The sequence below is a fragment of the Embleya sp. NPDC056575 genome, from assembly GCF_042793325.1.
Classification (GTDB): domain Bacteria; phylum Actinomycetota; class Actinomycetes; order Streptomycetales; family Streptomycetaceae; genus Embleya.
Genome location: NZ_JBHTVA010000013.1, coordinates 75,977 through 169,835 on the forward strand (window position 1 = coordinate 75,977; position 93,859 = coordinate 169,835).

Sequence of the window (93,859 nt, forward strand, 5' to 3'; positions counted from 1 at the left end):
GGTCGCCGAAGGCGAACAGTTGGACGGCTGACGGCGGGCGGAGCGCTCCGCACCCGGCGGTGCGGGGCCTGCGGTGCGGGCGGTCGCTTCTGCGCCGTTTCGACCGTTGTCGAACCGGCGGCCGCTTCCCCCGGCACCGATGCGGACCGCCGCCCCGCCAGGGACACCGTCTCGCTCACGACCCCTCCCCCTGCCGCCGGGCACGCCGAACCGAGGTCAGGTCGTCCAACCGGCTGCGCAACTCGCGCTCGTCCCGGCCCGCCACGGCCATGTACGACGCCTGGACCTCACCCGCGTCGTCGAGGAAGTCCTCCATCACGTTCAGCGTCTCCGGCGCGAACGGGTCGGTGACCAGCCGATACGCGATCCGGTACGCCTGCCGCCGGGCCCGCGCCAGACACAGCTCGTCCGGGTCCAGGCCCTCGACACCGTCCCCGACGAGCCCGAAGTCCGGCTCGAAACCGTCGGGTTCGAAGCCACCTCCTTCGAACCCCTCGGGCAGTGACCACGTCGGCTCGGTCATCACCACTCCCCCACTGCGCCGGACGAACACCGACGAAGGTGCGCCCACGCGCGGGGATGTGACCGACCCGCACCCACCGATCTCAGGCGGCGCGCAGGGCGACATGCCCGGCCTCCCGCAACCGCCGCACCGCGCGGCTGTGCCGCTGCCGCAACGACGCGTACGAAATCCCCCGCGACGCCGCGATCTCCGCCACCGGCGGCGCGCTCTCGCGATAGTCCTGCGCCAACATCCGCGCCTGCTCCACGGTGAGCACGTCCGCCTCCACCGCCCCCACCAACAGCGCGATCAGATCCCCACGCGCGGCATCGACGGCGTGTACACCCGCCAACCGCCACTCCGACAGCGCCGAATCGCCCGCGTCGATGAGCCCCAACCGCACCGCACGCACCAACGCCGCCCCCGTGTCCAGCCGCGCCTCCACCGCGGGAAACGCCGCCGAAGCCCCCGTGTCGGCAGCCGGATCCGGCGTCAACACGAGCGCGACACGCGCCCGCCGCCCCGACCCGGTCCCGTAGACCACCCGGTGCAGGGTGTCGCAGGCCAGATTCGCCGCCACCCGCCCGGTCCGCCGCCGATACGGGTAGGTACGAATCACCTCGTACAAGCACCCGAGCACATGTCCGACCGCGTCGTCGAAGCTCTGCCCCACCACGCGCCGCGCCGACGCCAACCGCACCGCGTGCGGCAACATCTGCTGCACCAACACCCGACCCGCCAGCGCGTCCCCGGAGTCCGCGAGCGCCAACAACGCGATGAGCAAGGCATCCTGCGTGGCCGGCGCCGCCGAACTGATCCCCCGCTGAAGCGCCGCCAGATCCCCGTACGCGCCCAACACGGCGAACTCCCGCGCCCATGCGGCCAACGCGTCACCGCCGCGCACCCCGCACGCCAACCCGTCCCACTCGTCGTTCAACCGCCCGACCAGCCCCGACCGCAGCCGGGTACCGGAGTCCGACGAAGCGGCCCGCACCTCGCCGTCCGCCACGACCGAAGCCCGGGACCGTGCGTCGACCCGTGCGCCAACCCGCCCATCGCCTCGAGGCGTGGTCCGCGTCCGACTCCCCGTCATGTCCCGTGTGGCGGTTCGTACTGCCCCACCCCGTGTCTCGATCACCGCTGCTCCTCCCGTAGCCGATGCCGAGAACGCTGGCCGCCCCACCTAGCCCGTTGTCTGGCCCAATCAGGCATCAACGCAGGTCAGGGGCGGGCTAGAGGGAGAGGTGGCCGCACGGCAACGGCCGGGCAAGCAACCGGCGAGGGCGCCTCGACCGCGTCGTCCCGCTGCGCGCGTCCGGATCCGGACGCCGGGAACGGACCGGAACGGCGCAAACGGAGAGAACGGCGGCGGCCTCGCGTCCCGCGACCGAACGCGCCTGCGGCCGGGAACATGCCGCTCGACGTCGAGATGGGCCTCCGGCACGAGCCGACCGCGCGGAACGACCGTGCCGAGCACGATCGCGATCCCGGCTCCCGTCCGGTCGGACGCCGAATCGGGGGTGTTGCTCGTTCGTTGCCGAACGTGGGCCGAATTCCGTTGCGGGGCCTGCAACACACGCCGACCAAGCCAGAATCGTGTCCTCAGGCGCGACATCCGGCGTAGTCCGGCCGCGCACATCGGCGAACCGAGAAGAGGCCATGAACCGTCCCCTGTTATCCCTCCGCGCAGCCCTCGTCTTCCTCTTCGCGGGGTTGACCGGTGCCGGGAGCGGCGTGCTGACCGCCATGTCGGGCTCGGGCAACGCGCAGTCATTGCTCTACGGCGCGACGGTATTCGGGTTGGCGGTGAGCTTCTTCGACCGAATCATCGGCCCGGGGCACGAGTGCGCCGCTCCCGTCACGGGGCCCTCGACCGGGGAACCGGTTCATCTGCCCTCCATCCGCGACTGACGGGGGGGACGCATGGGATCGCTCCGTCCCTTGGACGCGGGAATCACCAAGGAATGCCGCGACTTCGCCGAAGCTCTCCGGTGCCTGTTCGGCATGCTCGACGTCTCCGTTCGCGGTTACGGCGCACAGCGCTTCCGCGACGCCGGGAGCATCTCCCGGTTCCTCGGCGGCGCGCGCATCCCGCCCTGGAAGTTCGTCGCCGAGCTTCTCGAGGACGTCGCCGAACACCAGGGACATCCGGTGCCGCCGGAGGAAGCGGCGCGAGTACGACGTCTCCACCGGGCGGCACTACGACACAGCGGAGCAGCGGCCGGCCCGGTCAAGGCCGCGCTCGAACTCCAACTCGCGGAAGCCGAACTGGACGCCCGACGATCGACCGTGGAGGAGGGAGTGATCGGCGACGCCCTCCTCGACCGCAGTCACCGAATCGTCGAACTCGAGGCACGCCTGACGCGTCTCGAGGCGACCTGGGCCGGACCGGAGCCCCCTCCACACCACACCGTCCTGGAATCGGAGCACGGCGCACTCGCGACCCAGGTACGCAGGCTCACGGCCGAACTCGAGACCGCCCGACGCAGGGGAATGGACGCCGAGGCACGCTGCGACCTCCTGGAACGTCAACTCGCCGCGCTGGAACGCACCTGGCCCCGCCCCGCCGGTTCGACCACTTCGACCACTTCGACCACTTCGACCATCGGAGCACAACCCAAGATCCTGCTGGTCGACGACCAGCCGAACAACCTCCTGGCACTGGAGGAGGTCGTCGCCGCGCCGGGCCACGACGTCGTCTCCGTCAGGTCGGGGCAGGAGGCGCTCAAAGCCCTCCTCGACCACGACGACTTCGCGGTGATCATCCTCGACGTCCAGATGCCGGGCATGGACGGCTACGAGACGGCGGCCCACATCAAACGACGATCCCGAACCCGCAACATCCCCATCATCTTCCTGACCGCGATGGGCCTCGACGCCGAACACTCGATCCGCGGCTACTCGGCGGGTGCCGTCGACTACATCGTCAAGCCCTTCGACCCGTGGGCACTCCGAGCCAAGGTCGCCGTGTTCATCGAAATCCATCTGGAACGCCGCGAACGCGGCACAAGCCCATAAGCCCGATCGCTGGAAGCGGAGTTCGCCCCGGCGAACCCCTGCCAGCCACCGTGTCTGAAGGAATCCGCCATATGCGGCACGGCGGAGCGATAACAACTGCTGCTCTCCTGGCTGCCTCCGAGCGAGATTCGCGCCGTTGACCTCCCCACGCCTCACCTCCACCCGCGTGGGGACTTCTCACGTTGCCTGCCCCCGGAGCGGGCGTCGGTCCTTGCCGGCCGCCTCCGCAGCGAGCACACCGAGTGGGTCGAGGGCGTGGCCCGGGAAGTGGCCGTCGCGCCGCGGACCTGGCGTGACCACGTCGCCGCGGCGCTCGGCATGGGCGTGCCGGCCGACGGCGACCTGTACCGGGTGTAGGTCACGTCACCCGGACGCCCTGCTTGGGTGGGGCGTCGGGCATGAAGAAGCCCCACCGATCTCGCCGTCCAGGGTCGCTGTCGTCGGACCGAGCACGTCGCCCAGGAGCGTGCGGTCCGGGGTAGGCGGGCGTGATGTCCACGCCGGACCGGGAGCGCAGCAGGATCGAGCCGTCCCCGGGCAGATACGCCGTCGCGCGTTGCCCGTCCCACTTGGTCTCCGCCAACCATTGATCGTCCTCATCCAGGGTGGGCGCGTTGCCAGGCGTCGCGAGCATGGGGGCGATCCGAGGCAACGTGACCATGATCGGGACGTTCGTCGTGTCCCCGAACGCTCACACCGCTGCGACATCGTTCTCCCTCGGATGGCATATACGACGTCGCACTCGGCACGTGGCCGATCGGCGGCCAAGGCGAGACTTCCCGACAACGGCACTCGACTCGTCCCGCTTCGCAGGGGATTCCGTCGCACCGCACACGGTCCTACGGTGGACGGGTACCGCATCCGTCACGGACCGTGTCGGCGCTCGCCGGGGCGCATGCCCCGCGCAACGGATGCTGCCGACTGCTGCGAAGGAGTCGAACATGGGTGATCACTCCAGCCCCATCGAGAAGGACGGGAACCAGCCCGGTCGGCCGATACCGCCGCCGATCCTGCCCGACAAGCCGCCGAACCCCGGAACTCCCACAAAGGACAAGTGAGTGACGAGTGAAGCAGCGGAGCGGGCCCCCGAGGGTTTGCTCCGGCTCCTGGAGCGGGTGACGGGTCCGTTGCCGGCTCCCTGGCGCGACGCGTTCGAGCGCGTTCCCCGTGCCGCGTTCCTGCCGGACGTCGTCTGGGTGCAACTCGCCGACGGGCTGCCGGATCACGTGCCGTGCGACCGGGCGAGGGATCCCGAGCGCTGGGAGGCGGAGGCGTGGTCGGACGCGCCGGTGGTGATCCAGGTCCGCGACGGCCGCGACGCCGGGCCGGGGGAGCCGGCCTGGCCCTCGTCGTCGGTCTCCCAACCGTCCATCGTCGCGGCCACCTTGATGACCCTCGACGTCGCGGACGGACACCGCGTGCTGGAGATCGGCACCGGTGGCGGCTGGAACGCGGGACTGCTCGCCCATCGCCTGGGCGGGACGAACGTCGTCACGGTGGAGGTCGACGCGGAGTTGGCCGCGGCCGCCCGCGAACGGCTCGACGCACTCGGGCTCCGCCCCACCGTGGTGGCCGGCGACGGCGCCGAGGGGTGGGCTGCGGGCGCGCCGTACGACCGGATCGTCGGCACGTGTGCGGTGGCCCGCGTCCCGGCCGCGTGGCTCGGGCAGACGACGCCGGGCGGCCTGATCATCACCCCTTGGGCCACCGCGTGGGCCGCATACGGGAACCTCGTCCTGACACCGGATCACCACGGCGGCGCGCGCGGCCGGTTCGCGCACGGCGGGGCGTTCATGGCGATGCGCAGCCACCGCTCCCGCGTCCGCGACGTCGCCGCGACCGTGGTCGGACCGGGCGACGTCCCCGACACCGGCACCACCACGCTCTCCCCGTGGGACGTCGCGGGCGGCGACCGACGCGCCGAGGCGGTCATGGGCCTGATGCTGCCCGGCCTGCGCACACACTGGAACGACGACCCGGAACCGGGCGACGACTTCCGGTCCCGGTTGTGGATCTGGGACGACGCACTGACCTCTTGGGCCACGGTCGACTACGACGGCCGCCAACTCGACACCTTCCACGTCCGCCAGCACGGGCCCCGACGCCTGTGGGAGGAAACCGCGGCGGCCTGGTCCTGGTGGACGGACGCGGACCGACCGGCGTTCGACACCTTCGGCCTCGACGTCGGCGTAGACGGCACCCAGACCGTGTGGTGTGGCGAACCCGGCGGCCCGTCGTGGCCGGTCCCGTCGGGCGGTTGATGCCGAACGCGGTACCGACCCCGCCACTCGACACCGGCGCCCGACTCGGCGAGCTGTGCGCAATGCGGCTGGACGACTTGGCAGCCGACCGAGAAGGCGTGGTGATCACCCGCCGGCTCCAGGCCCGTTCGGTGAGCCCACCGGTCACCTCGCGGGCGGCGATCCGGGGGTGGTCGAACAGCACCCGGTGCCTGCGGTAGTGCGCCAGCCCGGCCAGGTCCAGGATTTCAACGACCGCGCGCTCAACCCGCCCCGTCGTACCTGGCACCAGCGAGCTGGTCGACCGGTGCGGGGGCGGCGCATCCGCTCCGGCTCCATCGACGGGGTGAGTACGGCGGCCGTCGCGCGGGTCGCCGCGACCCGTTCGGCCAGGCCGGGTCGGCCGCGAGAACGTGGCCTCCACCGCTGCCGCGTCGACTGTGCCCGAATCACCCACGTCAATGGGGTGACAACCTGGAGGAAGCCCGGAGATATCAGCCATTGCGGCAGCTCACCCCCACCTGCGTGGGGACTTCCTTCAAGGCGCTGGCGAGGAGCGTCGCCACGGCGGCTCACCCCCACCTGCGTGGGGACTTCAAGGCCGGGCCGTATCTCCGCGACACGTGGGGCGGCTCACCCCCACCTGCGTGGGGACTTCTACATCATCGATCGCGCGGAGGAAGCGCGAGCTGGCTCACCCCCACCTGCGTGGGGACTTCTCGGGCTGACGCCGGCCAGGGTCCTGATGCGGCGGCTCACCCCCACCTGCGTGGGGACTTCGGCACATCACCCGAGGCATCGAACCGAGGAGACGGCTCACCCCCACCTGCGTGGGGACTTCTCGACCCGGGTCCGGGACCCGATCGGTGCAGCCGGCTCACCCCCACCTGCGTGGGGACTTCGGCGCCGACGAGATCACCCTGGTGGACGTCTCCGGCTCACCCCCACCTGCGTGGGGACTTCGCAGGGCGAGTGGGTCGACCGGTCGACCCGGTCGGCTCACCCCCACCTGCGTGGGGACTTCGGCACGCGGCGGTCGACCGCGCCGCGCAGCTGCGGCTCACCCCCACCTGCGTGGGGACTTCCGAGACGATCTCGTCGCGGGACTCGACGAGTGCGGCTCACCCCCACCTGCGTGGGGACTTCAGACCCGCGTTGCGTGCGGCGGTCTTGATCTCCGGCTCACCCCCACCTGCGTGGGGACTTCAGACGTGCAACCTGTTCCCGCTCCAAATGCCCCGGCTCACCCCCACCTGCGTGGGGACTTCCACCTACGCGAACACGGGGCGATCACCACCCACGGCTCACCCCCACCTGCGTGGGGACTTCCCTTCTTGACCTGTAGGTTCTCGAGGGCTTTGCTGATTCGTGATCTCACGAAGGTCATTGCGGCAAGATCTCTGCCTGTATTCGCTTTCGGGCGACAACCGGGCCCAAGAAAGCGGCAATATTGCATGGTTCGCCCGGGTGGCGGCCATAGCTGTTGAGCGTTTGGTGGCGTCTTAAACAGTGGCCCCAGAGGACGGTCCCGGTGGCGTATCCACGCTGATTGAATCCGGGCATGGGCATGCGGCAAGCATACGAACTCGGGATCGAGTCGGATACATCGAGCAGATGGGTGTCCAGGGGCTCAGGAGCCGGGGCTGGAGAGGGTTCGGTGGCCGGGTCCGACCTCCTCAAGGTGGGATCGACTCGCCGCCGGTTCGTCCGCCTCACGATGTCTGTAACACACTGGGACAACGGAGAACGGCGTGGTTCGGGAAGACGCGCGCTACACGGGATCCGCTGACGCGAAACCGACCAGCCAGGTGTCGCCAAGTCGAGTAGACCGACTCCGGCACCTCATCGTCGCGCGATGCCGACCCTTGGTCGCTCAGGCCACCGCTCTCGACCTGCCGACCGTGTGGCTCACCATGGGGCGTCCGAAGTGTCCGCCTGTTCTGATAGACAACGCCTTCATGAGCGCACCCAGGAGCGTCTTCAGCGGAACGATCGCCGAAGCGGCAGGGCTTCCGATCGACGACCTCGTATCCCGCTCCGCACGGGAGTTTCGACGCCTTCGCCGCGAGTCGGTCGGCGCGTCCGAACGAAAGAGCTGGCAAAACAGTTGGCCGCCGCTGTTGGCCGCGCTTCGCGACGCGGGATTGGGTGACCTGCACCTGCTGCTCGAATACGAGCTGCCGGGCACTCAACTACGCCTGGACGCCCTCCTCCTGGGCGACTCCGTCTCCGTCGGCCGCCTCGGGGCGCTGGTCATAGAGCTCAAGCAGTGGTCGCATGCGGTGGCCGTTCCTCGGATGTCGGGCGTGGTGGAGGTCTCCGGGAGGCAGGTGTCACATCCCGCGCGACAGGTCGGGGCGTAGGTGAACTACCTCCGCAACTGGGTCGATCCGGCCGTCCCGCTCGACGTGCGCGGCATCGCGATCCTGCACAACGCCTCCAACGACCTCATCAACGAACTCCGCCGGCAGGTCGCAGGCGGCCCCAGCGCCGACTTCCACCTGCTCGGAGCCGACGACCTCGCCGCCGGCCACCTGACTCGTCACCTGTTCCCGAACTCCGGCGTCCCCCCACGGCTTTCACCAGCCGAAGCTCTCCTGGCGCAGCTCCTCAGCACGCCGTATCGGCCTTCGCGCAAACTCCTGAAGCGCATGCAGGGCACGATCCGGGCGCACGACCGGTTTCAACTCGTCGAGAATCAGGACCTCGCCCGACAACGCATCCTGCGCGTCGCCCGCCATGACCCGGACCGACCCAACGGCTCGGTGGTCGTCGTCAAAGGAGGCCCCGGCACCGGCAAGACCGCCATCGCCACCCGCGTGCTCGCCGACCTGTGTGGATTCGAACACGCCAACCCACGCCTCATGTCGCCCTCGGGCACCGTGACGCAGCAACTGCAGCGTGCCCTCGGCGAGGACGCCACCGGGCTGATCGCCACCCTGGGCTCAGGCCTCCCATCGGGGATCACCCGCGAGCACAGTGTCATCCTCCTCGACGAGGCGCACCGGATCCGGCGTGGCGGCGGTGTCCTGGAGGCGATGATCGAGCGCTGCGCCGCGACCGTTTTCTTCCTGGACGAGCGCCAGATCATCCGACCCGGCGAGGGCGTTACATCGGACGAACTCCGGACTCTGGCCGCTTGGGCCGGGCGTGCCTTCGAACCCGTGGACCTCACCGTGCAGTTCCGATGCGGTGGCTCCCGGCTGTACCAAGAATCGGTCGACGCCTTCTTCGACCGCGACGGCCACGCCCACCCATGGTCGGGGGGAACCGAGGACTACGACGTCGCCGTCGCCGACTCCCCGCTTCAACTCGACGCGTGGACCGCGGCACACGACGAGGGAGGCGAAGGCGCCGTCGCCCGGATCACCGCCGGGTTCTGTTGGGAGTGGACGCGTGCCGACCGCCCACCGCTGGCCCCGGACGTTTCGATCACCTGGGCCGACGCCGCCGGAACGCAACGCTGGTCTTGCCCCTGGAACAGCGGATTCTCCACGAACGCCCACGAGGGCGTCCCCGGTCGGGTGTTCTGGGGCACCGACCCGGGCGGCCGCCGGCAAGTCGGCTGCATCTACACCGCCCAGGGCATGGAATACGAGTACTCGGCCGTCATCATGGGCCCCGACCTCATCCGTACGCCCGACGGGTGGCAGGCGAGCCCCGCATGCAGCCACGATCCCGTCATGAGGAACGTCACTGCCGAGGAGTATCTGCCGTACGCCCTCAACACCTACCGCGTACTCGCCACCCGCGGCATCCTCGGCACCCGCCTGTACTCCACCGACCCACAGACACAGGCGTACCTGAAGTCACTCATGCCAGTCCGCACGAACGCATAGAAGTCGAAGGCAACGACCGGCGTCCGACCACGATCCCAGGGCCGGCCATCGCCACGGTCACGCAAGCCTCGTTGCAGCAGCCCACCCACTTCGTCGGGGACTTCACCCGCTGCGGCACCACGGTTGACGCAGGCGACGGCTCGCGCTCACTCGCGTAGGGAACTTCAAGTGGGAGCTCCATGCCGCATTGTCAAGATCTCCCGATGGCCGACCGACCGCAGTCCACAAGGCCGTGGTCTCAAACCGCACGGACGGTCTCTTCCGGACCGAGATCGCGGCAATCGTCGGGGTGAGTGTGTCTCGGATCACCGACATCCTGAAGGCGTCCGGCGGTACGAGCCAACGAGCCTGATGCGTCGGTTCAAAACGGCATGGCGAGCAACGCGCGGGCCCGGTGTTGTCGGTGTCGGGTGCAGTCGGGCGCGCATGGTCATGTGGTGTGCGTCCACGCGTCGTGGATAGTCCAGCATCTGCGCGGGATCATCCCTGTATGCGCGGGAAACAGCGAGTTCCGGGCGCTCCGGACGGAGTTCAGGTCGAACCATCCCGCGTGCGCAGGGATCGAGGCGATCGCCGTGCACTGTGCGGGCGGGACCATCCCCGCGTGCGCGGGGAGCAGTGGTTTGCGTCGTGCCTCAGGCGGCGGCCCCGGGGACCATCCCCGCGTGCGCGGGGAGCAGGCTTGGTGACCTGCGCCTTTAGTTCTGGACGAGTGTGTTTCTGAGTAGTTTCATTGAGTCGGGCATCAGTGATGTTTCATTGCCAATGGGCCAGTGTGATGTGCATGGCACATCTGTCGCATTCCAGTCATAATAAGCACGGATGGCGGTCATGATCTCGGCTCCTCGTACATCGGGATCAGCAACGTAAGCAGCTCAACTCCCCACTTGTGTGGGGACTTCGGTTGTCGGCCTGCGAACTTTGGGGCTTTTGCCTAGTCATGATGCAGATCGCATCGATACGGTGGGATTTTTTATGATTCGTCCCTTGAGTCACGAGTCATGAGAGACAGCGCTGCTACGGGCGGGGGTTGCGGTGGTCGTCGGACGCGTTGGTGGGGCTGTGTAGCGAGGTCTTCGCTGATGCCGCCGTTGGAATCAGGCCAGGGGCTACCGGACGGCGATCAGGGTGGGTAGGGCGCCGGTGCTGTTGGCGGGGTGTGGGAGGACGGTGATCTTGGTTGGGGTGGCGCCTGGGGTGTCCAGGCGTAGGTCGTACAGAGCCGAGTCCACGCTCGTTGCCTCGGCGATGAACAGGATGGATTTGGCGTCGGGGGCCAAGTTCGCTTCGGTGATGTTGCGTTCGTTGCCTGGCGGGAGGAGGCTTTCCACGTTCGTCACCGAGGCGAATCCGTCCGCGAAGGTCACCCGGTACAGGGAACGTCTGTCGGCACACACGAGCGTGTTCGGTCCCGGCCAGAAGCGTGGCGCACAACCGTCAGGGATCGTTTCGGCGCCGGGCAGGGCCTTTTCCGCGTAGCGGCGTTCTCCGATCCTCGGGCCGTCGGTCTCCTCTTGGCCATTGCGCACCAGGCGTAGGCCGTACGTGGTGTTGTAGACGGCGGCGACCGTCCCCGTGGGGTTAATGGATTCAACGCCCGTGCTGCCCATTTCCCAGACGAGTGGCGACCACGGCGTGCTGTCGGGGGCCAGCAGGAATCCGTTGCCGGTCGAGCGACCGCGCTCCACCGCGGATGCCGGCGCCGCACGCGAATCTCGCGCAAGTATTCGACGGTCGCGGGTCTGGTACCACAGGCTGTTGTCGGGGGCGAAGACCGGACTTCCGTCCTGCGGCGCGGCGTCGAACGTGTCGGGTTGGGACGCCGGCCCGACGGCCCGGCCCGAGGCAAGGTCGAACGCGATCGCCCGCTTGCCCCGCGTCCCGGCAGGCGCGGTGCCGGCGACCATCGTGTAGTCCCGGTCGAACAGTTGGCGTACCTGTTGTTGGGAGCGGCGGATGGTGGAAGGCGAGCACAGATAGTCGGGTTTGCCTCCTTGGGGCGTGAAGGAGATCGAACGCTCCCCGGTGGCGCGACCCGTTGTTCGAGAGTACGAGGCGAGGGCCGCCCCGGCCGAAGTCGGCCCACCGGCCGTGCCGTTGCACCACATCAGGGTCACCGTTCCCGGCCCGAAGAGTCCGGTCGAGCCACCGTTCGCGGCGGGCGGGGGCTGTCGCGCGGAATCGGCGGACGCCGCACCGGTAGCCGCCATGCCGGGAAGCGGCGCACCGCCTCCGCTGTCGCTGCAGGCTCCCAATAAGCCCACCATCAGCGACAGACCGGCTATCGCAATCCCGCCTTGCCATCGACGTTTCGTCATGACACCCCCATGTGATCAACTCATCGTAACGATGCCGGTGCTGGTGGTTGTTTTGGTTGGTTGTCGCTCGAGGAAATCCAGCTGTGGTGCGGTCGGTCGGGTTGGCCGGCAGCGGGCGCCGATCGAGCACGTACCACGGCGTCGGCTCCTGCGTGCGCCGGCGAAGCCGACAACCTTGCTGCGTCATCTCTCGCGCCCGGACATCGAGGCGTCGTCGCACTCCAGGCCCGTTGCCTGCTCTCCCGGCCGTTTCAGGAGGTAAGCGCCTGCATCTCGCCGGTGCGGATGCCGGGGATCGTGGTGGTCCGGGTGGTGGCGAGGGTGCCGGTCTGGCCGCCGCCTGACCAGGTGATGGTCCAGTACGTGGTGGCCGTGACGGTGCGGACGCCGGGGTGGGTGTAGGTGTGGCCGCAGTTGGGGCTCGGGTGGGCGCCTTCGGCCGCGGTGTAGGGGGTTCCCGGGGTGGTGCAGGTGACGCGGGTGCCGTCGCCCATGTCCCAGACGATGTGATCCACCGTCGCGGTGGCGGTGACCGACAGACCCGGTACGGCGGCGGTTGCCGAGGTTGGGCCCCACGATGTCGGGGTGGCGTCGACCCAGAGCCAGGTGGGGAGTCCGACGAGGCCCGTCTTGCCGGGGCCGGGGGTGAGGTGGACGGTGGGTGCGTCGAGGAGGATTTGTGCGGAGGCGCGGGCGCCGAGTTCGGCGGGGGTGGGTGGTGTGGGCGCGGTGCCCGCGTTGCCGCCGCCGGGGTCGATGGTGTTCATGCACGAGGTCGCGTCCAGGACGACGGCGGCGCCGGGGCATTGGGTGTCGTTGGGATCCCTCGGATCCACCGGCGTCGGTGCCGGACCACTGCCGGTCCCCGTCGGCACGGTTGAACCCCCACCGGACGGCTGCCCACCGGGCTTGCTGGGTTGCCCCTGTCGTGACACGTCGATCGTGATGTTGTCCCGGGAGTCCTGCACCACACTGATGTCCGGCGGAGTAGTTGGTGGTGTGGTGGGATCCGTCGCTCCGGCCGTACCGGGGGTCAGAACAGCGGTCGTCACTGTTGCCGCGATCCCGACGCACCACCTGCGCATCAGCATGTGCGATCCCGTTGAGACCGGGCATCGGAGACGAGCCATGTCCCCGTCGTCTGCTGGACCGTGTAGACCTTGATGTAGCGGGTCGACTGCGTCGGGACCGGATAGGGCCGGCCATTTTCGCGGTAGACGACGACACGGCTTGAAATGTCCACACAATCCTCCAGAGTGATACTCGGCGGAGTGCTCGTCAGAGACAGCGTCGTGATTCGTGGGGCGCGAGTTCCGGGAGGACCTTGGATGATGGTGCCTTCGCGAGCGCTGTCATCGACCACGGCCCGGAGCAGAGTCACGGCGCGCGCCGTGGCAACGCCGGCAACGGCCGCCTCGTCGAAGGGCGCCCCCTCCTCAAGACGAGTCTGCAACGTGCGGTACTTGTCGTAGACCGCCAGCGCCTGGGCCCGAGCGTCGTCTTCACCGGACGGCGTGGGCGCCTGACTTGCCGAAGGTGCGGAGGTTGAACCTCTCTTGGGCGGCGCCTCGTCCTTATCGCTGCAGCCGGCGACCAATATCAGCACGGCTGTTGCGGCCACACCCATACGTTGCCTCACATGAACTCCCCCGATCGGCTGATCACACACCGTACCGAGAAGGTGTCCGACGGCCCATACTCGTGACCGCCTCCACCCCATGTGTGTGTGATTTCGGTTGCCTCCATCGAGCTGCGTCTCGGACATCCTCCGCTACCCCGCTGCGCGGGAGTTGGGGGCTTTGCGGCGGGCGTCGAGGAGGGAGCGTAGGAGGTGGATCGTGTCGTCTTCCATGTCGCAGCCGAGGTCGTCCAGGAGGCGGTTGAGGCGGGCGGCGTAGGCCTCCAACTCGGCGATGTCGCCGGACAGGTAGGCAGTGCGGAACATCAGGCGGTAGAGCATCTCGGACTCGGGGCATACCTCGAGGCCCTTGCCGAGGGCGAGTTTGGCGCCTCTGACGTCGCCGTCGCGCAGCCGGAGTTCGCCCAGGCGGGCGGCGACGTCGACGATCGAGGACGTCATGTCCTGGCGCAGGTACTCGGCCCAGATGTAGCGGCGCGGGCTGGTGCCGCCGAAGGGGCGGCCGCGGACCATGGACAGGGCCGTGGTCAGGTCGGGGCCGCCGAGTGGGCCCAGGCGCATGCCCTTGCGGGCCAGCCGTTGGAAGCGGGTCCAGTCGCAGGTCACGCCTGGGGCGAAGCGGTATCCGCCGTCGCCGATCATCGGCAGGTAGGGGTCGCCGTGGGGGTCGTGGCCCAGCCAGCGGCGGAGTTTGCTCATCGCGGTGTGCCGGTTGGTCGCGGAGGCGCTGTCGGGCCAGATCGCCGCGTCGACGTCGTTGTGGCCCAGGCCAGGGTTGAGGACGAGGAAGGCGGCGAGTTCGGTGAGTCGGGCGCGCTTGCTGGCCTCGGCCGGGTCGCCCACGCCGACGATTTCGACCGGGCCGAGGACGCGGATCTCCGGTCCGGGGTGACGGGCGGTGGGGACGCCGGTCAGCGTCGATTCGCCGTCGGTGCGCGTGGATGTGGATGCGGTCGCGGGCATCGGGGACGTGGATTCGGCAGGTGCGGCGGAGTCCGTCGCGGTGGGCGTGTTCGTCGCGGGCAGGATCGTGGATGACGTTGCCGCCATCGTCTCCTCCCAGGCTTGGGCCCAGGCGGCGTCCTCGTCGTCGGGTGTCGGCAGGGAGTCCAACCAGGCGGTGACGTCGGCGTGGTCGCTCGGGGTCGGCGAGGTCGCCGGGGCCGCGTCGACCGAGCCGCCGTCGTCTCCGGTTTCGGGTTCGCCGGAGCCGAGGAAGGACCTGAACGGCGCGACGGACGGGACGGGCGGAACGGATGGCGCAGCGTGCCCCGGGTCGACGTCGGCGTTCGCCTCCGGGATGTCCGCTTCCTCGTCCGATTCGGTGTCGGTTCGGGGCTCCGCTTCGGGAGTCGGGTCCGCCTCGGGTTCCGGGGCGGGTTGCCCGGGCTCCTTGGCCGTCGTCTCGACGGCGGATTCCGTTCCCCGGTCTGCGTCGTGGGGGACGGCCTCGGCCGCGTCCATTGGTGCCGACTCAGGCGCGGGCTCGGTTGCCCCCGCTTCGTCGGTGGCGACGATGTCGTCGCCTCCGGACGTCGTGTCGTCGTTCGCGACGGGCGCCACCACGCCGATCGTCGGCTGGTGGGTGGGCTTCGTCGGTGGGGTCGATGCGGTGAGGCCCACCGGGATCGGGAACGCCGGTACGGCGGTCGGTGCGCCCGGTGTGGCCGTGACTTCTCGGTCGGAGACCGGTTCGATGTAGGTCGTCACGGTTACGGGACCCCGCTGGGACGCGGTGGGTGGCGCGGGGCTGACGGCCTCCCCCGGCGCGGTCGTCCCGTCCGGTGCCGGACCGCTCGACGCCTCCTCGTGGGGCTCCGCCGGGACGTGCCCCTTCGTGTCGGCCGCTGCGGTGAAGATGCCCACCAGCGCGGCGAGTTCCTCGTCCGGCAGGCGGTGGATGGTGACGTCGCCCTCGACGCCCGCCAGCGCGGTCGGGTCGGGGCCGGTGGGCAGGGTGTACCAGTGTTCGGGGGTCTCGACGCCGTCCGCCGCCGGGGCCACGACGGTCCACGCGGTGCGGACCCCCTGTGCCTCTAGGCGTCGCAGTGCGGCGATCGCGTCGGCGTCGAGGGGTTCCCGGGACAGCACGATCTCCGGCGGCCACGTGTCGGGCGCGGCGCCGATCGTGCGGGCGGCGCGGGCGGACGGGGTGTACTCGCGGGTCAGGACCTCCGCGCACGCGTCGTGCCAGCCGGCCAGCCGGGACAGCGCCTCGGTGAGCGACGCGACACGGGAAATCCGCTGTCCCGGGAGGGATTCGAGGGAGCCGAGGTCGTCGTCGAGGCCGACGGCGGTGACCGAGACGTCCTCGCCGCGCGGTCCGGTCAGCAGTGCCACGGCCAGCGTGCGCAGGATCTGCCGCCGCTGCTCCGGGGTGCCGTCGAGGACGGTGACGGGGCACGACTCCAGGTCGAGGAGGATCTCGCCCACCCCCGTACGCCCGACCGGGGTCAGGGTCGGGCAAGGCGCAGGCAAGGCCCGGGCGCGGTCGGCACTCACCAGGGGCGCGTCGACCGGGCAGAACCAGCGGGTGGTGTCGCCGTCGACGGCGTTGAACGGGGCGATGGGCGGTTCGGCGGTACGCAGGCGCAGTTCGAGGCCGGCGACGGTGAGGTGGCCGGTGGTGAAGGCGGGCATCCGGCGACCCGCGTCGGCGAGTTCGATGCCCACGGTGCTCAGGGCGAGGTCGAGGAACTCGGCGCCTTCGGGGCGTTCGGCCGCGCGCAGGCGCTGTTCGTACTCGGCCGGCCCGGAGGCGGGCACGGTGATGCGGTGGTGGGCCCGGCGCTGCCGCTGCTGGAGGCGGCGGCGCACGCCGACGGCGGCGATCAGTCCGGCGCCAGCGAGCGCGCCGACACCGATGCCGATCGGGAGCAGCGCCGATTCGTCGTCGCCGTCCTCGTCGACGGTGGTCGTGGTGCCGGGTGCGGCGGGAGCGGCCGGGGCCGTTGGTGCCGTCGGGGTGTCGGCGGCGGGCGGGCGGGTCGCGGGTGCCTCGGCGCGCGGCGGCGCCGGCGGCGCTTGGGCCGTGTCGTCGGGGGCGGGCCGTCGTCCGGTCGGATCCTGCACGGGCGGTGCGGACGCCTGGGCGGGCGGGGGCTGTTCGGCGGTGGGTGGCTGACTCGTCGGTGCCTGGCCGGTCGGTACCCGACCTGCCGGCGTCTGCGCGGGTGGAGCCTGCCCGGTGGGCACTTGATCGGTCGACGTCCGACCGGGCGGTGTCCGCCCGGCGGGCGCCCCACCCCCCGCGTCCTGCCCCGCGGGCGCCCCATCCGGTGCAGTCGCCGTGTCCGGCACCGCCGGGGCGGTCGGCTTGTCGGGCGTCGCGCCGGGATCACTCGCCGGGGGCGCCGGCGGCACCGCGGGCGGAGCGTCCGCGTCGGTCCGCGCGCCCGGGGCGTCCGGTGTCGGCGCGATCCGCGTGTCCGGGCCGGCGGGCAGGACCAGTACCCAGCCGGTCTCGATGACGTCCGGATCGGACAGGCTGCCTCCGTCGGCCTGGGCCCGCCCCTTGTTCGCCTCGAACAGCGGCGCCCAGTCGGCGTCGCCGAGTTCGCGGTGGGCGATGTCGGAGAGGGTGTCCCCGGCGCGCACGGTGACGGTCCGGGGCGCATCCTCGGCGGGCGCCCGCGCGGGAGCGACGGGGTCGGGGGTCGTCCCGCCGGCGGCGGGCGGCGCGGTGGTCCGAGCCCCGGCCGGCATCCGCAGGATCCAACCCACGTCGATGTCGTCCGCGGCGCGGAAGGTGTGCCCGTCGGTCATCACCCGGCCGTCGTTCAGGGACGCGATCTCCTGCCAGCGGGCGCCGTCCCCCAGGGTGCGTTCCGCGATGTCCCAGAGCGTGTCCCCGCGTTGCACGGTGTACGTCGGCCCCTCCGCCGCCACCGCCCCGGCACGCGCGACGACCGGCGCGGCCGGCCCGCCCGAGTCGACCCCCGTCGGCGCGGACACCGCCGCCACCGGGGCCGCGTGGGAGGCCAGCGCGGGTCCGGCGGACACGGTCAGCGCCAGCCCGCCCAGCAGGAACGCGGCCAGGCGCTGGCTCCACCGGAATCCCCGAACCGCCCGGCGGGTTCGCCCGCGCAGCGCGGCCGGGATCTCCCACAGCAGCGCCCCGGCCACCATCACCCACGCGAGCCAGCCCACCGCGAGCACGACGACGTAGGCGACGCCGGCGTCGGCGGGGCGTTCCAGGAGCGCGTCGAAGGTGAGGTCGTCGCGGTCGGGGAAGCGGGAGGAGAGCGTGCGTGTGGCCAGGTACAGGACGGTGGGCATCGCGGCCAGGACCGCGACCAGCGCCAGCAGGCTCGCGAGTGCCCGCAGGGGTGCGGCGGGGCTGCGGCGTCGTTGGTCGGGGGTGGGGCGGCGGGTGGCGGTCATGGTGTGTTGCCCTCCGGTGCGAGAACGCCGTGGACGAGGGTGACCCGGGCGGTGGCGGAGACGGATCCGTCGGTGAGCATCCCGCTGAAGACGGGGTGGAACGGGACGGTGACGGTGACGGTGAGCGTGACGCGGTCCGCGCCGACCGAGACGGTGCCGTTCGCGCCCGCGCGGGCCAGGTAGGCGCGGGCGGTGGCGGCCGGTACGGCGGGGTCCGGGGTCATGTGGATCGCGCCGTCCTGGATCGCGGCGGCGGGGTCGATGGATTGGGCGGCGGCGCGGGCGGCCTCGGCCGCGAGGCCGTCGGCGCGTTGCGCCGCGCGCAGTCGTCCGCCGCCGTCCACGACCAGCGCGATCAGCAGGAGGACGGCGATCGCGACGCCCGCGAACAGCAGGCTCACGCTGCCCTCGTCGCGCGGGCCGGAACGCCGCCGCGCCCCGGAAAGCCGTCCGGAGCCGCGACCTCCGGTTTGTCTCGAGCCCCGGTCGCGCCCCGACTCCCGGGCGGGTTCCGGGGCTTCGGTACTTTCCCGGACTTCGGCGTGTCCGGGTACTTCGGACCGCAGCCGCGCCTCGGGACTCCTGCGGACAGCCGGCCACGACATCCGGGCGACCCCGCCTGCGTCGGCTCCCCCGACGCGACCACGCCGCGTCCCCCGTCCCCGGTGCTCCGGGCCGACGCCGCTCATCCTCGTGCCCGATAGGTGTCCAGCGGCGACACGAACGTGGATGTCATCGACTTGGTCCCCAGGTTCGGCAGGCCGGGCGCGGCGAGGTCGCCGAGCGGGAGGCGGCAGGTGACGGTCGCGGTGACGGAGGCGGCGGTGCCCACCGGCGCGGCGAACCCGGACGTGTCCACGCTCACGGTCGTGCTCGCGCAGTGCAGCCCCTGCTGCGACAGGGTGGCCCCGGCGGCCGCGGTGGCCCGGCTCTGCGCGTCGCCGGGTGTGCGGGCGGACGTGGCGGCGCGGGCGGCGGCCTTGGCGGCGGCGTCCACGGCCGACCCGGCGAGCGTGACGCGGCCGGCCAGTACGCCCAGGATCAGGAGCGCGAGCAACGCGGGGACCAGGATGGCCACTTCGAGGGTGACCGAACCCGCGTCCCGACGATCCGCGAGGCGGGCGCACCGCATGGGTGCCGGCGGGGGCGCGAGCCGCGGCGCGGGCTTCGCGCTCTCGGGGTGGCTTTCGGGTCGCGGACGGGAGCGTCGGTTCGACACGGGCGTGGTCCTCCTCTCCATGAAGCGGGTCGGCAACAGGTCTTCGGACTCAGGGCTTCGGGGCCCGGGGTTCACCACTCACGGCCCGATCGGGCTCCACCGCTCCACCGGCGCCTGCGCGTCCTGCGTGATCGTGATGTCGGGCAGCAACGGCACGATCGACAGGCACCGGGCGGTGACGCGCACCCGAACCGTGTCCGCCGTGCTTCCCGCGGTGGACACGCTCGGACCGCGCAGCCCGAGGTTGTCCGCCGCCTGCCGCGCCCGTTCGGCCGCCGTCTGCGGCGTGCCGATCCGGTACGCGCGGCCCGACTCGACGCCCTCGCGGGCCGCCGCCAGGGCGGCCTCGCGGGCGAACCACCACAGGCAGCCCTGCAGAGTGACCAGGATCAGGACGAGAACGACCGGCATCAGGATGGCCAGTTGCAGCGAGGTGGTCCCCGAGTCGGCGGGCAATTCCCGATACCGCCGGCGCAGTCGACCGAACGGGCGGAGCAGGCGGGACACGTCAGAACCCGCCGATGATCGAGATCTTCCCGTTCACGACCTTGGTGATGACCGCGATCAGTCCGACCGCGAGCACCCCCACGCCGGCCGCGATCAGGGCGACCTCCAGGCTGGTGAGCCCGGCGTCGGAGCCTTCCTCGTCGACCTTGCGCCGGTAGCGGTCGCGCACGTTCAGGGCCACGGTCAAAACAAAGTGGAGCGCGGCGTCGTACATGGTTCCCTCCGTTGGTTGTTCGGTGGTCCGGGGTCCGGATCGCGGCGATGCGCGGGGGGTTCAGATCGCCACGATCTGGAGGATGGCGGGCATGCCCAGGAAGATCGTCAGCAGGATCACCAGGACGGTGCCCGGCACCACGAGGCGTTCGGAGTCGGTGTTGGCGCGTTCGTGTTCCGCCGACAGCAGTTCGGTGCGCAGGGCGGCGGCGCGGGCGCGCAGGGTGCCGTAGACGGCGGCGCCCTCGACGCCGGCGAGTTCGATGATGTCGGCCACGTCGGCGAGTTCGGGCAGGTCCAGGTCGCCGGCGAGGTCGCGCAGCGCCTGCCAGGGGTCGGCGCCGTGTGCCCGGGCGCGGGCGAGCGCGTCCTGGATCCGCAGGAACGCCCACCCGTTGCCCACGCGGGCGGCGTTCTCCAGCGCCTCGGCGGGTCCGGCGTCCCCGGCCCGCTGGAGCGCGACCAGGTCGAGGTAGGTGGCGGCGGCGTGTTGGAACTCCACCCGCGCGGCCTTCGCCTTGACCGCGAGTTCGCGGTCGGGCGTCTGCCACATGACCACCGCCAGGACCAGGCACGCGCCGACGGGGATGACGAACGGCAGCGCGATCCCGAGCATGGACACGGCGGTGGAGAACAGGATCGGCAGGAGGATGCCGAGCAGGCCCATCGCGGCCTTGGTGCGCAGGTGGTCGCCCGCGCTCTGGCCGACCAGGGCCAGGCGGGTGTGCGGGACGGACACGCCCGGCACCCGCTGGGCGAGCCGGGCGAGCGCGTCGCCGAAGGCGCTGTCCGTGCCGGTGTCGCGGGCGGCGATCGCGGCGGCGGTCGGCCGCCCGGTCAGGCGATCCGCGGCGGCGGTCAGGTCCGGTGGCGCGGGCCGCAGTTCGCGGATCAGCAGCGCGACGCCGGCGCCGACCAGGGCCCCGGGGATCAGGTACCAGGTTTCGATCATCGGGCCGCCTCCGGTTCGGCGACCGGGGCCACGACCGTGACGACGCTGCGCTCGTCGTGGACCAGGATCCGCGGCGCGGGCTTGTACGCGGTCACCGACCGCATCCACAGCAGGACGCCGGTGAAGCAGGCCATCAGCACGATCAGGGACGTCTGTCCGATCGCGCTCGCGTAGGGCTTGGCGTAGTCGCGGTTGAACGCCATCAGGCCGCCCATCGCGACGGTGAGGTAGGTGATCCACCGGACCGTGGCGCGGGCGCTGGCGCGGTCGGCCTCGATGGAGCGTCGCTGGCGTACCTCCTCGCGCACGGTCGTGGCGAAGTCCCGTAGCGCCACGGCCAGTCCGGGGCCGCGGTCGTCCGCGCGCAGGATCAGCGCGGCGGCGATCTTGTCGGCGGTGGCGTCGCGGAACGCGTCGGCGAAGCGGTACAGGGCGTCCGCCGGGCGCCACTGGGCCTGCAGCCGCGAGACCAGGTCGCCGACCTCGGCCTCGATGGGCGCCGGGCAGGTGCCGCGCGAGGTGAGGATGGCGTTCTCCAGGCCGGCGCCGAGTTCGACCAGGTCGGCCAGGCGACGGGTCCACTCGGCGAGCGCGTCGAGCCGGTCGATGCCGGTGTAGTCGGCCCGGGTCGGGGCCATCAACCACGGCCAGCCGAGCACCGCGACCGGCACCAGGACCACCGCGACCAGCCATCCGGTGACCAACCACGCCGCGACACCGGCGACTGCGGCCACGACGCGGCGGACGTTGCGGGCGCGCACGGCGGCCGGCGACAGCGGCGGGCGGACCCGGCGGGTCCGGCCCGGTCGGGGCGGGGCGTCGACGTCGGTGCCGCGCCACCCCCACCACAGCAGGACGAGTCCGGCGGTGACCACCGCCGTGCACACCCCGGCCCACAGGGCCTGTGCGTCCATGTCGGTCATCCCCCCACGAGATGCATCGGCGCCCACTGCGGGGCGGCGTTGAGCCACAGCGGGTCGAAGCCCGCCCGGCGCAGCGTCGCGGCGTCGGTGGGCGCGGTGAGCGGTACCGCCCGCGGGTCGTCGCCGCGCGGCCCGAACACGGTGTTGGTGGCGGGGCGTCCGTTCTCGCCCATGCCGGCCATCTGCAGGACGTGCGAGACGAAGCGGTGTCGGCGCCCGCCGATGCCGCTCTCGTCGATCATGCGGACGAACACCAGGTAGTCGACGGCGTTGGCGGCCAGCCGGTAGGCGAGTCGGTCGCTCATGTGCTGTCCGTACTCCAGGCACAGCTCCGCGATCCGGTCGAAGATCATGTGTGGTTCGCGGACGTGGAGGGTGCACATGGAGCCGCCCTCGCCGTTGGTCATCACGCGCAGCATGGGCACGATCTCGCTGGAGCGGACCTCGCCGACGATCATGCGGGACAGGGTCATCCGCAGCGCCGGGGGGATCATGTCGCCGATGGTGATCTCGCCGGCGGAGCGGCCGTCGGCGCCGCGTTCGCCGTTGCCCTCGCGGGCCTCGAACGCGACGACCTGCTCCAGGTGGCCGAGTTCGTGCAGGAACAGTTCGTACTCGCTCTCCAGCGTGCCCACGCGTTCGGCCGCCGGGATCTCCCGGGCGAGGGCGCGCAGGAGCGAGGTCTTGCCGACGCCCTGGGTGCCGCAGATGATCACGTTCTTCTTGGCGCGGATCAACGCGCCCAGGAATCGGGCGAGTACGGGTTCGAGGGTGCCCCAGGCGACGAGGTCGTCCAGGGTCACGGTCTTGACCCGGTGCCGGCGGATGGTCACGCAGGTGTGCTGGGTGACCTCGATGACCGCCTGCAGGCGCGAACCGTCGGGCAGGCGCAGCGCCAGGAACGGCGACGACGTGGACAGGGTGCGTTCGCCCGCGCCGCTGCGGCGGGCGAGGTTGCGCAGGAGTTCGCGAAGTTCCTCGTCGGAGGCGGTGAGCGGGGCGACTCGGCGGCGGGGGCGGTCGGCGTAGTCGACCCACACGGTGGCGTAGCCGTTGATCAGGATGTTCTCGACGGCGTCGTCGTTGAGGTAGGGCTCCAGGGGGCCGGCACGGAAGAGCCAGTCGAACACCGCGCGGCCGTAGGCGCGGTCCTCCGCCGGGGTGGTGGCGGTGCCGCGTTCGCGGGCGGTGACGTCGGCCCATTCGGCGACGACCTGGGCGATGAGCGCGCGGCCGCGTTGTTCGCGGTCGGCCTCGGGCAGGCCGGGGCGGGCGCGGTCCTGTTCGTGCAGGCGTTCGGCGGCGCGTTCGCGCAGGACGCGGACGGCGGCGAGGTCCAGGACCAGTTGCGGCGCGGTGGAGCCGACGGCGGGGCCTGCGGCGGTGCCGGCTGTCGGGTCGGTCGCGGCGGGGGCGTGGGTGGTCGCGACGGGGCCGGTGGGGAAGGGGGTTCCCGCGTGGCCGGGCGCGGTGGGCGGGGCGGGGGCGCGGCCGGCGGGCAGCGGGGCGCCGGTGGGCGGCGGAGGGGGTGGTGGCGGAGGCGGGGCGGTCGTGCCGTTCGGCGGGGCGGCGGGGGTGGGGCGGTTGTGCAGGGGGGAGGCGTTACCCAACACGAGAGTGTTCCCCCGTTCCGGTCCAGGGGTTCGGACCGGTTCCGGGCCCGGTTCCCGGGGCCTGGAGGCGCAGTCGCCGGGTCCGGGCGTGGACCAGGATCTCGTCCGCGCCGGAGGCGATCTGCCGCATCAGGCGCGAGCGCATCGCGCGCTTGTCCACCTCGCCGCGCCCGTCGGACAACGCGTCGGCGGTCCGCGGGTCGTGCGGCAGCGACATCAGCAGCGGCAGGCCCAGCAACTTGGCGACCTCGCCCGCCGGATAGTCCGCGCCCTCGACCACGACCAGGCCCAGCGCGTCCGCCCCGGTGCCGTGGGCGTCCAGGTCCCGGCGCAGCGCCTCGACCCGAACGCGTGCCGCGGTGGCCGAGCGCAGCGTCCCGCGCGCGACGACCAGGACCACGTCGGCCCTGCGGGCCAGTACGGCGGAGGAGCCGAGGGTGCCGGAACGGCCCAGGTCCACGACCACGTCGTGCCCGATCTCCTGGCCTTCCAGCCAGGCCAGCAGCCGGGCCAGCGGCTCCCAGGTGTGCGCGAGCGAGGCGGCCTGGGCGAAGTCGACGAGCCCGGGCAGGAGCAGCCGGGTGCGGTCGCCGCCGGTGAGGTCGATCAGCTGCTGGAAGAAGAACTCGTCCAACTTGCCCTGCCGGTGGGCCAGTCCGAGCTGGTGCAGGCCGTACTGCGCCGACACGCGCCCGCGCAGCGCGCCGGCCAGGACCGCGCCGCCGTCCGGGTCGGCCTCCACCAGCACGACGCGGCCGGACGCGGACAACGGCCAGGACAGGGTCAGCCCGAGCGCCGTCGTGGTGGCGCCCGGCGCGCCGACTCCGCCGACCACGGCGACCACGGTCACGGGCGGGCCTCCGGCTGCAGGACGACCAGCGCGACGAGTTCGGTGGAGGCGCGTGCGGCGACGGTGGCCGCGTCCCCCTTGGGCACGGCGACGTCGACGACCACGCGCCCGGACTGGTCGGGCGCACCGACGGCGAACACGGTGGCGGCGACGGTCGCGGGCGGCGTCAGCGTCTGCCCCTTGGCCGCGTCCGACACCTTGCCCGGCGTCGACACCACCAGGACTCTGCGCCCCGGCTGCAGCGGCGTGGTCGGCAACTGCCCCGGCGTCAGGGCCATCCCGACCAGGATCTCGTCCGGCTGCAACACCAGCGCGTCGGTGACCTGCCCGCGCGCGATCAGCGTGTCCGGCCGCAACTCCACCGCGGCGCGCTTGCCCACCACCGCCCGCTTGTCCTTCGCCGAGACCGTCTGCACCCCGCCGCCGACCGACACCATCACGGTCCGCACGTCCGCGTCGCCGACCACCGCGCCGTAGGGCACGGTCCGTGCCACCGCGAGCACCTCGACCCGCTTGTCCTTCGCGGTGAACAACGCCGCCCCACCAACCCCGCCAACCGCGACGAGGGCCACCGCCAACGCCATCACCCCGGGCCGACGCCGACGCTGCCCCAACCCCTTGGGCGGCGTCACCAGCGAAACCCCCGGCGCGGCTTGGTCCCCCGCGTCCCGCCCCCGACGCGCCGTCGCGGATTTCACGCAGACTCCCCCTATATCCCGATACCCAACATCGGCGACCGAACAGGGCATAACGAATTCCCCTGTCGGACAAGCCAACATACTGTTTCAGCCAAGCGGACGCGATCGATCTGTGACGCAATCCCCACACCGGGTAGGTACACCGGACACCCCGACTGTGACAGCCCCCAGAAAAACCCCTCGACCGCCCACATCCCCCACGAACCACAGAAAACCCGGCCACCCCCACCGAATCCCCACACCCTCCAACTCCCGCCAACGGCAAGGGAGTCCCCCAGGGCCAACACACGAGACCCCCAGGGCCAGCTCATCCACTCAAACCCAACACAGAAAACCCAAAATCAACCAAACCAGCAACGAAGCCTCAACACCAATCCCCTAATCGACAAACACACCCACCGCAAGCAGACAATCCCATTGGCCACCCGAAAAACCCGCCATCGCCGGCCAACCAAACCACCACCCCAATCAGCCGGATGACGCTCCCGCGCCATCCCAATCCCGCAACTAAACGCGGAGAGACACCCACGGTCCGACGGCTCACCCTTGGGGACTTCCGAGGGACCGACCGGACCGCCCTCGGCCCGCCCCAACTCGCGTGGGGACTTCGATGCTCCCTACCGCGAACTCGGCGCCGACTACTCGATCGAACGTCACCCCGCTCGGCCATGCGTCGCGTGATCAAGGAAGCCGGGCGGCCTCGGGCCGACAGTCGACTTCGACCTCACGCGGCGGCCTGACCTGCACAGGTGCACCGTGTTCTCGTATCAGACCGCGAATGTGTTCGGTCCGGTACACGTGAATGCGCTCGCGTCTCGGGACGGGGAAAGGCCTGTGCGGCCCATCCTCAGGTCGCCCAGGGCAGCTGTACCGCCTCGACACCGGTGTCGTTCAGCAGTGCCTCGATGAGAACCGGAGGCCCGACGACTTTGGTGGCCGACAGGTCGTAGTCGGTGCACAGGACCCATGAGCGGTCTTCGGCCCAGAGGTTGGCGGGACTGAAGTCGGCCTCGGACATGTCGTAGAGGATCTCGGCGTCGCCGAGGCGCCCCGCCCGCACATGGAGGTTGTCGAAATCGACGGCCCCGAGCGTCAGCGGGTTGTAGTAGGCCAGGCAGCGGGTGTCCGGACCTGCGGGGCTGTGCGCGGTGAGGATGTCGATCAGCCGGATCCAGGTCTCACGGTCCAAGCTCCCCTCGGTGGGAGGGACGATGCCCAGCGGCCAACTGCCGTTCTTTATGGCCGAGGAGAGGCAACGAGAGGAGGGCAGGCGCCCGTCGGGAACGATCGGACTACCGGTCCGCCGGGCGAGCTCCGCCCAACGCAGCCGCCGCCAGCCGGGACCAGGGTGCTCGGCGCGACCCAGCCCACCCCCCCCGTGGCGACGCCAACGGCATCGAGATCGATGCCCGCGACAATGTCGCGCGGGATGCTCCCGTCCGCCAGACGCATCTGCCGGTACTCGTGATGCGATACGTCGCCCGGCCCGTGCTCATGTTCGTACATGGCGTTGAGCACCCAGACCGCATCGGACATCGCCGGCGGCATGAACCCGGTCAAACCATCGCCGCACAGCTCAAACAGCCAGTCCGTCGCACCAGACGAAGCGACCGGCCACAGGGCCGACAACGGGTTCGATTTCTCGGGCATGGATTCATGATCCCAGCCGCGACCACGGGCCACGCGAGGGACCGGCATCATGTAGCCGCCTCACCACTGGGCACGTTCCGGTGTACCTGGCCGACATCGTGACCTGCACCTCGACAGAAGCAGCAAATTTCGCGCCGAACCGGGCATTGACAGCCCGCAAGCAGCGCGAACACAGCCCACCCCCACCTGCGTGGGGACTTCCGTGGTACGTGGTGGACGATGATGAAGGGGGGCGACTCACCCCCATCTGCGTGGGGACTTCTCGTCCAGGTGCGCCGTGAGCCACACGGCCGCCGGCTCACCCCCATCCGCGTGGGGACTTCGGCGTCGGCGTCCTGGTGACCGGCCCGGCCGACGGCTCACCCCCACCCGCGTGGGGACTTCGCCCGACCCTGCTCGACCACGGTGAACATCCGCGGCTCACCCCCACCCGCGTGGGGACTTCGCAGGCCGCGAGGTTCGGCGACCTCGGCGCCCGGCTCACCCCCACCCGCGTGGGGACTTCGCACGCAAAGCGCCGGTGTCCTCGCCCGCCGTCGGCTCACCCCCACCCGCGTGGGGACTTCGCTAGCTAGCAAGCGTGCTCGCTGCCTAGAACGCGGCTCACCCCCACCCGCGTGGGGACTTCCTCTCACGGGGTTGACGGTCAACACGGTGATGCGGCTCACCCCCACCCGCGTGGGGACTTCAGGCCCTGGGGATGCGCTGGCAGTACATCGACCGGCTCACCCCCACCCGCGTGGGGACTTCGGCCCTTCAACCCGATCCGCTGCGCCGTGGTCGGCTCACCCCCACCCGCGTGGGGACTTCGCCGGGTCGATGGCGTCGAGGTCGGCCACGTACGGCTCACCCCCACCCGCGTGGGGACTTCACTTGCTGACCTGCGGGTTCTTAGAGGCTTTGCCGATTCGTGATGTAAACAGGGTCATTGCGGCAAGCTTCTTGCCTGTTTTGCTCTGGGTGTTCTGGTGATCGTTTCCGAGTGGAGCGTTGTCGCTGAGTGCGCTCCGCGCCGCCGCCGAACGCCTCCTGGCTGGCACACCCCTGCGTTCCATCAGTGGAAAACTCACCGGATCCGAGCTCATCACCGAATCCGCGCTGCGGCGCGACGTCGTCTACGGCAACCACAAAGACCTCGTTGAGGAGAACACCAAGCTCAAGGCCGACCTCGCCGCCGAGCGCGAGAAGAACAAGGTACTGGCGAAGGTCGCCGTTGATCTCTCTGGAACTGGAGCAAGTCAACGAGGAAATCGCTGCACTGAATCAAGTGCCGCGTCTGGCATCAGCGGCAAAGGGTTCGGAGTCGTTCCATACTCGGCCCGGTCGTTGAGGAGGTCGTTCTCTGGCCTGTCCTTTGCACCGTGCTGACCATTGGCAATGGGCAGTGTGTAATGGGTGGACAGGAACGCGTTGAGGAGGAGAGTCTCCATACGTTGCGCTGTCATCCTGTCCTCTGGGGCCTCCGAGAACAAACAAGTACCCCCAGCCGCATTGATCCACTCGTAGCGTGGGTAGTAGATGCGACCTGCCGTCTCCTCGCGGCACTGCTTGGCATATCGGCGGTGATCGCGCAGTCGCTTGTCGAGCCCCCCAGCTCCAAACGCGCAGCCAAGATAGATGACCGCAGACCGACTCCGGGGGTATCGAAGAGTCTCACCATCATTGATGAGGACCACGTACACGCCAGGTGTGGTGGGCAGTTCTGGGAACCTTTCCTCGAACAGGTCGAACTCTCCTCCGAACCCAGGCCATCCATGCCGGTCGAGCACCGACTCGCTGAGTTCACGGACTGTGGCGTCAGGATGCATCTTGAAGCACTCCCCTTCGACAGGCGACTGCGGATGACCCGCAGGCTAGTCCACGGCAGTGACAACAAGACGGGCCCTATTTGCCCCAGGACCCGTTCCCCTGAATGTGAGCGCTAGCAGAACCGAAAACACCGATCCTGACACAGGACTAGCTTAATGAACGCACAAGGCCTGGCAGGCGCGGCTAACGTCCAACGACAAGCTAATGACCTATGCGCGTGGATACGAAGCCGCACGGTACATGAAACTCGTTCGGAAGGACTCGCCGATCCTCCCGGTCTTTACGCCGTAAAGAACGAGCCCGGTGGTCGGTTTCGTCGACTCCACCGACGTGGTCAGGCGCCGACGGCTCGCACGAGGTCACTCACCCCGACTACCCGTGGATGACGCTGCACAAGGTCTCGGGTCAAATTGAGGATCGACGGCCGGTTGCGAACTTCCGTCGGCGCCTCCCTCAGTGCCGTCATCAGGGCCGCGATCGTCTGGTCGGGCTTGTTCCACAGCCACCATGCACGCGCCATGTCGGTGTGCAGTCGACCCCGTCGTTCAGGGGAATCGAAGTGCTTTGATTGCAGGTCGCGTCCGGCATGGACGGCGGCTCCGGCGTCACCGAGGGCCCAGTGGACTCCGACCTCATAGAGGGCGACCGATGCCGGTGTGACGGTGAACGTCGCACGGCCGGCGCGAGTTTCGGCGAAGCGATCCGCCGCCTTGCGAGCGTCCCGCATGAGTTCGAGTGCCGCCCCACGGTCCTGGGCAGTAGCGGCCGTATACGCGGAAGTACATAGCATCTGTGCGTACGTTGCGGCCTGTTCCGGCGTCCGCAGACCCGTCTCCTCGACCCGCGCGGCTGCGTCGAGAGTGATCCGCTGGGCGATGCTTTCCTGCTCCCGGTGGCGGAGCACGATGCTCAGCATGCGCGCCGACGCGGCCTGCGCGAGGGGCGATCCGGATTGATGGGCGTAGACGGTTGCCCGATCGGCGGCGCTTCGTGCCGCGTTGTGGCGGCCGATCTTCGACAGAGTCTGCGTGCACAGGTCGTAGCACGCGGAGAGTCGAGTCAATGCCGCTTCGTCGGCCACTTGTTGCGCTGCGGTGTGAGCGGTCGCGAGCAGGTCCGGCATTGCCGCGGCGAGCCGGGCGTGGTCCCCGGCATCGAAGTACCCGCGAGCGCGGCGTAGGCGTTGAAGTACATCGGCGGGGCTTGCGGGACCGACGGTGGTGGGAATCGCGGCGAGTGCGTCGTCGACGCCGGCCAGGAGCGCCACCGGGACGGCGGCGAGCGAGGCGGTCAACAGCGAGCGTCGGCGCATGGGATCCTCCTCGTCGTCCCGCCGGTCGGCGGTTGCAGCCACCCTAGCGGGTAGCTGTTCGGTCACGCCGAGTACTGCTGCGAGAATGCGCGGCGGCATGCCCACAGCAACGGCCGCCGCCCGGACCTTCACGAAGTCGTCCCTGCCCCGCCCCGATTCGAGACGCGAGACAGCCGAAGCCGAGTAGCCGATCAGGAGTCCCAGATCCGCTTGGCGCAAGCCCTTCGCTGTGCGTCCGGCTCGCAGGAGCGGGCCGATCCGACGCTCATGGACGAGCGTCTTCACGCGCGGCGAGTCCCACAGATCTGCCATCTCGCGCCCCCGAGCGAATGCAGGGATATTCGTCTCACCGTAGCCAGATGATCACACTCCGTCGAGATGATTTGCAGGATTCGCACACCGCGTGCGAGACCCGCACATCTCGTACACAGACCCGGAGATCGATGCTCTGCTGGATCGCAACGGCATCCCGGCCGTTCCGATCCAGGAGGCATCCAGATGAAGCAGCCCAACGTTCGCGACGCCCGGAACCCGCGTTCGGTACTTCCGATCGTCGTGGGCACTGCCGGCGTCCTGACTCGCGGTGGCACGGCCAGCAACAACGAGAACAAGCGCAAGGTCTACACCTCGACCATCCGCTGATCACTTCTGGCTCTCGGCCCGCACCCACGAACCCGAGGTGCGGGCCGACCCTGTTGGCCTCATTCGGGACATGAAGGAAGTACGACCGGATGACGATCGTCGGCGGTTTCGTTGCCAAGCAACACCGCGCGCCCCTGCCCGTACCCGTGTTCGCCGCATTGCACGACGAACTGCCCGTGTGGTCCATGTCGGACGGGCCGATGCCCCCCGCTCGAATCGCGCGATCGCGATGGCGGGCCGTGTGCGTACTGGGCACCTGCGGCGCCGACGAGCACGCCGTAGACACCATGGCGACGCGCGGTGTGCGTCCCCCGGACCTCACCCGATGGCCCGGCGCCTACTCATTGATCGAGATCACCTCCACCGGGGTGACGGTCCACGCCGACCTCGCCGCGGCAGTACCGATCTACTGGACGGCCATCTCATCCGGTCTCGCATGGTCCACCTCGGCGCGAGCCCTTGCCGGATTGACCGGCGCGGGGGTCGACCCGACGTGGCTGGCCGTCCGCATCCTCACTCCCGCCAGCCCGGACGCGTTGGCAACCCGCTCGGCGTTCATCGACATCCACCGAGTCCCCGCACATCATCGCGTCGTCCTGACCCCCATAGGCACGACCACACCCGTGCCCTTGTGGAACACGGAACCCACGGCCACCCGCGCCGAGGCCGCGTCGCGGCTCGGTGATGCCCTGACCGCCTCCGTTGCCCTCCGAGTCCTGGAAACCGACGGTCGGCCCACGAGCGACCTCAGCGGCGGCTTCGACTCCGTCACCCTGACAAGGATCGGCGCGCGGACCCTTGCCGAACGAGGCCGCACCATCGGCGCCATCACCCTGCACCACAAGGCCGCCACAATCGGCGGCGACCTGGACTACGTGCCCGCCGCAGCGAACCATCCCGCAATCAGGCACCACATGCTCGCGCTCGACGACAGCCACCAGCCCTACACCGACGTCGCCACGGTTCTCCCCGCCACCGACGAGGCAGCGCCCGCGACGGTGGGACACGTCCACTTCTCCCACCAACTCAACGCGGCACGAGATGTGTTCGGTAGCACCGCACACCTCACCGGCGACGGAGGAGACACCCTGTTGTGTCCGCCACTGGTGTACCTCGCAGACCTCCTACGAGCAGGATGCCGACGCACCGCAATGCGCCACGCCCTGGGCTGGGCCCATCTGCACTGCACCAGCCCCCGCGAGGTGCTGCGACAGGCCCGCGAAGCGGCACGTACCTCACGCTCCCTCGCCATGCGACGCGTCGCCGACACGCTGACCGGGGACACCAACGGACCCGGGGGCATCGCCCTACTGCCCGTCGAAAACCCCCCACCATGGACAACCCCCCACGCACGCCACCTTGCAGCAGGCGCCTACCTCGACGCGGAACGAGCCACCCGGCACGAACCCTCGATCACTGACCTGGGAAACGAGGTCACGTGGCGGCAGATCGGCGAGATCGGCCGCACAGCGGCGGCGGACGCTCATCTCGCCCGCGCCCTTACTGGCGTTCGCCTGCACAACCCGTTCGTCGATTCCGCGGTGGTCGCGGCAGCGCTCGCCTGCCCGTCCCGCGATCGCACGCGGCCGGACGCCTACAAACCCCTCCTGCTCCAAGCTCTACCCGGTCTCCTCCCGCCATCGATCAGCGCACGGAAGACCAAGGGACAATCAACCGGCGACCACCTCCGTGGCCTGCGCACACACCTGACCCAGGTCCTGGACCTGGTCGACGGCCGCCTGGTCGAACTCGACCTCGTGGACGTCCACACCCTCAGAACCGCCATACGCCACTCTGCGGCGGGAATCGGATCCGACGCCGTCGAATCCGTCATCGCAAGCGAGATGTGGCTCCGTGCCCACCACGCAGCCCGCGCCCTGACCTGGCACCACCGCCCCGCCCCCGCGCCGGCACCTCGGGAGACGGCATGAGCCCTCCCGTCACCATCGCCGCCGGCGCTCGCGCGGTCGAGTTCGACGGCCCCGGCGTGATCGTGCTCGTGGACACCTCCGGAGGCACCGTACAGACCCTGATGGAACCCGCCGCAACTTGGTGGCGAACCCTCGCAGCAACCGGAAACCGGCACACCGCCGCGCGCACGGCCGGCATGTCCGCCGGCGAGGCGAACGGATTGCAGGCCGCCCTGCTCGCCGCCGGAATCCTCACCCCAGCACCACGGTCAACCCCCTGGCCCGCCCCCCTGGCCGGACACGACCCCGGACCCAGTTGGGGCACCCGCACCGCCCCCGTTGCACTCGCAGTATCCCCGCAGCCCCGCCGTCCGGCCCGAATCGCAGCTTCCGCCGGCTTGATCGCTGCGGTCCTCCTGACCCGGATTGGGCCGTCCCATCGCTCCCTCGCCCGGCACTTGACCTTGGTCCGCGCCGTCACACGATGGAATGCACTGCGCCGAGCACCACAAGCCGACATGGCCACCGCCACCGAAGCCGTGCAAGCGATCCGCCGCATCGCCCGCTGGTGCCCCACCCGCGCCGCATGCCTGGAACAGACCACCGCCGCTCATCTGCTCCTCGCGCTACGCGGCTACGGCGCCACTTGGTGCCAGGGAGTCGCACCCGATCCGGTCCGGTTGCACGCCTGGGTGGAGCAGACTGATACCGGGCGCCACGTCGACGAGCCGGCGGAGACCACCGCCTACACCCTTATCCTGCGCATCCCCGGGAGGCGATCCCCATCAGCTTGACCAACCCCGAACTCAAGCGCGCTACCGACACCGTCGCCATTGGCCCACTGCGCCACGACCTGCTGGACACGTACCTGCGGTGGACGAACGATCCGGTCGCGATGCGCGGCAACGGCCGCTTCGAGCCGGAGGACCGCGAAGCGCTCCGTGCCGGACTCGAGGTCATGATCCCGGGTGCCAACGCCCACTTCACCGTGTACGACCGCCTCGGCACGGATCCAAACGGCGGGCCGCTGCCCATCGGCACCGCGACGCTCTCGATCGACCATCCCGTTGCCGCAGCCGAGTTCTTCATCACCCTGGGCGAGGAGGGACGAGGTCGCGGACTGGCCGCTCCCGCTACGCGCCTGGTGCTTGACTTCGCCTTCGAAGAAGGCGGTTTGGAAAACGTCTACTTGGCGGTCCTTGCACCCAACGTGGCGGCGATTCGGGCCTACAGGCGATCGGGATTCCAGCTCATCGGCCACCGCCGCCGGAGCGCGCTGTGGGGCGGTGCACGCGTGGATGAAGTCCTCATGGACGCGATTCCCGCCTCGCGAACGGCTCCCGCCTGAAAACCTGACCCTGCCTCCAGAATGTGGGAGCTACCGGCATCACGCCGATGGCCCCCACACTGGTTCTAAACGAATGGTTTTGCACCTTGATCTCGCCGAGGGACGGGCACAGCGTCATCAACGAAGGTGCCGAGTCAGTCCCATGGCAGTCCCATTGGGTGTAGGTCAGCCGACGCTCGGCTCCACTGACGAGGTCGAGGACATCTTGTGAGAGGAACGCACGTGTACCGGCACATGCTCCGCCTCGCACTTCCTTGACCGCGACCATCCCGGCCCCGTGCAGTTCTTCCAGAACTGCGGATGCAGCGACGAAGGACACCTTCAGCAGGCTCTGCACAGCGCGCGGTCACGATCGGCAGGCCGGGCCTCTGTTCCATGCATCGCAGGACTACGGCGCCCTTGCCTGGGTGGGCACGACGGCCCTTCTCTGCGCGATGGGCCGATAGTTGGCGGTGCCGCTGTTCCTGCAATGCGGTGAGTTCGGCGGTGAACCGCACAGCTTCCGTCACCGCGTCCCGGGTCGCAAACAAGAACACCCGGATCCAGGCTTCTGTGCCGCAGATGGCCTCCGAACCGGTCGCGGGTACCAGTATGCGTTGAGCCCGGCGATGTACTCCCTCGGGTGAGCCGGCAAGACCAGCGAATGGGCAGGACTTCCCCAATCACCAGCCCCTGCCTGGCGAGCACGGTGTAGATCAGCTCTACTCGCGCGCCCGTTGCCGTCGGCGTAGGGGTGGATGGTCTCGAACTGCGCGTGCGCGAGGGCAGCGGCTCACCCCCAGCTGCGTGGGGACTTCGCGCGAGCCCGAGTGGCAGGCGCTGCTGATCGTGCGGCTCACCCCCACCTGCGTGGGGACTTCTCACGCGGCGGCCCTCCGGCTCCGGTTCTCGGCGGCTCACCCCCACCTGCGTGGGGACTTCACCTTCACGGCCTCCATCACCCGGTCCGTGTCCGGCTCACCCCCACCTGCGTGGGGACTTCAGCCGGCGGTTGTCGTGGATCGCCGCCCAGGACGGCTCACCCCCACCTGCGTGGGGACTTCGACTCCGTAGACGGCGATCCCTGTCGTCACGACGGCTCACCCCCACCTGCGTGGGGACTTCGGTTGGCGGTGCAGGACGCGGCGCGGATGCCTCGGCTCACCCCCACCTGCGTGGGGACTTCGCCATCCTGATGGCTCTGGTCCTGAAGGGCGACGGCTCACCCCCACCTGCGTGGGGACTTCGGTCAGAGCCAGAGCAGGAGGTAGTCGGGGCCCGGCTCACCCCCACCTGCGTGGGGACTTCCGTAGTGATCCCTGATGGAACAGACGCGCCTCCGGCTCACCCCCACCTGCGTGGGGACTTCCCCTCAATTTTGCGGGTCTCGTGTCCCTCATTCGGCTCACCCCCACCTGCGTGGGGACTTCCCTTGCTGACCTGCGGGTTCTTGGAGGCTTTGCCGATTCGTGATGTAACCAGGGTCATTGCGGCAAGCTTCTTGCCTGTTTTGCTTGGGTGTTCCGGTGCACGTTCGCGAGTTGAGCGGTATCGCATGGTTCGGTCCTGTATGCGCGTCGGTCGGACAGGCGTACGGTGTCGTTCGAGACATGTCTGTCCTTGAAATCCCGGCCATCATGGATGTGTCCGGAACGAGATCGGCTCGATTCCGCCGCGGTCACGAGGCAAGGATACGAACCCTGCCTCCGGTCGCTCGGCGGCTGGACGTACCGGTCAAGGCCGACGATCTCGCCGGTACAAGGGCCTCTCCTGGCGGAATACCGCTCCGGGTCAAGGCACCCGGGCCGCTCCCCCGTGCATGTGGACCTGCCGACCGCCTTGGTGGACGGTCCGGTGGGGACCGATGTCGTCGGCTCTCCACGCCGCGACGTCGCACACTCCCGGTGGCAACACGTCGAGCCCGGTGAACAGTGCGGCGGCCTCGTCAGGGGTGGCAACCCGACCCCAGGCTCCCCGGGTGCCGGTGTGCATGGCGTCCGTGATCGTGCGGCGGATTCGCGGGTCGTCGGCGACGAGCACGCTCACGACGGCGTACGAGCCGGACGGCAGCCTGTCGACGAGGTCGGACATGAAGACCGCCGGTCGTCGGAGGCAGTTCAGAACCGCCGTCGCCAGCACCGCGATCGGGCCTTCGCCGAGGAGTTCGGCGACATCAGGGACGCGGACCAGGGCGTCGACGTCGGTGATGTCCGCAGGGACGACGCTCGTATGGTCGTTCTGGTCGAGGAGCATCCTGGCCTGCCACGACGAGCGGATCGCGGTCGACATGGATGACGCGCGTCGCCCGAGCGATGCCTTGGGCCACGGTGTGGATGTAGGGCGTGGCGGGGACGCCGCAGCCGAGGTCGAGGAGGCGGCGGACGCCGTGGTCGCGGACGAGGGTTCGGGTGGCGCGGCGGGCGAACGCCCGGGAGTTGAGGATGGCGGGTCCGATGTCGGGTGCGACGTGGAGGATGGCCGAGCCGGTCTCCCGGTCGGACGGGTAGTTGTCGTGGCCGCCCGCCAACCAGTCGAACACGCGGGCGTCGGAGGCGGCGTCAATGCCGGGCGGGATCGGCTCGTCGGGGGTCACAGGGCCGCGCTCCGGATCGGGGCCGCAGCGTGTTCCCGGTCGGGGTGCGGTGCCGCGGCCCGGCGCAGGATGTCCGCGAGGGTGCCGCGGTGGAGGCGGGCGCGGACGGCGTGGTGGTCGGACAGGCCGCCCATGTCGATGACGTCAACGTCGACGAGTGCGGGCAGGAGGATCCGCGACATCCAAAATCCGTCGACGGCCATGGCGGGACCTTGCGATGGTTTGTCGATGACGGTGGGGGCGAGCGCCGCCATGCGTCCGTGGGTGCGTGCGATGTGGCGGGCGGCGTCCTCGGCGCCGACGGCGCGCATTTCGCGGTCGGTGTGGGTGTCGGGGATGCGGACGCCGTCGGGGCCGCGGCGGGAGCGGTGGATGCGGTGCACCGCGTCGGCGATGGCCTCGAGGTTCGGGAGCGCCGGGCCTCCCGGGATCGGGACGCGGTAGCTGTTGCGGTCGCCGCCGAGGATCGCGGGCAGCTTCACCGTGGCGCCGGACCCGGTGATGTGGTCCTTGTCGAGGAAGCGGGTCAGGTGCTCCCCCTCGATCGCTCGTGCGGTGCAGGAGGAGTGGGTGAGGTGGTGCGAGACGCAGACGATCGGCAGCGTCTCCCCGCCGGTGTCGCGCAGGCGCAGGGAGCGTGCGGTGGGCTCGAGTTGCCATCCGGAGTCGGCCCAGCCGCGCGGGGATTCGAATACCTGCGGGTCGGCGTACAGGGCCGTGGCACTGCCCCGGCCGACCCAGCCGCGCATGGCGAGCACGGTCTCGGCGCGCTTGGCGAGTTCCCCGTCGTTGTCGAGAGCGTCCCACATCTCCTGCCTGAAGAGCGCGGCGGGCCGCAGCGAGGCGAGGAACGCGTGGGCCTCCCGCCACTTCCGGCGATCGCCTCCCCCGTTGTCCTCGAAATTGCAGGTGACGAAGTCGATGGTGGTCACGTCGTCGTGGGCCCTTTCGTATCGGTGAGAAAATGAACCCGTGTTGGATCGGCTCGGGTGGCCCATCGCTCTGAGCTGGGAGGGTGGTGCGGGGGTGGATTTCGATCAGCCGTGGACGCGCATGCGCAGGTGTGTGTGTGGGCACGCGTATCGCATCGGCGCGCCGCCGAGCGGTGTCTGGTCCAGGCGTGCGCGTGGCACGTGCAACTCCGTTGAGACTGCCGCCACGCCGCGTTGGAGCGCCATGGATCCCGGAGCGGCACTCCGGAGCCAACTCCGTGGGGACAGGTGTCAGCGCGGAGATCAAGGTGCGGGCGGGAGGTGAGGTCGGCCGCAACCTGAGTGGACGGCTCGCATCCGACTGGTCACTCCAGGAACGAGAAGTGCGATCTGTTCCCGAAGCGGCGTCGCTCGGGCGTTTCCGACCGTGGGGAGCTCAGGCAACTGGCCCCAGCACTCACCAACCAATGCTGTGGCCTGCGACGCGTTCCACCTGGTGCTTTCACGCCTGAGTCATTCCTATTCAGAGGAGCCCGGCTCGGCTGCGATGGTCATCGGTTCAGGCAGCGGCAACAGGGCCGGGGCGTGCTTGGGGCATCCGTACAGGGTCCAACCGCTTGCGCCTCGACCGGACTCGATCACTTGGACCGGGACCAGTTCGGCCACGCTCTCGCACCGGCAGCAGTGGCGGTGGATCGGTTGATGGATCATGCGAACGTCGCCCTCGGCGTGGTGGCACGGGATGGCGAAACGGTCTGGCCAGGCGTGGTCGCTGAGGCATCCTGCTTGATCCGTCCGTAGCGACGGGCCCAACGCCTGTCGTCCTCGACTTGGTCCTGTGCCCGCTGCTCCCACAGTCGGGTCACGTATGGGCGAACGAGGAAGTACTCGGGGTCCCGCTCGGGTTCGAGGGCCTGGGCGTGCGAATCAGCCGGGCCACGCGTATCGACGGCATCGCGCTCCGACGGGGTGAAGTCGTGCCACGTCACAGCGATCTCCTCACGGGTGTACCTGGGCCCGCCGGGTCCGGCGGGCAGGGGCCGGTTGGGGCGGTCGATACGGCGGAGGCGGTGCCTGCCGGTCGTCCTCGTCCGGTCCGGGCGTCCGAGCACCCATGCGAATAGGCGGGCAATAAGCTCTGTCATGGTTGGTCAGCTCCTGCTCAGGGATGGCTGATCGGCTATGCCCGGGGACCGTTGGCGACGATCCCCGGGCGCTTTCAAGACCACCTCCGGTCGGCCCGGGACGGGCTCACAGAGGAGGAAGCGCGTACATCAAGGACGGCCGGTCACTCGATCAACTCGGCCCAGATCTCTTGCTCTCGCACCGCCGTGGTGCTCGATCGCATCCAGCGGGCGAGAGCCGTGATGCGTTCCGGGAGCGCCGTACGCCAGGCGGGCATCCGAGCGAGCAACGTCAACGCGTCCGCCGGAGTGTGCCCGGCGCGCCGCAACTCCAGGTAGAACAGGACCGGTTCCACCCACGCGGGCCCCACCACCGCACGTCCCCAGCCCGTCACCCGAACTCTCGGATTGCTGCGGCACTCCGAGGTGACCAGAAGGTTCGTCCGGTGCAGGTTCGTGTGCAGCAGATCCGGTCCCCGAAACAGGCGCCGATCATCGCGGCCGAACGAGCCGGACCATCGATCGGACAGACACGGAAGTGGTGGCCCGGCGTATCCCCGCTTGACGGCGGACAGGGCACGGACCACCCGAGGCAGGTCCGGTGAGCCGGGTGTCAGGTCCGCGAACCGCCCGCGATGGTGGGTGGTGAGCGTGGCGACCCACCCGCCGACCTCGTACGCGGCGAGCAATCGAGGGGCGAGTTGGAAGACGTGCGGCGTCACGGCAGCTTCGCGGCACACGTACTCGGCCGCGGCGTGGTCGTCGGGCGAAGCCTTCATAACCACGGACGGGTGGTCGTGCGTCGTCAGGACTGCCGCCATCGGCACGCTACGTGTCCACTTCAGAGGAGTGGATCGCTTCACGGCGCCTATGTCGGACTCGACGGCGTCACGTAACGCGAAGGGCACCTTCGCCCAGGGATAGTTCATTCTCGACCTTCGGCGATGTTCGGATTCGCGGTGCTGGGAAGGGCCCTGGGCATTGCTTCAGCCGAGTCGGTATCGCGCCCATCGGCGGGCGGTGTCGGCGAGTGCCCGTGCGTGGGGGCGGGCTCGGGAGGAGCGGGCGATGTACTCCCACATGCCGGCCAACTTCGCCGCGAACGCCGTGATCACGGGTTCCGGTGCCTTGGCGAACGCGGGCACGTGCATCGCCCATGTCTCGGCCGCCTCGGGCGTGTGGCCTTCGTGAATGAGCCGGACGACGACATACGCCGTGTCGATCCAGGCGGCGCCGCGGGCCGACCACGCCCAGTCGATCACCCGCACGCGCCCGTCCTCGGCAAGCATGTTGGCCTGGTGCAGGTCGGAGTGCACAAGCGTGTCGCCATCGAGCCGAGCACCCCGTTCGAGCGTGGCGAGCACGCCCAGGTGCTCCCGCGCCCACGGGTCGAGATCGGCGGGTGAAGCGGCATGGACGGCGGACCATCCCGGCGCCCCGCCCCACCGGTCGGCGATCGAGTGTCGGGCGGCGGCCGGGCACGGCGTCAACGTCTCGGCCATCGTCACCACCAGATCGCCGATCACGTCCAGGTCGCCGGACGTCGGCGACAGCGACGGATGATGTCCGGGCACGAACTCGAACCCAAGCATCAGCCACCCGTCCTGCGTCACCTCCCACAGCAACCGCGGAGCGAGCGTCGCGGGCAGGAACGGGGCCACCGCGGCTTCGTTGCGATGCGTCCACGCATACGTACGATCGGCCCGAACGCCCTTGCAGAACACCAGTCCGCAGGCGGTGTCGAGCGTCGCCGAGAACTCCGACGACTTCCCGAAATCGGGTGCGCGGGTCGACCGGACGGGGCCTGTGTGGAGTTGGATCTTCTCTCGGACGGATAAGGGAAGTTCGGTCCAGGCATGGCGACGGGGCATCGTCGGTACTCCCTCGCTTCGAGGCGGAAGGGAAAGAGAAGCGAGTACCCCGACCCGACACGGGAAGAGGGCGCCATCGCTCCGTTGACGATCACGGACTTTCGGTGCAGTCGCTGTCGTGCGGGGCCTCCTCGCCCATGCGAAGGATGGGCTTGGTCAGTGGATTCTCGGCGTCGAGCCTGTACCCCATGGCGGACATGCGGTCCACGCGGATGCGCTCGTCCTTACGGACCTCGTCCCGCAAAATGTCGGTCCGCACGTTCTGGTCGGCCCGCATCAGGACTGCCGCGACGAGCGCACCGACGGTGCCGTCGGGAATCCTGAACCGCTCGAACTCGTACGCCTCGCCGTCCGCCGTCAGATAGCACGAGACGAGGGTCTGATCGCCCATCCCGCCCGCGACTTCGTACTCGAGCCACGTGCTGTCGGGTGATGGCACGCCGCCTCCAGGGTGTGAATCGTGGTTAATGATGAGGTAGGACTACGGCGAAACAGGCCGTAGTGGTGGCCCCGTCGGCCGCCGACGAGGCAACGACTGGGCGGGAGCCGGCCCGGCACCGACTCTCGGCCACCACCGGGCCGGGGTCGTCCATCGTTCGCCAGGGACGGACCCGGGAGGCGATCCGGTGCGGCGGAATACACAGCCCGCGCCGGACGGCCGAGTGTGATGTCCAGTCGCAGCAGCCGAAGAGCGGCTCGTCCTCGTCAACCGCCCGAGACAGGTGCAGCGGGCGATCAGCGGACTCCCGGAAGAGCACTGGCTGCGAGCGTACGCACGGCCACCCCCATAGCCGCGCACAGGTGCGCGCTGTTCGTGAGCCGCACGGTGCCGTCGACCAATCGAGGATGCTCGATCCACCAGGCCATGGGCGTCCACGGTGCGGGCGGTGGGGCAGGAGTGGGGAGCCACATGTAGGTCCCCGTGGACAGGTACCGCGCCTGAGCAACGGCCGAGAGGCCGGAATCGGCGACGAGTTCCCTCCACCGGTCACTGCTGCGGGGTTCGATGAGGAACGAAATCCTGCCCAACTCGGTACCGACCACCGGGCCGAGATCAGCCGCAGCCTTGAGGAGTGAGCACGTCTCCCGGCCGAGATCGGCCTCGACGACCACGACGTCGAACAGGGGGCCGACGCAGACGACCCGAACCGCAGGCCCGTGAAGCTGACCCGCAATACCCCCGACACCGGAAGAGGTACCGACTCGGGCAAACCACTCGATGACGTGCTCGTCTTCCACCCTTGGCTCCTTGGGTCGACTGCCGACGACGGCACGATAGGAGCGATCGAGGGGGACTATCCGAGCTGTGGGTTCGGGTAGTCCCGTGGTTCGGTGGTCAGTTCGCGAGCATGCCCATGCGTGCCGCGAGCGCGGCAACCTCGCGCAAGTACGAAGGCCGCGCCCGTTGCCTCAGCCCACGCACCAAATCCCGCACCAACAGGCTGTTGTGGACATCCTCTGGTGCCACCCGCTCGGCTTCCTTCAGGTGCAGGAGCACAGCCGGATCCTCGCGTCGTTGCTCGTAGCAGCGGGTCAGTTCCAACAGGTGCGTCGCCTGCCGTTCGACGGAGGGCATCACGGAGGGGTTCACACCGCTGGCGATGCGCAATGCATGCCCGGTCTCACCCGCCTCCATCTCAATGGAGACCCGGTGCAACAAAACGTTCGTCGGCCCGAACGCTGTCCACTGCACGTTACCTTCACCCGCGACCCGAGCCGCAGGATCGGCGTGCTCCCGCAGAACCTTCCGAGCATCCGACCAACGACGTCGCCGAGCGAGTGCCACCGCAATGACCAAGTGCAGGGATCCGTACAGCGCGGCTACGTCGGACACCGACTGCCAGTCACCCAACTTTGCCGCAGCGCGGCGGGCCACGAGTTCGGCTCCCTCGGGCTCACCGTCCGAAAGTAGAACGTGCCCGAGGTTCCAGTCGGACGTCGCGATCCGCAGGGGATCGTCGGCTTCCACGGCCGAGCGGCGGGCCCGGTCTGCAGCCAGCAGGGAAAGGTCCATGCGGCCGGTGCGCTTACAGTAGGTACGCAGCAAGCCGTAGAGGTCGGCGGCGATCCGGTGTGCCTCGCGGAATTGCCGCGTCTCGCCCGAAGTCCTCCACGAGCGCAGGGCGTAGTCCGTGTCGGTGATCAGCGGCGGCAGGAGCACTCCGGTGTCGGAGAATCGGGTCGGCGACGACTGATACGTGCGCCACGCGGACTCGACACGCTCTCTCAGGATCGGCAGGTCGGGAGGCGGATCGTCCGGCGAGGGGCCAAGGCCCATCAGGGCCCGCTCCACCACGTCGAGCCCGTTGCGGACCCTGTCCTCCTGCACCTGATGTGGTTCTCCGAGCAGGGCTGAGGTCGGTACCCCCAACTCCTTTGCCAGGGCGTGGAGAACGGCGATCGTCGGAGTCTTGAGGCCACGTTCGATCTGTGACAGATAGTCCTCGGCGATGCCGACCAGGCCCGCAACGGCGGCCTGGGTCCGTCCTCGCCGCGTTCGGTGAAAGCGCACGCGTTCCCCGATGGGGATGTCCGCGGCGTTGTAGCTCATTCCGATCCTCATCTCGCGCGTTCGGCACTTGTCCCTACGGTAGGCGGGCAGACCATGCAACGCTGACCGGACCGACCGATACACAACCGGAGAGTGACCATGGCTCGCCATCGCCTCGTCCTTTGGGACATCGACCACACTCTGATCGACACCGGAGGTGTCGGCCGCGAGGTCTTCGCCGACGCGTTTGGGAAGGTCACGGGCGTGACCATGCGTAAACAGGCGAGGGTGCACGGGCGCACCGAGCAGGTGATCTTCGGCGACACCGCACGCCTCCACAACCTCGATCCGAACGAGTTCACCTTCTCCGACTTCGCCAATGCCCTGGCCGATGGCTACCGCGCCCGTGCCGCAGAAATGCGCGAGCGCGGGCACGCGTTGCCGGGCGCAGCGTCAATCCTCGCCGCCCTGGACAAGAAGGATGGTGTCGTGCAGACCGTCGTAAGTGGCAACCCGCAAACCGTCAGTCGCGTAAAGCTGGAGGTTTTCGGACTGGACGCGTGCATCGACTTCGGCCTCGGAGCCTACGGTGACGACCACGTCGAGCGGCCCGAGCTGGTCCGCGCAGCCCGCCGTCTTGCCGAGGCGCGCTATGGCACGCCGTTCGGCGAGGCCAACACTCTCATCATCGGAGACACGCCTGCGGACGTGGACGCCGGACGTCACGGCGGAGCCAGGGTCATCGCGGTGGCCACCGGAGCGAGCGACAAGGACGCGCTATCACGCGCGGACCACGTGCTCGACGATCTTTCCGACACGGCTGCGGTCGTCGAACTCGTATGCAGATGAGACTCGACGTGCGATTCCCGGCGCGTGCACCACCCGGGTGCGTCGGCCGCCGATCGCGGATCCTGCGGTGCCGTCCTGACAGCACCGATGACAGCCTCCGCAACCCCGACCGCCCGACGATCGACGACGTACCCACCGAACTTCCCGGCACTCTCGCCGCCATCGCCGTCCGCTGGGCCATCTCGCCGAGGAGCACACCCCATCGGGGCCGGCAGATCGACGTAGCCCTCCCCCACCTCGTCGCGTTCTCGCCCGACCGATACCCCGTCGCGACGGCGAACAACAAAAACTCCCTCGCGAGCGTCACGACGGTTGTGGCGGTTCCCGATCAGGTCGCGCCCCGGTACGGTGTGTGATCTCGACCGAGCGAGGGGGACTCGTGGTACGGAGCACGGCCGTCGGAGCAATAGCCGTGGCATTGCTGGCCGTCGCCGGATGCAACAGCAACGACAGCGGCGACACGAAGGCTTCGCCCACCAACCCACCTCCGACGCCGTCTACTCAGGCATCAACCACACTGAACTCGGAAGACGACGCCCGCATCAAGGCACTCGACGTCTACAACCGATTCGGCGATCTGCAGATCCTGGTCTCAGGCGGTACACCGCTGGACGAGGCGGGGTTGGGGCGAATCGCAACAGGACGGGCTGCCTCAGTGATCCGACGTCTGGCAACGACGACGGCGGAGGACGGGATCACGATCAAAGGACCCATCGTCCACGCCCCACACAACGTGGTCGTCTCTCTCACAGCAACGGTACCTACCGTAACGTGGGAAGACTGCGTAGACGTGAGCCAGCGACGTGCCACCAACAAGGACGGAACACCGGCGGAAGTCGTGGCTTCCCAGACACGCTTCGTCCAGGCGGTAGTCGTGACCCGTGATGCGACAGCCGGCGGCTGGCGAGTGACCGACGTGAACGCCCAACGGGATCGCGCATGCTGAGCCAGAGTCGTCTGCTGGCCGGGGCATTGACTTCGGTCCTGCTGGTGGCCTCCGGTACACCTGCTGCGGCAGAGGGCGCGGATGACGACGAGATATCCGTAGATACCGTCGGCGACATCGTGATCGGCGCTCGTACAGGCGGAAAATCTGGCAAACCCGGTGGTAGCAATACTGTTCCGGCCGGAACCGGTGCAACTGCGGCTCCGGCGCCGGTGGATCCGAGGGACCCCGACGACACCCAATGCCCAGGCGCCGCCCTGGTCCTGGACGCGACGTCGTGCATGGGCACCATCGACCCCGGCGGAGGCAACACCGGTGCGGCACCGACACCACCCACCCCCGCCCAACTCGGCGCCCAAGCCTCCGCACGGATCCCCCTCGACGCGCCCGCCCTGCACCTGACCCCAGGCCCCGGCAAGACGGGCCTTGTCGGACTCCCCACCTGGTTGTGGGTCGACGCCACCCCGACGTCGTGGGGCCCGGCCACCGCGACCGCCGCCGTCCCCGGGCTGTCCGTCACCGCCACCGCGGCCGTCGACCGCATCACCTGGACCATGGGCGACGGCGCAACCGTCGTCTGCACCACCCCAGGAACCCCCTACACCCCCAACCGAGGCGCACAACCCAGCCCCGACTGCGGCCACACCTACACCCGCCCCGGCATCCACACCGTCACCGCCACCACCCACTGGACCATCACCTGGGCCGGCGGCGGACAGACCGGCACCCTCGCAGCCACCCGCACCACCACCATCAACAACATCCGCGCAGGCGAAATGCAAGCACTCACCTCCTGAAGCTCGCGCACAGCCTCACCCAACCGAGACCGCAAGGCGGCGGTGGCCCGCGCATTGCTCGCGACCGGTGACGTGCTCACCGGCTCCCCCAACGCAGGGGCGCGATGGGTGATTGAGCACATGTCGCCTCACCCGCCCCAATCGCTCCCCCGCCATCGCTCCATTCGCGAAGAAACGGGCGCCGTACGGCTCACCCCCCACCTGCGTGGGGACTTCGGGAAGAAGTCCACGACCGGCGGCTCACCCCCACCTGCGTGGGGACTTCTCTTGGGGACCAGAAAACCCTAGGGTGCATCGCGGCTCACCCCCACCTGCGTGGGGACTTCATCCAGGCGGGCACGTCGTGGATGACGCCCCGCGGCTCACCCCCACCTGCGTGGGGACTTCGCTCGCTCTGCCTCCTCGCGATCCACTGTGGTCGGCTCACCCCCACCTGCGCGGGGACTTCCCGCATTGGGCCCCTGACCTGCGCGGGTTGCACGGCTCACCCCCACCTGCGCGGGGACTTCGAGCGCGAGGGCGACGGCCTCCGCTCTCACCTCGGCTCACCCCCACCTGCGCGGGGACTTCAAGCGGGATGCCGGGGGACAGCCGCAGCCCCTCGGCTCACCCCCACCTGCGCGGGGACTTCGCGGGGAGGTCACCCCAGGTGCCGCGGCCGAGCGGCTCACCCCCACCTGCGCGGGGACTTCACGCGCATGGTTGCCGCCGGGGCAGACCTCTGCGGCTCACCCCCACCTGCGCGGGGACTTCCATGCGATGCGGCCGGCCCGCCCTTCGTCACCCGGCTCACCCCCACCTGCGCGGGGACTTCCCGATCGTCATCGTCCCCGCGAACGGACTGCTCGGCTCACCCCCACCTGCGCGGGGACTTCTACGCCACGAAGGCATTGAACGGCGCCTTCGGCGGCTCACCCCCACCTGCGCGGGGACTTCGGAGATCACCACCATCATCGCCTCCGGCCGACAGGCTCACCCCCACCTGCGCGGGGACTTCGGGGATGTTCGTGCTCACGGGGTCTCCTTCGTCGGCTCACCCCCACCTGCGTGGGGACTTCGATCGGTTCAACCCCAGCGGGCAGACCGCGCTCGGCTCACCCCCACCTGCGTGGGGACTTCCCTTCCTGACCTGGGGGTTCTTGAGGGCTTTGCCGATTCGTGATGCAAACAGGGTCATTGCGGCAAAGTTCCTGCCTGTTTCCGCTTCGGCGCATCGGCAATCGTTTGCGAGCTGGGCGTTGTCGCATGGTTTGATTCTGTCTGCGCGTCGGCGGGACAGGCGTGCGGTGTCGTTTGCGGGGTGTCCGTCTTGGAGTTCCCGCCGTCATCGACGCGTCCGAAACGAGATCGGCTTGATTCCGGCGCAGTCACGAGACCAGGATACGAGCCCTGCCTCCGGTCGCTCGGGCGGCCGGACGACAATCCCCGCCCGCACGAGGGCCCCTCCCCACGCCGGCCGCCACGGTGGACGGTCCGGTGCGATGGCGTCGAATCTCCACGCCGTGACGTCACACACTCCGGGTGGCAACACGAGGGCGGTGGACGGCACGGCGCCCTCGTCAGGAATGGCAACCCGACCGCGGGCTCCCGCGTGCCGGCCTGCAGGGCGTCCGTGATCGCGCGGCGGATTCGCGGAACTTCGCCGACGAGCAGGCGCTCACGGCCACGTACGAGTACGACGGCAGCCGATCGACGAGGTCGCGTATGAAGAACCGACGGACGTCGCAGGCGGTTCACAACCACCGTTGCCGGCACGGCGATCGGCCCTTCGTCGAGGAGCTCGGGCACATCGGGGACACGCACCCGAGCACACAGCCCGCAGGCAACCGCGCTCACGAGAGCGCGGGCGGAAGGCGTACGACATAACGCTGTCCCAGCCGACCGCGCCGAGTTCGAGGCATGGGGCAGGCACGCTGCTCGCACAGGGACTTCCGGTACGGGGCCCTGTAATCGATGGCACGCCCGACCCTCCGCCACTCGTGTGGGGTACTTCTCTCGGCTGCCACCTACGCGAAGGCCACCGGCGGCTCAGCCAAACGGCTACCGGGAACCGACGCACTCCGCGAGAAACGCGGGCATGGCGTGCCGCTCCACGAGGCGTCCGCGCGCATGCGTCGCGGTGTCGTCGGCGGGCAGGAACACCCCGTCGCACCGGCGACAACACAACAACCGGGCCCACACCGCACGTTGCGCCTGCCACTGGGGATGGGCCACGCGATACCGCCGCCGGTAGACAACCAGGAACCAGACCGCCAGCAACAAGGCCACCCCCGACGCCGCGGACCCGAGGATCGCGTTGATCACCGCCGCCGTCACGAACATGCCCACGAACGCCGCCACCAACGCCTGCCGCCACCCCCGCGCCGCCCACGGACGCACCGGCGGCCTCAGGGAACGCGACAACGACGTCTGCGCCCTGCCCGTACCACGCACGGACCCGACCACACTCTCCAGGCCACGCGGACCCTCCAGACGCACGGACACCCGCCCACGGGTCCGGGACACCGCCACCCCACTCTCGTACAGGGCCCGGACCCTGACGACCTGATCAACCTGCCGACACCGCGGGCAATGCATCACTGCTGCTCCTCCTGGGGACACACCTCGAAACGACACCACCGCGCCGCACCAGACGCGGGCGGCAACAGCGGACAAGCAATGGCCCACTCTTCGTCGGAAGGCGGGGCATTCACAATCGGACACATCCGTACGAGCCCACTCAGGGCGCACGCGACGTCGAGTGCCGAGACGCCCGCGCGGAACGACGCGCGAACCCTCGAGCCACCGGGCCCTCCGCCCACCCAGCCGTCACCAACCCTCTCGGCCAGTCAACCACCCAAGTAGCCAAACCAACACGCGAGTTCGAGAATCGGAAAACACCATGACCAGGCCTGTAACGCGGCGCGCAGCCCGACCGGGTTGAGGTCGATCGTGCCCACACAGCACGTTGCGCCCGAGATCGTCGCCGCATCGGCGGCCTGCGTATCGTCGGAGTCCTTCGGATCGGATCGACGGAGGCGGGAGCGACCCGGAGCTGCCGCTTCCGGCCTGGGCGGCACCGTTGCCGGTCGTCCCGCCGCTCGGGCGGGTATTGCCCGCCCTCATACCGGTCTCCGACGCGTCCAGGTCGACAACGCCGTCGGCATGGGCAACGGTCGGCAGCCACCGCCGTGTACCTCGGCACGACCTGTCCCGTTGGGCATCCATGGCGGCCACGCGCCAGATCCCGGCCACGTCACGGGTGAGGGTGTACGCGCGGATGTAACGGGACACCCGGGTGGCGATCAGCGCCAAGGTGCCGTCCCGATGCACGGGCCGCCGCCCGGTGATGTCGACGCAGGCGGCGAGCGTGACGATCGGTGTCGTGCTCGACAGCGACACCACCACGTCGCGCGGCGCCGGAGGCGCGGGCGCCCCCGGCAGGGCGATCCCGGTGGTGCTCACGTTGCCGACGATCCGCTGAATGAGGCTGACAGAGCGACCGATCGCCGTCTTTTCGAGCGCGGCTTGGTCCAACGCCGACCCCGCCTCAACCGACCCCGGCATCCGGTCGTACCGCCCGTAGACCTCAACCGCCTGGGCTTTGGCAACGTCCTCCGCGCTCGACACCACCAGAACCTGGCCGGACGGAGGTGCCGGTGACGGAGTGATGCGCTCCGCAGTCGTGTCGCCGTCACCGCCATCGCACCCGACAACCACCAGCAGCACCACCGCTACCGCGACCGTGCCTGTACTCCGCCCCATGAGCCCCTCGATCGGCCGTGATCACACCCGGCACCCAGGAAGTGCCACGACAACCACACCAGTGACCACCGAACCGAAAATCGCAAATACACGAACCACCCCGCCCCGTCCTCAAGAGGACTTCCCGACTACCGGGGCCATTTTTGAGACGGCCCGAGTTGAACTGACGAATCCCGTTTCGACCCCCGAGGTCGGGCAGGATTCCGGCTTTCCGAGTGCATTCGCCCTGGTACACGAAGTCGGGCGGTGGCCGGTGGGGTTCACGGTGCGCGCCCTGTCGGGGTGGGCAGGCCGAAGCGTCCGGTGCCTGGGGTGGTCGGGGCGCCCCGGTCCGTGATCTGGGGTCGGTCGTTCGGCCGACCACTCGCGGGCGTCGGGCGAGGGTCGGGCGGTGTGGCCGGGCTTGAGACTCGCCGTGCCGGGCGTCTCGACCGGCCTCCGGTCCGTGTCGTCGATGTCGGGCAGGGGGTTCGCCTGTGTTCCGCAGGATGTTCCGCTGCGGACGCGTTCGGGGCCGTGGCCCCGGAGCACACCGTGCCGTCAGGCCCCCGATCGACCGGCCGGTGCTGCCGGTTCCGCCCGGGTGGCACCGTCGCCGGTCATCCCGCCGGCCGGGCGGGTATTGCCCGCCTTCTTCCCGGTCTCCGACGCGTCCAAGACGACCGTGTCACCGACGGCGTCCACGTCGACGGTGCCGTCGGCCCGGGCCAAGGCCAGCCACAGCAGCGCAACGAGCACCTCGACCGCCACGTGCGCCGGCACGACCTGTCCCGTTCGGGCGTCCATGTCGGCCACGCGTCCGGATCCCCGCCACGTCGCGGGGATGCAACAAAGCCGAGATCCCGCAGCGCCCGACCGACGCCAACCGCAGAGCGCTGCAGCGGCGACGACAAGCCCTGGACGTCGACGACCTCGTCCGCACATCGTCGTCCCATATCCGAGGGAAAGCCCCGGCTCGAAAACCGGTCCTGGGGTGACATCACGTCGAAACGCGTCGCCGGAGGCCCGAGCCGGGACATGCTGTCCGCATGCCCCATCGCCTCGCCGAGGAGCACTCGTGACGACCATCCCGCCTGGTCCACCGGCCCGACCGGCTCCCGTGTACGCCTGCTGGACACCGGATCCGGCCTGTGGCTGGCCACGTTCGACCCGAGCGAGGATCTACGGCTGGACATCGTCACCGGCGAGGACGACCCCAAGCCCGCCGTCACCGTCACCGAACCCGATGAACTACCCGCAGTGCCGAAGCCCTTGAACACCGCGTTGAAAAGCCTGGGCACGGTGGTGCGGATCCCCAACCCCTCACTGTGGGAGGCGATCAGCACCGCGATCCTGCGCCAGGTCGTTCGAGCCGCGCAGGCCCGCAAGATCCATCGCGCCTGGTGTACGGCCCACGGCCCCGTCGTGGAGACCACCGCGGGCCGCTTGTCCGCCGCCCCCGGGCCCGAGACGGTCCTCACGCTGCCCGAGGAAGCGTTCAAGAACGTCGGCGCCCTGTTCCACCGCACCGCGCTCCAAGCCGCCGCACACGCCTATCTCCAACACGCCGACCGATGGCGGACCCTGCCCGCCGGCGCACTCGTCGAGGCGCTGGACGAGGTCCCGCGCATCGGCCCGTGGACCGCCGCCGCGGCCGCCGCGGACTTCACCGGCGACTTCTCGATCTACCCGCACCACGACCTGGCCGTCCGCACCTGGGCCCGCCGCATCGCCCCGGATCATCCCTGGCCCGCCACCGAAAAGGAGTTCGGCACCCACTGGCGCCGATGGGCCCGCACCGACCGCCAGTTGCACGCCCTGACCCTGTACACACTCACCTGGGGGACGTCACATGCCGACCAACGGCAGTACGGAGGCACCACGGCACAGCACTGACCTCATCGCCGGAGCCGACCCGACACGGACCCTGGACGCCGTGTTCGTCAACGCTCCCCTGCGCAACTACACCGTGCGCCCACGCGTCAACGACTACACCCTTCCCGTACTCGGCATGGCCTACATCGCCACCCACGCCCGGCACGCCGGCCACAACATCGGCCTCCTGGACGCCGAGACACACGGCCTGGGCATCGACGAGACCACCGCCATCGTCAACCTGGCCCGACCACGCTGGGCCGGATTCAACCTCCTCGCCCCCACCTACGCCCTCTCCGCCCGCATCGCCCACGCCCTGGACCCGGACATCAAGATCATGGTCGGGGGCCACCACGCCAAAGCCATGCCGCACACGGTGCTGTGCGATCCGCGCTTCGAACGACTGACCGCCCTGGTCCTGGGCGAGGGCGAAACCCGCGTCGCCGCACTGCTGGACGACCACACCCACCGCGCCACACTTCCCCAGGTAATGTGGCGCAACCCGCAACCAGGCACCATCGCCGTCGGACTCCACCGCGGCGACCCGAACCCCTGGCTGTCCCCCGACGTCGAGCAACTCCCCCTCGTAGACCGCGCATTCCTGCCACAGGATCCCTACCGGGCCACCGACGGCCGGGTGGAGGCGAACATCGTCGGCTCGCGCGGCTGCCCCTACGACTGCGCCTTCTGCGGCGCCGCGGTCTCCATGAACCGCGACCTCACGATCCGCACCCGCACCCCGACCGGCATCCTCGCCGAACTGGACCACCTCAACGCCGGATACGGCGCGACCGCGTTCAGGTTCGTCGACGACCTGTTCCTCGGCGCCGAACGCATCATCCGCACCGCCATGGACGCCTTCACCGCCGACCACACCGGCGAACGCTACGTCTGGGACGCCACCGGCCGCATCAACGTCCTGCACCGCCTCGACGACGCCATGCTCGACACCCTCGCCGCCAACGGCCTGCGTGAGGTCGCACTCGGCATCGAGTCCGGCTCGGACCGGGTCCTCACAATGATGGACAAACGCATCACCACCGCCATGACCCTCACGGTGGTCCGCCGCCTGATGGAACGCGGAATCGACGTCAAGGGCTACTTCATCCTCGGCTACCCCGACGAACACACCGCGGACCTCACCGCGACCGTCGCACACATCGAACGCCTGTGGGCCCTGTCCGACCGTCTACCCGGCACCTTCCGCGCCTCGGTGTTCGAGTTCCGCCCCTACCCCGGCTCACCCGTGTGGGACCGACTCGTCCAGGCCGGCCACGATCCCCACCGCATGCAAGCCTACGAAGACGTGGACCTGACCAACGACGGCGCGGACGAAGGCATGCGGCAGCGCGACGAATTCAACTTCTCCGTCGGCATAGCGTTCTCCCAAACCCCCCTGCCCGCCCTCCGCCGCCATCTCGCCGACCTCACCCGCCGCCAACACGCCCGCACCCACCCCCCGACGGACGCCCGATGAACGCCCCCGGTTACTTCCTGACCGTGGACGGCCCCGGTGGGGTCGGCAAGTCCACGACCGTCACGGCGGTCACTCGCCGACTGCGCGAACTCGGGCACACCGTCCACCCCACCACCGAACCCTCCGGCAGCGCCCTGGGCATCGCCACCCGGCGCCTGGCCCAGGAGGTACGCGGCACCGCCCTGGCCCTGCTCGTGGCCGCCGACCGACACCACCACCTCGACACGGAGATACGCCCCCACCTCGCCGCCGGCCACACGGTGGTCTGCGACCGCTACCTCGCCTCCAGCCTCGTCCTCCAACGCCTCGACGGCGTCCCGGGGGACTTCATCCGGGCCATCAACACCGGCGTCACCAGGCCCGACCTCGCCGTCGTACTCACCGCCCCCGCCACCACCATCACCCGACGCCTGCACACACGCGGATCCCACCACCGCTTCGAGGACGACCCCGACAACGTCACCCGCGAACTCGACCTGTACGAACAAGCGATCATCATCCTGCGGGACATGGCCGTGCCCGTCCTGCGCGTGGACGCGGACGCCCTCACCCCCGCGAGTGTCGCCGCCGCGATCGTGCACGCGACCGGAATCACCTCGGCTAGGGTCGCCCCCGACCGCGTCCCCCACCCGAACAGAGAACATGGACCCCGCCACCCCAGTCATCGACGTACACCTCATCCTCCGCGACGGAGACAAGATCCTCCTCTCCCAACGCGGCGGCCCCTACGGTCACGGCCGATGGCACGCCCCCTCCGGCAAACTCGACCCCGACGAAACACTGACCACCGCCACCGCCCGCGAGGCATACGAGGAGACCGGAGTCGTCGTCGACCCACATAGCCTCCGCCTCGTCCAGACCGTCCACCACCACCAAGGCAACGGCGCACCCGACCGCATCGGCTTCTTCTTCGAAGCCACCACATGGGAGAACGAACCCATCAACCGCGAACCCGACAAGTGCCTCCGACTGGCCTGGTTCGCCGTCCACGACCTGCCCGACGACCTCATCCCCTACCCCGAAGCCGGACTACGCGCATACCTGAACGGCAAACCCGGCCTCACCACACACGGCTGGCCACACACCGAGAACGACCGATCGGAAAGCTGAACCACCGACAGCCGTTCGTCATCACCAACACGCAATGGCGAACAGACGCACGCCTACGTCTAATCACAACACCAGTTCACGACCAGTTGCGAACCACACGACGCAAACCTCATCACCGGCCGCACACCCCGTAGGCTCGTCCCCACTCGACGGCAACATGGCCAACGATGCCGACATGTTTCACTGTCTGCTGGTCTACCGGCCCTCGACGGCTCACCCCCACCTGCGTGGGGACTTCCCCTCCGCGCCGCCCGCCAAGTCCGCAACCATCGGCTCACCCCCACCTGCGTGGGGACTTCTGACGCGGCAGGCGCAAGCGCGCTTGGCGCTTCGGCTCACCCCCACCTGCGTGGGGACTTCCGGCGGTTGTAGCGCAGGAAATGGGTCTGGATCGGCTCACCCCCACCTGCGTGGGGACTTCGATTTCCCGACCCCGGAATACCGGCCGGAGCACGGCTCACCCCCACCTGCGTGGGGACTTCCCCGGCGTGGTCAGCATCGCGGTGGCGGCCTGCGGCTCACCCCCACCTGCGTGGGGACTTCGCGCGAGCACCGCGGCGGTCGCCTCGGAGAACCGGCTCACCCCCACCTGCGTGGGGACTTCAACGTGTTCGGGCCCCTCATGGATCCGGACCTCGGCTCACCCCCACCTGCGTGGGGACTTCGACTTCATCACCGTTCGCAACAGCCCCTCCGACGGCTCACCCCCACCTGCGTGGGGACTTCATGATGGCCGGCCGGCCGGCCCGCCCGCAGGAGGGCTCACCCCCACCTGCGTGGGGACTTCACGACCTGGTCGCAGCCCGGCCTGTCGGAGACCGGCTCACCCCCACCTGCGTGGGGACTTCGGTATCGGGGGCGCGGTCCGGGTCGGCAGCGTCGGCTCACCCCCACCTGCGTGGGGACTTCGGTCGATCGCTGACCAGTTGTGCGACGCGGGTCGGCTCACCCCCACCTGCGTGGGGACTTCCCTTCCTGACCTGCGGGTTCTTGAGGGCTTTGCCGATTCGTAATGTAAACAAGGTCATTGCGGCAAGGATCCTGCCTGTTTTCGCTTCGGCGCATCCGCAATCGTTCGCAAGCCGGGCATTTTTACATGATGGTCCTGTTTGCGCGTCGGCCAGAAAGGCGTGCGGTGTCGTTCGCGGCGTGTCCGTCTTCAAATTCCCGCCGCCATCGACACGTCCGGAACGAGATCGGCTCGATTCCACCGCAGTCACTGGGCAAGGATACGAGCCGTACCTCCGGTCGCTCGGCGCTGGACGTACCGATCAAGGCCCGACGATCCGCACCCGCACGAGGGCTTCTCCCCACGGGACGCCGCTCGTGGTCCACCGAACACACAGGCGACACCCCGCGTGTTCGGAACCCGACGCCCAAGCCTGTCCCACGGCCGGCGCGTTGGTGATGTCCTCTACCGTGACGAGGTGTTCTTCGCCGAGTTCGGGAGCCACCGATTGGGAGACTCGGCGGGCTTGGACGGAGGGTCTGAAGACCGCGACGGCGTGGTCGATGGCGTGTGGTCGCGGGCCCGGGTCGCCTCCCTGACAAGTCGTGGCCAGGGCTGGTCGACCCGGTTCACGTCGACTCGCGCCCACCCGGCCGCCGCATCGCGCGCCGCCGGCGTCGCGCGTACAAATCGTGTCGCGCGCCCGTCAACAGGGCGCGGCCTCGAGCCGCGCCCGGCAAGCCTGACACCCCCGCTCCGGCGGATTTCGTCGAGACGTGACGCCGGGCCGGGAGGCGGCACGAGTAACCAACCAACTTTTCCCTCTATGAGGCGACTTTGTCTTCACTTTACTTACCATGATCAGAATGTGAGCGGAGACCGATTGGTTGATTCCATGGCGTGTTCATACTCACGGCCGAGACGCACTGCTTCCGCGAGTGGAAATTCCGCGCGGCTGATAATTTTTGATCGCTACAGAGCGTAATCGAACGTCATTTCTCTGCACTTGTCATGCTTTTCGATCTCGAATCGAAGTAATCATGTACGTACGCAGGTTTGCCGTCGTCTCCGCCCTCGCCCTCGCCGCAGCAAGCGCCGCCCTCCCGGGGCAGGCCTCCGCCGGCGAAGCCGCCAAGAACGCACCCGTCACGGTCGCGGCCACGATCCACGCGAGTTCCGAGTTCACGAATCAGAGCTTCAGTGGTGCCCAGTGGGACGCCACCCTGGACAATGTGAGCTGCAACGCCGGGTATGTGATCAAGCAGAACGCCAACGTCCCCGCCTACGTGGACGACAACATCGAATCCCATCAGACCTGGTCCTATTGCCAGTCGAATCACTTCGACGGGGTCTGGCACGCCGGTGCGGCCTCCGGATGGTGGGGCGGCGCCCAATCCAGCCTGGGCGGGATGAACAACTACACGAGCTCGATCGCCTACCGCTAGCCGACCCCGACCACCGGCTCCCTTCCGTCGGCGCCGCCCCGAACGGGAGCGTCCGGCTGTAGGACGGTCGAGTAGTCGGCCAGTCGGGCAACGCCCGTTCGAGTAGAAAAAGTTCGCGGGCCCGGCCGACGTCCCTCGCCGGTCGGGCCCGCCCACGAAAGGACGAAGCGTCGATGTCGGCAGTCCCCCTGCGCGGGAAATTGGCCGCCCTCGTGGCGATCGCCGCGTTCGTCGCGACGGGATGCGGCTCCTCGGGAGCGGACAAGGACAAGAAGGAAGGCACGACCGGCAAGGAACCGCCGCTGGGCGAACTCCGCCAGATCCGGGGCCCCGCCGACGTGGCGTTACCCCTGGACGCGTACTGGCCGACCACCCAGGACCGCGCCAACTCCTTCCGCGCCGTCTACCTCGTCGGCGCCGACTGCATGCGCAGGTTCGGCTCACCCGACTGGCCCGTCCCCGACATGGGCCCCCAAGCCCCCACCGAGGGCCGCAACATGCGGCGCTACGGCGTCTTCCTCGCCTCCGACGCCGAGCGCTACGGCTATCACAGCCCCGACCAGGCCGCGGGCCAGGGCGCCCCGCCACCACCGCGCACCACCCGCGTCCCCACCCCCCAGGAGAACCAGATCTGGGCCGGACAGATCGCTCAGACCCCCGACGGGCGCAAGGTCCCCACCGGAGGCTGCTCGCAGGAGTCCGAGGACAAGATCATCAACGGGGTTCCGCGCGCGGAGTTCCTCAACACCGTCCAGAACCTGATGATGGAATCCTGGACGAAGGTCAAGACCGACTCCCGCGCGCAAGCGGCCACCGCCAAGTGGAGCGAGTGCATGGCCCGTTCCGGCTACAAGTACGGCGACATCTGGGCCGCCCACGACGGCAACTCCGGCGGACCCACCGCCACTTCCAAGGAAATAGCGGTCGCCAAGGTCGATGTCGCCTGCCGCCAGGAAACCAACCTCACGAACCTGCTGTTCACGATCGACGCCGCCTACCAGAATCAGTCCATCGAGGCCCACGCGGAAGTCCTGCGCAAGGTGAAGGACTACCAGGACGCCCTCAAACGGGGCGCCGCCCAAATACTGGCGGGCAAGCCGGTCTCCTCCTGACCATCGGGCGGTTCGCGCCACGTCCACCGAGAGGACGACCACCATCGACACCCCACCGGGCCCCCACCCCCCGCCGCCCGCACGGGAGATCACCCCGGACTTAGGCCCAGACCGAGGCACCGACCCCGAACCGCCGACCGCCGGCTTACCCGCGACGTCGCGCCGGATGCGGGTCCTGGTGGCCACCGTGATCGCGGCGGTACTCCTCGCCGGCGGCGGCCTCGCCGCGGCACGGTTCGTGAAGTCACCGAACGAGAAGGCCGCCGAGGCCAAGGCACCCGCCCCGTCGGTGATCACGGCGATGGTCGAACGCCGCATCCTCACCGACACCGTCGTCCTGCGCGGCCAGGTCACCGCCGGCCAGAGCCTGGCGGTATCCCCCCGGGTCTCGGCCGCGGGCGGCAAGGACTCCGGCGGCGCCAAACCCGTCGTGACCGGGCTCCGCGTCAAACCCGGCGACGTCCTGCGCGCCGGCCAGATCCTCATCGAGGTCTCCGGCCGCCCGGTGTTCGTACTCCCCGGCGACGTCCCGGTCTACCGCGACCTCAAACCCGGCAGCGAGGGCCGCGACGTCGCGCAACTCCAGTCCGCGCTGGACGGACTCGGCCACAAGACCGGCACCGACAAGTCCGGTACCTACGGCCCCGGCACCAAGGGCGCGGTCGCGTCCTTCTACAAATCCCTCGGCTACGACCCACCCGCCGCCGGCGAAGGCGACGACCAGGCACTGCGCGCCGCGCAGGACCGCGTCACCACCACCGAACGCGCCCTCGCCCAGGCCCGGGACGCCCTCAAGGCCGGCCCACCCAGCGGATCCACGACACCCCCGACCGGCCCCGGAGGAAGCGGCGCAAGCGGCGGCACCGGCGCCACCCCCGCCCCCGGCACCAACACCCGCGCCGAACAACAGGTCCGCTACGCCACCGAGGACCTGGCCCGCGCCAAGAACGAACTCGCCGCCCTCAAAGCCAAATCCGGCGCCATGCTCCCCGCAGGCGAAGTACTCTTTCTCTCCCGCTTCCCCGCCCGCGTCGACACCGTCCAGGCCCAGGTCGGCTCCGAGGTCAAGGAACGCGCCCTCACCGTCTCCACCGGCGACCTCGTCGTCAAGGGCCGACTCGCCCCCCACGAGAAGGGCCTGGTCCAGCCCCGACTCAAGGTACGGATCCTGTCCGAACTCACCGGCATCGAGGCCGAAGGCGAGGTCCGCTCGGTCGCCGACACCCCCTCCGACCCCAGCGGCGACATCGCCGACTCCGGCGACTCCGCCTCGTCCGGACGCGCCGCCGCACCCCAGGCACCCGGCCAGGGCTACGAGATGGTCGTCGTACCGTCCAAGGCCCTCGACGCGAAACTCGCCGGCCAGGACGTCCGCCTCACCGTCGAGGCCGCCTCCTCCGGCGGCCCCGTCCTGGTCGTACCGATCTCCGCAGTCTCCGCCGGCGCCGACGGCCGCACCGTACTCACCGTCGTCGACCCCTCCGGCACCCAACGCCGCACCGAGATACGCCCCGGAACCTCCGGCGACGGCTACGTCGAAGTCACACCCCTGAGCGGCGAATCCGTACACGAGGGCGACCGCGTCGTCGTCGGCGCCGCCCGCAAGGACACCGCCGGCGGCACCGGCGGCACCGTACCCGCGGGCCCGCGCCCGTGACGACCAACCCGCCCGTCGTCGAATTCACCGGAGTGGGACTGACCTACCCCGGACCACCGCCCGTCCCCGCACTGCGACCGTGCGACCTGCGCGTCGAACGCGGCGAGTACGTCACCATCACCGGCCCCTCCGGATCGGGTAAATCCACCTTCCTCAACGTCGCCGGCCTGCTCGACCGCCCCACCTCCGGCACCTACCGCCTCGACGGCATCGACACCGGCACCCTGCCCGAACGCGACCGCACCGCGCTCCGCGGATCCCGCATCGGCTTCGTCTTCCAGTCCTTCCACCTGCTCCCATACCGCACCGCCGCCGAGAACGTCGAACTCGCGATGATGTACCAGGGCGGCACCCGCCGCCGCCCCGAACGCGCCGCCCGCGCCCGCGAATCCCTCGCCCGCGTCGGCCTCGCCCACCGCCTGCACCACACCCCCACCACCCTGTCCGGCGGCGAACGCCAACGCGTCGCCATCGCCCGCGCCCTCGCCGCGGGCCCCTCGCTCCTGCTGTGCGACGAACCCACCGGCAACCTCGACACCACCACCGCCGAGGGCGTCCTCGCCCTCCTCGACGGCCTGCATGCCGACGGCATGACCATCCTGGTCATCACCCACGATCCCGCCGTCGCCGCGCGCGGCGGGCGCGGCGTCGCCATCCGCGACGGCGTCATGAGCCCGACCGGCCGGGAGAGCGCCACGTGAGCCTGGACGAACTCCTCGAACCCCGCCCCGAACCCACACCCGCGTCGACCCCGCCCCCTCCCCCGGATCGCATCGTCCCCTCCCGACAACACCTGCGAGACCTGTTCGCCGAAGCCCTCGCCGGCATGCTCCAACGGCCCGCCCGCTCCATCCTCACCGCCCTCGGCACCGTCCTCGGCGTCGGCACCTTCGTCGCCATCCTCGGCCTCACCGCCACCGCCACCGGCCAGATCGGCGACCGCTTCAACGCCCTGACCGCCACCGAAGTCACCGTCGAGGACACCGGCGGCCAGGACGCCGCCGTACAACCCCTGATGTTCACCCCCGACGCCGACCAACGCGTCCGCGCCCTCAACGGCGTCGAACACGCGGGCGTGCACTGGAACATCAGACTCCCGGCCGGCACCACCGTCCGCGCCGCCCCCGTCGGCCGCGACGCCGGCGGCCAACAGATCACCGTCGTCGCCGCCTCCCCCGGCCTCCTCGAAGCCGCCGGCCCCCACTGGGCCACCGGCCGCGGCTACGACACCTTCCACGACCGACGCGCCGAAGCCGTCGCCGTCATCGGCGAAGGCATGGCCACCCGCCTGGGCATCACCACCCTTGACACCGCCCCCGCGATCTTCATCGGCGACGCCCCCTTCACCGTCATCGGCATCCTCGCCGACACCGACCGCAAACCCGACCTCCTCCTGTCCGTCCTCATCCCCCGCACCACCGCCGAAAAGATCTACGGACCACCCGACAGCGCCGACCGCGCCCGCATGCTCGTCACCACCAAAATCGGCGCCGCCCGCCAGGTCGCCGGCGAAACCCCCTACGCCCTGCGCCCCGACGCCCCCGACGCCTTCAAACCCATCCCCCCACCCGACCCCCGCACCCTCCGCGACAACGTCACCGACGACCTCGGCGCCCTCTTCCTCCTCCTCGCCGGCATCTGCCTGATCATCGGCGCCGTCGGCATCGCCAACACCACCCTGGTCGCCGTCATGGAACGCACCGCCGAAATCGGCCTCCGCCGCGCCCTCGGCGCCCGAGGCCGCCACATCGCCGGCCAATTCCTCACCGAATCCGCCACGCTGGGCGCCCTCGGCGGCCTGGTCGGCACCAGCCTCGGCACCGTCACCGTCGTAGCCACCGCCGCCGCGAAGGAGTGGACCCCGGTCATCGACCCGACAACCGTCGCCGCGGCCCCCCTGATCGGCCTCACCACCGGCCTACTCGCCGGCCTCTACCCAGCCTGGCGCGCCGCCCGCATCGAACCCGTCGAAGCCCTCCGCCGCTGAGCCGCAACCTCCACCGCGCGAGCCCGCCCTGAACGGCCGCAGCGCCGAAACTCGGATCTCGCAACACGGTCGAACACTTCACCCACACCACCGCCGAGGAACGGCATCGCCCGCGCGGAGGTGTTCTCCGGCCGGGCGGACGGCACGTCAAGCTCGACTACCTACCTCCAGTCGCGTGGGGACTGCCGAGGCAAGCAGTTGATGACTGCGTGAACGGGTAGCTCACCCCCACCTGCGTGGGGACTTCCGGCTCGCCGCGAACGCCATCAACTACGTGATCGGCTCACCCCCACCCGCGTGGGGACTTCAGTTCTTCGGGCGTCGACGGCCGGCTGGCCAACGGCTCACCCCCACCCGCGTGGGGACTTCCGGCGACTCGCTCGGCGGCGCGGCGGTCCCAAAGGCTCACCCCCACCCGCGTGGGGACTTCTCCCGGAGGCCGTACCAAGTCCCGAACAGGCGCGGCTCACCCCCACCCGCGTGGGGACTTCATCCCCAGGTCCAGGCTCGGCCCGTGGCCGGCCGGCTCACCCCCACCCGCGTGGGGACTTCTGGTAGTACTGCAAACCCTCGCGGTCCACCAGCGGCTCACCCCCACCCGCGTGGGGACTTCGTCACCAAGGCCCGCGCCGCCCGCCTCGAAGGCGGCTCACCCCCACCCGCGTGGGGACTTGCCCTGCACGCCACCCTGCCCAGCGCCCCGCCCGGCTCACCCCCACCCGCGTGGGGACTTCCTTGCCGACCTGCAGGTTCTTCGTCGCTTTGCCGTTGTGTGATGTAAATCGACCCATTGCGGCAAGAAGCCTTCCTGAATGCAGTCCGACCAGCAGATTCTCGTGACATCGGCCTCCTTCACCCCGATGCCTCAACTCGCGCACTCGCCAACACAACCACATATGTCGCCTCCCACCACACGGACAAGAACACTCGCCGACCCCAACGCGCCGCAATCCCACCGGCAAAGACCCACGGTCCGGACGCCCCATGTCGGCGAAGCACAGCGACGCCAGGCACTGGGGCGTCTCCATCGGCGGCACGTGCTCCATCGTCGACAAGCGGGACGTCCTACGTCGCGTCGCACCGCGGTGATGGACACGAAGCATCACTGGGCTCTCCAGGGTCTCGCCGCCCGGGCGCACGCAACGAACCCGGACTCGTGGCGAACCCCCGTCGCCAATTGCCGAGGGGATGGTCCGACACGCGGGCAGGCCGAAGGCCGTCGTGATCCTCCGGGCCTGTGGACCGTCAACGGGGGCCGCCGCAGGGTGACATGTCTGTGCCAATGACACTTCGTGTCAGCGAGTGAGCGAAGGCAACCCGACGCGTCGATGACAAGCTGAGGTCAGGGCTTGGGATCAGGACGACAGAAGGCCGTCTTCGGTCGCTCGCTGCCCGAGCTGAAACCTGCTCTGAGCACCCAATCTCTCTGAGATTTCAGTAATCATTCGACGTTCGGTGCGCAGTGAGATACCGAGTTTGCGCGCTGCGGCTTCGTCCGTGAGGCCCTGGGAGAGAAGCCGCAGCAACTCCCTCTCCTGGAGGGACACTTGACCGGTGGAGCGTCGTTTCGCTTCGGTGAGGGGGGATGCGGAATCCCAGACGAGGTCGAAGAACGCACACAGGGCTGCGACAACCCCTGGCTCTTCGACGAGGATGGCCCCCTTGGAACTGTCCTCCGGATTGATGGGCACGAACGCATGCCGACGGTCCAGTATCTGGAGCCGTAGCGGAAGGAGGGGAGCGGTCCGAGTCTCGCCACCCATTCCCGAGAGCCACAGGGCGTGTTCAAGGCTTCCCGGGTCGTTGCGCACACTGTCGAGGTAGATCGTCTTCACGACGACGTCCCGCGCGAACAAGGATTCGGCCAGGGGACGACTGGCCGCTCGATTCTCTGCGGTCTGCGGTCCGCCCGGTGCGAAGGCCAGGGTTTCCCGCTCGGTCGCGGCGACCAGTTCGTCCATTCGCACCCGAACGGCGTCAACACTGGCCAGCACCTCGAAGGTGTGCCCCCGGCCGTACGCGTACTCCGAGAGGTAGTCCCTCGCCATACGGGCGGCAACCACACGGATCTCTTCGATCTCCTGCTGGGTACGCGCGAGTTCGGCCTGCCGCTCGGCGAGAACGACTCGGAGGGCCACCTCCGGATTCACCGGGAGCATGGTGCCCGGATCCGACCAGGAGCGTCTGATCAACGTCAGCTCGGCAAGGATATCGAGCGACTCGCGGACTTCGGCATTCCGGATATCGAGCATCTGCGCGACTTCGGCAACCGTGAGACCCGGCTGTCGGAGCAGTGCTCGGTAAACCGATTCGGCCGTTGCGTGCAGGCCTAACAAGTCGGGCATCCCACCCCCATGGAGGTTCCAACCAGCCACCACCGTATCGAGGATTGACCGTTGCGGGGCGTCGGGCAACCCGTCGGCCCGTACATCCCATATCACACGGTTCATCGTCAGAGGCTCCCTATGCACATACCTCAAACGGGGAGACTTGTGCGACCTCACGGACGACGGTCGGCCCGGATGCATTGAGATTCACGCCGCTGCCGGTCGATGCAAGCAGTCTGCTGCAACGCACTCGGATTACGTGTGCCCGGTTGCCGCCTCGTCGGGTACACGATTCCCCCGACGTTCGAGGAATCGTTTTTCCGGACGCCCCCCCGGACGCGTGTGGAATGAGTCGGGCACGAACGCGCCCTGGCCCGTTTGTGTCATCCGTAGCGCTGGCATCCGCGGAGGCTCGTGGAAAGGATCGAATCAATGAACCCTTTCCCGACCTGGAGGAAGAATGCTTGTCCGGCGTATCGAGAACGGTCTGTGTTTCGTCACGGCGGCCGTGGTGGGATCCGTCGTATTCATCACCGCCGCCACGATGCGGGTCGATTCCGTGGAGCACCGGGCGCCCGAAACAGTCGCGGTGGCACCGGCATCGGACGTCGGTTGGCAGTAGGGCTCGAGCGGCAATCGTGGGCAACTCGTGGCCCTAGGATGGGTGCCGAGTTCGGCCGTCCAGGGCGCGTTTGGCCGCCTGCTCCGGGCGGCCGAGCGCCGTTCGGCACCTCTTGGCCCGCACGCCGCGGCACGGCCGCCGCAGGTGGTGCACGCATCGATTGGAGCATCCAAGGATGGCTCGGCACCTGGTCACCAGCGCTCTTCCGTACATCAACGGGATCAAGCACCTGGGCAACATGGTGGGCTCGATGCTTCCGGCGGATGTGTACGCCCGGTATCTCCGCCAGACCGGCCACGACGTGCTTTACATCTGTGCCACCGACGAACACGGAACACCCGCCGAGCTGGCCGCCGCCGAGGCGGGCCTGTCGGTCGCGGACTTCTGCGCCCGGGCACATCACGCACAAAAGGTCGTGTACGACGGCTTCGACATGTCCTTCGACCACTTCGGGCGCAGTTCCTCACAGCAAAACGTCGAGATCACACAGCACTTCGCGCGCAGACTGCACGAGAACGGGTTCATCCGGGAACGGGCGGTCCGCCAGGTCTACTCGTCGACCGACGGTCGTTTTCTGCCGGACCGCTACGTCGAGGGGACCTGCCCGCACTGCGGGTACGACAGGGCCCGCGGTGATCAGTGCGAGAACTGCACCCGGGTGCTCGACCCCACGGACCTGCTCGAACCCCGGTCCGCCATCAGCGGTTCCACCGAGCTCGAGATCCGCGAGACCAGGCATCTCTTCCTGCTGCAATCCGAACTGCAACCCGAGGTCGAGGCCTGGGTCGCGAAACACGGGGAGCAGTGGCCGCAACTCGCCTCCTCGATCGCCCACAAGTGGCTCACCGAGGGTCTGCACGACCGTGCCATCACCCGCGACCTCGACTGGGGTGTTCCCGTGCCCGCGGACACCTGGCCCGAACTGGCCGCGGAGGGGAAGGTCTTCTACGTCTGGTTCGACGCCCCGATCGAGTACATCGCAGCGACCAAGGAGTGGTCGGACGCCGATCCCGAGAACCGGGACTGGAGGTCCTGGTGGTATGCGGCCGAGGACGTCCGCTACACCCAGTTCATGGCCAAGGACAACGTCCCCTTCCACACCGTGATGTTCCCCGCCACCGAACTGGGCGTGCGCGAACCGTGGAAAATCGTCGACTACGTCAAGGCCTTCAACTGGTTGACGTACTACGGAGGCAAGTTCTCCACCTCCCAGAAGCGCGGCATCTTCACCGACGCGGCCCTGGAACTGCTCCCGGCCGACTATTGGCGCTACTTCCTGATCGCGAACGCCCCCGAGTCCGACGACGCGTCGTTCACCTGGGAGCACTTCGCCGCCACGGTCAACAAAGACCTCGCGGACACGCTCGGCAACTTCGTCAACCGCGTGCTCACCTTCTCGCACAAGCGCTTCGGCGAGGAGGTGCCGGCGGGCGGGACGGCCACCGAGGCCGAGATCGAACTCGGTGCGACGATCGCTGGGCTGCTCGGCGAGTACGAGGAACACTGCCGGGAACTGCAGTTCCGCAAGGCGGCGCAGTCCCTGCGTGCCCTGTGGTCGGCGGGCAACTCGTACCTGGAGGAAAAGGCGCCCTGGCTGCAAATCAAGACCGCCCCGGAGGAGGCGGCCCTGACGCTGCGCACCGCGATGAACCTCATCCACCTGTACTCGGTGGTCTCCGAACCCCTCATCCCGGCCGCCGCCCGAACCATGCGCACGGCCTTCGCCCTGGACGACGACACCGCGCTCTGGGTAAGCCCACAGCGGGCGCGCTCACTCGACGCCGTCCCCGCCGGCACCACGTTCACGGTGCCACCCGTCCTCTTCAGGAAGCTCACGGACGACGACCTGGAGTCGTACCGCGAGCGCTTCGGTGGACAGGACTGACCCGGCACCCTTTCGGCCGACAAGGCCCGGAACCGCCACGGTTCCGGGCCTTTCGCATTCCCGGGCCCAGCCGCGGATCGTGGTCTTGTCGTCGCCCGTGACCGATCGCGCCTCGGCCCGCGTCGCTTCCGACCGTCGGGGCGCGGGCAGCCGTATCCGCCGAGGCCCAGGGACGATCCCGCGACGGCCCTCGAGGACGTGCGTCCGTCCCGGCGCCGTGCCACCCCGCGGCATACGACGCCCGATCGTCGCGAACCGCGACCGCAAGCGTCTCGACGGCCTCCCCTCCGGCACGGTGAAGTCGACGTACTCCTCGACCGACGCCCCCCGTCCCTTGGCCCCGCCGCCACTTCCGCCGGCGGGCGACCATCGACTTCTCGGACGCGGCACGACCCCGGCGCCCGATCCGCCCGCATGCCTCACGATCCACGGACAGCCCTCGCGAAATCGTCTCCGGAATCGAGCCGTCCGAGCAGGAACCACGAGCCACGGCCGAAACACCGACGTCCTCCGGAGAACCGCCGGCACAATCATGCCTTCGTCGATTCGTGCCTCTCCGCCGGCATTCTCCCAGCGCCCGCGGCCTGCCAGGGTTAACGCCGGAAGGAAGCACACAAAATCCTTCCGGAGAATCCGTCACGCCATATCTGGAGGAAGAATGCCCGAGATCGACGACCTCGACATCACGGTCGGTCGCGGAGCCGTGGGCTCCGCGATGATGCAGATGAAGTCCTCCGTCAGCACCGAGCTCGACGACGACATCACCGACCTCGACGAGAACTGCTAGATCGGACACCGCCGACGCACGGTCGAGGACCCCTGTCTCCCGACCGTGCGTCGGCTCCCCGTCCTCGTATTCCCGTCCGAAACACGGCCGCGGCGAACGAGTTCGACGTCCGGATGAATCGCGGCGATACCAGCGGGCTCCGAATCGTCACTTCGGGCCGTGTGACGATTCCGGCCGTGCACGGTTCCGCCCAGACCACCGAGGAATTCCGCGTGCACGAAGCCACAGGAACTCCTCCAGCCGTGCCGGCGCGGTCCGGACCCGACGGCCCGAAACGATCAGGAGGCACATTTTGCTCGCACATCCCAACGGTTCGGCCGCAGCTGCCTTGCGCGACGCACTCGCCGACACGATCACGGCGGACTGGCACAAGATTCTCGACGCCGCGGAATCCGCGCGCGTCGTCAAGGCGCACCACGCGGATCTGCTCCGCGAGGCGCTCGTCGCCACCACCGGCGGCAGGCGGCGCAGCGAGTTCTACGCCGCGTACTTCGCGGTGCTCGACGCGTTCGCGGCCAAGGACCGCAAACGCGCGACGCGGACCGTACTGGGCCTCGGCAACGTCCTCCTCGAGGACGCCGCCGAAGGACGGGTGAAGACTCCGATCCCGGTGACCCGGTCCGCCGACAGCGGCCGGGTGCGTCTGCCCGCGGCGTCACCCGGCTTCGTATGGACGCCCGCGAAGGACACGACCGTCCTCGATGCGGACGTCATCGGCGACGCGAGGCGAACCATCCTCGACGCCGTCTCCACGACCTGGATCGCCGGTGCCGAGGACGGCATCCGCCTGCGATCCGAGACCGACGCCATCCGGGCGGAAATCGCCAAGTACGGCGACCGGACCAGGAAGATATCGCGTCTCGATCCCGCGTTGGCCGTGGTGAGCGGCGAAGAGGTCGAACCCGCCCGGACACTCGCCGCCAGGTACGGCGCCGGCCTGAGTCTGATCGAGCAGGTACTCCCGGAACAGGCCGCGGAGATCAAAGCCCTGACCGAATACGTGGTGGCCCTGCGAGGCAGGCATTTCGTCGGCGGCTCCGACATCGTCCTCTTCGGCGCCTCGTACCTACGCCTGGAGGCCGACTGGACCCCCCTGTGCTTCGCGGACCACCTGACCCACGAGGCCACCCACCAACTCCTGCACGCCAAACAGGAACTGCATCCCCTGCTCCTCAACCGGGACGAGGCGGGACTGGCCTCGCCCATCCGCAGCGACCCCCGACCCCTGTACGGGACGTACCACGCCACCTTCGTCTTCCTGCGACTCGCCTGCCTGATGGCGGCGGTGCTCCGGTCGTCCGCGACCCAGTGGCACGAGGAGGCGCGGATCAGATTCCATCGTCATCTCCTCGGGCTGCTGCAGGGCCTGACGATCATCTCGGATCACGGCCGACACACCCCCGAAGGACGCCGTGAACTCGACTGTTGGATCGAGACCGCACGTGAACTTGTACGGCTCGAGGGCCGACCGTCGCCGAAGCTGTACAACCGACTCGACTGGGACTACGACCCGCCCAACGGCGCCTTGCCGCTGTTTCCCATATGAACCTCGACGACGCCCGGGTGGCCGCCGCCACCACGGTGTTCCCCTTCTGTGAAAAACGCGGGGTCTACTTCGCAGACGCAGAGATAGTCGTCACCGCCGCCCGGCGTCGAACCTCCATTCGTGGGACGAGTCTGGGCTTCGGCCGGCGACTGAGTGCGCTCCGATGCCGATCAGAACTGATGGAGCGCTGGGCACATCTGGAGTGGGAGCTCGATGGACGCCCCCTGCTTTCCGGCCGCGGTATGGCCGGCGACACGGAATACTCCGGACTCGCTCAACCGGGAACCGGGGACACGTGCGCACACATCGACGGCAGTGGCTATTGCGCAGGTCCCGAGGAACGCACGAACGAGGTCCTGGCGCACGGGCTCAGGGAGGTCATCGAACGCGACAGCGTGGTCCGCGTGTTCGATCGCGCCGAATTCCCCTTGTACCGCTCCATCGCCGACGTCCCCGAGTCGATGGACTGTCTGCTCCGGGGACAAAAGGCCACCGCGGAAACGTGGACCGTCCGACGACCCGAACTCCCCCCGACCGTCATCGCCCTGGTGTCCTCGAGCCGACGAGACGCCGCGGCCGTGGGGACCTCCTGTCAGTACAGCGAGCGCAACGCCGTGACACGCGCGGTGTTGGAAGGCGTGATGATGCTGACCACGGTCAGACACACGCGGCGCGCGCACCACCGGCCGCGGGAAATGCACGGAATCCTCTGGGCCGCCGACCACGGCACCCTCCTGCGCGGCGAGTTGCAATCCCTGACCACCCGGGGCGCACCCCAGCACCGTCCCCCACAGGCCGGCCCTCCTCCCCACGACCTGCCTTCGCTGGTGGCCGCGGTACGGGCAACGTTCACCGACGAACCCGTGGCGGTCGCGTTTCCACTCCGCCGTTCCCGGGTGAGCAACATCCGGGCGTGGCGAGTGGTGGTACCGGGCGCGTTGAGTCCCGCGCTCGCCCGGCGCGATCCCTGGCCCATCGGATGAGGACGGCGCACGACATGACCAAGGAACGCGCAATGCCGCAGGCGTCCTCGTCTGCCGCGACGCTCGCCGCGCTGCGGCACAGCCGTGGCTTTCGCACGTATTTCCTGGCGCAGTTCGGCTCCAACATCGGCACCTGGACGCAGATCACGGGGCTGTCGTGGCTGATGTTGGACATGACGGGCTCGGCGTCGAAACTCGGCGCGGTCCTGGCGATGGAAACACTCCCCGTGCTGGTGCTCGGCCCGTTCGCGGGCTCCATCGTGGACCGGTACGACGTTCGCCGTCTCACCGTCGCCACGCAGTCCGCGCTCGCGTCGATCGTCGTCGCACTCGCCGTACTGCAGCTCCTCGAACGACTCGACTACGGCACGACCATCGTCCTGTCGTTCCTCTTCGGCGCGGTCCTGTCGGTCGACAACCCGGCCCGACAATCCCTCCTCCCGGAGCTCGTCGACACCGAAGACCTGGGAAACGCAATCGCCATGAACGTGCTATCCACCAACGGAAGTTCGCTGATCGGACCGGCTCTCGGCGGACTCGTCGTCGGGTGGTGTGGCTCGGCATGGTGCTTCGTCCTCAACGGCGCGACGTTTCTCGCGGTGGCGCTCGCACTGTCCGCGCTGCGCACACGTGACCGCGGACGCCGCACAGGAGACCAGAACGCTCCGAAGACCGCCAAGGGCACGATCGCGAACGCGTTCCGCCACGTGACGCGCACGCCGGCCATGCGAGACGCCCTGCTGATGATGGCGTGTGTCGGTGCCCTGACCTACGAATTCCCGGTGACCCTGCCTCTGCTCGCACGCGAGGGATTCGACGCGGGCCCGGTGCTCTACGGGCTGTTCTTCGCGGCGGCCGGAATCGGGGCGACGCTGGGGGGACTGCACCTCGCCGGTCGGCGAAACCACGACGGAGCGGCAGCGGCGACAGCAGGCGTGACCCTGGGCGCGTTCGTCCTGTCCGCCGCGTGGACACCCCAGCCGGTGGCCGTGATCGGCCTGTTCATCCTCGTCGGGGCCGCCTCGATCCGGTTCATGGCACTGACGAACGCCGCCGTGCTGGAGAACGCACCCGCCGAATTCCGGGGCCGAATCATGGCCTTCTGGAACATCTGCTTCCAGGGGAGCACCTTGATCGGCGCTCCCGCGGTCGGCTGCGTGGCCGCCACGTTCGGGGCACGCTGGGCCCTCGCACTCGGCGGCACGGCCGCACTCGGCGCGGGCCTTCTGGGGCTGAGCAGCCACCGACGCGAGCACCCGCCCACTCGACGCCTACGAGCCCACCGAACCCCGGGGTGAAGCATGGACGAACTGCTCGACTCGAACAACCTGCTCGGCAACCCCGTCGAACTGCGAGATCGCTTGGCGCAACACGGATACGTACTGCTGCGGCACATACTCCCCCCGACCCGGATCCGGGAGGCGGCCGACATCGTCGAAGGTGTCTTCCGCGACGGCGGGTGGATCGACGCGAGAGGCGTCGCACAGAAGGAACGCGCCTCGACGCAAAATCAGGAGCGCGACCCGGCATACCGGGCGGCCGCACAGACCGCGGCCTTCAACCGCCTCCCGTACCTCGACGAGGTGCACGCCCTCATCGACGGACTTCTCGACGGAGACACGTTCAGTCACCCCTCGAAGGTCCTGCGGGCCACGCCACCAGCGACGTGGACCACGGAATCGGGCCGCTACGTGCATCAGGACTTCTCGTTCTGGGGCGTCGACGACATGCTGACGACCTGGATTCCGCTGATGGACATCCCGAGGGAACTCGGGGGCCTGGCATTGATGCCCGGCAGCCACACGGGCCCACCTCAGCGGTTGCGCCTGCTCGCGGGCGACGATCGCGGGTGGGTCACCACCGACTATCGGCTCGGTGACGTCGTCGTCTTCCACTGCCTCACCGCACATGCCGCGTTGCCCAACCGGACGAACCGACTCAGGCGTTCGGCGGACTTCCGATGGCAGCGCACCGACCAGCCGGTGCGCCGCGAGTTCGTCCTCGGTCAGGGCCGGCGCACCCACGAGCTCTTCTCCCGCAGATTCCGGGACACGACCTGGTGGCGCCCGGTACCCACCGAAGTGCCACTGATCGAAGGCCGATGGGATCGCATCATACGCCCCGGAAAGTCTCGCTTCTTCCCCGTGCACGAAGCCTGGCAACACTGGAACGGCGCCGAGGAGGAACAACCGTGAAAACGCTCTGGTACATCTCCCGCGCCGACGGATCCATGCCCTGGAATCCGCAAGGGCAGGACCCGCTGGACCGCACGAGACTCGAGGACCTGGCCCGCGAAGTGGAGCGAGCCGGATTCTTCGGCGCCCTCGTCGCCACCTGGTCCAGCGACGCACTGGTCACCTCCGCCTTCGTGGCCGCGGCCACCACACGGCTGCGCGTACTGACCGCCGTATACGCGGGACTGGTTCCACCCAAACTCCTGGCCGAACAAGCCCGGGCATACAACGCGCTCACAGACGGCCGACTGCTCTTGAACCTGGTCAACGGCCGGGACGACGTCCTGCGCACGTACGGGCTGGAGTCCTCCCACGACGAGCGCTACGCCGCGGCCGAGCGCTACTGGGCCGACTTCCGCCGTCACTATCATACGAACGACTTTTTCCGGCATCGGGACGAGGCCCGCACGAGCGCGGACGTCGGAACCGACGTACCCCTGTGGGGCGCCGGGGACTCCGAGGCCGGCAGCGCCCATGCGGGCGCGGTACTCGACTGCTTCCTCACCATGCTGCGCGATCACGAACGCACCCGCGACAACCTGGCCCGCGCCCACTCAGCGGCCACCCGACACGGCCGCATCCTCAAGGAAACCGGCATCATGGCCGGTGTCACCGTCCGGCGGCGCCGTGACGACGCCCTGGCGCACTTCTACGGGATGTTCGAAGAGCTGGGCGCCGAAAACCTTGCCGAGCAGGTCCGGAAGGCGATCGCCCGCAGAACACGGGGACGCCACTGCCTCGACACCTTCGTGGCACCGGACGCCAAACGCCAATCGTGGGTGAACGCGCTGAACGCGGGCCGTCTGCCCACACCGGCGGAACTTCACCTCCACGGAAGCCAGTACGCCGGGATCGCGGCCTGGGCTCCCCTCGATGTCTTCGGCGACGGCGCCGCCGCCGTCTACCTCGTCGGCGACCCGGACGGTATCACCGACGACATCCAGAAGATGCGAGCGGCGATGGACATCTCCGTCCTCGTCCTCACCGGCTGGCCCCTGCGGGAAGAAGCGGCACACACGGGATCGCTGCTCCTGCCCCGCCTCGACGACACACACGAGGAGACACGCGGATGAATCTGGAACAGCGGCCGACCGCCGCCCCGCGTCCCCCCGCGCACACCCCGGCCCAACGGCGTCACCTCGGTTCCTCCTTCGATCGTCTCGCCGAGCACTACACCGCGGGACGCCCCACCTATCCGGCCGAATTCGTCCGAGCACTGGTGCAACCGCTCCTCGACCGCACCGACGCACCTCGAACCGTCCTGGAGGTGGGAGCCGGGACGGGCCAGGCCACCGGGGTCCTTCCTCGTCTTTTCGAACAGGTCACCACGATGGAACCCGGGCACCGGCTCGCCGAGGAGACCCGACGACGCTTCACTGACGACACCCGCATCACCGTCCATCGATCCTCACTCGAGGACTGGACCGAAACGAGCCCCTACGACTGCGTGTTCTCGGCCTCCGCGTTCCACTGGGCCGACCCCCACATCTCCTACACGAAGGCACACACGCTGCTCCGGCCCACCGGGCGGCTGGCCCTCGTCTCCTACGGCGACGTCCTCGGCGAGCACACCTGGGAAGAACCGGCCGAGCGGATCCGCGAGATGTACCGACGTTCCGCCCCGGGTCTCACACCACCCTTCGGATCGCGGCGGGTGGACGACCTGAGATCGGCACTGCACCTGCACGGGCAATCGATCGCCCGCGCCCTCGAGTATTTCGAGTTCGGGAACATCGACGCGGTGGCCGAGATCCCGGTCGCCGACTGGTTCACACCGACCACGATCCACATCCGGCCGCACAACCGCAGCTACACCGGCGAGCAACTCGTGGCCGCACTCCGCTCCTACGGCGGATTCCGCGACCTTGAGGACAACCACGCACACCGCCTGGCGCAGGAAATCCGCGCCTATGTCGAGGACGAGTGCGCAAACCGACTGCTGCGCCCCCTCGTCCTGGTGGGGTTGGCGGCGGACCGGCTGCAGGACACGGCGTAGAAGGGGCGAAACATCAACATGACCCTCACCATCCGCCCCCTGTCGGGCCCGGACGAGTTGATCTCCTTCGAGCGCACCAGGGCCCTCGCCTTCGGCCATCCCCCGCGTCGCTCGATCAAACCCGGGCCGACCATGGAACTCGACCGCATGCATCTCGCCGTCGACGGGGACAAGGTGGTCGGAACGACGGCGGCGGCCGGCTTCGAACTCAGCCTGCCCGGCGGTTCCCGAACGGCCTGCGGCGCGATCCGCTGGGTCAGCACACTGCCCACCCATCGACGCTGCGGCGTGCTCTCCGCGATGATCCGTCACCAACTCGACGAGTTTCGCGAACGCGGTGAAACCGTCGCCGTCCTGTGGGCCTCGCTGGCACCGATCTACGCCCGCTACGGATTCGGGCTCGCCACGACGAGCGTGGACATGACAGTCGCCCCGCACGCGTCGTTCCTGCCGGACCTCCTCGACCACGGCCCGGTCTCCTACGTGCACGGAACGGCGGAAGACGGGCACCTCACCAAGACCCTCGCACCGGCGTACGATCGACTGCGATCCGAACGCCCCGGCTTGGTCGACCGCAACGACGCCTGGTGGCGCCACCTGACCTCCGACGCGGCCACCCAGTGGGTGGTCCACGAGGGCCCGGACGGCATCGAGGGATATCTCGGATACCGGCCCGAGCCCGAGGGATGGACCGACGACGGTCCCACGCACCGATTGCATGTCGCCGAACTGATCGCCACCACGCCACGCGCCGAGCTGAGCCTGTGGCACTTCGCACTCGACTTCGACCTGGCCTCGACGGTGATCGCCAAGCGTCGTCCCACCGACGACGCCCTGCCCTGGATGCTGGCCGACCCTCGTCAGGCCCAACTGAAACCCCGGGACGGACTCTGGCTCCGCATCGTGGACCTGGCGGCCGCCATGAACGCACGCTCTCTTCCATGGACGGGCGACACCGAGATCAGGATTCGGGTCACCGACGAACTCTGTCCATGGAACGCGGGTACCTGGTCGATCGGTCCGAACTCCTGCACCCGTACCCCGGACACGGCCCACCTCACTCTCGATACCGCCGATCTCGCGGCGTGCTTTCTGGGCGCGGCCAGGCTGCCCGCCCTGACCCGGGCCGGTCGCGTCACCGAACACAGACACGGTGCCGTTCGACAACTCACCCGCGCACTCGGCTCGTGCCAAGCGCCCTGGGCCGTCACGTGGTTCTGACCACCCTGGCCTCGAAGAATGGAGATGACAGGCATGTTCGGTCTCGCCGACCTCGTCGCACCACTGGGCGTCTCCGAGTTCCTCACCGGTCCATGGCCGGAGGAGTGTGTGTGGCACGAATCCTCCGCCACACGAGCCGCTCTTCTGCGAAACATCCCGGAACTCGGCAGTGCCGCAGCCGTGTTGTCGTCCGCCGACTCGGTCGGCGTCTTCGTCGGTGGCGGTAACCTGCGGACGGTTCCGGCGGGAGAGGCCGCGATCCGACTCTACGAACAGGGCCGAACCTGCTTCGTGCGCGGAGATCACATTCCACGGCTGGCCACGTACGCACAACGAATCACCCTGGAATTGGGGCTGCCCCAAGGCTCCATGCACCCCGAGGTCTTCTGCTCGAAGGGAGACAGCGGAGCCCCCATGCACAGCGACTACGACGTCAACTTCACGGTGCTCGTACGCGGGAACAAGAAGTGGCGGCTGGCCCCCAATCGTCACATCCGCAACCAGGTGAATCAGTGCTTCCCCGCCCCGTACGAGAAGCCCGACAGCATCGGCACGCGCCTGGCCGATCAGCGACCCTTCCCCACCTCCATGCCCGAAGACGCCCACGTCGTGGACATCGCGGCCGGCGGCCTGGTCTTCGTGCCACGCGGCTGGTGGCACGAGACCGAATCCCGCGGCGAATGCCTTCAGGTCAACTTCGTGGTCAAACGCTTCATGTGGCTGACAATAGTGAGCCGCGCCATCCGAAACATGCTCCTGGAGCGCCCCGAGTGGCGTGCCTACGCCGTCGACATCTTCGCGACGGACGGCAGGCAGGACGCGGCGCTCGACACCCTCGCCGAGCTTCTTCCGGAGCTGTGGAACGAGTTGGACACGACATTCGGTGGAGACCCGCGCCGGGCAGCAGGGCACGTCATCGAGATGTCCGGCCTCAAGCCCGCGGGCCACCGGCCCCGGACCGACACCGCAGCGGCGGCAAAAGCTGGTTGATCCCCCGGAAACCCCGATCAACGGGCCCGCGAATCGGCGGGCAACCCCACGTCCATCCGTTCCTCCGTACCCCTCCGGCCTACGTCCGGAGGAAATCGGAGAAGCGGCGAGAACCTGTGCAGCGCCGAGAGTCCCCACGCAAGTGGGGATGAGCCGCATCGAATCCCCGACGGTCGAGCGGGTCATTGAAGTCCCCACGCGGGTGGGGGGTGAACCGTCCGTACAGTGATGTGTACGGGACTCCGTACAGAGGTTCCCGCACGAGTGGGGGTGAACCGCCCACCACCTCGCGGCTGTAGGCCGTCGTGTCGAAGTCCCCACGCGGGTGGGGGTGAACCGCGATGCCGACCACGCGAGGTGGTCGAGGTGGCGAAGTCCCCACGCGAGCGGGGATGAGCCGTCGCTGTTCAAGGAACTCGGCACTCCCCGCGCGAAGGCCTCACGCGGGTGAGGGTGAGCCGACACGGGGAGAGGTGGCAGGACGTGAAACAGGCAAGCCCCCACGCGGGTGAGCGTGGAACGCGCCGACACCGCGCAGGGACGCGATGCGGGCGAGGAGCGCCGTCCCCGCCCGGACGGCGGGTGACCCGCTCCGCCACGACCCGCCCGGGCACGACACACCGGGTCGGCGCAACGCCCGCGTCGGCTCCGCCGACCGTCGCATCCCGTCCCCCCTACGCACGAAAGGCGATTCCATGCTCTGGCCCGCGCTCCGGGTGCTCGCTCGGGGAGAACTGAGCTCCGAACGGATCCGGCACTTGCTCACCACGCTCCGCCTCGAGGAGAACCCCCGCAGCGAGGGACCCGGCGCGTCGATGAGCCTCGCGCACCGTACCTTCACCGACGACACCGGCACCCGCCTCGTCCTGGACCTCGGCCGCGCCGATGAATCCGGCTGGATACTCGCCCTGTTCTTCGACGGCGAACCCCCTTCCACCGACACCGTCGAGGGCTACCGCGTACTGCTCCGCGCGGCCGTCGACAGACTCGGCCTCGCCCTCATCGAGGTCACCCCCGCCGCCGCCGCCGACGAGGTCTACGTCGCACCTCCCCCCTCACCGGACACCCCCGAACCCATGATCCTTTCCTGGGACCTCCCGTACGACGACCTGGACCGGATGTGGCCGCACCTGGGCCTGCGCGCGACCGCCCCGCGAGAGGTAAAGGAGGTCGTGCTCCGCGAGGTGACGCGGACCCCCGCCTGGGCCGTCGCCCCGGAGAAACTCCGCCGCCAGGCCGAGGCCTTCCTCCGCAGCGACTGACGCCGCCGAACCGCGACCGTCCCGGGGCCGACCTGCCCACGACCAAGCGAGCCGGCATGGAAGCGTACGAGCCGAGCAGACACGCTCTCCCCGTCACTCGGCGACGAAGGTCCCATCCGACAACTCCCGAACCGGGCCCATGGGAGCGCATCACAGGAAAGCCGCTGGTCGCGACGAACCCGCCGGGAAACATGCGCCCCCACACCATTGCCGAGACTATGATCCGTTCTCTAGCCAACACCCTTGACTGTCACCGCAGTTCCACCTCCGACATCCCGGGTTCGAACCCACGCCGAACGGAGAGCCCTCCGTGCTTTCCTGGTCGCGCACGACAAGGCCGAGAGCCGCCTCGTCCCGACGGCCCACCCCGAACGTGACCGCGTCGGCGGCCCAGTCACCACGACCGCCTCAACAGGTCGCCACACGCGCGAGCGGCACCAAACCACCGCCGCCCCGACCCCCCACGAGCACGTAACGATGCCCGACGCCACGACCCCACGACGTCCACCCCCTCCGCCCGGATCCCGGGAACGGATCGATCACCAACGTGCCGGGGACGCGCTGGTGACCGACGACGGCCGCATCACCGACACCGGCCAGGCCAGGACGATCGCCATCGAGGCCATCGCCGCGCGCATGCGTTCCTCCACGCCCGAACTCGTCCTCGCCGCGTTCGGCCTGGTCGTCGGCACCGACATGGCCCACCGCCTCGGCAACGGCGACTACTTCCTCGTGCCCCACCACCGGCAGCACCCGTCGATGGGGGCCGACGTCCTCCACCGCGACGAACTCGACCCGAGCGACCCCCGCCATGCCCCCACCACCGTGGTGCCCATGGACGACCCGCACGCCGAGACCGTGATCCGCCGGATTGCGGTGAGCGAGGTAATGGGGTCCTGGTCCTTCGGCTCCGACAACAACGTGCGGGTGCTGGCGCTGCAGGAGGCCGTCGCCGAGGAGTTCGGCCTCACCCGGTTCCTGGAACGGCGGATGGACCCCGACCTGCGCATCAAGGTGGCACAGGAACTCGGCTACAACCGCGACGCCCTGCGCGACTTCGCACGCACCCAGTACGAACTGACCCAACAGGCCCTCGCCCGCCGCGGCATCACCGAAGTGACCGCCTACCGGGCACTGACCTGGCACATGGGAACACCGCGACCGAGGTGGGCCGACATGCGCGTCGGCAACCCCCTCGAGATCCTCCATCGACCCCTGTCGAGCTGGACGGCGGACCGCCGCATCGTCGCCGACTGGCTGGCGACGCGCGGCAGGCGCGGCGTCATCGTGGCGCATCGCAAACCCGCGACGGACATCCTGGCCGTCCCGACCACCGGCATCGGCTTCTTCGCCCAGCGGGAGTGGGTCACCCTGCCCGGCGACAACTACGTCACCCTCGATGCCGCCCTCGACGACACCACCCCAACCCCCACCACGAGTGGCATCGCCATCGACGTGCCCACCCTCGAGGACACCACCGGCCCACCCGGGAACACCGGTACAACACCGACGAACCCGACGACACACGACACCCGCGAGACATCGACACCCGCTCCCGCACCCATGACCGGTCGATGGCGCCCCCTCACCGTCACCACCACCCTCGACCGCTCCCAGGCGCTCGACGACCGGATCCTGCGCATCCTCGACGGCAAGGAGAGCGTGCCCCACTGGTGGCCCCGCGACGACTCCGGCTACGCAATCACCAAGCGGGACCTGGAGTTCCTCCGCATCAACCCGATCCAGATCAAGTGGATGCTCACGGGCGAGGCCCCCATGGGCATGACCCCGGCGCTCTACCAGCGATTCGCCGCCGAGATGCTCCGGGCCCTGGGCAGCGACGGCATCCACCCGTCCGACGTCGACATCCGCCTCAAAGGAACCGGTGCCGGCTTCTTCTCCGGCAGCCACAAGACCCTGCCCCGCGAACAGGACCTCGCCGCCTCGCCCGAGGCGGCCGAGCGCTTACGGGAATGGCTCTCCGACGGCCGGGAACGCCCCCTGCGCCGCCCGTATGACCTCATGTGGCGCCTGGGCCTGGAACCCGAACCCAGCGACTTCGACCTCGACATCAACAGCACCGCCATGGTCCGCGCCGCCCGCGCACACTGGCGGGCCCGCCATCCCGACCGCTACCCCGGCGACTTCATGGGCGGCCACGGATACCTCGATAAACACACCACTATCGGGACGTTCAAGGCGCTGGCCCAATGGGCGGCCAAATGGGAAAAGATCCTGGGCAGGCCCCTGTCCCTCGGCGTCTTCGAATCCAGCGGCCCCTTCGACGCCACACGACTCGGCCGTGAACTCTCCTCCCACTTCCGCGAGACCGACTGGATCATCCACCGCCCGGACACCCCCAAGGCCTGGCGCACCCCCAGGTCCAGAATCACCCCTCCCGCCGAACCGGCGCGAACGACACCGCCGCCCGATCGCCTGCGACAGGCCCGGAACACCCTCGCCCGGGTATCCTCCGACCTCGATCGCGACGAGATCCTCCGGCAGATGTCCGCCCGGCCGCATGGCGAGGTCCCGGCCGGGCGACTGCTCCCGGCCGCCGAGACCGCCGCAACACGCGCCACACGCACCGAGCAGGCCGCCGCAGCACGCCGCACGCACGCGGACGACACATTGAACCGAGCCCGCAACGGCGACGGCCCACGCGTACGGGAACTACGCGCCGAACGCGAGCGACACGTGCCCGCCGACTGGGAACGCCTCCGAGGCGCCGCCCACCGCGCCGACGTCGACGACGCCGAACGCGGCGTCCGCCGGGAGACCCGCCGCGCCGCGACCGACGCCCGACGCGCCGCCTCCGACCACGACCTGGCCCGAAGCCTGCGCGACGAGGCCGCCCTGCGAAGCACCCTGCCCACCCACCGACTCGCGATCGAGGACGCCCGACGCGAGGAACTCCGCCGACTCCCCCCGGACCGCACAGGCCCCCGACCGGACCGGCGTGCCGGACACCGCGAACTACGGCGCACCCACGACCACGAACCCCCGACCCCTGACACACCCGGGCACAACACAATCTCCTGAACGGACAAGCGTCCCGAACCGAAAACTCGAATCGTCAACGACCCGCACCCACCCAGCCCTTCGGCAGCGATACCCCACCTCCCGCATCATCCCCGACCGCGATCCATCCTCGAAGCGCTCCGCCTGATCCCCGCACACCCGCGGCTCGGGCATCCGCTCGGCCCGATGGAACGCCTGCAACACCTCGCCATACCACCGATCCGCACCACGAGCAGTCGGTTTGCGGGGGACAGGTATCAAATCAAGCAGAACATCGAGGAATGGACGAAGGCACACCCGAAACCGGGCGGTTCGACCGCCACGATGGGAATCGACGATCCGTCCCCCCGGGATCGCCGTTGTCGAGGACATGACGGCAGCCGAGGCGTTCGACCGACATCGCATGACGAACCCGCCTCGATCCCGAACACGCCGACCGAGGTTCGCATCGCCGACGACCACCCGAACCGGCCGTCCGTCTGGCCACAGGGACGGTATCGACTCTACGGACGCCCGCCGGTCACCTGCGAGACCCATCACGACCAGACTGACCGGCCGACGATGCCCACCGTCTCGCAACCGCAGGCGCAGCTCCCGCTACTCCGGTGCCGACGAAGCCGAGGACTCCCGGGTCGCAACGCGAAATGCCCGTACACACCGCAGAGATCACAACCGGAACACCGCCCGACGAACGTGTGAGCACACCAGTCCGGCCCACCCGACCCGGGAAACCGTCGACCCACGTTCAGCCGACGGTGCCACCGCCCGTGCCCCAAAGGTGTCGACACCCTGGAGGCGTCGACACGTCCAATACCCGCTCCGGACGATCCGCGCGAGCGGGAGCATGCGAAGGTCGGTCCGGGGTGTCGCCGGTGTCGGCTACGTTGTGCGCCAACGGAGACGGACCACCAGGTGATCGGAGACTGCGTTGACGGCGGCGTGGTTGTGCCTGGCCCGCGGAGACGACCGCTCCACCGGAAGCAACGACGGTTACGACGACAAACTGTCCGAGTACTACAGCTGGGACAGCGAAATCAAAAACTCGAAGCGCCTCGCCGAGCGCGACGTGATCGTTGTATGGGATTCGAAGATTCTGTTGGGCGTTTCCGTCATCGAGACGATTACCGTCAAGAAGGGCGAGAAGAATTCCAATCAATGCCCTGGATGCGGCGCAAGCAATGTCTATCGCCTGAAGTCGGGCATCTACTCATTCGGCTGCCGCGACTGCCACGTGCCCTTCGTCGAACCATCCGTCGTGACGAAGGAAGTGACCCGTTTCCAAGCGCACTACGCGGCGGCCTGGGTGGACCTCGCAGGCCTGCTGAACGGCAAGGAACTGCGGTCGTTCTCCATCAAGCCGAACTCACAACTCAGCTTGCGCCCGGCAAACTGGAACGCGTTGAAGGCAGCCATCGAATCCCGGGGCGGTAGTGCCGCCATGCGCATCGTCGACAACGGCATCGACGCCATCGCCGGGGGACACGGCACAGCAGTCGTACGCGTGCGCAAGGGCCAGTCCCAATTCCGCAACAAGCTTCTGGCCGAGCAAGGGGAAACGTGCGCCTTCACCGGAAGGGCACCGACCACGGTGCTCGAGGCGGCGCATCTGTACAGCTACGCGAAAGAGGAGACACACCACAGCCGCGGGGGTCTCCTCCTGCGCCGGGACATCCACCGCCTCTTCGACCTCGGACACATCTGCGTCGATCCGGACACCGGAACCCTCGACCTCTCCGAGCACCTTCAGACGTATCCGTACTACGCCTCCCTGCACGGCGGCACCCCGCACGTCCCCCTCCACCGAGACCATCGAGAATGGCTCACCCGACACTGGAACGCACATCGCACCCCCCGACCGTGAATACCAACCTCCCGGCCACAGTCGGCGCGCCAAACGTGTGCTCTTCGTGCGAGACCCGGAAGCACCGGCACCCGATGCCTGCGTCCGTAACCGACGAAAGCCCGATCCACGCCCACGCCACCGGATACCCCGGTGCGCCGCCCGCAACTTGTCGACTCCATCAGCGGGCAACGCACCGGACTGAACCTTCGGTGCGCTTGCTCGTCGACCATGAGAACGACGGCGCGCAGCCCTTGCACGAGGCCTGAAGTACGACTCGGATACAGCCGAAGGCCACCGATCGCTCGCATTGGCGCAAAGCTCCATGCCGTCACCCACCAAGCGGCCACTCCGGCATCGGCACCGTGGCCTCCGGACCCTCGCCGCGCGCCAACCGCCGCCTACCCCTTCGGCAGCGTTATCCCCAACTCGCGCATCGCCTCCGACGGCGGCCCGCCCTCCGACCGCTCCGTCTTGTAACCCGGCACCCTCGGCTCCAGCGTGCGCGGATCCACCGCCTCCGACGGCGCCCCCGACACGTACGCCCCGTCCGGCACCCGGTCACGATCGTGCGGCGCCAACCAGAACACCCGCCGCCGATACGTCCCCGACGCCGGCGAACTCCGCGCGCCCGGCCCCAGCAACGCGTACCCCACCATCCGCCCGTCCCGATGGAACGCCGGCACCCCGGTACGCCGCGGCAGCCGATCCAGCACCTGGCGGACGTAATCCAGCCCGGCAGGGTCCTCCAACCACACGATGTCGATCTCGTGGGCGATCTGCTTGGCCGTGATCAGGGCACTCACGACGTCTCCTCGTGCTCGCCGAGCAACCCGATGCCCGGGTAATACTTGCGCTGGTTGGACGTCATCATCTGCCGCGGCGAGGAAAGACCGACCGCTTCCCGGATCCTCACCGCGAACGCCCGCGCGGAAACCGGCGTCGCGTCCTCGAAGCCGCACCACGTCTTGTACGCCGCGTACAACCCCGTCTGCTCGGCCCGCATCGTGGACCCCATCCGACACCGCTCCGCGACGAACCGACCGATGTGGTCCTCCGTCTCGGCGTACGCGTGCGTGGCCACCCGCACCCGCGGCGGCCCGGTCAGGTCCCGATCACCCCCCAGATACCGGCGGGCGCCGTCCACCAACCAGGCCAGGATCCCCGGCCCCTCCTCCGACACCAGCACCTGCGCCAGGTTGTCGACCCGCTGCTCGTCCGCGACCACCCGCTCGAACGGAATCAACCGCATCCGCCGCCAGAACGCGAACCCGCCCGTACCGACCTCCGGCCGATGGTTGCCCAACAACCAAAGCTTGTGCGTGGGTTCGAAACTGAAGAAATCCTGCCGCATCCGACGCGCCTTCAACCGATCGCCACCGGTCAACAGCTTGAACCGCGCCTCGTCGAACCGATCCCCCGGCTTGAGCTCCGAACACACGATCACCCGCCGCCCGTGCAACTCGGCAAGGTCCGTGGGATGCCCCTCGAACGGCTTCGCCATCAAGAACCCCGGCGGCGCCGCGTCCGCGTAGTCCCCCAGCAACGTGACCAGCACATCGAGCAGGACACTCTTGCCGTTCTTCCCCAGCCCGTACAGGAACGGCATGATCTGCCCGCCGACATCGCCGGTGACCGAATACCCCAGCAACAGGTGCAGGAAATCGATCATCTCCGCGCCCTCGGCGTCGTCGCCGAAGGTGTCGGTCAAAAACCGCATCCACCGCGGCGTGGCCATCGCGCGCGGCGCGACCGTACACGAGCGCGAATGCCGATGCTTCTCCGGATCCGGCGCCACCACCGCCCCGGTGTGCAGATCGACGATCCCACCCGGCGTGCACAACGCGTACGGATCCGAGTCCAGGTGCTCCGCCTTGAGCACCATCCCCGGGGCCGCCTGCGCCTGCATCAGCAACGCCTTCAGCCCGGCCGTGGACAACGACCGCCGCCGATGCCGCCGCAGATCCGCGTCCGAATGCCGCCCCTCGGCGTCCGTGACGGCCAGCGCCTCGGCCATGTCACCGGCCGCCCACAACACCCCGTCGTCCTCGTCGAGTTGCCACCGATGCCCCTCCCACCGATACCAGCCCAGCCCCGGAACATGCCGGAAATCGCGCCCGTACAACGCGACGAACGACTTCGCGTTCCCACGATCGCTCAACGAGTCCGGCACCAGACCACGCGCCGTCACCGTCCCCGGCAACACCCCCTGCGTCGCGTTGCCCTGCGCGGGAACGGACGTGGGCTGCTGCGCCAGGATCTGCGCCGCCACCGCCGCCGCGTCGAAGTCGAAGCCCTCCTGCGGGAAACCGTTCACGAACGCCCTCCCACATCCAGCGGCCGCGCCGCCCCGGCCGCCAACCCACCCAGGATCGTCGCCCGCGACCGCCGAACGTTCCCCGGACGCGCGTACTCGGCCGCGTCCAGCAACAACCGCTCACCCGCCCCCATGTCCAGATGACCCGCAGCGACCAGGCCCCCGACGATGAACGCGGCCCGATTCAGCTTGGCGTTGAACCCCGCACCGAATGCACTCGCCGCACAATCCGCCACCTCCTGCACCGCGTTCGCCAAGACCCGCCCCGCGGCGTCGCGACCACCCCCCGCGGCCACCACCGCCGCCCGGGCCCGCGCGGGCACACCCGGCGACACCGACGGCGCCGCGGGGCGCTCCGCGTGGCCGGTCCGCTCCAACTCCCGCGCCAGCCACGTCGGCAACACCGCCGGCTCACGACACGACCCCACCGGCGCGTAGACCCCGGCCCGCGTCACCGTCCCGGGCGCGACGATGTACCCGCCCACACCCCGAACGTCCACCTGCCACGCCAACGCCCGACCCGGCCCCGACCCGGTCGAACACAGCCACCGCCGCGAAGGCGGCGTGCGGTACCAGACGTGCAGACCCCCGGACGGCGTACGCACCCGCAACGTCGCCTCGTCGGCGGCCGGGTCCGGCGCGCCACGCAGGGCCGCGAGCAACGCCAGGGTGTGGAAGCCCGTGGACAGGCCCGTCAGATCCACGCCGTCGCCGATCGGGATCCCCGGCAACAAACGATCGCGCTCGGGCAACGACGGCCCGTGGGCGTCCACATCGAGCACCACAAGCCCCGCCGGCCCACACGCCACACCCACACCGAACCGCGACTCGCGCCCCCACCACGCACGGATGCGCTCCGGGTCGAGCGTGGCCGCGTGGAAACCGTGACACCACCGGCCCGCCGGAATGCACCCACAACCGGTGTGCGAGTGCCCCTGGACATGACACGCCTCGCAGTTGGCGGGCGGCGTCTTGCGGCCCGGGGCCAACGGATGGACCGGCCACCCCGACCGCGCGCACCACCGCGCCACCGCCAACGCGTCCGGCACGGCGGCTCCCGCACCGTCCCGCCCACCGGCCACGTCCCCACCACCCTCCCCGAACACCGAGACAGCGACCGAAGCCCGCGCACCCCGACCTCGACGCACGGGACCGCGCGCGGACACCCGTGCCCTCCCCGAGATCCGGCCCAGGGGCCGTGGACATCCACCCGGCCCCCGCAGCGGACTACGCCTGTCGATCGAGATCCATCCTTCAGTCGCTGAACGAAAGTGCAGGTCAGAGCAATGAACGGTATCGAAAGCGACTGAAGCGACTCACGTCCCGATATTGCTGCGACACGACAGGCTAGCGGACCACCCCCCTCACGACCCCGAGTCGGCTCCCCCGCGTGTCAGCGACCCAGCGACCGAAGGGACAGCGACTGAGCCGCTTCGGTCGCTGCTTTGGTCGCTGAGGAAAAACCGCAGGTCAGAACCTATAAATCAACCAAAACAGCGACTGAAGCGACTGAAGGTCCGTATCTATGACGCGCACACGCGCACGCACCAATGTCGTCATAATGCAAAACTTCAGTCGCTTCAGTCGCTACCACACGACCAAACACCCTCTGACCAGGACTTTTACCAAGCGACCAAAGCAGCGACCAAAGCGACTCGGTCGCTTCGAGCCCCGATCCACCCGCCCCACACCCCGAAAACCCGGCTCACACCCACAGAACGAGCGACCGAAAACAGCGACCGAAGCCCCGCCCCGCCCCGCCCCCATCACGCCCGCGACACTTCGGAAGTCCGGTCGCTTCAGTCGCTTCGGTCGCTGAAACCCGTCCCACCCCGCACGCCCGGTCGGCCACCGACCCGACCCGGCCCACACAGCGCCCACACGAACACCAGCCCTCACCCCCAGAAGCGACCCGCCCCAGCCACCCCCCCCCCACCACCCAAACCCCTCCCCACAACCACCGAACCCCGATAACCTCGCGCCCAGCGCCGCCGCCGCATCAGCCCCCGGGGGAGGGTATGAGCAAGATCGAACGCGCACTTCACCCAACCGTCCGCACCCAAGCCGCCGACGACCACCCCAAACCAGGCCCCACCGGCCCGCCTCCCACCGGCGGAGACAAGCAGCCCGACCCCGCGTTACCCAAGCCCCAACCCGGACCGCCCCCCATACCACCGACGACAACGAACCCCGGCACCGCGAAACCGGACTTCCGCGTTGCCTCGCAACACCTCCGCGACGCCGGCGCCGCCCAGGACCGCGTCCTCGGCGAACTCACCACCGCCGCCCGCACCGCCACCCCCGCCACCCAGGCCGCCGCGGCAGGGCTCCCCGGGTGGCGCACCGCCGGACGCCTGACCGACCTCGTCACCACCTGGGACCACCAGGTCGCGGCCCTCGAACGCAGACTCGGCGAATCCGCCACCGGACTACGCCTGACCGCCGACGAATACGCCCGCACCGAAACCAACGTCACCCAGTCGATGGGCAATTGAGCCGTGCTCACCCTCACCCAGGTCCGGGACGCGAACGTCGACCTCCTCACCGAGACGACCACCGCCTGGGAAACCGTCCGCGCCAAACTCCAGGGCCTGTCCGAACGCCACCGGGCCGAAGTCCTCGACTCCCCCGGCCTCACCGGATGGAGCGGCACCGTCGCCGACACCGCCCGTGCCCGACTCGCCGAGACCCAGCGCCAGATCGGCCTCGCCGCCGCCGAGGCAGCCGCCCTGTCGCGCGCCGTCTCCGACGCCCACACCGCCTTCAAGGCCGCCCAGACCGCCCTGCGCGCCGTCCTGGACGAGATCTCCCGCTCACCCGGCTTCACCGTCCGCGAGGACGGCGGCGTCGACTGGCGCATCCCCGACGATGTCGCCCAGGCCCTGTCCGTCGCCGGTGACGGGTGGGCCGCCGCCCAGATCAACGCCGACTACACCAAACGCGCCCAGGACTTCGCCTGGCGCGTCGGCCAGGCCCTCGCCCAGGCCACCCAGGCCGACAACGACGCCCAATGGGACATCTATCAGGACGTCAGCGCCCGCGAGGACTCCTTCAACCCCCACGCCACCCTCGGACGCGACGGCAACGGCGCCGACATCCTCACCACCTTCCAGACCATGGACGACCCCCGAGGCACCACCAAGTGGCCGGGCGGCATCGTCGGCTTCTTCACCGGCCAACAACAGGTCACCCGCACCGAGGCCGACCTCCTCGACCGCCTCGGCTGGCTAGCCCAGAAGGACTTCGCCGACATCAGGTCAGAGGCCTTCTCCGAAGCCGAGAGACGCTTCACCTCCGACGACAAGAACGACGACCACCAGGACGCCTTCCGCCACACCTACTGGAACGCGCTACTCACCCAGAGATTCGGCGTCGACTGGGCCGCCAAGTACACCACCGCGCACGAAGGACTCACGGGCAACCCGGGCCACCGGGAAGCCATGGACCTGTACAACAACGACCTCGGCCGCCGCATAGCCCAGGAACACCCCAACGCCTCCCCCGCCGAACTCGCCGACCACATCGACCGCGCCATCCGCGAAGGACGCGCCGTCGTCGTTGACCGCAACCACGAACTCGTCTACAGCGACCAGGAGGAGATCGGCCGCAACACGACCATCCCCAAGAACGACCCACCCCTGCCCGCCCACGGCGCCCCACCCGCCGGCCCGCCGCGCGACCAGCCCCAAAAGAACGGCTACGACCCCGGCAGCGGGGTCGACAACGGATCGACGGTCAGTTGACACGACAGCACACCCCCACCGCCCTCGCCCTCCTGACCGCCCTCGTCCTGATCCTCGTCACCGCCTGCGGCGGCGACTCCGACCGGATCGGCGTCGAAGTCGACGGCAAGGCCCACGACCGACTCGCCGCCGGCATCAAAGACTTGGGCGAACACGGCCGCGAGGGCACCCTCCGCGACCTGACCCCCTTCGCCTGGGACAACGTCTGGGTCTTCTTCGAAGGCGCCTCGAAGAAGGACATCGAATCCGCCACCGGAGACCGCGTCGCCCTCCCCACCGGCACCATCAGCGGCGGCGGCGACCGCTACTACGGCACCGGCCCCCTGTTCGTCTTCACCCGTGCCAAACACCCCGCCCGCGCCATCGCCGTCCCCTACGGCGGCATCACCGAAGCCGGCGGCCCCTGGCCCCCCACCACCCGCCTGATTCCCGGCACCCCGGGAGCCGCCGGCTCCCTCAGCCTCCAGCGCTGACCCCGTCAACCCTCGTCCGCCCGAGTTCTGTTGACGAGGTCCAGGCCCGGTGGTCGGGGAGGCCGCGCAGTCGAGGCCGCCGATGATCGGAACCAACCCGCCGATCGTGTCGTCGTCGCGTCATCCGTTGCCCGCCCAGGCCGGCAGCCCGCGTGTCCCACCCGTGAGGTCTACTCGTGGCGTGGACAGCGCTGCTCTTCTCCCCGCGATCGAAGACCTCTTGGCCCGCCCGTTGCCGGCGAGTGGGGGAGAAGACCGCGGCTGCGGCTACGACATGGTCGAACTCGCCCCCGACAAGCGCGAACCCGCAGCCCTCGACGCCGTCGTGGCCACGCTCCGCTCGCGGCTCGGACCGCCCAGGACGGTGGCCGCCGACGGCTTCACGGACCCATCGCTCGGACGCCTGCCGGGACCGCCACTGGCCGACGTCCTCGTCGACCGAGCCGTCGAGATGTACGGATGGACCGTCGGACAGAGCTGGCTCGGCATCGGCCTGCTCGAGAGCACCACCGACGACGACCTCACCCGCCCCACCACCGTGCATTTCGTGGCCGTCCGCGCTCCCTTGGACCCGGCGCGACCCGCAAGATCGTCCTGGGCCGAGGATCTGGCCGTGTTGACCGGCTGGAACGAAAAGCCCCGGATCATCGACTGGACCTCCGTGGAGCGAAGGCTCGGCCTTCGTCTTCCCCGGGACTACAAGCAGTTGGCCGAGACCTTCGGCGCGGGCACGTTCGACGACAACTTCGACCTCTGTGTGCCGGGCTCACGCCATGCGGACCTCGACCTGATCGTCGCTGACCACGACGAGTTCGCCGACCCCGCGCCCCCACATCGACCCGCAGCACGGCTCCTGCAATGGGCGACAACCTCGGCCGAACACTCCTTCTGCTGGCTCGTGGAGGATCCGGACCCGGAACGGTGGCCGATCTTCGCGCGCGGCGACGCATGGGACCCCTGGGAGCGATTCGACTGCTCCTCGGCGGAGTTCGTCCACCGGATGCTGACCGACCCCCACCACCCCTACTCACTCGCAAAGCACTTCACGAGGCACTGGTTCACCTCCGACGAATCCGTCGAACGAGCCAGGGACGTCTTCTGGGACGAATACCACCCGAGCCCGTGACCGGACAGCTGTCGGCTCGTCGTGCGGCGCCCGACCGCGTCGACGACAAGGCCGCCCAAGGGCCGGCCACCCGGACACGACACCGCGAACCCGCCTATGACCGAACGTCCTCGTGGCCGACGAGGACGTTCACCGGAGGACGAGCCGACGGTTGTCCGGTCACGGTGTCCGACAGCCGTCGTGTCCGACGCCGGGCCCCAGGCGTCGGCTCCCCGACGGTGTCGCACGCCGAACTCCCAAGAACGGATGCGACGGCCGTCGGACACCCTCGCAGAACGACGCCATGCTCGGGCGCCCGTCACGTCCATCGTGACCGGACGCCACCGGAGACTCCCTGACCCGTGGTCGGACACCGGATACGAGGCAGCGGACACGGGCCCTGACCGCCCCGTACATGGACATACGCGCGAAGCACCCCGACGTCGTGTCGCGCCGTCCATGCCTACGCAGGTCGTACAACTCGCCGGTCGGACACGCATGTCGCCCCGCCGTCCGACCGGCCATGTCCGCTTCGGACCCCGACTCGACGGACGTCGCCCGCCACGACACCGGCATCGGACACGAGGGACGACGCGTGTCCGATGCCGCACGGCGTGTCCGGACACCGTCCGAGACGCTGCCGGACAGACACGCGACACGACACACCTCGCCGGACATGTTCGCGGACACGGCATCGGTGTCGCGGTCGTGTCCGGACACGCCGGCCACGGCCGAGGTCGTGTCCGCGGACATGTCCGGCGAGGGCGCACGATCGCAACGAAGGCCGGACAGCCGGAACTTCGCCGCACCGTCCCGGAAAAAGATTCACCCGCGAGACGTCACAACCGGCATACCCCTGTCACCTTCCCCGGACATGCACTCACGCGAGCCCCCGACAACCTCCCACCGGACGGCGGAAGTTCACACCGGCATGGCCTTGACACCCGCCCGTTCGAACGGAACGACACGCCGACCGGCGAGTTTCCCGTGTTCTCGCACCGGGCCCCCCGAAGGGACTAGGGTTCCCCTGAAACGTCGGTGAGTAACGGAAGTCTCACCGGGACATGAAGAAGCCCCCTGCCGGGAGGTGCAACTCCCCGGGGGCGCGGCCGACTCACCATTAGAAAGAACGTCGACATGAACGAGAGTACCGGCAGACACCCCCCGACGCACAAGAGCCCGCCAATGACACGCCGCGCTTTCTCGGCGCTTCATGTCCGGCGGGCCCTGCTGTTGCGGATCCGTGTCTGCTCCCTCTCCACAGAGGGGGAGATCGTGATCTGACTTCCCTGAGCGGAGTCTCCTGAGCACCGGAGACAGTCCGCTTTTTGTGCTATCCGCAACCTGCCAGGGTCGCGGGTCGCTTTCGTACGGCCTCCCAGCACCACCCGGGAGGGCCGACGTCCGTCGCTGTCCGGTTACCAGGCCGGCCAGGCGTCGTACGTAAACCCAATTACTTCCAGCTTTTGCTCGAAGTCCCGCTCACAACCGAGCGAATACGGGGCTTCTGCATGCCCTCACGAGGAGGTCCTGCGTGCCAGAGTCTATGCACACTCGCGGCGCCACGCACGCCCTGGTGCGACTTCGTTCGCGTGTCGCGCACTATAAAAAGCCGCATACCCCACAATTCCGGGCTTGTTCGGGGGGTGCGCGGGGATGGATGCCCGTCGTTGAGTGGGCCATTCGTGTGCGCCTGCATCCCCGACTCAACGGCACGACGCTGACGTTGGCCCGTGCACTGTGCGAGTACGCGGATCACGACGACGGTCGCGACATCCGCCCCGGACACGTCCGCCTGATGGCCGTCACCGGTCTGTCCCTCCCCAGCGTGCGGCGGCACCTGCGGTGGCTGCGCGAGGCGGGACTACTCGAACACGTCGCCCGCGGCACTCGCTGCCCCGGCGGCGTGCGCCTGGCGGCCGAGTACGCCGCCACGGTCCCCGCCGCATGGGACGAGCGGGAACTGGCCCGCCTGGAGGCCCTGTACGCCCTCGAAGCCGACTCCTCCCCCGCCACGGGAACGACACCCCCACCCTCGTCCACGGACGGCGCCCCGGTCCCGCCGGCGATGATCGATGAGCCGCACACGGATACCCCACCAAACCCCGTTCCCCACCTTGATCCCGATACCTACGTTGACGATGGGCTCAACCGCGCGGGCACGCACGGGCGTACGCGCGAGCTGGGCGCAACGGCGGCCCCCGGCAAGGCCGGACGGCGGCGCCTCGACCCACGACCCGGCACCCGGCGGTGGAGGCGTTGGGAGCTGGCGCGCAACGTCCGTTCCCGGGTTCTGCTCGTCGCCCGGGAACGCGTCGGACGACTCGCCTCGGCACTGCGCGGGGTGGCCGACAGGGGATGGACCGTAGAGGACGTCGTGGCCTGGCTGACGGTTTCGCCACTGCCGCTGCTGGTGCTCTTTCCCGTCGCCTGGCTCCGGGCCCGCCTCGAGGGCGCGACCGCGGTGTGGCCCGAACCGCCCTCCGTCCCACAGGCCAGAACCCGGCGGCACGAGAACGACCTTCGGCTCAGGCGACAACGCGAGTTCCGCGAACGCATGGCCGCCGACCGGGAGGCGGCCGTGGCCACCGAGGACCGACGCGAGGACTTTGCACCGGTCCGCGCCACCATCCGCGCACACGCGTCGGCCTGGCTTGCCGCTGTGCGTTCCGGCGCTACGCGTCGCAACCTGCCCGCCAACACGACGAATCGGGGGAGTGGACGCAGCGGATATACCGTCGCCGAACCCCGATGGCGGGAGCCCGAAGGGGAGTTCCAAGCCGTCCTGCCCGTCGAGTCGGTGTCCCCGGGCCGGACTCGAAGCGACGTCGTCCACGCGGCGGCGGTCGCCCGCGCCCGTGCGGCCCGGGCCGCGCGGCGAGCACCGGCGTTCATTACGGCGTAATAAGCGACCGTCCCCGGCGAGTCGGGCCCACCGCCCACCCCGTCCCCCAACTCGCCGCCGAGCCGCGTCATTACGCCGTAATGAACCACTCCTTCGGCCGTGCCGGAACGCGACCGTTCGGGCGATTCATTACGGCGTAATGACGCGGCTCGGACAAAAGAGCGAGGTCCTCCGCGATCGTGAGTCGCTGACATGGCATAGTTCGTCCCGCTCACGCGCCCGCACCAAGGCGTGCAGGGCACCGGGGAATCAGACCGAAAGGGCAGTACCCGTGGCAAAAGTTCATGTTCTGCTGAACCAGAAGGGCGGGGTCGGCAAGTCCACCCTGACCGTCAACCTCGCGGCCGTCACCGCCGACGTCCTGAGCCGGCCCAATATGGAGACACCGCCGGTCCTCGCCGTCAGCATCGACCCCCAGGGATCCACCACCTGGTGGGCCGAACGCGTCGGCGACGAGCTGCCGTTCGACTTCGTCCAGGCCCACCGCGAGCCGCACCAGCTCGCGCGCCTCAAGGAAATCGGCGGCTACCAGCACATCTTCGTCGACACCCCCGGCTGGCTGGGGCCCGACTCCACCGACTACGAGCCCGGCCCGGACGGCGACCCGCTCGGCGACGGACGCGCCGGCGCCGCGCTGCGCGCGGTCCTGTCGGCCGCCGACGACGTGATCGTGCCGATCGAACCGGAAGGCATGTCCTTCCTCCCGACGGCCAACACGATCGAGAACATCGTCAAACCGCGTGGGCTCCCCTACACCGTCGTCGTCAACAACTGGGACCCCCGCGACGGCCTCGCCGACCTCGAGGACACCCGCACCTTCGTCGACAGCCAGGGCTGGTGGCGGACCCAGACCGTGGTCCGCCACTACAAGATCCACGCCAAGGCGGCGGCCGAGAGCCGAGTCGTCACCCAGTACCCCCGCAACAGGATCTCCCTCGAGGCCCGCGAGGACTTCTACCGCCTCGCCCTCGAACTCGGCCTGGGCGGCGCCACCCGACGCCTCGACGAGATCGCCGCCAGCGCATGACGGCGTCCAAACGCCAGCGCTCGCTGGCCACCCTGCTGCCGCCGAAAACGGGGGAGGGCACCACACCGCGTCCACCCACACCGGCGACCACCGCGGCCGAGACACTCGCCGCACCACCGATCCCGGACCCCACACCCGCTGTTGCGGAGGGTGCCCCGTTCGCGATCCCGCTGACCCAGCTTGCGTACAACCCGGCCAACCCCCGCGAGACCCTCGGTGACGTGGCGGACCTGGCCGACAGCATCCTGGAGAAGGGCCAACTCCAGGCCGCCGCGGTGGTCACCGTCGGCGCCTACCGCGAGGCCAACCCCGACCTGGACCACACCTTCGACACCGGCGTGCGCTACGTCGTCGTCGACGGCAACCGGCGCCTGCTCGCCGCGGAACGGGCCGGACTCGCCAGCCTCAACAGCGTCGTCGACGACAGCCTCGCGACCAGCGCGACCGGGATCCTCGAATCCGCGCTCGTCGCGAACATCCACCGCAAGGCCTTCGCCCCCCTCGAGGAGGCCAAGGCCGTCCAGGAACTCCTGGACATCCACGGCTCACAGGACAAGGTCGCCAAACGGCTGTCCAAGTCCCAGGGATGGGTCTCCCAGCGCATCGCGCTCCTCGGCCTCCTCCCCGAGCTGCAGAACCTGCTCCGCAACGGCGAACTCAAGGTCGAGGACGCCCGCAGGATCGGACGGATGGCACCGGAGAAACAGACCGACGCTGCCCGGACCGCCCAGGATCATTACGGCGTAATGAAACCGAAGGCGGTCCCGACACCGGCACCCGCGGAACGAAACGAGGTCGCGTCCGGACCTCCGACCGCACCGCAGCCCCGGACCGACCACTCCCGGGTCATCCGACTCGGACCGCCCGCCGACCTGGCGGCGTCCCTGCAGCAGTACCTGTCCGCGGAAGACCTGGAGAAGCTGGTGGAACTCCTCCTCACGCGCGTCGCCCGCTGACACGCACCACACCGCCGGGGGGCGCGCAATAAGCCGGAAAGAGCGGGCCCCCGGGGGGTTGACCCCCCCCCCCCCCCCCCCGGCGCAGCAAAAGGCGGAATTAAAACCGGCGGCCCC

Annotated in this window: 75 protein-coding genes, 2 pseudogenes and 6 CRISPR repeat arrays; of the genes and pseudogenes, 43 read left to right on the top strand and 34 right to left on the bottom strand. The window is 69.4% G+C overall.

Features of this window, described 5'->3' with window-relative positions; genetic code table 11:
* Positions 1-175: 175 nt before the first annotated feature.
* Together ACFRCG_RS12740 and ACFRCG_RS12745 are read right to left on the bottom strand one after the other, a co-directional pair.
* Entirely contained in the window at positions 176-523 is a 348-nt protein-coding gene (locus tag ACFRCG_RS12740; protein ID WP_380030851.1) for a hypothetical protein, read from the bottom strand.
* A gap of 82 nt (positions 524-605) precedes the next feature.
* Positions 606-1,511 carry a hypothetical protein gene (locus tag ACFRCG_RS12745; RefSeq protein ID WP_380030852.1) on the bottom strand — a complete coding sequence of 302 codons (906 nt, stop codon included), beginning with the start codon at positions 1,509-1,511 and terminating at the stop codon, positions 606-608.
* Between the two features lie 650 nt (positions 1,512-2,161).
* Here ACFRCG_RS12745 and ACFRCG_RS12750 point away from each other — a divergent pair.
* The gene (locus ACFRCG_RS12750) at positions 2,162-2,413 is read left to right on the top strand and encodes a hypothetical protein (protein ID WP_380030853.1); all 252 of its coding nucleotides are present in this window, start codon (positions 2,162-2,164) and stop codon (positions 2,411-2,413) included.
* Positions 2,414-2,425: 12 nt separating this feature from the next.
* Positions 2,426-3,520, top strand: a complete 1,095-nt coding sequence (locus ACFRCG_RS12755) for a response regulator (RefSeq protein ID WP_380030854.1) — start codon at positions 2,426-2,428, stop codon at positions 3,518-3,520.
* A gap of 358 nt (positions 3,521-3,878) precedes the next feature.
* Here ACFRCG_RS12755 and ACFRCG_RS12760 read toward each other — a convergent pair whose 3' ends face one another.
* The gene (locus tag ACFRCG_RS12760) at positions 3,879-4,181 is read right to left on the bottom strand and encodes a hypothetical protein (protein WP_380030855.1); all 303 of its coding nucleotides are present in this window, start codon (positions 4,179-4,181) and stop codon (positions 3,879-3,881) included.
* 397 nt (positions 4,182-4,578) lie between these two features.
* Here ACFRCG_RS12760 and ACFRCG_RS12765 point away from each other — a divergent pair, with 397 nt between their 5' ends.
* The 4 genes from ACFRCG_RS12765 (at position 4,579) to ACFRCG_RS12780 (ending at position 9,599) form a co-directional block, all read left to right on the top strand.
* A complete protein-coding gene (locus ACFRCG_RS12765) occupies positions 4,579-5,781 on the top strand; it encodes a methyltransferase domain-containing protein (RefSeq protein ID WP_380030856.1) in 1,203 nt (400 codons plus the stop codon).
* Positions 5,781-5,981 (top strand): hypothetical protein, encoded by a 201-nt coding sequence (locus tag ACFRCG_RS12770; protein WP_380030857.1) that lies wholly within the window; start codon positions 5,781-5,783, stop codon positions 5,979-5,981. Before ACFRCG_RS12765 ends, ACFRCG_RS12770 begins: the two co-directional genes overlap by 1 nt.
* Positions 5,982-6,267: 286 nt before the next feature.
* Positions 6,268-7,089: a CRISPR direct-repeat array (repeat unit 28 nt; unit sequence GGCTCACCCCCACCTGCGTGGGGACTTC).
* 629 nt (positions 7,090-7,718) lie between these two features.
* Positions 7,719-8,123 (top strand): hypothetical protein, encoded by a 405-nt coding sequence (locus tag ACFRCG_RS12775; RefSeq protein WP_380030858.1) that lies wholly within the window; start codon positions 7,719-7,721, stop codon positions 8,121-8,123.
* Positions 8,124-9,599, top strand: a complete 1,476-nt coding sequence (locus ACFRCG_RS12780) for a DNA/RNA helicase domain-containing protein (protein WP_380030859.1) — start codon at positions 8,124-8,126, stop codon at positions 9,597-9,599. It begins immediately after the preceding gene.
* A gap of 1,109 nt (positions 9,600-10,708) precedes the next feature.
* Here the strand turns inward: ACFRCG_RS12780 and ACFRCG_RS12785 are convergent.
* From ACFRCG_RS12785 to ACFRCG_RS12855, 15 genes are all read right to left on the bottom strand, one after another.
* On the bottom strand, positions 10,709-11,917 hold the full coding sequence (locus ACFRCG_RS12785) for a hypothetical protein (RefSeq protein WP_380030860.1): 1,209 nt from the start codon (positions 11,915-11,917) through the stop codon (positions 10,709-10,711).
* A 251-nt stretch (positions 11,918-12,168) separates the two neighbouring features.
* Positions 12,169-12,969: an ATP/GTP-binding protein gene (locus tag ACFRCG_RS12790; RefSeq protein WP_380030861.1), complete on the bottom strand. Its 801-nt coding sequence runs from the start codon at positions 12,967-12,969 to the stop codon at positions 12,169-12,171.
* A gap of 32 nt (positions 12,970-13,001) precedes the next feature.
* The gene (locus ACFRCG_RS12795) at positions 13,002-13,538 is read right to left on the bottom strand and encodes a hypothetical protein (protein ID WP_380030862.1); all 537 of its coding nucleotides are present in this window, start codon (positions 13,536-13,538) and stop codon (positions 13,002-13,004) included.
* 150 nt (positions 13,539-13,688) lie between these two features.
* Positions 13,689-17,939 carry a LysM peptidoglycan-binding domain-containing protein gene (locus ACFRCG_RS12800; RefSeq protein WP_380030864.1) on the bottom strand — a complete coding sequence of 1,417 codons (4,251 nt, stop codon included), beginning with the start codon at positions 17,937-17,939 and terminating at the stop codon, positions 13,689-13,691.
* Entirely contained in the window at positions 17,936-18,340 is a 405-nt protein-coding gene (locus tag ACFRCG_RS12805; protein WP_380030865.1) for a pilus assembly protein TadG-related protein, read from the bottom strand. The genes ACFRCG_RS12800 and ACFRCG_RS12805 overlap by 4 nt, the downstream gene beginning before the upstream one ends.
* A gap of 284 nt (positions 18,341-18,624) precedes the next feature.
* Positions 18,625-19,158 (bottom strand): TadE/TadG family type IV pilus assembly protein, encoded by a 534-nt coding sequence (locus tag ACFRCG_RS12810; protein ID WP_380030866.1) that lies wholly within the window; start codon positions 19,156-19,158, stop codon positions 18,625-18,627.
* A gap of 78 nt (positions 19,159-19,236) precedes the next feature.
* A complete protein-coding gene (locus ACFRCG_RS12815) occupies positions 19,237-19,665 on the bottom strand; it encodes a TadE/TadG family type IV pilus assembly protein (protein ID WP_380030867.1) in 429 nt (142 codons plus the stop codon).
* Position 19,666: 1 nt separating this feature from the next.
* Positions 19,667-19,879 (bottom strand): hypothetical protein, encoded by a 213-nt coding sequence (locus ACFRCG_RS12820; protein ID WP_380030869.1) that lies wholly within the window; start codon positions 19,877-19,879, stop codon positions 19,667-19,669.
* A 60-nt stretch (positions 19,880-19,939) separates the two neighbouring features.
* Entirely contained in the window at positions 19,940-20,830 is an 891-nt protein-coding gene (locus ACFRCG_RS12825) for a type II secretion system F family protein (protein WP_380030870.1), read from the bottom strand.
* Positions 20,827-21,753, bottom strand: a complete 927-nt coding sequence (locus ACFRCG_RS12830) for a type II secretion system F family protein (RefSeq protein ID WP_380030871.1) — start codon at positions 21,751-21,753, stop codon at positions 20,827-20,829. Before ACFRCG_RS12830 ends, ACFRCG_RS12825 begins: the two co-directional genes overlap by 4 nt.
* Positions 21,750-23,366: a CpaF family protein gene (locus ACFRCG_RS12835; protein ID WP_380030872.1), complete on the bottom strand. Its 1,617-nt coding sequence runs from the start codon at positions 23,364-23,366 to the stop codon at positions 21,750-21,752. Before ACFRCG_RS12835 ends, ACFRCG_RS12830 begins: the two co-directional genes overlap by 4 nt.
* Positions 23,356-24,216: a hypothetical protein gene (locus tag ACFRCG_RS12840; RefSeq protein ID WP_380030873.1), complete on the bottom strand. Its 861-nt coding sequence runs from the start codon at positions 24,214-24,216 to the stop codon at positions 23,356-23,358. The genes ACFRCG_RS12835 and ACFRCG_RS12840 overlap by 11 nt, the downstream gene beginning before the upstream one ends.
* A complete protein-coding gene (locus ACFRCG_RS12845; RefSeq protein ID WP_380030874.1) occupies positions 24,213-24,914 on the bottom strand; it encodes an SAF domain-containing protein in 702 nt (233 codons plus the stop codon). Before ACFRCG_RS12845 ends, ACFRCG_RS12840 begins: the two co-directional genes overlap by 4 nt.
* Positions 24,915-25,761: 847 nt before the next feature.
* Positions 25,762-26,103 (bottom strand): hypothetical protein, encoded by a 342-nt coding sequence (locus tag ACFRCG_RS12850; protein ID WP_380030875.1) that lies wholly within the window; start codon positions 26,101-26,103, stop codon positions 25,762-25,764.
* Between the two features lie 47 nt (positions 26,104-26,150).
* Entirely contained in the window at positions 26,151-26,564 is a 414-nt protein-coding gene (locus ACFRCG_RS12855) for a hypothetical protein (RefSeq protein ID WP_380030876.1), read from the bottom strand.
* A 172-nt stretch (positions 26,565-26,736) separates the two neighbouring features.
* A CRISPR array of direct repeats spans positions 26,737-27,435; the repeat unit is 29 nt; unit sequence CGGCTCACCCCCACCCGCGTGGGGACTTC.
* 119 nt (positions 27,436-27,554) lie between these two features.
* Here ACFRCG_RS12855 and ACFRCG_RS12860 point away from each other — a divergent pair.
* A complete protein-coding gene (locus ACFRCG_RS12860; protein WP_380030877.1) occupies positions 27,555-27,932 on the top strand; it encodes a hypothetical protein in 378 nt (125 codons plus the stop codon).
* 775 nt (positions 27,933-28,707) lie between these two features.
* Here ACFRCG_RS12860 and ACFRCG_RS12865 read toward each other — a convergent pair.
* Entirely contained in the window at positions 28,708-29,997 is a 1,290-nt protein-coding gene (locus ACFRCG_RS12865) for a helix-turn-helix domain-containing protein (RefSeq protein WP_380030878.1), read from the bottom strand.
* Positions 29,998-30,183: 186 nt separating this feature from the next.
* On the opposite strand from ACFRCG_RS12865, the gene ACFRCG_RS12870 reads away from it, so the two are divergent.
* From ACFRCG_RS12870 to ACFRCG_RS12885, 4 genes are all read left to right on the top strand, one after another.
* Positions 30,184-30,327: a hypothetical protein gene (locus tag ACFRCG_RS12870; RefSeq protein WP_380030879.1), complete on the top strand. Its 144-nt coding sequence runs from the start codon at positions 30,184-30,186 to the stop codon at positions 30,325-30,327.
* 89 nt (positions 30,328-30,416) lie between these two features.
* Positions 30,417-32,258: an albusnodin/ikarugamycin family macrolactam cyclase gene (locus ACFRCG_RS12875; RefSeq protein ID WP_380030880.1), complete on the top strand. Its 1,842-nt coding sequence runs from the start codon at positions 30,417-30,419 to the stop codon at positions 32,256-32,258.
* On the top strand, positions 32,255-33,031 hold the full coding sequence (locus tag ACFRCG_RS12880; RefSeq protein WP_380030881.1) for a lasso peptide biosynthesis B2 protein: 777 nt from the start codon (positions 32,255-32,257) through the stop codon (positions 33,029-33,031). Before ACFRCG_RS12875 ends, ACFRCG_RS12880 begins: the two co-directional genes overlap by 4 nt.
* On the top strand, positions 33,028-33,585 hold the full coding sequence (locus ACFRCG_RS12885) for a GNAT family N-acetyltransferase (RefSeq protein WP_380030882.1): 558 nt from the start codon (positions 33,028-33,030) through the stop codon (positions 33,583-33,585). Before ACFRCG_RS12880 ends, ACFRCG_RS12885 begins: the two co-directional genes overlap by 4 nt.
* 505 nt (positions 33,586-34,090) lie before the next feature.
* On the opposite strand, the gene ACFRCG_RS12890 is transcribed toward ACFRCG_RS12885, so the two are convergent.
* The 8 genes and pseudogenes from ACFRCG_RS12890 to ACFRCG_RS12925 form a co-directional block, all read right to left on the bottom strand.
* On the bottom strand, positions 34,091-34,324 hold the full coding sequence (locus ACFRCG_RS12890; RefSeq protein ID WP_380030939.1) for a hypothetical protein: 234 nt from the start codon (positions 34,322-34,324) through the stop codon (positions 34,091-34,093).
* A gap of 29 nt (positions 34,325-34,353) precedes the next feature.
* Positions 34,354-34,994: direct repeats of the CRISPR family, unit length 29 nt; unit sequence CGGCTCACCCCCACCTGCGTGGGGACTTC.
* A 361-nt stretch (positions 34,995-35,355) separates the two neighbouring features.
* Positions 35,356-36,157: pseudogene (locus ACFRCG_RS12895) on the bottom strand (SAM-dependent methyltransferase).
* The gene (locus ACFRCG_RS12900; protein WP_380030883.1) at positions 36,154-37,089 is read right to left on the bottom strand and encodes an endonuclease/exonuclease/phosphatase family protein; all 936 of its coding nucleotides are present in this window, start codon (positions 37,087-37,089) and stop codon (positions 36,154-36,156) included. Before ACFRCG_RS12900 ends, ACFRCG_RS12895 begins: the two are co-directional and overlap by 4 nt.
* Before the next feature lie 1,288 nt (positions 37,090-38,377).
* Positions 38,378-38,998 carry a hypothetical protein gene (locus tag ACFRCG_RS12905; RefSeq protein WP_380030884.1) on the bottom strand — a complete coding sequence of 207 codons (621 nt, stop codon included), beginning with the start codon at positions 38,996-38,998 and terminating at the stop codon, positions 38,378-38,380.
* 201 nt (positions 38,999-39,199) lie between these two features.
* Positions 39,200-40,084, bottom strand: a complete 885-nt coding sequence (locus tag ACFRCG_RS12910) for a hypothetical protein (RefSeq protein ID WP_380030885.1) — start codon at positions 40,082-40,084, stop codon at positions 39,200-39,202.
* A 91-nt stretch (positions 40,085-40,175) separates the two neighbouring features.
* Positions 40,176-40,523, bottom strand: coding sequence for a hypothetical protein (locus ACFRCG_RS12915; protein WP_380030886.1), 348 nt, complete (start codon positions 40,521-40,523; stop codon positions 40,176-40,178).
* A gap of 296 nt (positions 40,524-40,819) precedes the next feature.
* Positions 40,820-41,323, bottom strand: coding sequence for a hypothetical protein (locus tag ACFRCG_RS12920; RefSeq protein WP_380030887.1), 504 nt, complete (start codon positions 41,321-41,323; stop codon positions 40,820-40,822).
* Between the two features lie 97 nt (positions 41,324-41,420).
* Positions 41,421-42,635, bottom strand: a complete 1,215-nt coding sequence (locus ACFRCG_RS12925) for a helix-turn-helix domain-containing protein (protein ID WP_380030888.1) — start codon at positions 42,633-42,635, stop codon at positions 41,421-41,423.
* Between the two features lie 99 nt (positions 42,636-42,734).
* On the opposite strand from ACFRCG_RS12925, the gene ACFRCG_RS12930 reads away from it, so the two are divergent.
* From ACFRCG_RS12930 to ACFRCG_RS12940, 3 genes are all read left to right on the top strand, one after another.
* Positions 42,735-43,424 (top strand): HAD family hydrolase, encoded by a 690-nt coding sequence (locus ACFRCG_RS12930; RefSeq protein WP_380030940.1) that lies wholly within the window; start codon positions 42,735-42,737, stop codon positions 43,422-43,424.
* A gap of 412 nt (positions 43,425-43,836) precedes the next feature.
* The gene (locus ACFRCG_RS12935) at positions 43,837-44,370 is read left to right on the top strand and encodes a hypothetical protein (protein ID WP_380030889.1); all 534 of its coding nucleotides are present in this window, start codon (positions 43,837-43,839) and stop codon (positions 44,368-44,370) included.
* A 212-nt stretch (positions 44,371-44,582) separates the two neighbouring features.
* Positions 44,583-45,167 carry an ATP/GTP-binding protein gene (locus ACFRCG_RS12940; protein WP_380030890.1) on the top strand — a complete coding sequence of 195 codons (585 nt, stop codon included), beginning with the start codon at positions 44,583-44,585 and terminating at the stop codon, positions 45,165-45,167.
* Between the two features lie 186 nt (positions 45,168-45,353).
* Positions 45,354-46,286: a CRISPR direct-repeat array (repeat unit 19 nt; unit sequence CGGCTCACCCCCACCTGCG).
* A 921-nt stretch (positions 46,287-47,207) separates the two neighbouring features.
* Here the strand turns inward: ACFRCG_RS12940 and ACFRCG_RS12945 are convergent.
* From ACFRCG_RS12945 to ACFRCG_RS12955, 3 genes are all read right to left on the bottom strand, one after another.
* Positions 47,208-47,651 (bottom strand): hypothetical protein, encoded by a 444-nt coding sequence (locus ACFRCG_RS12945; RefSeq protein WP_380030891.1) that lies wholly within the window; start codon positions 47,649-47,651, stop codon positions 47,208-47,210.
* Positions 47,652-47,975: 324 nt separating this feature from the next.
* Complete coding sequence (locus ACFRCG_RS12950) at positions 47,976-48,878, bottom strand: hypothetical protein (RefSeq protein WP_380030892.1); 903 nt, start codon at positions 48,876-48,878, stop codon at positions 47,976-47,978.
* Between the two features lie 573 nt (positions 48,879-49,451).
* Positions 49,452-49,706, bottom strand: a complete 255-nt coding sequence (locus tag ACFRCG_RS12955; protein ID WP_380030893.1) for a hypothetical protein — start codon at positions 49,704-49,706, stop codon at positions 49,452-49,454.
* A 222-nt stretch (positions 49,707-49,928) separates the two neighbouring features.
* On the opposite strand from ACFRCG_RS12955, the gene ACFRCG_RS12960 reads away from it, so the two are divergent.
* The 9 genes and pseudogenes from ACFRCG_RS12960 (at position 49,929) to ACFRCG_RS13000 (ending at position 60,502) form a co-directional block, all read left to right on the top strand.
* A complete protein-coding gene (locus ACFRCG_RS12960) occupies positions 49,929-50,786 on the top strand; it encodes a hypothetical protein (RefSeq protein WP_380030894.1) in 858 nt (285 codons plus the stop codon).
* A gap of 40 nt (positions 50,787-50,826) precedes the next feature.
* Positions 50,827-52,242, top strand: a complete 1,416-nt coding sequence (locus ACFRCG_RS12965) for a B12-binding domain-containing radical SAM protein (protein ID WP_380030895.1) — start codon at positions 50,827-50,829, stop codon at positions 52,240-52,242.
* A pseudogene (gene tmk / locus ACFRCG_RS12970) lies at positions 52,239-52,685 on the top strand (dTMP kinase); the annotation flags it as partial. The gene ACFRCG_RS12965 and the pseudogene tmk, both read left to right, overlap by 4 nt.
* A 199-nt stretch (positions 52,686-52,884) precedes the next feature.
* Positions 52,885-53,352 carry an NUDIX domain-containing protein gene (locus ACFRCG_RS12975; RefSeq protein WP_380030896.1) on the top strand — a complete coding sequence of 156 codons (468 nt, stop codon included), beginning with the start codon at positions 52,885-52,887 and terminating at the stop codon, positions 53,350-53,352.
* Between the two features lie 209 nt (positions 53,353-53,561).
* A CRISPR array of direct repeats spans positions 53,562-54,322; the repeat unit is 29 nt; unit sequence CGGCTCACCCCCACCTGCGTGGGGACTTC.
* 1,019 nt (positions 54,323-55,341) lie between these two features.
* On the top strand, positions 55,342-55,746 hold the full coding sequence (locus ACFRCG_RS12980; protein WP_380030898.1) for a hypothetical protein: 405 nt from the start codon (positions 55,342-55,344) through the stop codon (positions 55,744-55,746).
* Positions 55,747-55,919: 173 nt separating this feature from the next.
* Positions 55,920-56,858: a hypothetical protein gene (locus ACFRCG_RS12985; protein ID WP_380030899.1), complete on the top strand. Its 939-nt coding sequence runs from the start codon at positions 55,920-55,922 to the stop codon at positions 56,856-56,858.
* Positions 56,859-57,024: 166 nt separating this feature from the next.
* Entirely contained in the window at positions 57,025-58,515 is a 1,491-nt protein-coding gene (locus ACFRCG_RS12990) for a peptidoglycan-binding protein (RefSeq protein ID WP_380030900.1), read from the top strand.
* Positions 58,512-59,216 (top strand): ABC transporter ATP-binding protein, encoded by a 705-nt coding sequence (locus ACFRCG_RS12995; RefSeq protein WP_380030901.1) that lies wholly within the window; start codon positions 58,512-58,514, stop codon positions 59,214-59,216. Before ACFRCG_RS12990 ends, ACFRCG_RS12995 begins: the two co-directional genes overlap by 4 nt.
* A 71-nt stretch (positions 59,217-59,287) precedes the next feature.
* Positions 59,288-60,502 carry an ABC transporter permease gene (locus ACFRCG_RS13000; RefSeq protein WP_380030941.1) on the top strand — a complete coding sequence of 405 codons (1,215 nt, stop codon included), beginning with the start codon at positions 59,288-59,290 and terminating at the stop codon, positions 60,500-60,502.
* Positions 60,503-60,659: 157 nt separating this feature from the next.
* A CRISPR array of direct repeats spans positions 60,660-61,236; the repeat unit is 28 nt; unit sequence GGCTCACCCCCACCCGCGTGGGGACTTC.
* Positions 61,237-61,857: 621 nt separating this feature from the next.
* Here ACFRCG_RS13000 and ACFRCG_RS13005 read toward each other — a convergent pair.
* A complete protein-coding gene (locus ACFRCG_RS13005; protein ID WP_380030902.1) occupies positions 61,858-62,952 on the bottom strand; it encodes a helix-turn-helix transcriptional regulator in 1,095 nt (364 codons plus the stop codon).
* 674 nt (positions 62,953-63,626) lie between these two features.
* On the opposite strand from ACFRCG_RS13005, the gene metG reads away from it, so the two are divergent.
* The 13 genes from metG to ACFRCG_RS13070 all read left to right on the top strand — a co-directional run bounded on the left by metG (position 63,627) and on the right by ACFRCG_RS13070 (position 81,237).
* Entirely contained in the window at positions 63,627-65,336 is a 1,710-nt protein-coding gene (gene metG, locus ACFRCG_RS13010; protein ID WP_380030903.1) for a methionine--tRNA ligase, read from the top strand.
* Between the two features lie 658 nt (positions 65,337-65,994).
* Positions 65,995-66,123 carry a hypothetical protein gene (locus ACFRCG_RS13015; protein WP_380030904.1) on the top strand — a complete coding sequence of 43 codons (129 nt, stop codon included), beginning with the start codon at positions 65,995-65,997 and terminating at the stop codon, positions 66,121-66,123.
* A 328-nt stretch (positions 66,124-66,451) separates the two neighbouring features.
* On the top strand, positions 66,452-67,669 hold the full coding sequence (locus tag ACFRCG_RS13020) for an aKG-HExxH-type peptide beta-hydroxylase (protein ID WP_380030905.1): 1,218 nt from the start codon (positions 66,452-66,454) through the stop codon (positions 67,667-67,669).
* A gap of 17 nt (positions 67,670-67,686) precedes the next feature.
* Positions 67,687-68,652, top strand: a complete 966-nt coding sequence (locus ACFRCG_RS13025; protein ID WP_380030906.1) for a YcaO-like family protein — start codon at positions 67,687-67,689, stop codon at positions 68,650-68,652.
* 14 nt (positions 68,653-68,666) lie between these two features.
* Positions 68,667-69,950: an MFS transporter gene (locus ACFRCG_RS13030; RefSeq protein WP_380030907.1), complete on the top strand. Its 1,284-nt coding sequence runs from the start codon at positions 68,667-68,669 to the stop codon at positions 69,948-69,950.
* A 3-nt stretch (positions 69,951-69,953) separates the two neighbouring features.
* Positions 69,954-70,847 (top strand): phytanoyl-CoA dioxygenase family protein, encoded by an 894-nt coding sequence (locus ACFRCG_RS13035; protein WP_380030908.1) that lies wholly within the window; start codon positions 69,954-69,956, stop codon positions 70,845-70,847.
* Complete coding sequence (locus tag ACFRCG_RS13040) at positions 70,844-71,959, top strand: LLM class flavin-dependent oxidoreductase (protein ID WP_380030909.1); 1,116 nt, start codon at positions 70,844-70,846, stop codon at positions 71,957-71,959. The genes ACFRCG_RS13035 and ACFRCG_RS13040 overlap by 4 nt, the downstream gene beginning before the upstream one ends.
* The gene (locus ACFRCG_RS13045) at positions 71,956-72,882 is read left to right on the top strand and encodes a class I SAM-dependent methyltransferase (RefSeq protein WP_380030910.1); all 927 of its coding nucleotides are present in this window, start codon (positions 71,956-71,958) and stop codon (positions 72,880-72,882) included. The genes ACFRCG_RS13040 and ACFRCG_RS13045 overlap by 4 nt, the downstream gene beginning before the upstream one ends.
* An 18-nt stretch (positions 72,883-72,900) precedes the next feature.
* Positions 72,901-74,103 carry a GNAT family N-acetyltransferase gene (locus tag ACFRCG_RS13050; RefSeq protein ID WP_380030911.1) on the top strand — a complete coding sequence of 401 codons (1,203 nt, stop codon included), beginning with the start codon at positions 72,901-72,903 and terminating at the stop codon, positions 74,101-74,103.
* A gap of 24 nt (positions 74,104-74,127) precedes the next feature.
* Complete coding sequence (locus tag ACFRCG_RS13055; protein WP_380030912.1) at positions 74,128-75,093, top strand: cupin-like domain-containing protein; 966 nt, start codon at positions 74,128-74,130, stop codon at positions 75,091-75,093.
* A gap of 695 nt (positions 75,094-75,788) precedes the next feature.
* Positions 75,789-76,355 carry a hypothetical protein gene (locus ACFRCG_RS13060; protein WP_380030914.1) on the top strand — a complete coding sequence of 189 codons (567 nt, stop codon included), beginning with the start codon at positions 75,789-75,791 and terminating at the stop codon, positions 76,353-76,355.
* Positions 76,356-76,919: 564 nt separating this feature from the next.
* Positions 76,920-79,397 (top strand): hypothetical protein, encoded by a 2,478-nt coding sequence (locus ACFRCG_RS13065; RefSeq protein ID WP_380030915.1) that lies wholly within the window; start codon positions 76,920-76,922, stop codon positions 79,395-79,397.
* A 907-nt stretch (positions 79,398-80,304) separates the two neighbouring features.
* On the top strand, positions 80,305-81,237 hold the full coding sequence (locus ACFRCG_RS13070; protein WP_380030916.1) for an HNH endonuclease: 933 nt from the start codon (positions 80,305-80,307) through the stop codon (positions 81,235-81,237).
* Between the two features lie 380 nt (positions 81,238-81,617).
* On the opposite strand, the gene ACFRCG_RS13075 is transcribed toward ACFRCG_RS13070, so the two are convergent.
* Genes ACFRCG_RS13075 through ACFRCG_RS13085 form a run of 3 tightly spaced genes read right to left on the bottom strand, consistent with a single transcriptional unit; the run spans position 81,618 to position 84,564 of the window.
* Positions 81,618-82,022, bottom strand: coding sequence for a DUF6009 family protein (locus tag ACFRCG_RS13075; RefSeq protein WP_380030917.1), 405 nt, complete (start codon positions 82,020-82,022; stop codon positions 81,618-81,620).
* Positions 82,019-83,533, bottom strand: coding sequence for a phage/plasmid primase, P4 family (locus ACFRCG_RS13080; protein WP_380030919.1), 1,515 nt, complete (start codon positions 83,531-83,533; stop codon positions 82,019-82,021). Before ACFRCG_RS13080 ends, ACFRCG_RS13075 begins: the two co-directional genes overlap by 4 nt.
* Positions 83,530-84,564, bottom strand: coding sequence for a bifunctional DNA primase/polymerase (locus tag ACFRCG_RS13085; RefSeq protein ID WP_380030942.1), 1,035 nt, complete (start codon positions 84,562-84,564; stop codon positions 83,530-83,532). Before ACFRCG_RS13085 ends, ACFRCG_RS13080 begins: the two co-directional genes overlap by 4 nt.
* Before the next feature lie 987 nt (positions 84,565-85,551).
* Between ACFRCG_RS13085 and ACFRCG_RS13090 the strand changes: the two genes are divergently transcribed.
* The 7 genes from ACFRCG_RS13090 (at position 85,552) to ACFRCG_RS13120 (ending at position 93,742) form a co-directional block, all read left to right on the top strand.
* Positions 85,552-86,028 carry a hypothetical protein gene (locus ACFRCG_RS13090; RefSeq protein WP_380030921.1) on the top strand — a complete coding sequence of 159 codons (477 nt, stop codon included), beginning with the start codon at positions 85,552-85,554 and terminating at the stop codon, positions 86,026-86,028.
* Between the two features lie 3 nt (positions 86,029-86,031).
* The gene (locus ACFRCG_RS13095; protein WP_380030923.1) at positions 86,032-87,276 is read left to right on the top strand and encodes a DUF6973 domain-containing protein; all 1,245 of its coding nucleotides are present in this window, start codon (positions 86,032-86,034) and stop codon (positions 87,274-87,276) included.
* Positions 87,273-87,749, top strand: a complete 477-nt coding sequence (locus ACFRCG_RS13100) for a hypothetical protein (RefSeq protein ID WP_380030925.1) — start codon at positions 87,273-87,275, stop codon at positions 87,747-87,749. Before ACFRCG_RS13095 ends, ACFRCG_RS13100 begins: the two co-directional genes overlap by 4 nt.
* 181 nt (positions 87,750-87,930) lie before the next feature.
* Positions 87,931-88,875 carry a hypothetical protein gene (locus ACFRCG_RS13105; protein ID WP_380030926.1) on the top strand — a complete coding sequence of 315 codons (945 nt, stop codon included), beginning with the start codon at positions 87,931-87,933 and terminating at the stop codon, positions 88,873-88,875.
* A 1,639-nt stretch (positions 88,876-90,514) separates the two neighbouring features.
* Complete coding sequence (locus ACFRCG_RS13110; RefSeq protein ID WP_380030927.1) at positions 90,515-91,759, top strand: ArsR family transcriptional regulator; 1,245 nt, start codon at positions 90,515-90,517, stop codon at positions 91,757-91,759.
* A gap of 271 nt (positions 91,760-92,030) precedes the next feature.
* Positions 92,031-92,786 carry a ParA family protein gene (locus ACFRCG_RS13115; RefSeq protein WP_380030929.1) on the top strand — a complete coding sequence of 252 codons (756 nt, stop codon included), beginning with the start codon at positions 92,031-92,033 and terminating at the stop codon, positions 92,784-92,786.
* Complete coding sequence (locus tag ACFRCG_RS13120; protein ID WP_380030931.1) at positions 92,783-93,742, top strand: ParB/RepB/Spo0J family partition protein; 960 nt, start codon at positions 92,783-92,785, stop codon at positions 93,740-93,742. The genes ACFRCG_RS13115 and ACFRCG_RS13120 overlap by 4 nt, the downstream gene beginning before the upstream one ends.
* The last annotated feature ends 117 nt before the right edge of the window (positions 93,743-93,859 follow it).

What these genes read in the sequence shown, in the direction of transcription:
- ACFRCG_RS12740 (WP_380030851.1), bottom strand. Translation starts at nt 523, where the DNA reads ATGACCGAGCCGACGTGGTCACTGCCCGAGGGGTTCGAAGGAGGTGGC.
- ACFRCG_RS12750 (WP_380030853.1), top strand. Translation starts at nt 2,162, where the DNA reads ATGAACCGTCCCCTGTTATCCCTCCGCGCAGCCCTCGTCTTCCTCTTC.
- ACFRCG_RS12755 (WP_380030854.1), top strand. Translation starts at nt 2,426, where the DNA reads ATGGGATCGCTCCGTCCCTTGGACGCGGGAATCACCAAGGAATGCCGC.
- ACFRCG_RS12760 (WP_380030855.1), bottom strand. Translation starts at nt 4,181, where the DNA reads ATGGTCACGTTGCCTCGGATCGCCCCCATGCTCGCGACGCCTGGCAAC.
- ACFRCG_RS12770 (WP_380030857.1), top strand. Translation starts at nt 5,781, where the DNA reads ATGCCGAACGCGGTACCGACCCCGCCACTCGACACCGGCGCCCGACTC.
- ACFRCG_RS12775 (WP_380030858.1), top strand. Translation starts at nt 7,719, where the DNA reads ATGAGCGCACCCAGGAGCGTCTTCAGCGGAACGATCGCCGAAGCGGCA.
- ACFRCG_RS12785 (WP_380030860.1), bottom strand. Translation starts at nt 11,917, where the DNA reads ATGACGAAACGTCGATGGCAAGGCGGGATTGCGATAGCCGGTCTGTCG.
- ACFRCG_RS12800 (WP_380030864.1), bottom strand. Translation starts at nt 17,939, where the DNA reads ATGACCGCCACCCGCCGCCCCACCCCCGACCAACGACGCCGCAGCCCC.
- ACFRCG_RS12820 (WP_380030869.1), bottom strand. Translation starts at nt 19,879, where the DNA reads ATGTACGACGCCGCGCTCCACTTTGTTTTGACCGTGGCCCTGAACGTG.
- ACFRCG_RS12825 (WP_380030870.1), bottom strand. Translation starts at nt 20,830, where the DNA reads ATGATCGAAACCTGGTACCTGATCCCCGGGGCCCTGGTCGGCGCCGGC.
- ACFRCG_RS12830 (WP_380030871.1), bottom strand. Translation starts at nt 21,753, where the DNA reads ATGACCGACATGGACGCACAGGCCCTGTGGGCCGGGGTGTGCACGGCG.
- ACFRCG_RS12855 (WP_380030876.1), bottom strand. Translation starts at nt 26,564, where the DNA reads ATGCCCGAGAAATCGAACCCGTTGTCGGCCCTGTGGCCGGTCGCTTCG.
- ACFRCG_RS12865 (WP_380030878.1), bottom strand. Translation starts at nt 29,997, where the DNA reads ATGGCAGATCTGTGGGACTCGCCGCGCGTGAAGACGCTCGTCCATGAG.
- ACFRCG_RS12870 (WP_380030879.1), top strand. Translation starts at nt 30,184, where the DNA reads ATGAAGCAGCCCAACGTTCGCGACGCCCGGAACCCGCGTTCGGTACTT.
- ACFRCG_RS12875 (WP_380030880.1), top strand. Translation starts at nt 30,417, where the DNA reads ATGACGATCGTCGGCGGTTTCGTTGCCAAGCAACACCGCGCGCCCCTG.
- ACFRCG_RS12880 (WP_380030881.1), top strand. Translation starts at nt 32,255, where the DNA reads ATGAGCCCTCCCGTCACCATCGCCGCCGGCGCTCGCGCGGTCGAGTTC.
- ACFRCG_RS12910 (WP_380030885.1), bottom strand. Translation starts at nt 40,084, where the DNA reads ATGCCCCGTCGCCATGCCTGGACCGAACTTCCCTTATCCGTCCGAGAG.
- ACFRCG_RS12925 (WP_380030888.1), bottom strand. Translation starts at nt 42,635, where the DNA reads ATGAGCTACAACGCCGCGGACATCCCCATCGGGGAACGCGTGCGCTTT.
- ACFRCG_RS12930 (WP_380030940.1), top strand. Translation starts at nt 42,735, where the DNA reads ATGGCTCGCCATCGCCTCGTCCTTTGGGACATCGACCACACTCTGATC.
- ACFRCG_RS12960 (WP_380030894.1), top strand. Translation starts at nt 49,929, where the DNA reads ATGCTGTCCGCATGCCCCATCGCCTCGCCGAGGAGCACTCGTGACGAC.
- ACFRCG_RS12975 (WP_380030896.1), top strand. Translation starts at nt 52,885, where the DNA reads ATGGACCCCGCCACCCCAGTCATCGACGTACACCTCATCCTCCGCGAC.
- ACFRCG_RS12980 (WP_380030898.1), top strand. Translation starts at nt 55,342, where the DNA reads ATGTACGTACGCAGGTTTGCCGTCGTCTCCGCCCTCGCCCTCGCCGCA.
- ACFRCG_RS12985 (WP_380030899.1), top strand. Translation starts at nt 55,920, where the DNA reads ATGTCGGCAGTCCCCCTGCGCGGGAAATTGGCCGCCCTCGTGGCGATC.
- ACFRCG_RS12990 (WP_380030900.1), top strand. Translation starts at nt 57,025, where the DNA reads ATGCGGGTCCTGGTGGCCACCGTGATCGCGGCGGTACTCCTCGCCGGC.
- ACFRCG_RS13005 (WP_380030902.1), bottom strand. Translation starts at nt 62,952, where the DNA reads ATGAACCGTGTGATATGGGATGTACGGGCCGACGGGTTGCCCGACGCC.
- metG (WP_380030903.1), top strand. Translation starts at nt 63,627, where the DNA reads ATGGCTCGGCACCTGGTCACCAGCGCTCTTCCGTACATCAACGGGATC.
- ACFRCG_RS13015 (WP_380030904.1), top strand. Translation starts at nt 65,995, where the DNA reads ATGCCCGAGATCGACGACCTCGACATCACGGTCGGTCGCGGAGCCGTG.
- ACFRCG_RS13030 (WP_380030907.1), top strand. Translation starts at nt 68,667, where the DNA reads ATGACCAAGGAACGCGCAATGCCGCAGGCGTCCTCGTCTGCCGCGACG.
- ACFRCG_RS13035 (WP_380030908.1), top strand. Translation starts at nt 69,954, where the DNA reads ATGGACGAACTGCTCGACTCGAACAACCTGCTCGGCAACCCCGTCGAA.
- ACFRCG_RS13045 (WP_380030910.1), top strand. Translation starts at nt 71,956, where the DNA reads ATGAATCTGGAACAGCGGCCGACCGCCGCCCCGCGTCCCCCCGCGCAC.
- ACFRCG_RS13050 (WP_380030911.1), top strand. Translation starts at nt 72,901, where the DNA reads ATGACCCTCACCATCCGCCCCCTGTCGGGCCCGGACGAGTTGATCTCC.
- ACFRCG_RS13055 (WP_380030912.1), top strand. Translation starts at nt 74,128, where the DNA reads ATGACAGGCATGTTCGGTCTCGCCGACCTCGTCGCACCACTGGGCGTC.
- ACFRCG_RS13060 (WP_380030914.1), top strand. Translation starts at nt 75,789, where the DNA reads ATGCTCTGGCCCGCGCTCCGGGTGCTCGCTCGGGGAGAACTGAGCTCC.
- ACFRCG_RS13090 (WP_380030921.1), top strand. Translation starts at nt 85,552, where the DNA reads ATGAGCAAGATCGAACGCGCACTTCACCCAACCGTCCGCACCCAAGCC.
- ACFRCG_RS13110 (WP_380030927.1), top strand. Translation starts at nt 90,515, where the DNA reads ATGCCCGTCGTTGAGTGGGCCATTCGTGTGCGCCTGCATCCCCGACTC.
- ACFRCG_RS13120 (WP_380030931.1), top strand. Translation starts at nt 92,783, where the DNA reads ATGACGGCGTCCAAACGCCAGCGCTCGCTGGCCACCCTGCTGCCGCCG.